This window comes from Photobacterium profundum, from assembly GCF_003026285.1.
In the GTDB taxonomy this organism is placed as follows: domain Bacteria; phylum Pseudomonadota; class Gammaproteobacteria; order Enterobacterales; family Vibrionaceae; genus Photobacterium; species Photobacterium profundum.
In genome coordinates this window covers 1-115,343 of the sequence record NZ_PYOD01000004.1, presented here as the reverse complement: position 1 = coordinate 115,343, position 115,343 = coordinate 1, and the positions used below count along the sequence as shown (strand labels likewise).

Annotated in this window: 102 protein-coding genes, 2 tRNA genes, 1 rRNA gene and 1 riboswitch (1 of these 106 running past the window's edge); of the genes, 36 read left to right on the top strand and 69 right to left on the bottom strand. The window is 41.4% G+C overall.

From position 1 onward, the window contains the following. Window positions 1-1,413, top strand: the 3' portion of a protein-coding gene (locus C9J48_RS12625) for a GntP family permease (RefSeq protein ID WP_006230487.1). Its footprint begins 42 nt before the window's first position; only the last 1,413 of its 1,455 coding nucleotides appear in the window; the start codon falls outside the window, past its left edge; the stop codon is at window positions 1,411-1,413. Between the two features lie 210 nt (window positions 1,414-1,623). Here the strand turns inward: C9J48_RS12625 and C9J48_RS12620 are convergent, their stop codons facing one another. Continuing rightward, window positions 1,624-1,815, bottom strand: a complete 192-nt coding sequence (locus C9J48_RS12620; RefSeq protein WP_006230488.1) for a hypothetical protein — start codon at window positions 1,813-1,815, stop codon at window positions 1,624-1,626. Window positions 1,816-2,330: 515 nt separating this feature from the next. Here C9J48_RS12620 and C9J48_RS12615 point away from each other — a divergent pair. Beyond that, window positions 2,331-2,759 (top strand): MarR family winged helix-turn-helix transcriptional regulator, encoded by a 429-nt coding sequence (locus tag C9J48_RS12615; RefSeq protein WP_006230489.1) that lies wholly within the window; start codon window positions 2,331-2,333, stop codon window positions 2,757-2,759. 51 nt (window positions 2,760-2,810) lie between these two features. Beyond that, window positions 2,811-4,016, top strand: a complete 1,206-nt coding sequence (locus C9J48_RS12610; RefSeq protein ID WP_006230490.1) for a multidrug effflux MFS transporter — start codon at window positions 2,811-2,813, stop codon at window positions 4,014-4,016. Between the two features lie 65 nt (window positions 4,017-4,081). Here the strand turns inward: C9J48_RS12610 and C9J48_RS12605 are convergent, their stop codons facing one another. From C9J48_RS12605 to C9J48_RS12580, 6 genes are all read right to left on the bottom strand, one after another. Further along, a complete protein-coding gene (locus C9J48_RS12605) occupies window positions 4,082-4,558 on the bottom strand; it encodes a peptide-methionine (S)-S-oxide reductase (RefSeq protein ID WP_006230491.1) in 477 nt (158 codons plus the stop codon). Between the two features lie 74 nt (window positions 4,559-4,632). Further along, window positions 4,633-5,652, bottom strand: a complete 1,020-nt coding sequence (locus C9J48_RS12600; RefSeq protein WP_006230492.1) for a helix-turn-helix domain-containing protein — start codon at window positions 5,650-5,652, stop codon at window positions 4,633-4,635. Between the two features lie 107 nt (window positions 5,653-5,759). Continuing rightward, entirely contained in the window at window positions 5,760-6,758 is a 999-nt protein-coding gene (locus C9J48_RS12595) for a DUF2860 family protein (RefSeq protein WP_006230493.1), read from the bottom strand. A gap of 28 nt (window positions 6,759-6,786) precedes the next feature. Then, window positions 6,787-8,358, bottom strand: coding sequence for an amidase (locus C9J48_RS12590; RefSeq protein WP_006230494.1), 1,572 nt, complete (start codon window positions 8,356-8,358; stop codon window positions 6,787-6,789). Between the two features lie 546 nt (window positions 8,359-8,904). Then, a complete protein-coding gene (locus C9J48_RS12585) occupies window positions 8,905-9,786 on the bottom strand; it encodes a DMT family transporter (protein ID WP_006230495.1) in 882 nt (293 codons plus the stop codon). 88 nt (window positions 9,787-9,874) lie between these two features. After that, window positions 9,875-10,291 carry a RidA family protein gene (locus C9J48_RS12580; protein ID WP_006230496.1) on the bottom strand — a complete coding sequence of 139 codons (417 nt, stop codon included), beginning with the start codon at window positions 10,289-10,291 and terminating at the stop codon, window positions 9,875-9,877. 118 nt (window positions 10,292-10,409) lie between these two features. Between C9J48_RS12580 and soxR the strand changes: the two genes are divergently transcribed. Next, entirely contained in the window at window positions 10,410-10,862 is a 453-nt protein-coding gene (soxR, locus tag C9J48_RS12575; RefSeq protein ID WP_006230497.1) for a redox-sensitive transcriptional activator SoxR, read from the top strand. 281 nt (window positions 10,863-11,143) lie between these two features. Here the strand turns inward: soxR and C9J48_RS12570 are convergent, their stop codons facing one another. From C9J48_RS12570 to C9J48_RS12550, 5 genes are all read right to left on the bottom strand, one after another. Then, window positions 11,144-11,998: a dienelactone hydrolase family protein gene (locus C9J48_RS12570; protein ID WP_006230498.1), complete on the bottom strand. Its 855-nt coding sequence runs from the start codon at window positions 11,996-11,998 to the stop codon at window positions 11,144-11,146. Between the two features lie 104 nt (window positions 11,999-12,102). After that, the gene (locus tag C9J48_RS12565) at window positions 12,103-12,837 is read right to left on the bottom strand and encodes a transglutaminase-like domain-containing protein (RefSeq protein ID WP_006230499.1); all 735 of its coding nucleotides are present in this window, start codon (window positions 12,835-12,837) and stop codon (window positions 12,103-12,105) included. A gap of 69 nt (window positions 12,838-12,906) precedes the next feature. Next, complete coding sequence (locus tag C9J48_RS12560) at window positions 12,907-13,650, bottom strand: helix-turn-helix transcriptional regulator (RefSeq protein ID WP_006230500.1); 744 nt, start codon at window positions 13,648-13,650, stop codon at window positions 12,907-12,909. Between the two features lie 310 nt (window positions 13,651-13,960). Next, the gene (locus tag C9J48_RS12555) at window positions 13,961-14,617 is read right to left on the bottom strand and encodes a DsbA family oxidoreductase (RefSeq protein WP_006230501.1); all 657 of its coding nucleotides are present in this window, start codon (window positions 14,615-14,617) and stop codon (window positions 13,961-13,963) included. A gap of 179 nt (window positions 14,618-14,796) precedes the next feature. Beyond that, a complete protein-coding gene (locus C9J48_RS12550) occupies window positions 14,797-15,699 on the bottom strand; it encodes a DMT family transporter (protein WP_006230502.1) in 903 nt (300 codons plus the stop codon). Window positions 15,700-15,968: 269 nt separating this feature from the next. Between C9J48_RS12550 and C9J48_RS12545 the strand changes: the two genes are divergently transcribed. The 4 genes from C9J48_RS12545 to C9J48_RS12530 all read left to right on the top strand — a co-directional run bounded on the left by C9J48_RS12545 (window position 15,969) and on the right by C9J48_RS12530 (window position 19,781). After that, window positions 15,969-16,661, top strand: a complete 693-nt coding sequence (locus C9J48_RS12545; protein ID WP_036802775.1) for a spondin domain-containing protein — start codon at window positions 15,969-15,971, stop codon at window positions 16,659-16,661. A gap of 9 nt (window positions 16,662-16,670) precedes the next feature. Then, window positions 16,671-17,387: a spondin domain-containing protein gene (locus C9J48_RS12540; protein WP_006230504.1), complete on the top strand. Its 717-nt coding sequence runs from the start codon at window positions 16,671-16,673 to the stop codon at window positions 17,385-17,387. 173 nt (window positions 17,388-17,560) lie between these two features. After that, window positions 17,561-18,349, top strand: coding sequence for a response regulator transcription factor (locus C9J48_RS12535; protein WP_006230505.1), 789 nt, complete (start codon window positions 17,561-17,563; stop codon window positions 18,347-18,349). A gap of 46 nt (window positions 18,350-18,395) precedes the next feature. Then, window positions 18,396-19,781 (top strand): sensor histidine kinase, encoded by a 1,386-nt coding sequence (locus tag C9J48_RS12530; RefSeq protein ID WP_006230506.1) that lies wholly within the window; start codon window positions 18,396-18,398, stop codon window positions 19,779-19,781. A gap of 12 nt (window positions 19,782-19,793) precedes the next feature. Here C9J48_RS12530 and C9J48_RS12525 read toward each other — a convergent pair whose 3' ends face one another. Beyond that, window positions 19,794-20,696: a LysR family transcriptional regulator gene (locus C9J48_RS12525; protein ID WP_006230507.1), complete on the bottom strand. Its 903-nt coding sequence runs from the start codon at window positions 20,694-20,696 to the stop codon at window positions 19,794-19,796. Between the two features lie 169 nt (window positions 20,697-20,865). Between C9J48_RS12525 and C9J48_RS12520 the strand changes: the two genes are divergently transcribed. From C9J48_RS12520 to C9J48_RS12510, 3 genes are all read left to right on the top strand, one after another. Further along, entirely contained in the window at window positions 20,866-21,852 is a 987-nt protein-coding gene (locus tag C9J48_RS12520) for a zinc-binding dehydrogenase (RefSeq protein WP_006230508.1), read from the top strand. Between the two features lie 131 nt (window positions 21,853-21,983). After that, the gene (locus C9J48_RS12515; RefSeq protein ID WP_006230509.1) at window positions 21,984-22,394 is read left to right on the top strand and encodes a DoxX family protein; all 411 of its coding nucleotides are present in this window, start codon (window positions 21,984-21,986) and stop codon (window positions 22,392-22,394) included. Window positions 22,395-22,530: 136 nt separating this feature from the next. Continuing rightward, the gene (locus tag C9J48_RS12510; protein ID WP_006230510.1) at window positions 22,531-23,043 is read left to right on the top strand and encodes a YybH family protein; all 513 of its coding nucleotides are present in this window, start codon (window positions 22,531-22,533) and stop codon (window positions 23,041-23,043) included. A 153-nt stretch (window positions 23,044-23,196) separates the two neighbouring features. Here C9J48_RS12510 and C9J48_RS12505 read toward each other — a convergent pair whose 3' ends face one another. The 5 genes from C9J48_RS12505 to C9J48_RS12485 form a co-directional block, all read right to left on the bottom strand. Then, window positions 23,197-24,072: a 6-carboxytetrahydropterin synthase gene (locus C9J48_RS12505; protein WP_036802776.1), complete on the bottom strand. Its 876-nt coding sequence runs from the start codon at window positions 24,070-24,072 to the stop codon at window positions 23,197-23,199. 157 nt (window positions 24,073-24,229) lie between these two features. Continuing rightward, the gene (locus C9J48_RS12500) at window positions 24,230-25,000 is read right to left on the bottom strand and encodes a putative outer membrane beta-barrel protein (protein ID WP_006230512.1); all 771 of its coding nucleotides are present in this window, start codon (window positions 24,998-25,000) and stop codon (window positions 24,230-24,232) included. Window positions 25,001-25,180: 180 nt separating this feature from the next. Further along, window positions 25,181-25,558 carry a SpoIIAA family protein gene (locus C9J48_RS12495; RefSeq protein WP_006230513.1) on the bottom strand — a complete coding sequence of 126 codons (378 nt, stop codon included), beginning with the start codon at window positions 25,556-25,558 and terminating at the stop codon, window positions 25,181-25,183. A gap of 155 nt (window positions 25,559-25,713) precedes the next feature. Then, a complete protein-coding gene (locus C9J48_RS12490; RefSeq protein ID WP_006230514.1) occupies window positions 25,714-27,141 on the bottom strand; it encodes a sensor histidine kinase in 1,428 nt (475 codons plus the stop codon). Further along, window positions 27,119-27,796: a response regulator gene (locus C9J48_RS12485; protein WP_006230515.1), complete on the bottom strand. Its 678-nt coding sequence runs from the start codon at window positions 27,794-27,796 to the stop codon at window positions 27,119-27,121. Before C9J48_RS12485 ends, C9J48_RS12490 begins: the two co-directional genes overlap by 23 nt. A 154-nt stretch (window positions 27,797-27,950) precedes the next feature. Here C9J48_RS12485 and C9J48_RS12480 point away from each other — a divergent pair, with 154 nt between their 5' ends. Beyond that, on the top strand, window positions 27,951-28,463 hold the full coding sequence (locus tag C9J48_RS12480) for a GlcG/HbpS family heme-binding protein (RefSeq protein WP_006230516.1): 513 nt from the start codon (window positions 27,951-27,953) through the stop codon (window positions 28,461-28,463). Between the two features lie 36 nt (window positions 28,464-28,499). On the opposite strand, the gene C9J48_RS12475 is transcribed toward C9J48_RS12480, so the two are convergent. Next, window positions 28,500-29,057 carry a ferredoxin-type protein NapF gene (locus C9J48_RS12475; RefSeq protein ID WP_006230517.1) on the bottom strand — a complete coding sequence of 186 codons (558 nt, stop codon included), beginning with the start codon at window positions 29,055-29,057 and terminating at the stop codon, window positions 28,500-28,502. Continuing rightward, window positions 29,057-29,641: a molecular chaperone TorD family protein gene (locus tag C9J48_RS12470; RefSeq protein WP_006230518.1), complete on the bottom strand. Its 585-nt coding sequence runs from the start codon at window positions 29,639-29,641 to the stop codon at window positions 29,057-29,059. The genes C9J48_RS12475 and C9J48_RS12470 overlap by 1 nt, the downstream gene beginning before the upstream one ends. A gap of 363 nt (window positions 29,642-30,004) precedes the next feature. Here C9J48_RS12470 and C9J48_RS12465 point away from each other — a divergent pair, with 363 nt between their 5' ends. From C9J48_RS12465 to C9J48_RS12455, 3 genes are read left to right on the top strand one after another with little or no spacing between them, the layout of a single operon-like run. Beyond that, on the top strand, window positions 30,005-32,449 hold the full coding sequence (locus tag C9J48_RS12465; RefSeq protein ID WP_006230519.1) for a DmsA/YnfE/YnfF family dimethyl sulfoxide reductase: 2,445 nt from the start codon (window positions 30,005-30,007) through the stop codon (window positions 32,447-32,449). A gap of 10 nt (window positions 32,450-32,459) precedes the next feature. After that, complete coding sequence (locus tag C9J48_RS12460; protein WP_006230520.1) at window positions 32,460-33,074, top strand: DMSO/selenate family reductase complex B subunit; 615 nt, start codon at window positions 32,460-32,462, stop codon at window positions 33,072-33,074. 1 nt (window position 33,075) lies between these two features. Then, a complete protein-coding gene (locus tag C9J48_RS12455) occupies window positions 33,076-33,921 on the top strand; it encodes a dimethyl sulfoxide reductase anchor subunit family protein (RefSeq protein ID WP_006230521.1) in 846 nt (281 codons plus the stop codon). An 84-nt stretch (window positions 33,922-34,005) separates the two neighbouring features. On the opposite strand, the gene C9J48_RS12450 is transcribed toward C9J48_RS12455, so the two are convergent. The 6 genes from C9J48_RS12450 to C9J48_RS12425 all read right to left on the bottom strand — a co-directional run bounded on the left by C9J48_RS12450 (window position 34,006) and on the right by C9J48_RS12425 (window position 41,301). Next, window positions 34,006-35,169 (bottom strand): multidrug effflux MFS transporter, encoded by a 1,164-nt coding sequence (locus C9J48_RS12450; protein WP_006230522.1) that lies wholly within the window; start codon window positions 35,167-35,169, stop codon window positions 34,006-34,008. A gap of 133 nt (window positions 35,170-35,302) precedes the next feature. Beyond that, window positions 35,303-36,598 (bottom strand): serine/threonine transporter, encoded by a 1,296-nt coding sequence (locus C9J48_RS12445; protein ID WP_006230523.1) that lies wholly within the window; start codon window positions 36,596-36,598, stop codon window positions 35,303-35,305. Window positions 36,599-36,773: 175 nt separating this feature from the next. Further along, window positions 36,774-37,037: a hypothetical protein gene (locus C9J48_RS12440; RefSeq protein WP_006230524.1), complete on the bottom strand. Its 264-nt coding sequence runs from the start codon at window positions 37,035-37,037 to the stop codon at window positions 36,774-36,776. A gap of 68 nt (window positions 37,038-37,105) precedes the next feature. Further along, on the bottom strand, window positions 37,106-38,968 hold the full coding sequence (locus C9J48_RS12435) for a potassium transporter Kup (protein WP_006230525.1): 1,863 nt from the start codon (window positions 38,966-38,968) through the stop codon (window positions 37,106-37,108). A gap of 148 nt (window positions 38,969-39,116) precedes the next feature. Beyond that, window positions 39,117-39,818, bottom strand: a complete 702-nt coding sequence (locus C9J48_RS12430; RefSeq protein WP_006230526.1) for a response regulator — start codon at window positions 39,816-39,818, stop codon at window positions 39,117-39,119. After that, window positions 39,808-41,301, bottom strand: coding sequence for a sensor histidine kinase (locus tag C9J48_RS12425; RefSeq protein WP_006230527.1), 1,494 nt, complete (start codon window positions 41,299-41,301; stop codon window positions 39,808-39,810). The genes C9J48_RS12430 and C9J48_RS12425 overlap by 11 nt, the downstream gene beginning before the upstream one ends. A gap of 102 nt (window positions 41,302-41,403) precedes the next feature. Here C9J48_RS12425 and nifJ point away from each other — a divergent pair, with 102 nt between their 5' ends. Next, the gene (gene nifJ, locus C9J48_RS12420) at window positions 41,404-44,853 is read left to right on the top strand and encodes a pyruvate:ferredoxin (flavodoxin) oxidoreductase (RefSeq protein WP_006230528.1); all 3,450 of its coding nucleotides are present in this window, start codon (window positions 41,404-41,406) and stop codon (window positions 44,851-44,853) included. A 140-nt stretch (window positions 44,854-44,993) separates the two neighbouring features. Here nifJ and C9J48_RS12415 read toward each other — a convergent pair whose 3' ends face one another. The 3 genes from C9J48_RS12415 to C9J48_RS12405 all read right to left on the bottom strand — a co-directional run bounded on the left by C9J48_RS12415 (window position 44,994) and on the right by C9J48_RS12405 (window position 49,059). Further along, window positions 44,994-46,541: a long-chain-fatty-acid--CoA ligase gene (locus tag C9J48_RS12415; RefSeq protein WP_006230529.1), complete on the bottom strand. Its 1,548-nt coding sequence runs from the start codon at window positions 46,539-46,541 to the stop codon at window positions 44,994-44,996. A 390-nt stretch (window positions 46,542-46,931) separates the two neighbouring features. Beyond that, entirely contained in the window at window positions 46,932-48,245 is a 1,314-nt protein-coding gene (locus C9J48_RS12410) for an anaerobic C4-dicarboxylate transporter family protein (protein WP_006230530.1), read from the bottom strand. A 205-nt stretch (window positions 48,246-48,450) separates the two neighbouring features. After that, window positions 48,451-49,059 (bottom strand): LysE family translocator, encoded by a 609-nt coding sequence (locus C9J48_RS12405; RefSeq protein ID WP_006230531.1) that lies wholly within the window; start codon window positions 49,057-49,059, stop codon window positions 48,451-48,453. A gap of 165 nt (window positions 49,060-49,224) precedes the next feature. On the opposite strand from C9J48_RS12405, the gene C9J48_RS12400 reads away from it, so the two are divergent. After that, window positions 49,225-50,592 carry an aminotransferase-like domain-containing protein gene (locus C9J48_RS12400; RefSeq protein WP_006230532.1) on the top strand — a complete coding sequence of 456 codons (1,368 nt, stop codon included), beginning with the start codon at window positions 49,225-49,227 and terminating at the stop codon, window positions 50,590-50,592. A gap of 86 nt (window positions 50,593-50,678) precedes the next feature. Here the strand turns inward: C9J48_RS12400 and C9J48_RS12395 are convergent, their stop codons facing one another. Next, a complete protein-coding gene (locus tag C9J48_RS12395) occupies window positions 50,679-51,425 on the bottom strand; it encodes a GntR family transcriptional regulator (RefSeq protein WP_006230533.1) in 747 nt (248 codons plus the stop codon). 158 nt (window positions 51,426-51,583) lie between these two features. Here C9J48_RS12395 and C9J48_RS12390 point away from each other — a divergent pair, with 158 nt between their 5' ends. Genes C9J48_RS12390 through C9J48_RS12380 form a run of 3 tightly spaced genes read left to right on the top strand, consistent with a single transcriptional unit; the run spans window position 51,584 to window position 54,992 of the window. Beyond that, window positions 51,584-52,615, top strand: coding sequence for an ADP-ribosylglycohydrolase family protein (locus C9J48_RS12390; RefSeq protein WP_006230534.1), 1,032 nt, complete (start codon window positions 51,584-51,586; stop codon window positions 52,613-52,615). A gap of 13 nt (window positions 52,616-52,628) precedes the next feature. Beyond that, window positions 52,629-54,032 carry a purine-cytosine permease family protein gene (locus tag C9J48_RS12385; protein ID WP_006230535.1) on the top strand — a complete coding sequence of 468 codons (1,404 nt, stop codon included), beginning with the start codon at window positions 52,629-52,631 and terminating at the stop codon, window positions 54,030-54,032. A 9-nt stretch (window positions 54,033-54,041) separates the two neighbouring features. Beyond that, entirely contained in the window at window positions 54,042-54,992 is a 951-nt protein-coding gene (locus C9J48_RS12380; protein WP_006230536.1) for a PfkB family carbohydrate kinase, read from the top strand. 84 nt (window positions 54,993-55,076) lie between these two features. Here C9J48_RS12380 and C9J48_RS12375 read toward each other — a convergent pair whose 3' ends face one another. After that, a complete protein-coding gene (locus C9J48_RS12375; RefSeq protein WP_006230537.1) occupies window positions 55,077-55,286 on the bottom strand; it encodes a hypothetical protein in 210 nt (69 codons plus the stop codon). Between the two features lie 427 nt (window positions 55,287-55,713). Between C9J48_RS12375 and C9J48_RS12370 the strand changes: the two genes are divergently transcribed. Further along, window positions 55,714-57,084 (top strand): L-serine ammonia-lyase, encoded by a 1,371-nt coding sequence (locus C9J48_RS12370; protein ID WP_006230538.1) that lies wholly within the window; start codon window positions 55,714-55,716, stop codon window positions 57,082-57,084. Between the two features lie 85 nt (window positions 57,085-57,169). Here C9J48_RS12370 and C9J48_RS12365 read toward each other — a convergent pair whose 3' ends face one another. After that, window positions 57,170-57,835 carry an alpha/beta hydrolase gene (locus tag C9J48_RS12365; RefSeq protein WP_006230539.1) on the bottom strand — a complete coding sequence of 222 codons (666 nt, stop codon included), beginning with the start codon at window positions 57,833-57,835 and terminating at the stop codon, window positions 57,170-57,172. A gap of 227 nt (window positions 57,836-58,062) precedes the next feature. Between C9J48_RS12365 and C9J48_RS12360 the strand changes: the two genes are divergently transcribed. Further along, window positions 58,063-58,431, top strand: coding sequence for a hypothetical protein (locus C9J48_RS12360; protein WP_006230540.1), 369 nt, complete (start codon window positions 58,063-58,065; stop codon window positions 58,429-58,431). Between the two features lie 192 nt (window positions 58,432-58,623). On the opposite strand, the gene C9J48_RS12355 is transcribed toward C9J48_RS12360, so the two are convergent. The 20 genes from C9J48_RS12355 to C9J48_RS12265 all read right to left on the bottom strand — a co-directional run bounded on the left by C9J48_RS12355 (window position 58,624) and on the right by C9J48_RS12265 (window position 75,044). Continuing rightward, window positions 58,624-58,995: an antibiotic biosynthesis monooxygenase family protein gene (locus tag C9J48_RS12355; RefSeq protein WP_006230541.1), complete on the bottom strand. Its 372-nt coding sequence runs from the start codon at window positions 58,993-58,995 to the stop codon at window positions 58,624-58,626. Between the two features lie 420 nt (window positions 58,996-59,415). After that, complete coding sequence (locus tag C9J48_RS12350; RefSeq protein WP_006230542.1) at window positions 59,416-59,661, bottom strand: hypothetical protein; 246 nt, start codon at window positions 59,659-59,661, stop codon at window positions 59,416-59,418. 20 nt (window positions 59,662-59,681) lie between these two features. Beyond that, entirely contained in the window at window positions 59,682-60,011 is a 330-nt protein-coding gene (locus C9J48_RS12345) for a DMT family transporter (protein ID WP_006230543.1), read from the bottom strand. Window positions 60,012-60,179: 168 nt separating this feature from the next. Beyond that, window positions 60,180-60,716: a cytochrome b gene (locus tag C9J48_RS12340; RefSeq protein ID WP_006230544.1), complete on the bottom strand. Its 537-nt coding sequence runs from the start codon at window positions 60,714-60,716 to the stop codon at window positions 60,180-60,182. Between the two features lie 90 nt (window positions 60,717-60,806). Then, entirely contained in the window at window positions 60,807-60,950 is a 144-nt protein-coding gene (locus C9J48_RS27910) for a hypothetical protein (protein WP_165481757.1), read from the bottom strand. A 77-nt stretch (window positions 60,951-61,027) separates the two neighbouring features. Continuing rightward, window positions 61,028-61,112, bottom strand: a riboswitch (cyclic di-GMP riboswitch). A gap of 263 nt (window positions 61,113-61,375) precedes the next feature. Continuing rightward, the gene (locus tag C9J48_RS12335; RefSeq protein WP_006230545.1) at window positions 61,376-62,050 is read right to left on the bottom strand and encodes a DapH/DapD/GlmU-related protein; all 675 of its coding nucleotides are present in this window, start codon (window positions 62,048-62,050) and stop codon (window positions 61,376-61,378) included. Continuing rightward, the gene (gene phnP / locus C9J48_RS12330; RefSeq protein ID WP_006230546.1) at window positions 62,047-62,814 is read right to left on the bottom strand and encodes a phosphonate metabolism protein PhnP; all 768 of its coding nucleotides are present in this window, start codon (window positions 62,812-62,814) and stop codon (window positions 62,047-62,049) included. Before phnP ends, C9J48_RS12335 begins: the two co-directional genes overlap by 4 nt. Beyond that, window positions 62,811-63,416 carry a ribose 1,5-bisphosphokinase gene (phnN, locus tag C9J48_RS12325; protein WP_006230547.1) on the bottom strand — a complete coding sequence of 202 codons (606 nt, stop codon included), beginning with the start codon at window positions 63,414-63,416 and terminating at the stop codon, window positions 62,811-62,813. The genes phnP and phnN overlap by 4 nt, the downstream gene beginning before the upstream one ends. Window positions 63,417-63,435: 19 nt before the next feature. Next, window positions 63,436-64,572, bottom strand: a complete 1,137-nt coding sequence (gene phnM / locus C9J48_RS12320; RefSeq protein WP_006230548.1) for an alpha-D-ribose 1-methylphosphonate 5-triphosphate diphosphatase — start codon at window positions 64,570-64,572, stop codon at window positions 63,436-63,438. 96 nt (window positions 64,573-64,668) lie between these two features. Further along, complete coding sequence (gene phnL, locus C9J48_RS12315; protein WP_006230549.1) at window positions 64,669-65,388, bottom strand: phosphonate C-P lyase system protein PhnL; 720 nt, start codon at window positions 65,386-65,388, stop codon at window positions 64,669-64,671. Window positions 65,389-65,400: 12 nt separating this feature from the next. After that, window positions 65,401-66,234 (bottom strand): phosphonate C-P lyase system protein PhnK, encoded by an 834-nt coding sequence (gene phnK / locus C9J48_RS12310; RefSeq protein ID WP_006230550.1) that lies wholly within the window; start codon window positions 66,232-66,234, stop codon window positions 65,401-65,403. After that, window positions 66,231-67,133, bottom strand: a complete 903-nt coding sequence (locus tag C9J48_RS12305) for an alpha-D-ribose 1-methylphosphonate 5-phosphate C-P-lyase PhnJ (RefSeq protein ID WP_006230551.1) — start codon at window positions 67,131-67,133, stop codon at window positions 66,231-66,233. The genes phnK and C9J48_RS12305 overlap by 4 nt, the downstream gene beginning before the upstream one ends. Next, entirely contained in the window at window positions 67,134-68,288 is a 1,155-nt protein-coding gene (locus C9J48_RS12300) for a carbon-phosphorus lyase complex subunit (RefSeq protein WP_006230552.1), read from the bottom strand. Then, window positions 68,279-68,923, bottom strand: a complete 645-nt coding sequence (gene phnH, locus C9J48_RS12295) for a phosphonate C-P lyase system protein PhnH (protein ID WP_006230553.1) — start codon at window positions 68,921-68,923, stop codon at window positions 68,279-68,281. Before phnH ends, C9J48_RS12300 begins: the two co-directional genes overlap by 10 nt. Before the next feature lie 39 nt (window positions 68,924-68,962). Further along, a complete protein-coding gene (phnG, locus tag C9J48_RS12290; protein ID WP_006230554.1) occupies window positions 68,963-69,412 on the bottom strand; it encodes a phosphonate C-P lyase system protein PhnG in 450 nt (149 codons plus the stop codon). Then, window positions 69,413-70,108, bottom strand: a complete 696-nt coding sequence (gene phnF, locus C9J48_RS12285) for a phosphonate metabolism transcriptional regulator PhnF (RefSeq protein ID WP_006230555.1) — start codon at window positions 70,106-70,108, stop codon at window positions 69,413-69,415. 77 nt (window positions 70,109-70,185) lie between these two features. Continuing rightward, window positions 70,186-70,980, bottom strand: coding sequence for a phosphonate ABC transporter, permease protein PhnE (gene phnE, locus C9J48_RS12280; protein WP_006230556.1), 795 nt, complete (start codon window positions 70,978-70,980; stop codon window positions 70,186-70,188). A 61-nt stretch (window positions 70,981-71,041) separates the two neighbouring features. Beyond that, window positions 71,042-72,052, bottom strand: a complete 1,011-nt coding sequence (gene phnD, locus C9J48_RS12275) for a phosphonate ABC transporter substrate-binding protein (RefSeq protein ID WP_006230557.1) — start codon at window positions 72,050-72,052, stop codon at window positions 71,042-71,044. A gap of 87 nt (window positions 72,053-72,139) precedes the next feature. After that, the gene (gene phnC, locus C9J48_RS12270; RefSeq protein WP_006230558.1) at window positions 72,140-72,949 is read right to left on the bottom strand and encodes a phosphonate ABC transporter ATP-binding protein; all 810 of its coding nucleotides are present in this window, start codon (window positions 72,947-72,949) and stop codon (window positions 72,140-72,142) included. Window positions 72,950-73,232: 283 nt separating this feature from the next. Next, window positions 73,233-75,044 (bottom strand): sigma-54-dependent Fis family transcriptional regulator, encoded by a 1,812-nt coding sequence (locus C9J48_RS12265; protein ID WP_006230559.1) that lies wholly within the window; start codon window positions 75,042-75,044, stop codon window positions 73,233-73,235. Between the two features lie 252 nt (window positions 75,045-75,296). On the opposite strand from C9J48_RS12265, the gene exaC reads away from it, so the two are divergent. Then, a complete protein-coding gene (exaC, locus tag C9J48_RS12260) occupies window positions 75,297-76,817 on the top strand; it encodes an acetaldehyde dehydrogenase ExaC (protein ID WP_006230560.1) in 1,521 nt (506 codons plus the stop codon). A gap of 97 nt (window positions 76,818-76,914) precedes the next feature. Here the strand turns inward: exaC and C9J48_RS12255 are convergent, their stop codons facing one another. Continuing rightward, on the bottom strand, window positions 76,915-77,496 hold the full coding sequence (locus C9J48_RS12255; protein ID WP_006230561.1) for a hypothetical protein: 582 nt from the start codon (window positions 77,494-77,496) through the stop codon (window positions 76,915-76,917). A 416-nt stretch (window positions 77,497-77,912) separates the two neighbouring features. Here C9J48_RS12255 and C9J48_RS12250 point away from each other — a divergent pair, with 416 nt between their 5' ends. Beyond that, window positions 77,913-78,857 (top strand): endonuclease/exonuclease/phosphatase family protein, encoded by a 945-nt coding sequence (locus C9J48_RS12250; RefSeq protein ID WP_006230562.1) that lies wholly within the window; start codon window positions 77,913-77,915, stop codon window positions 78,855-78,857. Window positions 78,858-78,895: 38 nt separating this feature from the next. On the opposite strand, the gene C9J48_RS12245 is transcribed toward C9J48_RS12250, so the two are convergent. The 3 genes from C9J48_RS12245 to C9J48_RS12235 are packed head-to-tail and all read right to left on the bottom strand — an operon-like array spanning window position 78,896 to window position 82,753. Next, the gene (locus C9J48_RS12245; RefSeq protein WP_242610818.1) at window positions 78,896-80,098 is read right to left on the bottom strand and encodes an MFS transporter; all 1,203 of its coding nucleotides are present in this window, start codon (window positions 80,096-80,098) and stop codon (window positions 78,896-78,898) included. Beyond that, entirely contained in the window at window positions 80,091-81,293 is a 1,203-nt protein-coding gene (locus C9J48_RS12240; RefSeq protein ID WP_006230564.1) for a D-alanyl-D-alanine carboxypeptidase family protein, read from the bottom strand. The genes C9J48_RS12245 and C9J48_RS12240 overlap by 8 nt, the downstream gene beginning before the upstream one ends. Then, entirely contained in the window at window positions 81,290-82,753 is a 1,464-nt protein-coding gene (locus C9J48_RS12235; RefSeq protein WP_006230565.1) for a Mur ligase family protein, read from the bottom strand. Before C9J48_RS12235 ends, C9J48_RS12240 begins: the two co-directional genes overlap by 4 nt. A gap of 147 nt (window positions 82,754-82,900) precedes the next feature. Between C9J48_RS12235 and C9J48_RS12230 the strand changes: the two genes are divergently transcribed. Next, complete coding sequence (locus tag C9J48_RS12230) at window positions 82,901-83,836, top strand: LysR substrate-binding domain-containing protein (protein ID WP_006230566.1); 936 nt, start codon at window positions 82,901-82,903, stop codon at window positions 83,834-83,836. A 75-nt stretch (window positions 83,837-83,911) separates the two neighbouring features. On the opposite strand, the gene C9J48_RS12225 is transcribed toward C9J48_RS12230, so the two are convergent. From C9J48_RS12225 to C9J48_RS12210, 4 genes are all read right to left on the bottom strand, one after another. After that, entirely contained in the window at window positions 83,912-85,747 is a 1,836-nt protein-coding gene (locus C9J48_RS12225; protein ID WP_006230567.1) for a hybrid-cluster NAD(P)-dependent oxidoreductase, read from the bottom strand. A 921-nt stretch (window positions 85,748-86,668) separates the two neighbouring features. Continuing rightward, window positions 86,669-86,875, bottom strand: a complete 207-nt coding sequence (locus C9J48_RS12220) for a hypothetical protein (RefSeq protein ID WP_006230568.1) — start codon at window positions 86,873-86,875, stop codon at window positions 86,669-86,671. A 316-nt stretch (window positions 86,876-87,191) separates the two neighbouring features. After that, the gene (locus C9J48_RS12215) at window positions 87,192-87,953 is read right to left on the bottom strand and encodes a DUF723 domain-containing protein (RefSeq protein ID WP_006230569.1); all 762 of its coding nucleotides are present in this window, start codon (window positions 87,951-87,953) and stop codon (window positions 87,192-87,194) included. A 590-nt stretch (window positions 87,954-88,543) separates the two neighbouring features. Next, window positions 88,544-89,311 (bottom strand): TerC family protein, encoded by a 768-nt coding sequence (locus tag C9J48_RS12210; protein WP_006230571.1) that lies wholly within the window; start codon window positions 89,309-89,311, stop codon window positions 88,544-88,546. Between the two features lie 304 nt (window positions 89,312-89,615). On the opposite strand from C9J48_RS12210, the gene C9J48_RS12205 reads away from it, so the two are divergent. From C9J48_RS12205 to C9J48_RS12180, 6 genes are all read left to right on the top strand, one after another. After that, window positions 89,616-91,061: a catalase gene (locus C9J48_RS12205; RefSeq protein ID WP_006230572.1), complete on the top strand. Its 1,446-nt coding sequence runs from the start codon at window positions 89,616-89,618 to the stop codon at window positions 91,059-91,061. A gap of 256 nt (window positions 91,062-91,317) precedes the next feature. Continuing rightward, complete coding sequence (locus C9J48_RS12200; RefSeq protein ID WP_006230573.1) at window positions 91,318-92,391, top strand: ethylbenzene dehydrogenase-related protein; 1,074 nt, start codon at window positions 91,318-91,320, stop codon at window positions 92,389-92,391. A gap of 110 nt (window positions 92,392-92,501) precedes the next feature. After that, entirely contained in the window at window positions 92,502-93,221 is a 720-nt protein-coding gene (locus tag C9J48_RS12195) for an Aq_1264-related membrane protein (RefSeq protein WP_006230575.1), read from the top strand. Between the two features lie 136 nt (window positions 93,222-93,357). Further along, a complete protein-coding gene (locus C9J48_RS12190; RefSeq protein WP_006230576.1) occupies window positions 93,358-94,284 on the top strand; it encodes a LysR family transcriptional regulator in 927 nt (308 codons plus the stop codon). A gap of 168 nt (window positions 94,285-94,452) precedes the next feature. Next, window positions 94,453-95,547: an alanine/ornithine racemase family PLP-dependent enzyme gene (locus C9J48_RS12185; RefSeq protein WP_006230577.1), complete on the top strand. Its 1,095-nt coding sequence runs from the start codon at window positions 94,453-94,455 to the stop codon at window positions 95,545-95,547. Further along, window positions 95,541-96,959, top strand: coding sequence for a YfcC family protein (locus C9J48_RS12180; RefSeq protein WP_006230578.1), 1,419 nt, complete (start codon window positions 95,541-95,543; stop codon window positions 96,957-96,959). Before C9J48_RS12185 ends, C9J48_RS12180 begins: the two co-directional genes overlap by 7 nt. Window positions 96,960-97,072: 113 nt before the next feature. On the opposite strand, the gene C9J48_RS12175 is transcribed toward C9J48_RS12180, so the two are convergent. Then, window positions 97,073-98,338, bottom strand: coding sequence for a metal-dependent hydrolase family protein (locus C9J48_RS12175; RefSeq protein WP_036803204.1), 1,266 nt, complete (start codon window positions 98,336-98,338; stop codon window positions 97,073-97,075). 354 nt (window positions 98,339-98,692) lie between these two features. On the opposite strand from C9J48_RS12175, the gene C9J48_RS12170 reads away from it, so the two are divergent. After that, a complete protein-coding gene (locus C9J48_RS12170; protein WP_006230580.1) occupies window positions 98,693-100,144 on the top strand; it encodes a pyridoxal phosphate-dependent decarboxylase family protein in 1,452 nt (483 codons plus the stop codon). Between the two features lie 143 nt (window positions 100,145-100,287). Here the strand turns inward: C9J48_RS12170 and murQ are convergent, their stop codons facing one another. After that, window positions 100,288-101,199, bottom strand: a complete 912-nt coding sequence (murQ, locus tag C9J48_RS12165) for an N-acetylmuramic acid 6-phosphate etherase (protein ID WP_006230581.1) — start codon at window positions 101,197-101,199, stop codon at window positions 100,288-100,290. Between the two features lie 278 nt (window positions 101,200-101,477). Between murQ and C9J48_RS12160 the strand changes: the two genes are divergently transcribed. Further along, the gene (locus C9J48_RS12160) at window positions 101,478-105,431 is read left to right on the top strand and encodes an AsmA family protein (protein ID WP_006230582.1); all 3,954 of its coding nucleotides are present in this window, start codon (window positions 101,478-101,480) and stop codon (window positions 105,429-105,431) included. Window positions 105,432-105,967: 536 nt separating this feature from the next. Beyond that, window positions 105,968-107,188 carry a response regulator gene (locus C9J48_RS12155; RefSeq protein WP_006230583.1) on the top strand — a complete coding sequence of 407 codons (1,221 nt, stop codon included), beginning with the start codon at window positions 105,968-105,970 and terminating at the stop codon, window positions 107,186-107,188. 1,002 nt (window positions 107,189-108,190) lie between these two features. Here the strand turns inward: C9J48_RS12155 and C9J48_RS28090 are convergent. The 4 genes from C9J48_RS28090 to C9J48_RS12140 all read right to left on the bottom strand — a co-directional run bounded on the left by C9J48_RS28090 (window position 108,191) and on the right by C9J48_RS12140 (window position 111,472). Next, window positions 108,191-109,348, bottom strand: coding sequence for a TonB-dependent receptor domain-containing protein (locus C9J48_RS28090; protein WP_006230584.1), 1,158 nt, complete (start codon window positions 109,346-109,348; stop codon window positions 108,191-108,193). Then, a complete protein-coding gene (locus C9J48_RS28085; RefSeq protein ID WP_207383088.1) occupies window positions 109,338-109,640 on the bottom strand; it encodes a hypothetical protein in 303 nt (100 codons plus the stop codon). The genes C9J48_RS28090 and C9J48_RS28085 overlap by 11 nt, the downstream gene beginning before the upstream one ends. 33 nt (window positions 109,641-109,673) lie before the next feature. Beyond that, complete coding sequence (locus C9J48_RS28080) at window positions 109,674-110,129, bottom strand: TonB-dependent receptor plug domain-containing protein (RefSeq protein WP_006230586.1); 456 nt, start codon at window positions 110,127-110,129, stop codon at window positions 109,674-109,676. A gap of 644 nt (window positions 110,130-110,773) precedes the next feature. After that, complete coding sequence (locus tag C9J48_RS12140) at window positions 110,774-111,472, bottom strand: 4'-phosphopantetheinyl transferase family protein (RefSeq protein WP_006230588.1); 699 nt, start codon at window positions 111,470-111,472, stop codon at window positions 110,774-110,776. 176 nt (window positions 111,473-111,648) lie between these two features. Between C9J48_RS12140 and C9J48_RS12135 the strand changes: the two genes are divergently transcribed. Together C9J48_RS12135 and C9J48_RS12130 are read left to right on the top strand one after the other, a co-directional pair. Beyond that, the gene (locus tag C9J48_RS12135) at window positions 111,649-112,581 is read left to right on the top strand and encodes a LysR family transcriptional regulator (protein WP_006230589.1); all 933 of its coding nucleotides are present in this window, start codon (window positions 111,649-111,651) and stop codon (window positions 112,579-112,581) included. A gap of 113 nt (window positions 112,582-112,694) precedes the next feature. Next, a complete protein-coding gene (locus C9J48_RS12130) occupies window positions 112,695-114,662 on the top strand; it encodes an alkyl/aryl-sulfatase (RefSeq protein WP_006230590.1) in 1,968 nt (655 codons plus the stop codon). Window positions 114,663-114,934: 272 nt separating this feature from the next. On the opposite strand, the gene C9J48_RS12125 is transcribed toward C9J48_RS12130, so the two are convergent. The 3 genes from C9J48_RS12125 to rrf form a co-directional block, all read right to left on the bottom strand. Continuing rightward, window positions 114,935-115,011: transfer RNA gene (locus tag C9J48_RS12125), tRNA-Trp, on the bottom strand. Window positions 115,012-115,047: 36 nt separating this feature from the next. Continuing rightward, window positions 115,048-115,124 (bottom strand) — tRNA-Asp (locus tag C9J48_RS12120). A gap of 100 nt (window positions 115,125-115,224) precedes the next feature. After that, window positions 115,225-115,340: ribosomal RNA gene (gene rrf, locus C9J48_RS12115) — 5S ribosomal RNA — on the bottom strand. Between the last annotated feature and the right edge of the window lie 3 nt (window positions 115,341-115,343).

The following is a 115,343-nucleotide window of genomic DNA, read 5'->3' as shown; positions in this document are numbered from 1 at the left end:
ATGATGCTCATGATCATAAAAACACGTATCCCAGTCGCACTGGCAATGGTTATTTCATGTTTAATCATGGGGCTATTTGCAGGTATGGCACCAACCGATTTGGTCAACGCGATTAAATCAGGCTTTGGTGGCGTATTAGGTGGCATAGGCTTAATTATCGCCTTTGGTGTCATCATGGGGGCTTGTTTCGAAAAATCGGGCGCAGCCGTACGTATGGCAAAAACCTTCGTGAAACTATGTGGTAAAGGCCGCGAAGACTTAGCATTGGGCTTCACTGGCGTGCTTGTTGCTATCCCTGTATTTTGTGATTCAGCTTATGTGCTTCTTCACTCTCTTGTTCGTGCTATTTCGCGTAATACTGGTAAATCATCAGTTGGCTTAGGTGTAACACTTGCTCTTGGTTTACTTATTACTCACGCTTTAGTACCGCCTACACCAGGCCCTGTGGCTGTTGCGGGAATCTTAGGCGTTGATCTTGGTATATACATGCTATGGGGCTTAGTTGTCTCTATCCCTATGATGCTGCTATCTCTTATCTACATTCGTAAAGTGGGTAAAGAATATTACCGTGTGCCAAACGGTGAAAGCTGGATCACTAATCAAGCCGACTGGGCAAACCTAGAAAACGTGCAAGAAGTAAAGGATGAAGAATTACCAAGTAACTTCTTATCGTTCGGTCCAATTCTTATTCCAATCATTTTAATTCTTGCGAATACGCTAATCAGCGATGGTGATTCTGTATTCCACACCGTGTTAGAGCTTATTGGTAACCCTGTTGTTGCTGTTGGCCTTGGTGTACTTATGGCGCTATACGGTCTGACGACACAAATTGATCGCAAAGAGATGATAGGCTCAATGGATGATGCCTTGTCGACCACGGGTTTGATTCTTGTTGTAACCGGTTGTGGTGGTGCAATGGGTGCAGTTCTTAAAGCATCTGGCGCAGGCCCACAAGTTGCTGAAGCTATTGCAAGCAGCGGTATTCCACCGTTACTCGTGCCCCTTGCTATCGCATCGATGCTCCGTATGATTCAAGGTTCAGCGACAGCTTCTATGATGGTAGCGGCAACAATGACCTTACCGTTAGTTGAAGCATTAGGTTTAGACCCTGTATTTGTCGCGCTAGCATGTGCTGTCGGCCCAGTTGGTTTCTCGCACGTTAACGATTCTTACTTCCACATTATTAGCCGTACTCTGGGCATTACTGAATTGTCTGACCAACTTAAAATTTGGAGCCTGACATCAACGATTGCTTGGGCTATCGGTGCCAGCTTAATCATGATATTGAACCTAGTCTTTGGTAAAGGTGGAACAATGATTGACCCATTAATTCCACTTGCTGTTCTCGGTGTGATTGTATTGTGGATGAAACAACGTGAAACAAAAACAGTCGTAAAGACAGCCACCTCTTAACCTTGCTCTAAACAAGGAAGAGAAAACAAAGCAGTAAACAAAAAAACCGCTCACTTGAGCGGTTTCTTATTGTCTATATAACAGCTAGATTAAAATCACTAAGTCAATTCACGCGCTTCATAATCTGTCACGAAAGTATGACTATGGTGGAATTCCTATCATTACCAACATTCGCTAACGGTTAGCTTTACCTGACTTAAGGCTATTTTTTTACAACAAACCTTCTACACGTGCCTGTTGCAAAACAATGGGATCAACCGCCGCATACGCTGCATCCCATAGCAAACCGATATACATTCTCTCCTTCCCTGTTGCTTGGCGTTCTAACCGATCAAGCTTACGTAACCCATCCAAGCTTAACGGTTGGGTAAATAACGCTTTAGCTTTTTCAAGTATTTCCATGTGCCTATCTCCAGCAATACATAATTGAGAAGCGATCTGATTTACTCAGCTAGCTGATCAATTAAGTATCACGGAAGCACTAACGTGAAACATAATAAGTGCCTATATATCAAACCTGTAGCACGTAATTTATTTTTTTATGTGGTTACAACCTACACAACCATTATAGATTCAAGCCAATATTTCTGCTTAAAGCATTACGTGATTCGAGCCACATTTACTGGATGATTATGCAGAGAAAATATAATGAAAGGTAACAAATGATGAGATCTCATGGTCAAGGGGCAAGATATCTTATTGAAGACTTTGGTGAGAAAAGTAAAGAAAGTTTACTTCTCGCATTGACTTAAAGTTAACTTTAAGTTGTAAGATGTCACTTTCTCATTCATCGAGTATTAAGAGCATTTAACACGATAAACTCATTGGTTTCACCGTAATAATGAAATTAGTTGATCTAATCAACCAAATGTTGGATATTAGTTGATATAGTCAACCAATATCTTATTTGAAACATTATGAGCACTTATCGAGAAATCAACCACACACTGCGTGAAATTCGTATGAAGACCCGAGGTAAAATGGTGGCGGAAGTCACTCGCCAAAAAGTCGAATTCTCACCTCTAGAGCATAAAGCCATGAGCGACATTCGCGAATTCGAGGGTGCATCGCAGCAAATGTTGGTCGAATCGATGAATCGTGATAAAGCACAAATCGCTCGTATTATTGCGAGGCTTCATAGGCAGGATTTAATTATTAAACAAGCCAATGAGAGCGATAAACGCTCAGTACAGCTCACGCTCAGTGAAAAAGGACTCAAATTGCTCAAGCGTCTAGACGAAGTAGAAATGGGCATGATCAACGAAATGCTTACGGGCTTTACTGACAAAGAATCTGAAACGCTTCGTGTGCTACTTAAACGTGTCAATAACAACCTAACCCATTAAACCCACGTCCCTGATTTGAACTATCGTCGGTGGACCATTGAGAGTATCAATTTGAAAAAACCACAATCCGTATTGGGTAAAACTGGTATGCTATTTTTCCTCGTCATCATCAGTGCCTTTCCACCACTTACTATTGACCTATACTTGCCTGCACTGCCACAAATGGTCAACGTGTTCAACACCGATCAAGCAATGGTGAACTTAACGCTCAGCAGCTATTTTGTCACTTATGCAGTGGGTCTGCTATTTTGGGGGCCATTAAGTGAAAAATTTGGTCGAAAACCTATCTTATTAACTGGTATTGGCGGCTATATGCTAGCCAGTATCTTTTGCGCATTGGCAGGGAATATCGAACAACTCATTGGCGCCCGAATACTCCAAGCATTTGCTGGAAGTGCTATTACAGTAGTCGCAACCGCTATCGTGAAAGATCTCTATGATGGTCGAGAGCGCCAAAAAATCATGGCAACAATCATGTCCTTGGTCATCATTGCCCCAATGGTAGCCCCCGTTATTGGCGCATTTTTGCTTCAAATCGCATCATGGAGAATGATGTTCGTAACACTTGCAGTTTTTGGTGCCTTCGCCTCAGTATTAGCGTGCTGCTATGAAGAAACACTTGAAACAAAATACGACGGCTCAATACTGCGTTCTTGGGGAAGACTTGGTGTGGTCTTAAAAAACCCACAATTTGTCGCATTGCTAATGATTTTTTCCATTACACCAATGGCGCTAATGGCATTTCTTGCGGCAGGTTCATACATCTATATTAATGGGTTTGGGCTCACCGAACAGCAGTTTAGCTACACTTTTGCTTTTAATGCGTTGTGTGCATCATTTGGCCCAACGATTTACATGAAGCTATCTCGCTACATTCCGGTTCAAAAAATCATCACGCTGTGTTTCTTTCTACTCGCCATAGCAGGTATGTTGACTATCACAATTGGCCACATGTCGCCTTGGGTTTTTGCGTGTATTGCAGCACCCGCAACCTTAATGGTTATCACGATGCGCGTACCGGGAACCAACTTAATGCTGGACCAACAAGATCACGATACGGGTTCTGCGGTGGCATTGATTCAATTTTGTAGCATGATCTGTGGTTCACTAGGAATGGTATTGGTGTCTGTTCGCCCCGAGTCTTTGATTGAAAATCTCGGTGTCATTCAACTTATCGTTGGCATCACAGGCGGGTTCTTGTGGTTGTTGGTAAGAAATCGCTCATTTGTCACAGAGAAACTGGTTAGATCATCGTAATAGCAAAACGTCAAAACAGTATCAGACCGACACCTTGTGTGTCGGTTTTTTCATGTTCACTGCGTTTACTCATCTTTATATTTGTACAGAATATTCTTCGGGATATGGCAGTAATCATTAGGATGCAAGGTGAGCCTATCTTGATGCTCATCATCACTTTTCACATAGTTAGACAACGGCAACACCTCAAGAGCGATCTTATCGGTATCTTCTCTCGCTTGAAGATAGCAAGTTACTAGAACCAGATGTTTGGGGTTCTTGCTGTAAATACCGGTTCGATACTTTTCACCTACATCTTCCCCTTGCTTATTAACGCTATAAGGGTCAATGATCTCAAAGAAATAATCCATTAACTGCTCAACAGTAACGGCCGTTGAATCAAACTGGACACAAACGCACTCGGCATAGCCATCATACTCACCTGCAGTATTGTGAGTAGAGGCATTAGCGCGCCCAGCCTCTGTCAAAACGACACCTGGTAACGTCTTCATAAACTCCTGAACGCCCCAAAGACATCCTCCTGCAAAATACAACTCTTCCATTTTTCAATTCCTTCGAACATATTTGTTGACGACTACATATACCTAAAAAGCTTTTGGACATAAACCATTTACAATTAAACTTTAAGCTTCGTTGGTGGGTGCCCTGTCCACTTTTTAAACGCTCGGCTAAAGGCACTAGAATCAGAAAACCCCAGTTCATGGGCAACATAGGTGATGCTAAAATCCTTTCTATTGAGCATTGTCAGGCTCAACTCAAGACGATACTTATCGAACAACCGACGAAAACTAATGCCCTCTTGCTGTAGCTTACGATTCAACGTTCTTGAGCTCATATGAAGAGTGCTAGCAATACTGTCTTGGCTTATATCTTTTACTGATACCGTCTTAAAAGCCTTATTAACTTTAAGCAGTAGACTTGTCTCCAGTTTTTTTTCCATCTGCTGGTCAGCAAGCCTTATTAATTCTGCGTGTAAGTCTGGTAAGAACTGACGACTCTTAGACTTAACAATATCTTGAGTAAAAAGAAGGTAACGAGCTGGATAACCTTGCTTCATTTCTACATTGAAGACTCGCTCAAAAATGGGAGAGAACTCATGGCCTATCGTATTTTTGTTGATATGTATGGCTAAATGTTGATTCGGAGTATTGAGATAGCGCCTGACTAACTTAAGGACAATACTCAAATAGAGCCCTAAACTGATATGTGTCATCAAAGTTGACTCATCAATATATTCAGGTGTAACAGTCCAAAGCTCTAACTCACCACACTCTGTCTCACGACTAAATATCTTTAGTAATGGATGGATATGAATGGAATATCGGCTAAGAAGTTCACAAAAGCTTGTCAAGGTTGGGGCCGTCAGAATAGCTAGAACGGGAGCCCCTAACTCCAATTCATCAAAATATTTTGCAGATTCATTAAATATATCGATGAGCTCATAGCCACACTGTTGATAAATATTGGAGATCCCTGTTTGAAGTTGATAAGCAGAGATGGAATCAGCTGATAAAAGGGCTTTATAAGTATCAGGCCCCCCCCAAATATCACTGCTGTCTCCAACTCGTACTTGAATAGCAGAATCTAAAGTCTTAAACCAGAAGATTGGTAACTGAGTACTATAATTTTCCAACATAACTCCCTGTTGTTCTTATTCCCTGGTAGTTAACTCATCCCTATATTTAGCTCCAAACTAAAGGATTTTATTACAAGTTACAAGAAGCGTTCAGCTCAACCATATCTCTAGAATTTGTAGTTCAAACCTAGTGAAATGAGATATTGAGAAGAGTCATAATAGTCAATGTTTGACTTGACCGTTTTCGCCCCTAGTAAGGAAACCAAGGACCAATTCTGATAGCCCAAAATATCCGTATACTCGTAGGCTACAAATACTCCGTAGTCTTTGTCCTCACGCACTTCGTTGAATATTGGGTTTTTCTCATCGTAATCTCTTTTGGCTGTGCTGACGGTTAAAGCAAAACCGTGATTCTCAATCTTGTTGGCTAAACTAATCTCGGCACCAAAACTGATAAAAGACAATGCATCGCCCTCAGAGTTCGATGAAAAGACATTTGCCGATGGAGTTAAGAGCCCAGCCCGATTCTTCAATAAATATTGATAACCTGTTTTAAGATAGAAATAATTTCGCTCTCGAGTCATTAAAGCACGTTCTTCGTCAGTCAGATTAAGTCCTTTAAGCCCCGTTTTTTCATGTTTTACATCTGATTCACCCGCTGCCATATCTAGATGAAAATTTGACCCCATAATTCTGGAAAGCTGCATTCGAACAACGTTACCTGTTAGATCTGTCTCTTTTCTTTTCGCACCTATAGCGTATGGGTCATCCCATACTTCTCCAGAGATTAAAGTGGGTAAGATGGAAAAATCAACAATCATTCCACTTTTAAGTTGCTGTCTGTAGCCGATTTCAAATGCCAGTGTACCTGTAATGATATCGTCTCTAGATGTCCCCAAGAAAAACTGTTTGTCTTTCAACTCTCCAAATGTGTACTGTAGCGAACCTAAAACGGCAACCATGCCACTCGCTTCAGTTGTACCTGAAGAAAACAAGTCTGTTTGAGTTTGCTCGGCGCTTTGCCCCACATCCAAGTTGCTCGAGTTTGCCGTCATACCGGTTAAGAATGTGACATTTCCGCTGATTCCCTCATTAGGTGCTAACGCTGCGTATGCGAAAGGGGCGAACATCATGCTCGACATAACCAAATAAATTATTTTTTTCATCTACTGCTTCTTATTTGAACGAATGGACTTAAAGGGCTATCGGGGCTTTTCTACCTGCCCACGGATTGGCGTTTTCTAATTGGTAAGCCAACTCAAGCAAGAGGCGGTCATTACCTCTTGCAGCAGAGAAATGACTGCCCACTGGTAGACTGTCCTTGTTCCAATATAGAGGCACTGACATTGCAGGATTCCCTGCCACATTTTCTATAGGGGTGTAGGACATTAACTTTTCAGAACGCGTCCAAATTTCTTCACCTGAATGTGCTTGTTGATCAAAATAACCAATCTCCTGTGGGATATGATTTGAGCAAGGAGTCAGCCATACATCGATTGTGTTAAAAAAATCCAAATTATGTGCAACAGCAAAATGGTGACAATTTGCTTTCGAATCGATGTAAAGATTTGGATGAGACTTCAAACGAGCTTGCATTGTGCGCGCTAAATAAGTGACATTTTTGCTCACTTGATCCGACATGGACTCTAGGGGGATCCCTTTACTATCGAACTGTTCGGCTAAGCTAGCCATCTTGTTTCCAAAGACTCCCATATAGTTATACATAAACGCTTCACCATCTTTTACAGGTTGAGCAACCTCCACAACGATATGCCCTAACCCTTCCAATAATTCAACAGTAGAACGAATGGCAGCAGTTGTATCTTCATCAGGTAGTCTCCCATGTATATCCTTCATGGTTACACCGATTTTTATTTGACGATTAAGTGGGGTATTTACCATACCGATTGCTGTACGTGGAAAAGCATGCTCAAAACGGTTTTTTGTATGATCTTCAGTAACAGACAAGGCTAATGCTGTGTCACGGACTGTTCTCGACATAAATGACTGATGAGTAAAGTCTTCATTGGTTGAGCCATTGGCTAGCCCCGTAATGAGCAACTCTCGACTTGGCTTGTAACCAAAGATCCCCATCGCTGATGCGGGCATGCGTGAAGAACCACCACCATCGGTTGAGTGGACAAGTGGCACATATCCCGCACCAACTGCAGCTGCACCACCTCCAGTAGATGAATGTACACCTTTACGCAGGTCCCAAGGGTTTCGCGTTGCACCATAAAGGGGGTTTTGTGTACAACCTAGCGTCATCATCTCTGGGATATTTGTCATACCGATGGTGTTTAACCCTGCGTTTTGCGCCGCGCGAATAAACCAAGATGTTGATTTCGGTCTTCGTCCCTTATTTAACTTAGAACCCATCGTGCACTCGAGCCCAACGACATCAACACAGTCTTTGGCTAGAAATGGGACACCCGCAAATGGAGAATTAGGATTAAATGAATTTGCGCGCTCTAGAGCAATATCAAAGCACTCGGAGACGACAGCATTAACCTCGCCGTTCGTTTGTCGGATTTTATATATGGCCTCTTGAACAAGCTCTTTAGGTGTGACTTTTTTATTCCTGACAAGGTTTGCCATTTCAGTTGCATCAAGGGGAGAGTCAACAGTTTTATAATCTGATGGAAGGCTTACGTTCGAAGGTGTTATTGCATTAGCTAGAGCAGGTTGCGATATCGCCACTGCTGATACTGCTCCTTTCCCCACAATCTTGAAGAAGTCTCTTCTTTTGATTTCATTGATCTTCATAGCTTCTATCCTCAATCTAGGTAAGTCACTATCCATGTATGAAAACCAATTAAATTAGGTCCAGCCTATCTCCTCGCTGTCGTTTGTAGGGTTAGATTAAAGAAGAACAGAATTAGACACAGTGCAATTGCAGCCAATGTTTATACTAATTACGCCAACTTGCCGTGTTCTGAGTAGTTGCAGGTATGAACAAGGACGTTAGATGGTGATTTTTTAGTTTTCGCAGGCTCATAATCGAAAAAATAGGTTATTTGAAGATATCAAATAGTCCTGCAGGAATTGGCTGATTTTGAATACTTTTGCTCTTTTCTGAGTCAAACAATTGTTCAGCAAGCTAACCTACTAAATACATTAAAGAAAGACAACCACCTGTTGTTGGAATATTACCCACGATTACTAAAGATAAGCGCTGAAGATCACCACCCAAGTTACTGGAAGATAAATGACCCTACGCAAATAGGCCCAATTAGTTGTTTCTTTGGATCTAACGGTAGGGTTAACATAAAGTTCTGGCCTTGCACCACAGTAAGAATACCCTACTGTTATTTAAGCTGTTTGCTCTTTTTTAGACAGTAACTGATTGATAAATAATGCACAAAGAATAACAAGTAGGGCTACCCATGTATTGATTTTAATGGATTCATTCGTTACCAGCGCGCCAATAAAAACCCCCACAGCAGGTACAATGTAATTTGTCATTGAGGTAAACACTGGGCCCGCATTTTTAATACACATCATATATAGGTAATAAACAACACCAGCGCATATAGCACCCAAGTACAAGACCGAGAATATAGCCGTTGTAGACGCAGTTTGATATTCAAAAGGGGTTGTTATGAAAGCAATAACAAGTAGTTGAATACTTGCCGCAGAAAGTACGTTTCGAGCAACTATTAAAGGGTGCTCATCTCTAACGCGATTCAGTAATAACAAGGCAATGGCAAAGCATACCGCAGCAGCAACAATCGCCAACGAACTAACTAAATTGATATCCCCTGCCCCTAAAGATAACTCGGGATAGAATAAGACCACTAATCCGCTAAATCCGATGATTACGCTAATGGTATTCGCCGAATTAATTTTTGCCCCTTTTACAAAAATAGGTGCGAATAATAAAACATAAAATGGCAGTGTGCCCATCAATATAGCGGCAATAGAGCTATCTAAATGTTGTTGTCCCCATGGTACAAGAACAAAGGGGATCGCAGCTTCAAGTAATCCTATTACACCGAATAAAACCCACTGCTTACTTGAGCTTTTTATCCCTATTGATTTACAAATTACAATCAAAGTGATGGCACCAATGGCGGCACGTGTGGATCCAATCCAAATGGGAGAAAAACTAATTAAAGCAAACTCTTGAAAAATAAATTGAGAGCCCCAAATGAGTCCAATCGCCAATAGAGTTAAATAATTCTTAAGAAGCATAAAGCATTAACCTGAATAATATTTGTAAAAAAATGTGCAATGCCCACTTAAAGGTAAGACTCACTTTAAGTGGGCATTTCATAAACCGTTATGCAGATTTGAATGCGATGGCATCAACCTCAATTTGCATACCTTCAAGTGCAAGTACTGGAACTGGGATTAGTGTGCTAGCGGGTAATGTATTAGCCGCCCAATATTTATTCATTTCCTCCCCCCAGATTGATAGTTTTTCAAAGTTGTGATCTACAATTAGAATGGTAATTTTAATCACATCACTAAAATCCAATTCATGAGACTTCAAGGCAATCTCTAAATTTACCAATAGCGCTTTTACTTGATGGCGAAAATCTTCACTCAATGAATGATCTTTACCTTCTCCGCCACTTTGACCAGAGATATATACTAAATCCCCATTCGACGGTGCTTTTACCGTGTGACAAAAGCCATAAGGCGTTGGGTCAAATAAGTCTGAAGGATTGTTGAAAGAAAGCGTTTTATTTGTCATATCATGAACCTGCTGGTCGTTGTTTTGTAATGAGGCGTGAAGTATAATTGTTAAAGTTAACTTTAAGTCAACGCTTTAATTTTAATTATTTACACTCATTAAAAATTGGTTCAACATCATGATAAATAACAATTACATAACCATTGGTCAGCTATCAGAACGGAGTGGCATAGCAACCTCTGCACTGCGCTTTTACGAAACCAAAGATTTAATATCTTCTATTCGAACGAGTGGAAACCAACGCAGATACAATACGTCGATGCTACGAAGGATTGCATTAATTCAAGTGGCACAGTCTATTGGTTTCACGCTTGAAGAGATCACGATCGAGTTAGAAAGCCTACCAATGAACAAAACACCGACTAAGCGAGATTGGGAACGGGTCGCCAAGAAATGGCAGAAAGATCTCGATAATAAAATGAAACAAATAGGATCGTTAAAAGAAAATCTAACAGGCTGTATTGGTTGTGGCTGTTTAAGTATGAAGAAGTGCCACTTACTTAACCCTGACGATATCCTTCATGTAAATGGCAGTGGTGCACAGAGGTTAATCGATGAGGATAGTGATTGATCTTGTAATGCAGTCAGCAGCATTGTCTGCCTTGAGAGCTATTATCGAATCGAATATAAAAATCCAAGATAATACGTGCACTAGCGATAGAGATAACTGTTCAATTTAATTAGCTACCAAAATATCTCAAATTTTTTCAATCAATTTTCATCACTATTTTCGTAAAGACAAATAGCTGGCGAAAGGCCAAGATCGAAATTACCGTAACGATACTTATAGTTTAAGAGTTCAGAAGACAGATATAATTAGGTGAAGCAAAAAATCTTTGTTAATGCACATCCCTACGGGCGAACATCGAACTGAATATCAATAAGGTATTGATCAACCACATATGACCATAAGTGCCCATACTTGTAGAACACATCATGTCCTGATACGTTCTTACCTAGTTGATAAAATTTAAAGTCTACGTTACCTCCTGACTGTTCATACGATCTAGCGAACGACTCGATTGTTGTGTCAGAATAATAAGAGTCACTGCGGCCATAAATAAACAAGGCTGGTGCTTTAAACGTACTTCCTGCATTTTCAAATATCGGAATATTCATGGAGGTATTGTTGTTATTACAGCTATCGTCGACCCATCCCCCCGAAAAATTTATAACACCAGAAAAGGCGTCGGGATGTTCTGAGGCATAAGCTAAAGAAAGAATACCTCCTCTAGAGTTTCCCGTTAATAATACCTTTTCTTTATCTACCCACGGCTGGTTCAATAGATAATCATATGATGCATCTAACGATTGCATTGCATAGTCTAAGCCTTCTTCAATCCCTTTAGGATCACAGGTGTAACGCTCTTTGTAACTTCCTTCTGATTGGCCTCTACCTCTTCGCATTGGAATTAACAGAGCAATATTTTTGTTGACTAGGTATTCTCCAAACCCCCAAGGATTAATTGTGTGATCCTCTGGGATAACATTTGGACCAGTTGACCCGTGATTAAAAATGACTGTTGGAAAAGGGCCTTTCCCCACAGGTTTATACAAGGTAGCTTCCAAGTTAATGTTGCTACTCCATAATAAACCTTCATCTTTCATTGGTATCTGGACGCTCTGTCCAACGTTATTTGCTAGTGCACTATTAGCAATAGTTAAGCACACGGCCCCTACAATAAAGACATTTTTAATATCAGTCATTTCAGCACTCACACAGATAAAGCATTGTTTTTTTAAATGCTAACTATCTATGCTGACGCAGTTTGTGACCAACAATCATATTCGGAATGTTTTTTTGAGTTTGTTTAAGTTACCTTTTTATTTGAAATTCCATTTGTACGAATCTTATTCACATTTAAGTTCATTAAGTGGCGGAGTACATATCGAAACACCACTTTTTTTATACCAGACAAATTACTACCATGCACTGAATAGAAATCATCTGGCTGAGTGAATATGCCAAAGTCATCAGCAATCCCTTCACTCTGTATATAAGTATCTTTCCCTTTCCAATCAACCTCAGGATTAGACAAGCATTTGGTTGCAATTGCGTAGCCTGAAAACGAATCACTTTGTTCGGCAAATTGCTTTTGAACTTGCTTTAAGTAATCTTTATCTAATATATACCCTTCCAAGTTAATCCAACGCCCATCGTGATAAACTTCCACCCAGCTATGGATGATACGAGCTGGCGCGACCTTAAAAAGGTAGTTCGGGATTGCCCCTCGCTGTAACTCATTATAAATAGTAAAACCGTGAAAACGAGTAGCAATGCCTACAGCACGGAGCAGCGCCATTAATAACGTTCCTTTAGTATTACATTGCCCGTAACCATCTTTTAATACTTGGCTAGCTGCCAAACGGTCATCTTTGTTATAACCGAAACGAACCTCATCTCTTACATAATTATAAATTTCACCAATAGCGGCGAATTCCGACAGTTTTTTCCACCCTCTTCTCTCAACCAAGTTTTGAATATACGGGTGCATGAAATCCAGCATTGACGTTTCTTGTCGATAATCTTTTGATAGCTCACTCATCGGTAACTCCTTTCATCGAATATGTAACAAGAGTAACCAATCAGCCGAGCTAAAAATTGAATAAACTGGCTAACTTTTTTGAAAAATAGTGGTTGCTTGCCGAATGGTCATTCCAAATGTTTTTCGAAAAGTACGGCTTAAATGCGCACTATCAGAAAAGCCTGCCATGTGAGCAGCATCTGTCGCAGACTCTCCATTTAATATTGCTCTTACAGCACAAATCATTCGACACCATAGCAAATATGGTCGCCAAGGAATGCCCAGCTCTTTACTAAATAAATGAAGAAAGCGGCTTTCCGATAGAGCGAGTTTTTGAGCAACATCAGATGCCCGCCAATTGCTAGGTTTAAGGCATTCCCCATCTAAGCATTGGTTGAGTTCATGTAATAACTTTTTAATGCGATGATCCGCGATCTGACTTTCATTGATGAGAGGAAATTTATTTGAAAGCGCTAAATATTCAAATAAAGGGAAAAGTAGTACAGTTAAATCATCAATGTATTCAGTATGTTTAATCGTGGGTAAAGGCACTTTAAATACTTTTGAAGGTTGCCCTGCCAATTTCTTAGATAGCTCCCCCCCTAATTCGCTAGTGGGCTCAACCAACAAGATCCAACCCTCATCAATTTGTAGCTGATGCTCGACGTTAGAATCAATAATTACTGGCGTCGATATTTCATTATTATCTAGTTTGCAGCTATAGCCATTTCTAGACCACGCCAATTGAATCGCATGGTGACGATGCGGGGAAGCATCTATAGATGAACCATATATGATCACTATACCTGCCTTGATCCAAACATTAGACTTCATCACTTCCCGTTTCTCTAAACATTTTATATGGTTCAAATATTCGACTGTAGTTACCTATTTTGATTGTACTATAAATAAGCCACCTCAAAATGCAGAGTTCAGCGTGATCTCAGCGTATTTAACTCAAGGAAAATGTGTGTAGGAATGACTTTCCCTTTCAGAACCATATTTCGGTTCAACCATCCTTAGATCTAAGTTATTTTTTGAACAAAGATATGGTGCAAACATGAATATAACCTGCACCATAAGCTGGCATGAGTTTTATTGCTTTATCATTTCAATACTATTGTCTACGGCCTTAATAAAGAACCTAGCGAGCATCATTAAGCACTTGTTGAATAGACTGAATGAATGTTTCAGGATCTTGCGCCCCAGAAATTAGATATTTCTGATCCAAAACAATCGAAGGAACAGACTGAATGCCACTGTTTGTCCAAGTTTGTTGGTTCATTTTCACATCATCAGCAAAACGTTCATCAGTTAATACCGCACGCGCTTCTTCGCCATCAAGCCCTACTTGCATTGAAGTCGTCACCAGTAATTCAATATCACTCGGATCTTTCTGCTCAGTAAAATAAGCGTTAAACAAAGCTAACTTTAATGCATGCTGCCGACCCTGCTTTGCAGCCCAATGTAATAACTGATGCGCTTTAAATGTGTTATAGATTTTAAACTCAGGGGTGAAGTTGAACGTAAAATCTAAAGACTCCCCGATCTGAATCAGATTTTCACGGTTAGCTTGGCTTTGCTCTGACGTTAACCCGTACTTCTTGGTTAGGTGCTCCCCTAAATTCTCCCCTTCACTTTGCATGTCAGGGTTAATTTGGAACGGTTGCCAATACAGCTCAACGTTTATCTTTCCTTCAAATGCACCAAGTGCTTCTTCAAGGCGTCTATAGCCAATAATACACCACGGGCATACAACATCAGAGACAATATCGATACGAATATTACGGAGCTTTGACATGAAAACCTCTTTTACATTCTTATTTTATCAAATAGATCGGCACTCTTTTTGAGTACTCAATTTTTATTGGTTAATGCGGCGTAAATTGATCACTAACGCCTCACTTGCTAAACATCCTAACATTAATCGTTGTGATCATATGCTGTTTATAATGCGAGTAATCGCTGTGTTAATCACGTTTAGTGCGCCGATTTGTGACTATTTCTAACATTCATTATCTGTAAAAAGAGAGTGGCAATGGCTGATAAACCAATACCAAATAGAATGACTGTTGAAATAGATTCGCCGTTTATTAAGAATGTAAGAAGTGCCACACAAGCTGGGCTCATATAGATATAAGCGGTAACACTGCTTGGGTTTAATGCTATAGATGCTTTTTGATATAAATAAGAAGTGAGTAATGTAGCGCCAATTGCCAAATACACCATGCTTAACAAAGCGTTACCTTGTAGTAAATCCCACTGTAATGAAATCCCCATCGCCACAGTGGCAATCGTCATCCAAAGCGTACCGCCTAAAAGTGTACAAAATGTAAGAACGATGACGTTATCTTTTCGATAAAGCAGTTTCATTACAATGGTATAACCACACATTGAGCAAACACCCAACATAAATATCAAATCACCTTGATTTAAAGATAGCGATAACAACGCATTAAGACTGCCATTAAATACCACCCATAGCGTGCCAATTGCCCCTAAAACGTAAGCCAAAAACTGCACTAAGCCTACTTTCATCTTGAACAAGAAAATACACAGTACGGCAGTTATAAAAGGGGTTAATGTATAAAGCGTGCCTGTATTTAATACGGTGGTCGTTTTTAACGCCTCAAACAGACAAATAAAGTAACCAGAATAAAAGAAACTGATCACCATACAGCGTGGCAATACACGTTTTATTTGCTTACGAAATCTTGGTGTAAATAATACAATAGGTGCTAAACATAAGGTCGCAATAACAAATCTGAGCAACGTTAACGATATCGGATTAACCATGCCGGTTAGATTGTTCGAAGCAAGAAAAGAGCCCGCAATCAAGATAGTAGCAAGTATTACCATGCAATGAGCTTTAATCGTTTTCATTCATTCTTCTACCCAGTGCTGTGAAATAACAATAATAGCAGTAACAATCTACATTACTCATTTTCAACGTAGAACCACTATGTCTCAAAATTAGCGCCTTGCCTAGAGCCCAATAAATTCTCGCTGAAACGAGCAGCTTGAGGTGACTTGGTTATATTACTGATTCCTAGTAAAAAACAATTGTGATGAATTTGTGAGAATTTCGCGAGATGATTGTCAGATTTATCCGTCATGCTTTAAATATCACCAATAACATGATGGACGCGATAATGAAAACAACAATGCACTTATCCTCTGTAATAAAAGCCTCTTTGATCAGTACCTCTATTTTATGTTCAGTGGGCTTACAGGCGGCAGAACTTGATATTTCAGTAACCAACGCAACAAAAGAAATTTACTTTACGCCACTACTGATTGCAGCACACAGTGCTGATGTCCATTTATTTGAATCAGGCACTAGCGCATCAGCAGAAATAGAAGCAATGGCGGAAGGCGGTGATATTTCAGGCTTATCTTCTTTAGCCAGTAATACAGGGGCTGTCGTTATAGAGAACCCCGCAAGTGGCATTCTTAATCCCGGTGTAGCGGCGACAACATCCATAAGTACTGGCGACCTAGACCGACTCTCGGTTACTGCCATGTTATTGCCCACTAACGATGGTTTTGTCGGACTAGATAGCTGGGTTATTCCACCGACACCTGGCACCTACAAGGTTTACTTAAATAGCTACGATGCCGGAACAGAAGCGAACGACGAATTAGCAGCAAGTATGCCTAATCCCCCATTTATTACGTTTGGTACTGGCGGCACTGGTGTCGAAACCACAGTCACCAATGACAAAGTACATATTCACCCCGGTAATCTTGGTGACACCAATCCAACAGGGGGCGTAAGCGACATTAATAGCAGCGCATACCGTTGGTTAAATCCAGTAGCAATAATGACTGTAACAGTGAAATAAGGGGCTGATATGAAATTCCGTCTGATAGCAATTGCAGTCGGTGCAAGCCTGTTAGTAGGCTGCCACGACGATGATCACAATATTATTGATGACAATAATGATGACACTACGCAAACAACCCGTAGCTATACAGTTACCGTTAAAAACCTTACACCCAATCAACCGCTTTCTCCGCTGGCAGTATTAGCGCATAACGACCAATATCGTCTATTTTCAGTGGGTGAGGCAGCAAGTGATGGTCTAGAAATATTAGCTGAAAGTGGTGACAACTCATCGATACTTGCTGAAAAAGAAATGAACACCAATGTCGGTTATAGCTTCTCTGGTACAGGGGTTGTATTACCCGGTAACAGCGACACCATTACTTTTACGATTGATCCAACCCAAGCTAGCTTAGTCTCTGTCGCCAGTATGTTGGTGAATACCAATGATGGTTTTGTGGGAGAAACCCAATTAGATCTTACATCCCTCGCCGTAGGGGCAAGTTTGAATATGAACATGGCGGTTTGGGATTCTGGCACAGAAAACAATGATGAATCGGCAGCAAGCATACCAGGGCCAGCTGCCGGTGGTGAAGGCTTCAACAGTGCACGTGACGATAATAACCGTGTTTCATTCCATGCTGGTGTTATTAGCCTTGATGATGGGCTAGCAACCTCTGTATTAAACGCAACCCATCGATTCTTAAACCCTGGCGCACAGTTAAGTATTACTCGGACAGAATAGCTGTTACATAAAGCACTTGTCGAATAAAGTACTTTTGAATCGAATATTTTTTGCTATTCAATGAAAGAATTCTTTCCCTATCCGGTCAGTTACACCAGAAGATAAAAACGGTGTAACTGCCATTCTAAAACACGACGAGAACATCATGTCGTGCGAATAGCCGGGGAAAGATCATGTTAAATACAACAGCAGCAAAGATAACTACAACAACCCAAATAATTGCACCATCTAATATCTTAATTGTTGAAGATGATAACGATCTTGCTGAGCTGATAGGCATGCACTTAATACTGCAGAATCATCAGGTTGTTCGTGCAACCACCATAACTAAAGCCGATAAGTTAATTAAAGAGAACCACTTTTCGTTAGTGATTCTAGATAGAGGGCTCGACGATGGTGACGGTTTAACACTTTGCCACACACTGCGCCAGCATGAAAATTGGACACCAATACTTATGCTAACAGCCAGAGATAGTGAAAAAGATAAAGTCGAAGGCTTAGAATCTGGCGCAGATGATTACCTAACCAAGCCTTTTAGCGTTCTTGAATTTCAAGCCAGAGTCAGAGCAATTTTACGCCGAGAGAGCCACAACGAATCATCAAGTTCAAGCCAGCGAATACAACAGACTGAATCAGAGAATACGCTAGATAACCAAGAGCCTGTTTTGCATTTTGATGGGTTAGCCATTAAGCCACAGTCTCACCAAGTTGAAGTGAACCAGCAGCCGATTAACCTAACAGCAACAGAATTTACCTTATTGCACTTTTTAGCCAAAAGACCGGGGCGGGTTTATAGCAAAGATGAATTACTTTCGCAGGTTTGGCATACCGACTTTTCGGGCTATCACCATACAGTTTGTAGCACAGTAAACAGACTAAGAACAAAACTGGAAACCAGTCATTCTAAGCACAAATACATCCATACCATTTGGGGTGTTGGGTATAAATTTCAAGCTGTTTAATTGGCTATGCAACAATTCAGCTAACCGCCATAAAGGAAGGATAACCATGAACTTCAAACTACGTTTATTGCTGCTAACGTGTGTATGGTTTTCACTTTCAGCGTTATTAATTGGCTCATTATTTTTCCAACAACAAGCAACAACAGAACAACGTACCTTGCAAGGATTACATCATGAATTAGCCGCCCACATGCGCGATGATAATCCGCTAATGGAAGGCACAAATTACAACCCTGATGCACTAAAGTCCATCTTTCATACTTTGATGTTACTAGGTCCTGATTTCGAGATTTACTTTCTTGATCAACAAGGTAATATCCGCAGCCATGCCGCCCCTGAAGGCAAAGTACAAATGGGAAAAGTAAACCTTCTTCCGATTCAACAGTTTTTGGCAGACAAGCCGTTTCCCATTCTAGGGGATGATCCTCGCCTACCCGAACAACAAAAAGTATTTTCAGTTGCCCCAATTAGTCAATTTGGTTCAGTAATTGGCTATTTATATGTGGTCATTGGTAGTGAGAAACACAGTTTACTAACAGCTCAAGAAAGTTACGGTCCAATATTAATGGTACTTATAGCCTCTCTCGTGTTACTCGTAGGATTTAGCATAGCCACTTATTTCATGGTCAAACGTACATTGCTAACGCCAATGGAAACAGTCACCCATCGTTTACGTTTACAAGCCAAAGATAACTTCCGTTTACAGCCTAACTTCATGCAACAAGTACCTGAATTACAACCTATTACAACGCAGTTATATCAAATGGCGCAATACATTCAACAGCAGTTCCTGCAACTACAACAGCAAGAAACATTCCGCCATGAAATGCTGATGCAACTTAGCCATGACTTAAAAACTCCGTTATCAAGCGTATTAGGTTATTTAGAAACGTGGCAACTACAAGCTGAAAAGCCAAACCCTTTAATTGATACAGCCCATCGTAATGCTCAAAAACTGGCAGAACAATTGCGCCAACAATTGCAGCTTGCAAGAGATAAACAACCAGAGCCAGCCCCGCATTTTGAATCGATTGAACTGACAGATATTATCTACGAGACAGCAGAAAGCGTTGCTATCGATGCCCAAAGAAAGCACCTATCACTTAATTTGAATATTGCAGACATTGCACCAATAACAGGAGATAAACAGCTATTATCTCGACTTTTCTCTAACTTATTAGAGAATGCAATTCGCCATGCTCCTAATAACTCCTCCATCGAATTAACGGTCATTCAACCTAATAAAAATAAACAGCATAATCAGGTTGAGATCAACATCAGTAATCGTATCGATCAAAATGCTCCTTCAGGATCATTAGGCTTAGGTACTAACATTATTCAATCGATTCTAATGCTACACAATAGCCAATTACTCACGCAGAAAAAACACGATGTATACCAGCAGTCCTTTAATTTCCGTATGAGCCACTGATTCCAGTCTCCTCTATGACTTTATAAGATTGAAAAGCAATCCATCTTTACTATGCGATTGACTGAATGCAATAAAAGCATCAATAAAGGCTTTAGTTAGGCGGGATAAATGTTTACGACTTGGGTATAACAAATTCAGCTCTACCTCGGGCAACGGATAATGGGTTAACACCTCCACCAGTTCACCAGACTTTAATAATGGGTTAGCAAGCATAGGTGGTAACTCACCAAGCATGCAGCCAGAGCGAATAGCAGATAATATGTGAACATAATCGTTCGATGAAAATGTGGGGTGAATCTTAATTTTTTGATCACCAAGCAACCAATTAACGTTATTATCGTTAGACATCCAAGCGGCAATAGGTAAATCAACCAATGCTACAGGTTCTTGCGGTATGCCAAATTGATTAAGAAAGGTTTGACTACACACAACCACATGTCGATAACAGCCTAAACGCCTTGCCACAGCAGATTGGTGATTCAACTGACCAACTCGAATAACAACATCAACCTCGTCGTCAATGAAATCAATCCGTTTAGGTGTAGTCAGCACTTCCAATTGAATTAACGGATAACTCTTATTAAATTGATGAAACATTTCATCTAACACATATAGTGCAGGAGGTATCGAGACACGTAACTTTCCTTTGTACTCTTCTTGTTCCTCATTCATAGCCTGCTTGGCCGCAAATATTTCATCTAAACCAACAGAAGCGCGCTGATACAAAACCTTGCCTGCAGCAGTCAACGCTAATTTTCGTGTTGAGCGAACTAAGAGCTGCTGGTCAAGCTGTGTTTCTAATTCACTGACACGGCGGCTAACTGTAGCAACAGGAATATTCATGGCTATCGATGCACCAGAAAATGTTCCTTGCTGTACCACATGAATAAAAATATTGAGTGAATTGAGATCCATAGCCCTACCCTTAACTTTTATTGTCTCTATATATCATATGTATTCATCATAGTATTAACCAATCCCTACGATAAATGGAAATATCATTCTTGAAATAACCGCTAATTTTTCATCAGCTATCTCGCTATAGTCGCTCCAACAGCAACGATGAACTCTAAAGGAAACAATAATGAAAGCAATTATCGCAACACAAGCTGGTGGTCCTGAAGTTCTTGAAATTTGTGACGTAAATGAGCCGATGACAGAACAGGGTGAAGTGAAAATCCGAGTAAAAGCATTCGGACTTAATAAAGCTGAAACATACTACCGTAACGGAGCATTCGGTACATTGAACGCTGAGCGAGCACCAGGTATTGAAGCGGCTGGCGAAATAATGGAAGACCCAAGCGGCACATTCCAAGTGGGTGACAAAGTAGTAACAGCAATGGGCGGTATGATGTTTGTTCGCCATGGTAGCTATGCTGAAATCATTACCGTAAACAAAAGTAACGTGCAGCGCATTAATAGCAATATTGATTACGTCACACTGGCTGCCTTACCTGAATTGTATTTAACTGCTTGGGGTGCACTGGATAAGACCTTGAATATTCAAGCCGGTGAAACCTTATTGATTCGAGGGGCTACATCAGGGCTAGGCTTGGCTGCATTAACTTATGCCAAAGCTCGGGGTTTAACGGTTATTGCTACGACACGACAAACGAACAATGTTGAACGACTCACCGCTCTGGGGGCTGATCATGTGGTAATTGATGATGGTAGTATTTCTGAAGCAGTGCGTACTTTGTATCCCACGGGTCTTGATAAAGCTTTAGAAGTTGTTGGCGCATCAACAGTCGTTGATACGATGAAAACCCTTAAAAGTTGGGGAGAAGTAACCGTCGTTGGCTTACTAGGAGGTGCACCTGTTATTGAAAACTTTGGTTTAATGAGTGACTTACCAAGTTCGGTGAAACTGAGTTTCTTCCAAAGCGGTATGCTGGGCACTGAAGCATTACCCTTAAATGCATCACCATTAAACTGGATTGCAGATCAAGTGATGAACGGTAGCATGCCAAATATTACTACTCAGGTGTTTAACTACGATGAGATTCGTCAGGCGCACGCATTGATGGACAGTAATAAAGCAATCGGTAAAATTGTGGTGAAAGCACACTAAACATCACATTACTTCATCAAACAAGTACGTATTTAGACATATATATAAACATAAAAAATCAATATCACTACTTATTTAAGTTGGGGCTTTTACATGTCCAACTTTGATAAAAAACATAAAAAGTTGAAATAATGAAAATATTAAATACAAATAAAAACATACACAACATGCTTAACTTAATTGGTCGTTTACTATTAGTTATTTTATTTATTTTATCTGGCATTGGTAAAATAACAGGATATGAAGGAACACAACAATATATGGACGCACTGGGTGTACCAAGTGCTTTATTACCTATTGTTATTTCACTCGAATTAGGTGGTTCATTACTGCTTATTGTCGGTTATCAAACTCGTCTTATTGCCTTACTAATGGCTGGGTATTCTGTAATTACAGCTCTAATTTTTCACCAACCACTGTCAGATCAAATACAATTCCTGATGTTCTGGAAAAATATTTCTATGGCAGGAGGTTTCTTAATAGTCGCCTCTTCAGGTGCGGGGTTATTTAGTTTTGATGCCTTTCGACAACAGAAATTATAAATACATAATCAACACCAACATATAAAAAATCAATTAATATTGAAAATACATAATAAGTGAAAACAAAATGAATACTATATTTACTAGAACATTCAACAGCAAAATATTAATCCAAACATTGAGCATAGGTTTACTAATGACTAGCCCATTGAGTCATGCTTCTGCAGAAGATGTTACACTAGCGAATGTAGCGACGACTCAACGAGCTTCACACACACAATCTATTGATGTGCAAACAAGTAATACACAGATAACGACTTATAACCAACAAGATATTGATGCTGTGAAACAGCTTATGTATCAATATCAACAGATATTGAATAAAGCACAAGCAAGTAAAGTAAAAGACGTATATGCGAAAGATGCTATGTTTATTGGTCAAAAATTCCCGACGACTGTTGGTGTCACTAATATTAAAAATTTATATACCGATTTTCTTTCTAAACTTGATTTCAATGTTAACTTTGAGATTAAAGAGATTCAATTAGATCAAAATATTGGATTTGTAAGGACCAAATCAACAGGTAGTATAACGCCAAAAGGAGAACAGACACTTGGGCGTGAATCGAATCGTGAAATTTTTGTCGTTAAAAAAACAGATGGTAACTGGAAGATATATCGCTATATGTTCACCGCAGAATTAAAATAGACACGTTTTTGACTGTATAATTCTATTATTGAACAATCATTTCAAATGTAAATAACGTTCTCGATATACTTACAATAAAAAGCCTATCATCATCACAGTGAAAACAGATGATAATAGGCTTTTATTTTCAGAGGCTAATGAAACAGAAGTCGATTAAGCTGAAGCCATTGCGCCTTTACCGACACCTTCGTAAGCAACGACCTCAAGCGATTCATCACTCAGTGATAGCTTCACTTCATTAGCAATATACGATGCTAATAACTCGACAGTGGTATCGGTATCAATAATTTCAGTCTCTGATTTCGCTATTGCGAGTTCGAACTCACCTTGCGGCGCAATATAACGAAAACCAAAATAACCATCATCGGTGATAGTTGTAGCGTGTTCGCTAAGGTTTAATTCAGTCACAGAAATCATGTCTTCCTTCGTGCCTAAATAAATATCTTCCCAGCGACTTGCCCATTGCTGTTCTAGTTCAGTATGACGAGCACCATCAACAAACAGTTCAACAGGAGAGCGATGGCCATGAGCAATACGTTGGCAGTTACCGTCATGCTTTTTTAAACCATGGCTGTAATGATAAAAAGGACCATCAATCTTTTCATGACGCAGAGTAAGCTCTAATCCTTCAACGTTATCAGGTAAATTACCTTTAAGTACGTTATGCAAGTAAGCCGTCACAGATTCAATTGTTACTTTTTCTGCCTCAATAAAGCAGTATGCTTCTTCTGGACTATGCAGATGAATACTTTTATCATCACGTAGTAAATCTACCGTTGCATAACCTGATTTAGTGGTCGCGGTTCGAATCGCTGTATTGTTGCTTGGCACAATCAAACGATGATCGACATGCTCATCAACCAAGAACTTAATTTGCTTTTTCACTCGACTGAAATCAAGCAGCATACTCATTTCATTCAGTTCGCCCGACATCACCACATCAAGAATCCAACTTTCACCGACCATTCCACGCTCGTCACACAAGTATGAGGCGTCAATAACCGTAAGATCTCTGACAAATAGCTTCAAAATGAAGTCCTTATTGATAATGGTTGTCGTTTATGAGGAGGGCATTATACGCGGCTGAAAGGCTGAGTAAACCGTGGTGTTATGAACACGCACTTATTAAGACTAAATGCGTGTTACCTAAACAAAGTGGATATACCCAAATTACCTCAAGATACTATTAGAAGCGGTAATTCGCCCCCAAATACGCTGAAGACAATGTACTTTGCGTTGACTGAAACTTATAGGTGTTACCACCGCTTGTCGCAGACCATTCTTTAGAGTTATCAGGCAAAACCGTATGGCGAAGCCCTAGCTCAATGGTAAATTGTTCACTGGCACGCCAAGCAACACCTGCTTGTAAACCAAAGACAAGCCCAGAGTCTTTATAACCACTAGAAAGTTCGGAGTCAGATTTCGCTATACCATAACCAAAATGTAATCCGATAAAAGGGTTTACGCTTTTATCTGCACGAAAAATACGATCAGCATTCAATAAATGCAAGCTCGTTTTTGTCGAATAAGACAAGGCAGAATCAAACGTTGTGTCTGCCGAATGCTGTTCATAGCTGTAATATATACGGCTGCCACCATTAGCGCTGTATCGACCTATAGACAAGCCACCAAAGCCACTTGCATCAGGGCTCGAAGCTTCTTGGGATTCACTGCCTAATGTAGCAATATCGGTTCCATTGAGCTTACTTGAACCTGCGATAATGCCGACAAAATAACGTGGCGAATCATCAAAACGAGACATTGTTACAGCATCAATTGCCTCAGCACTGACTGTTGTTGCTTTCGTTGTTGTATCATTCTGTACTTCCGTTGTACTTGCAACGTCTCCACTATTTACCGATTCAACATCATTCGATGTATATGCCATACACGCTGAAGAAAACATGGCGGGAATCAAAGCAATAGTAATGACGGATGCGATCGTGGTTATTTTCATTCTTTAAGCCTGTGTTATATCGATTCAAGCAGTTACAGATCGAACATCGTTTGATTTTATCGTAAAATAATCATTCATGCAGTGATCAAATTTAATTAAAATGTATGAAAACAATAATAATTGCGCAATTTTAGCCAATTTTAATAACCCTGATCGCCGTTCATCATCTTTTCAGGAAATCTAGTCTCTTAACCATGCTAATGCTTCGAGTGGATCGTCAAAATATCTAACTTCACCCGATACAAACCAACTGCCAATTCTTGACATCACTTCTTGCCAATGCTGGTTACCGTATAAAGCTACTTTATCGAACTTTTTACCGTGCTTTAACCCTATTTTTAGATCATCCCACGCGGCTTGTAACTGCCAACCATCGAACTCAGTTCCATCAATATAAACATTCACAATCGGTACCGTTACACCTTCCAACGCTTCATCAATGATTGGGGTGATTTTTTCGTAATCAGCATGCGTTAACGTACCGATTGCTTTTATTTCCATAAAGAAGTTATTACGATCACGATCAATTTCAATAGATAATCCGTGTAGAGCGCTCATCTTACCTCCTAAAAAACAAAAGTATTACCGCTAAGTTCATCAATAAAGTGTAGTTCGTCATTTCTACAATATTGATTTAGAGGACAAAAACGTATAAATCTCTCGTAATTTATACGTTTTTTTCAGTTTAATCGTGCGACTATTTACATCAAATTTCACTCTGCTTTATATACATTTTTTACTGGTAAATACACGGTAAAACAACTGCCTTTGCCTGACTCTGATGATACATTTATTCGCCCTTGTAAAGTTTCAAGCATCACTTTCACTAATGGTAAACCCAACCCATACCCTGCTTTGGTTCGACTTGGATCTACGCGATATAAACGTGTAAATATCAATGCATGGTGCTCTTTATCAATACCGATTCCAGTGTCTATCACTTCGATGAAAGCATAACCGTTATCTTTTAAACCACAGTGTAATGTTATCTGACTATTTGCTTCACTGTATTTGAAGCTGTTATCAATCAAATTCACCATAATTTGCGTCAATCTATTCGGCTCAGTTGTGACAAAGCACGTTTCAAGCCCTGCTGTAGATATCGAAATTTCAGCATCTTCTGCCAGTTCTTCATACCAAGAAATTATATGTTCAATGAATACTTTCAAGTCGATACTTTGCATCTCTAACTTATGTTGACCAATAACTTCATCATTAATTTTCATCAAAGTATTCAGCATTTGGCTAGCTTGCTGAGCCGACTCTGCACAGTCTGATAATGCCGATTGCATTTCAAGCTTTAGATTATTGTCTTTTGCAGTACTGAGTAGGGATTTTTCAGTGGTTAATACAATGCGTGAGAGTGGCGTGCGTAAATCATGCGCAATGGCATCAAGCGTATTTCCCATACTTATAATGGTTGATTTCAACTGTACTAATACTTGATTAACACTCTGATTAAGCACACCAAGATTTTTATTAGTAACTGCTGTATCTTGTGGTTCGAACATCGGCATCGCATCTATCGACCAGGTGCTCGCTTGATCTAACCCCTTTGCTAAACTGTGCAAAGGCAATAGTGTCGTACGAATTAAACGCCATACAATACAAGATACCAAACAACACAATACGGCGAGGGTAATCGCCATCCAAAGCCACTGTTGATACAAGAGTGCCATTCGGTTATTCACATTCAAGACTAACCAATATTCATTAGACTCACCGGACAGTTTTACACTTAAATAAGGGGTCTCTGAAAATAGGTTGTACCAATATCTAAGTGGTAATTGATAGTGAGCAAGGTCAATATTATCTAACGCTATTTCTGCCCCACTCACTAGCTGATTGCGACCATCGAGATCAATACGAGTTACACTTATTGCATTCTCGATTAAACGGTGGGGGTTATTGATAACCACATGCTCAAATTTATCATCTGATTCAAACGTCAAAATACGTTGATATTCAGCGCCTAGTGAGCGCATTAATTTTTTATCCTCTCTATCAAGATGATAAACAAGTACCAAACCAATTCCGACTTGAATAACAGCAAAACACATAACCACCGTTACAACAAAACGACTGAATAAACTCCAATGGGCATGTTTCGTTGATTGTTCAGCGTTCATATTTAAGGACATAACCCACTCCACGGATTGTGTGGATTAACGGCATTTCAAACCCTTTATCAACTTGAGCACGTAAACGACACACTAATACATCGACGACATTGGTTTGCGGATCAAATTGAAAGCCCCAAATATTTTCAAGAATAACTGTTTTTGAAAACACCCGTTCTGGTTGCTGTATAAAGAGCTGCATTAACGCAAACTCTCTTTGCTTTAAAAGAATATCATGCCCATCTCGACACAATTTTCTTGTTAATAAATCAAGGGTTAAATCGTGATAACTCAATTGATTAGCATTATGGCTAACCACTTGCCGACGAGATAAAATCTGGCAACGTGCAGCAAGTTCAGCAAAGGCAAAAGGTTTCACCAAATAATCATCAGCCCCTGATTGCAACCCTAGTACACGCTCTTCTACCGAGTGGCGAGCACTTAGAATCAGAATTGGAATCTGATGCCCTTCCCCACGAATACGCCGTAATACTTCCATGCCATCCCACGTTGGCAGCATAAGATCCAGCACGATCAAGTCGTACAATTCCATCGTCGCTAATTGGTAGCCTTGTTTACCATCACCACAGCAAGTAACTTGATACTGTAATTCTTCAAAACCTTGCTTTAAAAAACCACTAATATGGGGATCATCCTCGATCACTAAAATATGCATAATCTTCCTCTTTTATGCTGCCACTTAATTCTATCATGTCATTGATCATGATTAAGATTACAAACTTGTAATGTTGGGGCAAGGTAGAAGCAATGATGGCTCTTTATAGTCATAACTAACAAAACACATCGTTATTATGATTAAGGAACTATCAATGAAAATGACATCTACGCTTATCGTTGCAACATCGCTAATTTTAACTTCTGGCTCTGTACTTGCTGCAAACTCAAAAACTGATCAAGTGGTGTCTTATAGCCAATTATCATCGGCTACAGCCTTTGAATTAGCCAATGTAGCCGTTGGTCAATGTGCCAAAGATGGCTATAACGTTTCAACGACAGTGGTCGACTTATCGGGTCGAGTACTGGCTCAACTTCGTTATGATAATGCGGGTCCGCATACTCTTGATAGTTCACGTAAAAAAGCATTCACCGCCGTTAGCATGAAGCAACCGACTGCAAACTTAATGAAAACAGTGTCAGAGAAACCAATCTTGGCACCATTAAAAGATATGGATGACAATTTGTTATTTTTAGCAGGAGGCATTCCATTAAAAGTTAACAACCAGCTAGTTGGCGCTATTGGTGTGGGCGGGGCACCAGGTGGGCATTTAGATGTGATTTGTGCTGAATCTGCAATTAAAACAGTGCTTAAGACGGCTTCTTAAACACCCCCAAAAAATATCATATAATATACAGCTCGCTTAATGGCGAGCTGTTGGCCATTCCAGCTGCACAGCACCAATAAAACATGCCGAACGGCACTGACCGCATCCAGAACACAGCTCTTCATTTATAACGGGTAACTGCCGAGAAGAAACAGAGATCGCCAACTGTGGGCAAGCATCTGCACAGATTAGGCATTCGCCAGACAAGCGATTATTACATCCTTTCGAGAATGATGGACGTAAACCAATATCATTGTTTATTGATGATAATGCGCCAGTCGAACAGCCTTTTTGGCATTCACCGCATTGCGTGCAGTGATTGTAATCTAGATTAAGCTGAGGCCGCCCTTCAACCATTTCAATCACTTGCTGTACACATGCCGTTTCACAGTCATTGCATGATTGGCATAACTGTAAAAACACACCTTCATCTACAGCACCAGGTGGACGAGGAACAGAACGTTTTACCGATATTTCATCTGGCACCTGAACCGCTTTATTCGCACCAGAGAATAATCCTCTTAATAAGCCTCGTCGGCTTACAGAGTAATGCTCTAGACACGCCCGATAATATTTTTCGTTACGCTCGGCCATCAGAAATATAATTTATACGTTTGAGGTGTTACCTTCAATTCAGCCTGAACCGCGGTTAACCACTCTTCAGTTATCTCAGCCAGTACTTTATACACATCTGTCTGACCGTGTTTCTGTACCAATGTAAGGTAATGATATGCCCACGGTAAAAGGTGATCAGCCAACAAAGCAGTCACGATCGTTACATCGTCACATTGATCAATAATATTGGCTAAGGCTAATAAGGTTAAACCGAATTGATCTTCCGGCTCTCGCATACCTGTATCTAACAGCATATTGTGACTAGCTAAAAAATGTCGCAAACGTAACGTAGAATCACCAAAGATCACTTGTTCACGATCTAAATAAACCGATCCCCATGGTGGCGCAGGCATTATTTCACAACCTTCAAATAATAATTGAAAATCAGCCCGTAGCGCTTCTTCATTTGTACTTTCTACTGCAGAAATAAATGCAGAAAAAGCCGTTTCATTTACGTCATCACTATTTTTAATCGCGTCTAAATATTGAATATTATTTTCATGCGCCAATGGGAAATAAAAGAAGCTGCCTAATAACTTTGCAACAATTGCGATGTTTTCCATGATTCCTCATTATTTGGACTAGGTACGTTTTGAGTCTACCCCAAGAACATTATAAGAAAATTGTTTTAACGCAATTTTGAATATTATTAATAACTGAATAAGAATGATTAGTAATACGTAAATACCTGTAAAGCATCAACTTCTCTTAATAACCGTGATCGTAATCAAAGATCATACAAATATAAATCCAGCTAGTTTCTCTCCCTCGTTTTTATTGATGTAAGACATAGTAAAGAGGCAACAAAACAGAAAGTATGGCTAATAAAGCTCTACCACTTAAAGAGTAGAACTTAAATCATAACCGTTATTTATTAATCATATAAAAAACAATTGTGTCAGCAATAACACAGAGAATGTCGTGCTATGAAAATAAAACTGAAAGAGCTACTAGCACCTAAATTATCTCGTCGTAACTTTGTGAAAACAGGTTCCGTCTTAGGCAGTTTAGCCGCCGTAGCCAGCAGTGTTACCCTTCCATTCAAGTCAAATTCCGCTTTCGCTGCAACGTCAACCGCACCAACGGAAGACAAAGTTGTATGGAGTTCTTGTACCGTAAACTGTGGCAGCCGCTGCCCATTACGTATGCATGTATCTGATGGCGAAATAAAGTGGGTTGAAACCGATAACACAGGTAATGACGAATACGGTCATCACCAAGTGCGTGCTTGCTTACGCGGTCGTTCAATGCGTCGCCGCGTATATAACCCTGATCGCTTGAAATATCCAATGAAACGCGTAGGCAAGCGTGGTGAAGGTAAATTCAAACGCATTAGTTGGGATGAAGCTTTCAGTGAAATCGCAGCTTCTATTACCACTATTCGTAAAGACTACGGCAATGAAGCAATTTACTTGAATTACGGTACTGGTACTCTAGGCGGTACAGTAACTAAATCATGGCCTCCGGGCGGTAGTTTAATTGCTCGTTTGATGAACTTGAACGGTGGCTACTTAAACCATTATGGTGATTACTCAACCGCACAAATCGCAGAAGGTTTAAACTACACTTACGGCGGTTTTGCGGCAAACAACTCCCCTTCTGACTTGGAAAACACCAAGTTAATCGTGCAGTTTGGTAACAATCCGGCAGAAACGCGTATGTCTGGTGGTGGTGTTATTCACCACTTCATGGAAGGCAAAGAAAAATCTAATGCGCGCATGATCGTAATCGATCCTCGTTATACTGATACAGCCGGTGGACGTGAAGATCAGTGGATCCCTATTCGTCCTGGTACAGATACTGCGTTTATTGCGGCAATGGCACATGTGATGATCAAAGAAGGCTTGGTTGATCAAGCTTTCCTTGATAAATACTGTGTCGGCTATGATGAAAAAACATTACCAGCTTCAGCCCCTGCAAACAGCGATTATAAGTCTTATATTTTAGGGCTAGGTAATGATGAAGTAGAGAAAACCCCTGAGTGGGCTTCATCAATTACGGGAATTCCTGCAGACATTATTATCAAAGCAGCTCGCGAAATAGGCTCTACTAAGCCTTGTGCCATTATTCAAGGCTGGGGACTACAACGTACCGCTAATGGCGAAATCGCATCTCGTGCGATTGCAATGCTGGCCTTATTAACCGGTAATGTTGGCCTTAACGGTGGCGGCACCGGCGCACGCGAAAGCAGCTCTAGTATTCCTTTTGTTCGCTTCCCTACATTACAGAACCCAATTGAAGCATCTATCCCAATGTTCTTGTGGACTGATGCTATTTTCCGCGGTCCTGAAATGACAGCAACGGCCGATGGTATTCGCGGCAAAGAAAAACTTGATGTGCCTATTAAGTTCATCTGGAATTATGCTGGTAACTGTTTGATTAATCAGCATGCTGATATCAACCGTACTCATGACATTCTTCAAGATGAAAAAGCCTGTGAAATGATTGTGGTAATAGATAACCACATGACGTCATCTGCTAAATATGCCGATATCGTACTACCTGATTTAACCACCTCTGAACAATCCGATTTCTGTATGGATGCATCAGCAGGCAACATGCCATATTTCATCTTTGCATCACAAGCGATTAAACCGCAATTTGAAGCAAAGAGTATTTACGATATCTGTACTGGTTTGGCACAGAAATTAGGGGTTGAAGAAACCTTTACTGAAGGTCGCGATCAAGAAGGTTGGTTACGTCACTTATACCAACTAACTCGCGCACAAGATCCATCGCTACCAACATTCGAAGCCATGCGTGAGCAAGGTATTTATAAGCGATTTGTGAAAGAGCATTTTGTCGCTTATAAAGATTTCCGTGAAAATCCTAAAGCGAATCCGCTAAGAACACCCTCAGGTAAAATTGAAATTTACTCAGAACGCTTGGCTAGCATAGGTCAAACATGGGAATTGGATGCAGATGAAACAATCCATCCATTACCGGTTTACACACCTAATTTCGAAGGATGGGAAGCCTCTAAACAAGGTAACTACCCGCTTCAATTAACAGGTTTCCATTATAAGTCACGTACTCACTCGACGTACGGTAACGTTGATATCTTAAAAGATGCCGCCAAGCAAGAGATGTGGTTGAACCCTCTTGATGCCCAAACGCGTGGGATAAAAAATGGTGATCTGATTCGTATCTTCAACGACCGTGGTGAAGTGCACATCAACGCAAAAGTCACACCACGAATGATGCCTGGTGTTGTCGCGTTAGGTGAAGGTGCTTGGTACGCCCCTGATGGACAACGTATCGATCACAGTGGCTGTATTAACGTACTGACCACTCAGCGCCCTAGCCCATTAGCAAAAGGCAACCCACAGCATACAAACTTAGTCGACGTGCAACTTGTGAAGAAGGCATAAGGGTTAAATAATGAAACAATACGGCTTTTATATCGATTCAAGCAAATGCACTGGCTGTAAAACATGTCAGCTATCTTGCAAAGATAACAAAGACTTAGATATCGGCGTGAACTACCGCCGCATCTATGAATACGCAGGCGGCAACTGGATTAAAGATGGTGATACCTTCCGTCAGGATGTGTACTCATACTACCTTTCAATCGCTTGTAACCATTGTGACGAACCTGCTTGTACCAAAGTATGCCCAAGTGGCGCTATGCACAAACGTGAAGACGGCTTCGTGATTGTCGATGAAGATGTTTGCATCGGCTGTAAATACTGTGAAATGGCCTGCCCATACGGCGCACCTCAGTACAATGAAGAAAAAGGTCACATGACCAAGTGTGACGGCTGTTACGAACGTGTTGGTCAAGGGCTAGAGCCAATCTGTGTTGGGTCTTGTCCACTGCGGGCACTGGAGTTTGGTCCGATAGCGGAATTGCGTGAAAAATACGGTACAAATGCAGATGTTGCTCCTTTACCGTCATCACTAACAACAAAACCAAACATTGTCATTAAGCTGAACCGAAATGCGCGTCCGACGGATGATCAAACCGGTCACTTGGCAAATCCGAAGGAGGTATAACATGGCTTGGCATGAATGGCCGTTGATTCTATTCACGGTATTAGCACAAACCGCAGTGGGTGCATTCTTACTGCTTGGCTGCATTATCTTGGCAGGCAAACTGTGTATCGGTGAAAGTGACCGCTTACATAAAAACATGTTTTTCATTTGGGTCTTAATGGGCCTAGGTTTCATGGCATCTACCGTGCACCTTGGCAGCCCATTACGCGCGATGAATGCTTTGAACCAAGTGGGCAGTTCATGGCTGTCTAATGAGATCTTCACGGGCAGCTTGTTCTTTGCTGCGGGTGGTTTCTATTGGCTACTGGAAGTACTCGACAAAGGCGCAGAGTCGTTACGTAAAGCTTTATTGGTGATTGCTATGATCATTGGTGTGAGCTTCATGTACTCGATGATCAAAGTGTACCTTATCGACACAGTGCCAACATGGGACACCGTCTACACGCCAATGGCATTTATCTTAACAACCATTATTTCTGGTCTGATTTTCGGTCACATGCTACTGACTGCTTCTGATCATAAGATGGCAGCCTTAGATAATGCACTACCGTTATTTGGTGCGATCGCGGTTGCCGTCAGTGTGATTGCAACTGTTAGCCAAATGATTTCACTGGGTGACATTAATACTGCCATCGTATCAGCGTCTGATTTGATCCCTGACATGATGCAGTTACAAATCTTACGTGTGGGACTTTTACTAGCAGCCCTTGGCGTCTGGTTTGTACCTCGCTTGATGGTAAGCCGTCCAGGTGTACCTGTGATGCTACTTAGCTTCATCTTGGTATTCTCGTCAGAATTAGTGAGCCGTGGCATGTTCTACGGTCTGCACATGACGGTTGGTATGTAATAATATTATTTGAAACATAAAAGGGAAGTCGCACTGACTTCCCTTTTCTTTTACTGCGACCTTAGCTTATACCAAATCCATTAATTATCTGACCATAATCGCATTCGGTGCACTTGTACGGAGTAATGACAATACCACTGTCAACGATGCCCCTATCACAAGTACAGCTCCTAAGTTTTGTACCATACCAGCCACTGCTAACAGACCACCCAGCATCAAGTAATAACCTAAACCAAATAATGCCCCCGCCGTACCAGCAACCGTTTTGTAATCGGCTAATGCATGCGCCAAAATATTCGGAATTGCGACGCCAAAACCCATGACCACCAGCATCATTGGCAATAAGAATATCGGGTAGCCAAACCACAGCTGAGATTGCGTTACAAAAACACCAACACTGCCGATTAAGGCTGTGCCACTTGCCAGCTTCACCAAAGAATACGCCGACAAACCTCGTGCCAATAACCGCTTATTCAGCATACTGCCCAGTAACGATCCCAGTGCCAACGCAATACCGCTGTAGCCAAAAGCTTCAGACGACAAACTAAGATGTGAAAACAAAAACGGGGCTAATCCGTAATAACCAAACAACATCAGGTTGAATAACGCCACCAAACCCGCACTGCGCCATAACGCACCGTCACGAATCATCTTACGGGCAATTATCCCCACCGAAACTGACTGCACAACCTCAGGACGAGTTTCGGGTAAGTAAACCAAAGAGATACTCCATAACACAAATGCCAACGCCATTACCGCAACAAATACGCCGACATAACCCCAAGTGCTTGCCAGCACACTACCACTCATTAAGCCGACCACAGGACTAATGGCAATACCCATGCCCATTAGTGAGAACACCTTGCCCAGTTCAGAACCTTGATAGCTATCACGCAGCATGGTCTGTGTGACCACCGACCCTACAGCGGCACCAAACGCAGAGACAATGCGTGCAATCAATACAACATCAAACGAGGTCGCTACAACCGCCAATCCGGCGCCAACCCCATAGGTCAATAAACCCGCTAACATCGCTCGTCGTCGGCCGATTACATCTGACATGCGTCCCCAGAAGACCACACCAAAGGCAAACGCAATAAAATAGACAGATAAGGTTTGTGCAGCCGTCTGAAAAGAGACATTAAATGCCTCTGCAATGTGTGGCAACACTGGGCTGTAAATGGTTTCCACTATTTGCGGAAACATCATTAACGCCACCACTAACCACGTACTCGGTTTTCTGTTCATGTTCAATTTCTCATCAGTGTTTCAATGAGGGGTACTTTACCGAGTTAAGCGCCTAGCCATTACAAACATAAAGACAATAAACATCAAAATAAGGACAACATAAGCACGGTAAGAATGACGGACAAAAAACCAATTATTGTGTAGTAAAGGAGTAGAAAATCGCAGAAATTGATACTAAACCAATCACAATTACAAACACGTTGCTTAATGCGCCTGAGTATTTGCGCATCGCTGGCACTTTCTTTATTGCGTACATTGGCATGATGAACAACAGCATGGCAATTATTGGACCGCCAAGGCTTTCGATCATACCTAGAATACTAGGGTTGATAGTAGCAACAGCCCATGTCGTCAGTAGCATGAAAAAGGCAGTACACGCATTCAACATTTTTGGTGCAACAGTTTTGTCGTGGCTACGCGCCATCTTAACCACAAGGCCATTCAAACCTTCGCTAGCACCTATGTAGTGACCCAAAAAAGATTTTGTAATTGCAATTATAGCCACCACAGGAGCCGCATAAGCGATCATTGGTGTATCAAAGTGATTTGCCAAGTAAGTCAGAATAGAAACATTCTGCGCTTTTGCTTCTGCCAAGTTTGCAGGAGATAAACTTAGTACACAGCTGAACACGAAGAACATCACTGTTGCAACCATCATAATATGACTGCGTACAAGGATACGTGAACATTGAGATTCGGCATTCGCACCGTATTCTTTTTGTTTTGCAACCGCAAAAGATGAGATCACTGGCGAGTGGTTAAACGAAAAGACCATTACTGGCAGAATTAACCACACCGCCATTATAGTTGCAGTATAACTGCCGTCGACTGGCATCACGTTATCGAAAATCGCACCGTTCCAGTAAGGTACTAAGTACATGGCGAGCATCAACAATACCGCCACGAATGGGAATACCAATACACTCATGACTTTGATGATCAATTGTTCACCCAAACGCACAACAGCCATTAATACTAAGATAAGGCCAAATGCAAGGAGGGCACGGGCGGGCGGTTCAACATTCAATTGATTAACCATGAAACTTTCAACCGTGTTGGTTAACGCTACGCTGTAAACCAGTAAAATAGGATAAATCGCAAAGAAGTACAGTAGAGTAATCACTTTACCCATTCCTACGCCAAAATGTTCTTCTACCACTTCTGTGATGTTAGCCCCTGGGTTCGCGCTTGATAATACAAAACGTGTCATGCCGCGGTGAGCAAAAAAGGTCATCGGAAGTGCAAGCACAGCCATCATAAGCAATGGGATTAGCCCCCCAACCCCAGCATTGATAGGAAGGAATAATGTACCCGCCCCCACGGCAGTACCGTATAAGCCAAGCCCCCATACGGTGTCGCTTTTACTCCAGCCTAATTTGTCTGCGCTGTTTGCTGAAGTATTAGCAATATTATTTTTGATGGTTCCCATGATAGATATCTCCGTTACATACCAGGTTAGCGAGAAAATGCTCGGCTGAGCACTTGAAAATGATTATTCGTACGAGCTGTGAGAGGCCAAGAAATTTATGGCATAATTCCGATAAAAACGTGATATATAACCTTAAATGAAATTTCTCATTGATAGAGGAAGTTATTTTATTAACTCAACTTTTATTTTGAACATAATCTCGAACCATTGCAGAGACAATCAATAATGAAATAAATAGATCAAGGGGAATCATCAAGTTCATATCGAAATTCATCACACCTATAAAAATTGTTCTTACACACAGTGACGCAGCAAGTAGCTGAGATATCATTATAAAAAAACAAATTAAAACACTTTTATCTTGCCCATTAAATTTCAAGGTGAAAAATAAAAATAAAATCGACAATAAAGCAGGAGAATAACTAATAAATACACTCATAACACCTCCAAGGTATACACAATAAGTATCAAGCAGCAAGAAATAAGAAATAAGAAATAAAACACGAACTATATTTCCAATTGAACACCAAGTTCAACAAGATGATCCTTAGGTATTTTAAGCTTTTCAGATGTTCTTAACGCATTTTTACTTAAGAACACAAACATTCTCGCCTTTGCATCATGAAGTACATTGATTTCTTTTATTTTAATTCTTTCTGATGAAACAAAGAAAACAGTCTCATCCAAATGAAAATATAACTTACTCAAATAACATGAATATAATGCACTTTCAATGTCTGGTTCTTCTTTATAGCCATAATAAGCGGTTACCGACCAAAATGTAGGTGAAATTTGTTTTACTTTGACTCTCTTCATTGGATGGATTCTTGGTTTTTCATCATAGATACACGTGAGAAATACCACTCTTTCATGAAGCACTTTATTATGTTGTATATTATTAAGAAGAGACTGAGGAACATACCCCTCCTCTCGCGATAGATAGACCGCAGTCCCCTTCACTCTTGAAGTGAACTTTCTTTCAAGAGAATAAGCAACCGCCTCGGCTGAATGGCTCATTTTAGCTTTACTTACAAGTTTGCTTTTTTCATCTTTCCATAACCACATTAATGAAAAAACACATAACCCTATTACTATAGGTAACCAGCCACCATTTTCAATTTTTAACGTGGTAGACAAAAATAAAGGAAGATCAATACATAACATTAAAATCATAACCTGTACAACAATAGGCTGAGACCATTTCCATTTATTCATCGCAACCAATGAGAATAGTATCGATGTAACCATCATTGTCAGTGTAACCGCTATCCCATAAGCAGCAGCAAGATTATTAGAGTGTTGAAAAATAAGTATGACAATAACAACTGAAATAAATAGAAAGAAATTAGCTATTGGGACATAAATTTGACCTATTTCATTATGAGATGTGTGAAGAACACGAACCGGTGGTAAGTAACCATAATTTATTGCTTGTCTCGTTATAGAAAACATACTGGATATAACGGCCTGGGATGCAATAACTGTTGCGACCGTTGATAATATTACTAGAGGTAACATTAGAGATTTTGGAGCCAATAAAAAAAACGGATTCGAAATATTACTTGAGTCAGTTAAAATCAATGCCCCTTGACCATAATAATTTAAAACCAGGCTTGGCATAATAAGAGTAAACCAAGCCATTTTTATTGGTTCAATACCAAAGTGCCCCATATCTGCATATAGAGCTTCAACTCCTGTAACAGCTAGTACCACTACTGATAATGTATAGATCGTGAATAGCTTATGATTAAAAATAAACTCCACGGCAAACTTTGGATTTACGGCATTAAATACAATCGGGTTATCAGCAATACTTCTAACACCCAATAATGCGATGGTTAAAAACCAAAGAACCATAATAGGTGAAAATAGTTTACCTATTTTTTCAGTACCATAAGACTGAATAGCAAATAGCAATAATATCATTGTAAGTGCTATCGGCATGATATACGGCGATAATTTTTTAGTTACCACTTCAACGCCTTCGACAGCTGATAGCACAGACATCGCAGGTGTTATGATAGCCTCCCCAAAAAAGAACCCTGTTGCTAACATACCGAGGGTAAGAATACATTTCTTCATCATGCCATGAGTTTGCTGCATCGCTAATGATGAAAGAGTAAGAATACCACCTTCGCCATTGTTGTTTACCCTTGTAACTAATAATAAATACTTAGTAGAAACAACAAGAACAAACATCCAAAAGATTAACGAGAGCACACCTAACACATTGGCCTGATTGACTACAAGGCTATGTTGACCATGAAAAGCAGCCTTGAAAGCATATAGAGGACTTGTACCAATATCGCCGTATACAACGCCAACTGAAAGTAATGACATCCCAAATAATGACTTTTTTTTATTCTTCATAAATGATCCCGTTAGCAAAGCCCCACTAAAACTATGCCTGATGAACAACCTATCACTGACTTTTAACGGGTTTATATTAAAGGGATGTATTTCAAAATAGTGTAAAGATTAGGGAGCTTTGTATAAAGATGATATAAAGATCCCTACATTAGTGGTCAGATAATAATCGATAACCTACTCCGGTTTCCGTAATAAGGTACTTAGGTTGGGCTGGCACAGCCTCAATTTTATGTCTTAACTGTGCAACATGCACTCTGACATAATGAGAATGTTCACTATAATTATCTCCCCATACATCTTTAAGTATCTGTTTATGCGTTAAAACCTTTCCCATATTTTTAGCTAACAGAGTAACAATTTTATACTCTGTTGGAGTGACATGAAGTAATTCGTCATCACGCGTTATTTGCTGCATGACTAAATCAATCGTAATATTGCCAAACCTATACTCTGTGATGTCTTGTTGCTCAGAACTTGTTACCCACCTTAAAGCAACACGAATACGCGCTAGTAACTCTTCACTTCCAAATGGTTTGGTGAGATAGTCATTTGCTCCAACATCAAGCGCCTGTACCTTTTCAGATTCCTTATCCCGAGCAGAAATAACAATAATTGGTGTTTCAGTCCACGTACGTAATTGTCGTGTAAAATCAAGACCATCAGTATCAGGTAAACCAAGATCTAACAAAATCAGATTGGGTTTCCAATTAACAACATGCCATAAACCATCTTTTCCATTGTCGGCTGATTTAACATCATAGCCATGTCCTGATGTAAGAATACTTAAAAACCGCTGAATAGGTTTTTCATCTTCAATTATCAGTATTTTGAACTGTTCGTTATTGCTCATATAAATCACCAACCTCTAATTTTCCACATGGAATTTGGACGGTAAAAACCGTTCCTCCACCTTCTCTGTGGGCCACTGTAATATCACCAAAATGAGCAGAGACGATAACCTTACAGATCGCCAGCCCCAACCCCGTGCCTTTTTTTGTTGAGTTACCAACCCGATAAAAGCGACCAAATATATAGGGTATTGATTCATCCGGTATACCAATACCTCTATCCTTTATTGTTAATGTAAACATGCCTTTATCATAGTTTGCATCTATATCAATTTGCGTACCTACATCACTATACTTAGCTGCATTCTCAACAAGGTTTGCAAAAACATGTTCCAATAAGGCACTATCAACCTCAATCAGCATAGGAGGGATATCTATGCGAAAGGAGTGTTTATTAATTATAATTTCCACACGTTTTAATGCACTTCCTATAATTTCTTCAGGATCAAACCAGTCCGTTTTTGGTATCAGTTTATCTGAGGTATATCTTGTGATATCAAGTAACTTTGAAAGACTTCGGTTTAAACTGTAGCCTTCATTGGCTATCGACTCTAGCAGTTCTTGTTGAACGGCTTGTGGCAAAGAAATAGTCTTATCTGTAAGTGTCGTCGATGAACCTATAATACTACCGAGCGGTGTCTTTAAATCATGGGAGACTGAGGCTAAGAGTGTATTGCGCATTCCTTCTAAATCATTTAATCGCTTAGCCCTTACCAAGTTAACATTCACCTCTGCCCTTGCTAAAGATAATGTCAGCAAGGGAAGTATAATCGATATAATCGGCTCTCCACCTTTGTTCTTCAGCAACAAAAATCCAAATGTATTGTCACCATCGATTAAGGGGAAGAGCGTCATCGAGGCAGATACATCTATCTTATTGGCTTTTGATTTTTTATGTTTTAAAACAATGGGGCGATAGTCTTTATCACGTAATGACTTATGACTAGAAACTAACTGTATTGTCTCTCTTATCAGCCATATCTGGCCATGCAACTGGTTATTTTTATCTAAAAAGTTAAGGGATGCCTGCGCAATACTTTGACTATCATTGCATGAGGCTAAACGGACAGCCAGTTGATAATTAGCTTCATGCATTTTTTTTAGAAATGTTGTTTTTTGTATTTCTTTTTTTTGCGACTGTGTTATTTTTATAGCGAACACCCCACTAAATACCATGACAGCAAAAGTAATTATATGCTTTGTCTCTGTTAACATAAACGAGTTATATTCAGGGATAATGAAATAATGAAAAGCCATAATACTAAGTAAAGTGATAATCGACGTTGTCACAGCTGAAAAAATGTAAACCGTACATATATTCAACAACAAAAACAACATGGCAACATCAGATTCAACCATCACCGACTTAAATTTAACACCTATATATATTACTACGAAATAAATCGAAATGAATACCATAGTAATCAACAGGTTTTTTTTAATATTGTCACCTGTTCTTATATTTATTTCTTTTTTTTGTTTCATGGTAATAGTTCATTAAAGAAGGCGACATACAACTTATACCTAACTTAATTTCTTATCAAATTAATTTATGACTGTTGTTGCCAGAATTTTAAGGTTAAATTTATGAAAATCATCGATGCAAATAGTGCTGTTGCAAATGTCGCTTATAAGCTTAACGAACTGATCGCTATATATCCTATTACTCCCAGCTCTCCAATGGCTGAAGAATGTGAAACATGGTCATCTAAGAAGAAAAAAAATCTTTTTGGCGACATTCCAAACGTTATAGAAATGCAATCAGAATCAGGTGCTATTGCTACTGTTCATGGCGGCCTAATGACTGGCGCCTTAGCAACATCCTTTACTTCATCACAAGGTTTATTGTTGATGATCCCATCGCTCTATAAATTGGCTGGCGAGCTAACTCCGTTCGTTTTGCATGTTGCAGCCCGTTCAGTCGCGACACATTCACTGTCTATTTTTGCCGATCACTCTGATGTTATGGCAGTTAGACAAACAGGTTGTGCGATGCTTTGCGCTTCAAACGTACAAGAGGCTCAAGATTTTGCTTTTATCTCAACAGTTACATCATTAAAGACACGCCTTCCTTTTATTCATTTTTTTGATGGTTTCAAGACCTCACACGAAATCACATCTATTGATCCGCTTCTAGATGCTGAAATGATGGCGATGTATCCTAAAGGTGCACTGTCATCACACCGTTCAAGAGCATTATCACCGGATCGCCCATCAATTAGGGGAACAAGCTCAAACCCAGATACCTTCTTTCAAGCAAGAGAAGCTTCTAATCCGTTTTATCTTGATTGCCCTTCAATTCTACAAGATACCATGAGTGCATTTGCTAGCCAGACAGGAAGAAGCTATAAACTTGTTGAATACTACGGTCACTTTTCTGCTCAAGACGTTATTATTGCAATGGGATCTGCAATTGGCACAATCAAAGAAACGATTGATAGATTACTTTCTCAAAATAAAAAAGTCGGCGTCGTCATCATTAGGTTATTCAGACCGTTTCCTTCTGAATTTCTATTAAATGAGATTCCGTCTTCGGTAAAAAATATTGCAGTGCTAGACCGAACCAAAGAGCCTGGCTCTCAAGGTGAGCCTCTTTATTTAGATGTTATTGCTGCATTATATGAATCATTCGCATTAGGTAAGAAAAAAGTCATGCCTAATGTGATAGCGGCCCGCTATGGTTTGGCATCGAAAGAATTTACACCATCGCATGTGAAAGGTATATTTGATGAACTAAGCAAAGAAAAAAAACATCAAAAAAGACGCTTTTCTGTAGGTATTAATGATGATGTTACTCATCAGAGCTTATGTTATCCCCCTTTCGACATTACATATAAAGGTCGGACCAATATCCTAATGTATGGGTTTGGTAGTGACGGAACAGTGAGTGCTGCTAAAAGTACCTTAAAGATTATCGGTCACCAAAGAGATATACACGTCAAAGGTAACTTTGAATATGACTCGAAGAAAGCAGGCGGCATAACTGCATCACACCTAAGGCTAGACACATCCCCTATTCATTCAACATACTTAATTGATAGCGCAGAGATCATATCTCTCTCGCGATTAGAGTTTGCTCAATCGATTAACATCGATAATCAACTTACAATCCATGGTAAGTTAATAATAAATACTGCATTTACGCAGAATACATTATGGCATTATCTGCCAGAAACATTACAAAAAACGATTATACAAAATAAAATAACTGTTTACTCTATTGATGCATCTAATATCGCAAAAAAATATAACTTAGGTCTTAAGGTAAATACCGTTATGCAGACTGCCTTATTTTCATTAATTAATAATATTAACCATGACCAAGCAACTAAAACGTTAATACTTACAATAAGAAAACGGTTCAGTAATAAAGGGGAGGATGTAATAAAAAGAAATATTTCGGCTATTAATGAAACCTCTTCAGCCTTAATTAAAAATGACTTTCTCGGTATGCCCATTGGTATAAAAAGTCGAACAACAACCTCAATGCCTAATGCACCCGATTCCTTTAATAACATCAATGCAAAAATACTGGCGGGAGAAGGAAATAATCTACCTGTTTCAATCTTTCCTCCCGATGGAGTCTGGCCAACAAATACTGCTAAATATGAGAAAAGAAATATTGCCGAATCATTACCGTTCTGGCGAGAAGATCTTTGTACTCAGTGCGGCCTATGCGTCATCGTATGCCCTCATGCTGCGATAAGAGCTAAAACCATTGATGAATGTGACCCCCAAAAAATAGAAAACGGCTTAAAAATTGTTGCTGCAAAATCACGAGATAAAAAAGGCAAATATTATTCCTTACAAGTATCACCTGATGACTGTACTGGCTGTGAACTTTGCAGCAAGGTTTGTCCAGCTAAAGACCGAGCAGATAAAAATGTTAAATCATTGATGATGGTCGATAAAAGTCTGACTTACGATGATGAAAAAGGCAGGTTTGAAGTATTTAATACTCTGCCTTGTGAGAGTATCTATCAGCAAAGTCGAATTGATGTTAAATCATTACAGACCGTAGAACCGCTCTTTGAATACCCAAGTGCTTGTTCTGGATGCGGTGAAACAGCCTACATCAAAGTACTCACACAACTTTATGGAGACCGACTATTAATTGCTAACGCCACCGGATGCTCTTCCATCTTTGGCGGTAACCTTCCTACAACCCCTTATGCTACAAACGATCAAGGAAAAGGACCTGCATGGGCCAACTCTTTGTTCGAGGATAATGCTGAATTCGGGCTAGGTTTTAAGCTCTCTATTGATATACAAAAGGATAAGGCAACAAGGTTACTTACCAAATCAGAACGACTGTCTGTTCATCTACCTTCTCAGGTACAAATGGCCATTAATCAGTTCGCCCCAACTGGCAATAAGGTCTCTATAGCACAACAACGTGAAGCTATAGAACAAATCAAAACGTGGATAGATCATCATGATGAGCAAAATAGCCACCAAGAACTTCTCGATGTTATTGATACATTAGTAGAGAAAACGGTATGGATAGTAGGCGGCGATGGTTGGGCTTATGATATCGGATACGGAGGGTTAGACCATGTCTTGCGTTCAGGTAAAAACGTAAATGTACTCGTGCTTGATACGCAGTGCTATGCAAATACCGGAGGGCAAAAATCCAAAGCAACACCATTAGGGGCAACCGCGAAATTATGCTCGCAACCAAACCTATTACCCGCAAAGCAACTCTCAACCCAGTACACAAATCACAAAAATATTTTTGTTGCACAAATTGCTCTTGGCGCCAACATGAATCAAACAATAAAAGCACTAAAAGAAGCCGCAGACTATAATGGACCATCGTTAGTTGTTGCATATTCTCCTTGTATTGAGCACGGATACGACCTTAAACATAGTATTAAACACACAAAATTAGTCGAAAAAACAGGGCTATGGCCAATATTTACTATTAAACCAGAAACCACTCAAGAAAGTGCAGCTACAAATAGTCCAGAAAAAGTAAAACTGGTTGAGAATGAACAACGCTATTTTATGTTTAAACAAAATAAAAATATAACCTAATTAAGACTATCAATTTTCTCTGGCTTTATTGAAAATACTCAACAATCCCTCATAGCCAACCTATTATACAGGTTGGCTATTTAACTTATGCTTACAAACACAACCATCATTGAAAAAACTATACCTACCCGCTAAAAGTATTACGCAGTAGCCGGTGTCATTTCGGCTTTCAGATCTTTCTTCAAGATTTTACCTGTGGCACTCATCGGCAACTGCTGACGAATTTCAACACTACGCGGGTACTTAAAGGCGGCAAACTGTACTTTCCCCCACTCGTGCAAGGCGTCGGCTTCAATGACCGAACCTTCTTTTAGTACTACATAGGCTTTAATTTCTTCGCCATATTCTTCACTGGGAATACCAATAACAGCCACCATAGCAACATCAGGGTGTGTCATAAAGACTTCTTCAATTTCTCGAGGATACACATTAAAGCCCCCACGAATAATTAAATCTTTAACACGATCGACAATAAAAAGGTTACCTTCTTCATCGAACTTGCCGATGTCACCGGTATAAAACCAGCCATTAACAATGGATGCTTCAGTTGCATCAGGTCTATTCAAATAGCCTTTCATTACATTGTGACCACGAATAACGACTTCGCCTGTATCCCCTTGCTTTGCCTTATTGCCTTGTAGATCCATTAACTGGATTTCAACACCTTGAACAGGTTGCCCAACCGAGCCAGGAATACGCTCTGCATCGAGGTGATTAAAACACGCGATTGGGCTGGTTTCAGACAGTCCATACCCTTCTAAAATCGGCACATCAAACTTACTCTCGAAGGTATGAATCACTTCTGTCGGTAATGATGCGCCCCCACTAATCGCTAATCGTAACGACGATACATCACTATCACTCTGGCAATGGTTCAAACCAATATACATAGTGGGTACACCAGCAAAAATCGACACATTATGTTTTTCAATTAGCTGTAAGACATCAGCAGCCTCAAACCTCGGCACCATCACTAAGGTTGCACCAATCAGGATCCCCGCATTCATATGAACGGTCTGCCCAAAGGAGTGGAATAATGGCAGCGTTACCAAATGCACATCACCGCCATTGCCTGCCATTAAGTTCTCGGCAATAAACGCATTCGACATCATATTACTCTGGGTGAGTTCAGCCCCTTTTGGTAAGCCAGTGGTACCAGAGGTATACAAAATAACGGCTGTATCATCTGCTTGACGAATAACGTAATCTTCCAGCGCTACACATTCCTGCAAAAATGCGGTTAATGTAGGTTGCCCATCGAAACTGAGTTGACCTTGATCTGCTGTCATCACAATCATCTTTTCACAATGATCTACTTGATTAAATGCAGCAATTCCTTCTTTTGCCATGGGTAATGCGCTATTGCCTTCAAAACAAAAAAAGAACTTCGCATCTGAATCTTCAAGGTGATATTTGATCTCTCGTTCACGCAACAACACATTTAGCGGCACGACGACTGCACCTGCTTTTTGAATGCCGTAATACACCAAAGGGAAGAAGGGTAAATTAGGGCAGCTCAACGCAACACGATCACCAGGTTGAATTCCATTATCGATTAACCCACTTGCAATCTTGCCAGCCATCGCATCAAACTGCGCGTAAGTCATCTGGGTATCACCGCAAATTAAGGCTACTTTGTCTGGTTTACAACTCGCGTTTCTCTGTAATGCAGCAGCAAGATTCATCATTGTTAAGTCCCTTTAGGTCATATTGAGTAGAGCGTTTTAAATCGATCCATGCATTTATTCGTCAGTACAAAAACAAACATAGTCAGTACAAACGCAAATATAGTGAGTCCAAAACAACATCACTTAAAATAAACACGCGTTTGAAATTTAATATGCAGTCTAATTACTAACCAGCACCCTTCACTTAGTCAACGTACTTCCGCCAAATTGTTAACGATTTGTGATCACGCTTTCATTAATACGTCACTTACCTCTTGAGCCTAAAAATAGCACAACCAAAACACTACCCAGCAATCAGACACAAAAAAGCCAGCGCATTACTGCACTGGCTCTTCCTACATATTAGTAACAAATCACCTAGGTGACTTGCTCTGATAAGCGGCTAATAAATTACAATACGATACCCGCAAAAATCAGTCCAAAGATGATACTGAACACCATGCTTAGTAAGCCCGGCATCATAAAGCTATGGTTGAAAATATACTTACCAATTCTGGTGGTACCAGTACGGTCGAAATCAATCGACGCGATAATTGGACCATAGTTTGGAATGAAGAAATACCCGTTCACGGCAACGAAAGTTGCAATGATTACTGTCGGTGGTAGACCCAAAGTAATTGCCACAGGTACTAATACAGCTGTTGTTGCGCCTTGGCTGTTCACCATTACTGATAAGCCAAACAACGCAAACGCAAATGTCCACGGTGCTACTTCTACTAGGCCTGATACAGCATCTTTCACCATATCACCATGCCCAGCAATAAAGGTATCACCCAACCATGCGATACCAAAAATCGCTACAATCGCGCGCATACCGGCATGGAACACCGAGCCTTGAGTAATCGCATAGCCATCTGGTTTACAGATTAGAATGATCAAAGCCGCAATCGACAGCATTACGATTTCAATCGTGTGCGCCATTCCCATTGGGTGGCCATCAAAGCTAGGACGTAAAGATGGAAGCGCACCCATCAGCACCACAATCAATGAGCCAAACAAGAACAACGATACCGCTTTTTTCGCTTCTGGTTGAATCACTAAATCCTCAACCTTTACCTCTTTTTCCATTTCTTTACGGTATACAGGATCTTGTAAGCGACGTTGGTATTCTGGATCGTCTTTCAGTTCTTTACCCAATTTATTCACGATCACACACGCTGACGCTAAGCCCAGCATCGTTGATGGAATAGTCACCAATAATACATCAGCTAGCGTAATACCTTGCGGCTCTAAGAATGCGACAAGTGCCACCACAGCAGCCGCAATCGGGCTAGCAACAATAGCAAATTGTGAGGCAATAACCGCCATACCCATAGGACGCTCAGGACGAATACCACTACGACGGCTCACTTCCGCGATAACAGGTAATACTGAATAAGCTACGTGACCAGTACCTGCCATCATAGTGAAGAAGTAAGTAACAATCGGCGCAATAAAAGTGATGTGACGAGGGTTTTTACGCAGAATATTAGAGGCAATTTTGATCAAAAAATCCAAACCACCCGCCGCTTGCATTGAAGCCGCAGCAGCCACAACCGCCATGATCATCAACATTACATCGATTGGTGGGCTGGTTGGTTGCATACCAAATACAAAACTCAGTATGGCTAAACCCACACCGCCCATGACACCTAACCCGATACCACCAATCCGTGCACCAATTAAGATACAAACCAGTACAATTAAAAATTCAACAACAAACACATCAATCTCCCTGATGACTACGTTTAAAATAAATTCAAGTTGCACATGATATTGAGTTCATAAACGTAATTATCAGCCATTCATCACACAAATAAAAATAAACTATACTTTTCAAGTGGTTAATTTTGCAATTATTATTTAACTGTTACCAATCGGTGATTAAAGCACATACACCCTGTAAATAAATTCGACAATTTAATTACAACTAGATCATTTCCGTGATCGCAGGCAGTAATGACAATAAAGTCATGCAGCCTAAGCTGACATTAAAAGCACGCTGCTTCAAAGAAGTATTTAAATATTGATTAATCCAGCGCCCGACTCCCGCCCAGCAAGTATTTGCAAACAAGCCAAATACAGTGAACACCACGACAATATTGAATACAGATAACCAATAATGGCTTGGCAAACTATAACTGGTTACTAGTGCCAATGATCCCATCCACGCTTTAATATTGCCTAACTGGAATAACATTGCCTGTTTCATTGATAACGGCTTTCCCGTACTTCCACTTTTACCTTTCGTACTAAAGCACATCAATTTCACCACCAACCAGAGCATGTAACCTAACCCTAAAAACTGTAATACACGGTAAAGTTCCGGATACTGTTTAAGGGCAAATGCCCCTCCACCCGCGCATAATAGTACTAGACCAATAACACCAATGCGGATCCCAACCAGATGACGCAGCGACTGACGTATACCAAATTGAGCACCAGAGCTTGCCAATAGAAAGTTATTGGGCCCCGGTGTCATCGCTGTAACGAAAGCAAACACACTCATCGCAGGCAATAAATCCCATACTGTACTCATATTTCATTCCTTCACACTTCGCCATTTTTATATAACGAGCGTAACGAAATATTATGGCATTCACCTATTGTTCATGCGTCACCATAACAATTCTTCTATTTCTTTCTTATTAAGCCTTATCTATCCTATATTCAGTATTTAAATGTACCCCTACCGAAGGTGACAATGTTCATTCCTGATATCTCTAACCGTACAGGCCCTAAATTTATGGCATTGGCTGATGCGTTAACTGAAGCCATTGAAAGCAATGAATTAGCAATAAACATGAAATTGCCACCGCAGCGTATATTGTCATATCGCCTTGGAGTAACAGTCGGTACGGTTACCCGCGCTTATCAGGAATTAGAACTAAGAGGATTGATTGAGCCAAAAGTGGGTAGTGGTACCTATGTAAAAGATAGGCAATCTGAGCAACAAACCTTTTATCACCCTGTAACGTCTCAAGAAGGCATTGATCTCGCCATTTGTCGTCCACTGTTGCTAAGCCAACAACAGCACTTATCGACTATTCTGCAAGACTTATCTCATGAGCCCACAGCACAAAAAGCCGTACTCGATTATTACAGTGCCGAAGGATTACACGGGCATAATAGAACTTTGCAACAGTGGCTAAGCAATCGCCTGAACGTTGATATTGATAATCGCCGACTAATTTGGACATACGGTGGTCAGCATAGCTTAGCCATTATTTTACAGTCACTTTCTCGCCCTAAAGAAACCATTCTCGTTGAAGGATTATGTTACGCAGAATTCATCAATGCCTGCCAGCAGGCAGAACGTAAATTAGTGCCAGTACAATTGGATGAGGCGGGCATTGTTCCTGAAGATTTAGAGCTACACTGCAAACGCCACAAACCACGGCTACTCTATTTAACCCCCGCAATTCAAAACCCAACGGGCACACAAATTAACGACAGTCGTCGTCTAAAGATCATCGAAATTTGTCGTCGGTATAACGTTTTAATCATTGAGGATGATGTGTTGTATTGCCCACCCAGCCATCGTAAAACACCGTTGGTTGCAATAGCCCCCGACATCACTATTTATGTTGGTAGTTTTTCTAAATATTTTGCCGGAGGGTTACGGGTCGGTTATCTCATCATGCCGCTAACGCTAAAAGATACCTTACAGCGAACATTACGTGCCAATTGCATGCACATTAGCCCATTAATGATCGATCTCGTTTGTCGCTGGCTAACCAATGGGGCAATGGAAGCCGTTGATAAAGAAATCGCACTTGAGCTAAGTGCACGACATCGGCTATTCAATCAGTACTTCCCATCACAGAATAATGCAGTTATTCCCGGGTTTAACTGTTGGATCACCTTACCTGAGCCATTAACAGGTTATGGCTTTAGCAAGCAACTACGCAATAAAGGGATTCATGTTCGCGAAGCAGAAATGTTTGCAGTAGGTCGATACCCTGTACCAGCGGCAATACGTATATCACTCACCGGTCCTGCTAGCCGTAGCCAACTCAAAACAGGCTTGGCAATCATTAAAGAACAAATCGCTGTGGCAAAACAACGCTAAGTGCAATCGGTGGAGCCATGAAAAAAGCCAATCAGTTTATTTCTGACTAGCTTTTCATCTTTTAGTATTCCAAGTCTACAATACCGCTACTTTGCGCCGACCTGCACCTTAAAATCAAATTGATAGAAATCACTACGGCAAATTGCTGAACCATATTCCAGTACATGACCTAACTTATCAAAGCTTCTTAAAGTGATTTTCATCAAAGGAAAACCATGGAAGATTTCTAGCATCTTTGCTTCTTCCTCTGTCGGCTCATAAATACTCAGAGAATATTCTTGGGTATGCGGTTCAATATCTCGGCTTCGCCAATATGAGTACAGCGATCCCTCAAGTAGTTCAGGACGAGGAAGGTAACGTTCAGGAATAAACATCGTCTCAATCGATACAGGTACGTTATCGGCAAGGCGAACGCGTTTAATTTTAGCAATCGTGTCGTCAGCTTTCAGTTCAAGAGGAGTACTTAATTCGGAACTACAAACGATTAACTCACGCACCAACCAACGGTTCGCAGCCACCCCTTGTAATTGTAACTGAGACGAAAAACCACCACCCGATAAGTTATAGTGAATTGGCAAACTAACCATCGTGCCTTTTCCATGCTTTTTCACCACTAAACCTTGCTCTAGTAATTCCGCCAGAGCCTTTACCACCGTTACCCGCGACACACCTAGCCCGATAGCCAACTTCCGTTCTGAAGGCAATACGCTGCCATGAACCAACAACTTTTCAGATATCGCTATTTCTATACCCTGCTTAAGTTGCAGGTATAACGGGGTAGATGATTGAGGATCCAACTGTTCATTCACCAAAGCTATTAATTGCTGTTCCACCCTTACCGCCATATATGTTGTGAGATATTTCAAAGAACCTACCCAATAATAACAAAGAGTGGGCGCCAAATCACACTGGTATTATAAAGGAGTATAACTGGACTCAATCTGGACTTATCATAATTCTAGATAACAATTTATAATCTGGAGATATACCCATGCCCCTCACCGACAAGCTTCACCAAAACCTGCTGGAAAAGAAAATATTGGGCAGCCTATATGGACAAGCCATTGGTGACGCTATGGGCATGCCTTCTGAACTATGGACGAAAAGCAAAGTCACCAGCTATTTCGGCTGGATTGATGACTTCTTACCAGGTCCAGAAGAAAATATTGCCGCTAACGAATTCAAGGCTGGAGAATTTACAGATGATACCAGCCAATGTGTCGCCTTGATGGATGCGATTATCGAAGCTGACGGTCAAATCCAGCCAGCATTAGTCGCCAAGCATCTAATTGCCTGGGCACACCGTATTAATGCATTCGAGAAAAACATCCTCGGCCCTACCTCAAAGTCAGCGTTGAATTCAATAACGCAGGGCATCCCCTTTGAAAAAATTGAAGCCAATGGCGTCACAAACGGCTCAGCAATGCGCATTGCACCTGTTGGCTGTTTATTGGCCACGAACAATAAAGAAGACTTTGCAGAAGGAGTACGATTATCGTGCCTTCCGACTCATAAATCTGATATTGCCATTGCTGGTGCCAGTGTTATTGCATGGGCAATCAGCCGAGCAATAGAAGGTATTAGCTGGCAAAAAATTAAAGATGAAATCATACCGTTAGCCAATGATATTCAACGCCAGAACGAGTCCACATTCAGTCCACTTTTGGGTCGACGCATCCGCTACGCTCTATATGTAGTGGAAAGCCAGCATGATAAAATTGCAGCCCTGACCGATCTCTATGAGCTTGTAGGTTCAGGAATGGACATTATTGAATCCGTTCCAACGGCTATTGCCTTGGTTGAACTTGCCGAAACTAACCCGATGAAATGCGCTGAACTTGCAGCCAATTTAGGCGGTGATACCGATACAATCGGTGCCATGGCAACGGCTATTTGTGGTGCTATTCATGGTATAGACGCCTTTGAAAACATACATATCCAGCTAATAAATACTGCAAACAACATCGACTTTGCCCCATACGCCCAAGCATTAGCAGCATATCGCATAGCCCATACCAACTAGGAAGGATATCGCAATGAACAGTAAAGACACCGCATCAGGGAGCTACAACCAGGTGGCAGACACCGAAACCAGTATCGACGATCTAGGTATTGACCTTGTTCCACCTAGCCAACAAACCAAAAAGCCAGCGGAGTTATTTTTCGTTTGGTGTGCCGCTAACATTGGTGTACTGGGCGTCGTTTACGGCGCGATCATTGTGTCATTTGGTCTCTCTTTTTTCCAATCCGTATTGGCTGCTATTGTTGGTGTTGCCTCATTTTCTTTAGTGGGTATTTCGAGTATTGCAGGTAAAATTGGTCGTACAACTACCCTTACGTTGTCACGATCCAGCTTTGGTAAAAGAGGAAATATTGCACCCACCGCTTTTTGCTGGGTCAACTTAATGGGTTGGGAGGCAGTGAATATCATCACTGGTACGCTTACCCTTGCCGCTTTATTTGCAGCTCTTGGTTTTGAAGAAACCACCATTATCACAGCGCTGTCTTTGGTACTCTTTGGTGGGCTTACTGTTGTCGTGAGTATGCTCGGTCAAAATACCGTGCTATTTATGCAAAAGTGGATCACGCGCACCTTCGGTGCAATGACACTCTTTGTCGTTTTATACCTAATGGCAACCGCAGACTGGGCTGTAATAATGGCACTCCCATCAGGAAGTTGGATCACAGGTTTCTTACCTGCAGTTTCTATCATTGCCGCGGGTACAGGAATAAGTTGGGCAATTGCAGGGGCTGACTACAGCCGTGATCAAAGCCCTTCTTCAAGTAAAAAAGATATTTTCACCTCGGTTGTAGGTGGAGCTGGACTACCCCTGATCTTGTTGATGTTTACAGGTATTCTATTAACCGCACAAATTCCTGATTTAGCATCGAATGAAAATCCAATTTCAGCGATTGGACGCTTACTTCCTTCTTGGATGGCTATTCCTTACCTAGCCGCTGCAACAGCGGGAATAGTAACAATTGCAGTACTGAGTTTGTATTCAGCTAGCCTTAACTTGCTAAGTATGGGAATCAAGCTTAAGCAACGTACGGCAATCGCGCTTGATGCTGTGCTTGTGTTAGGTATCGCGCTCTATGTTCTATTTGTATCGGGTGATTTCCTTGGTCCCTTTATCTCATTCTTAGTTTTCTGCGGTGTTTTCCTTGCGGCTTGGGCGGCGATATTCATTACTGATTTCTACACTAAGCATCAACAAGCAGGATACAGCGAAGAAGAGTTGTATGGAGAAACAGGCACAATTAAACCAACGTTACTTTGCTGGATAGCTGGTTCTATCTCAGGCTTGATGGTGACAAATACTGGTTTTATCGATGGTCCATTTGCTGTCGGTATTTTTGCTGATTCGAGTTTGGGGCTCTTTGTTTCATTCATTGTTAGCATGGTGCTTTACCGCATCACTCTAAAAACAACACGTTAAGGACTAGCCATGATCGACCTTCAGACCCTCACGAATCAACGCCAAGTTATTGTTATTGGAGCTGCTTTTGGTGATGTGATGCTCGGATTGGATCAGTTGCCACGTAGTGGTGGTGATGTAATAGCAGAAGAGCTTGGCCGACACATTGGCGGCTGTGCTTTCAATGTAGCTAGGGCGCTAAGTCGGATGGATATCCTACCTATCAATGCTATACCTGTGGGTAATGGCAGCTGGGGGAAAAACGTAGAAGCTGCAATGCTAAACGATAACCTTCTTCCATTGCTGCGTCACCCTACACATGACAATGGCTGGTGCATCGCAATGGTTGAAGCCAGTAAAGAACGTACCTTCATTACCATGGATGGCTGTGAGCAGCACTGGAATAAATCACTGCTGGCGCAAATACCTACGCCTGATAATGCCATTGTTTATGTATCAGGCTACGAACTCGTCAGTGAACAAAGTGAACCGTTGCGTCAATGGTTATTGGACCTATCCGATGATAAAACCTTATTTGTTGACTTCGGACCACGTCTTATGGATATCGACCCAGAGTTCGTTAGCAAACTGTTAGCCAAAAAACCAATTTTAACAGTGAATCGCGATGAACTGGCGCTGCTAAATCAACAAACGCCTAGCAACATCTATGATGCTGTCATCTTTACCAATAAGCATCAGGTTAGTCTAATTTGTCGTTTTGACAGCGAAGGAGCTAAGATTTGCCAACCGAGGTGCCAACCAAAGCTTATTCCCGCTTTCAAGGTAAAGGTTTCCGATACAATAGCTGCGGGTGATAGCCACTGCGCAGGCGTTATCGCTGGATTATCTGCAGGATGGGCGCTCAATGATGCTGTTGAACTCGGTAATATGGTAGCAGCTGTAGTAGTAAGCCGACCTGGCTCTGATGGTGCACCAACATTAGCTGAATTAAACAGTTTCCAAGCAGAGAATAGCACTTAAAGCTCGAGTAACCCTTTATTCAGCGCACATAAACAGGAAGTAGTTGGCGTACTACTTCCTGTATACGCATCACATACTGATCATTCAGTCGTGCATATACTTTCGTTTATAATCTGCAGCCATTGCAAAAAGAGGGAGAATCATGACAGGCACAACGAGTCCGGCTACAAATATTAATTCTTCATTAACCAATAACTGATAACAACTGATGCTAAAAATAGCCGCTACGATCGCTAAAAATGACAGGTGTAGCCAAGGGTGGTTAGATGAAAAACGGGCGTAATATCTGTCCATTTAAATGCCTTTCATATTGTATGGTTAATATTAAATACTTAAGCATAGCGACTGTTGATAGAAAACCTTAAATCAAAAATGAGAATATTCTCAAAATAAATCATAAGAAACTGTATTTCTCATGAGCAAAAAATAAAACATTACGCAATAGAGTTCACATTAGCATTCACCCTTAAAACTGCAGTAAACCCCAATAATTATCTAAAATACTCACACATCAACGTGATAATCTCGTGTTTGCTAGGGGATACTAAAAATAACATACCGCAACATCACATTAACATAACTCTATACTTACCCCTCTCTGTTTGCTCCGTTATGATAATAAGCATAATAAAAATATTACGCACATACTTAGTATTATTGGTACATGAATATAGCTGTGTCACCAGCTCTATATCGACATAAAAAATAGGGAAAAACCATTATGTTGTCTGTTTTTGATATTTATAAAATTGGTGTTGGTCCATCCAGCTCTCACACTAATGGTCCTATGATCGCGGGATTTGAGTTCTGCCAAAAAATTCAACCAAAACTAGAAACCGTTCATACAGTACGGGTTGATTTATACGGTTCTTTATCGTTAACGGGAAAAGGGCACCATACCGATCGTGCCGTGTTTCTTGGTCTAATGGGTAATAAACCCGACACTATCGATATTGAAGTTGCCAACCTAACAATGCTTAATGCACATAAAAGTAATACGTTACCTTTAGCCAGCCAAAAAACAGTCCCATTTAATGTTGAGAAGGATATTGTATTTCATACCACTAACCTTCCTCTGCACGAAAATGGCATGATGATTACTGCAATCGATAAAGAAGGTAATGAGCTAGATAGTGAGACCTATTACTCGATAGGCGGTGGATTCATTGCAACTGCAGCAGAAATGCAAAATAAAGGGGCGGCTGTCGAAACTACCGTTACCTACCCTTTCAAATCTGCTGACGATATTCTGATTATGGCTGAACGTGACGGATTAAGTATTGGTCGCTTAGTTCAAGACAACGAAATAACCTTTAGAAGCCAAGACGAATTTGATGAAAGAGCCAAGAAAATTTGGCATATCATGTCTGACTGTATGGAAAGAGGCTTTCACAAGGAAGGTATTCTAGAAGGTGGATTACACGTTACTCGCCGTGCACCTGCTCTTTTAAAGCAATTAGAATCTAATCAGCATATTGAAAATGATCCTATGACTATTTTAGATTGGGTTAACTTGTTCGCATTTTCAGTAAGCGAAGAGAATGCTGCAGGCGGACAAGTTGTTACTTCGCCAACTAACGGTGCAGCCGGTGTTATTCCTGCCGTATTGATGTACTACAACAAATTCATTAACACCTTAGAAATAGAACAAATAAAAGATTTCTTAGCAGTATCAGCAGCTATTGGTATGTTATATAAAATGAATGCCTCTATTTCAGGTGCTGAAGTAGGCTGCCAAGGTGAAGTTGGCGTATCGTCGTCAATGGCCGCAGCGGGTCTAACGGCAATACGAGGCGGAAGTAATGAACAAATTTGCATGGCCGCTGAAATTGCCATGGAACACTCTTTAGGTATGACGTGCGATCCCATTGGTGGACTTGTACAAATCCCCTGTATCGAACGTAATGCAATGGGCGCGATGAAGGCGATAAATGCTTCACGTATGGCACTAAAGCGAAACAGTAAATCACGTATTTCTCTAGATAAAGTGATCGATACCATGTATCAAACTGGTAAAGACATGAACAGAAAATACCGTGAAACCTCACTGGGTGGGCTAGCTGTTATCCACCTTGCTCCGCCTTGTGAATAAGTAAACATGAAAAAAAAGAAGGAGCATAATGCCCCTTCTTTTTCTAATCAACCTTCATGTATTACCTTCATATCTTAAAAATATCTCAGCCTAGATTCAACGTACGTTTAAACCAGGCAGCTATATCTTGTATCTGCTCTAGGCACACATTGTGTTCCATTGGATAAGTGCGCCAATTGGGATTAAAATTCGCCGAATTCAATGCAGCTAAAGCATCTTTACCCATTGATGGTAACACCACAGGATCATGGCTACCGTGCATAACTTCAATCGGTAACTCACGATTAGCATCACTAAATTCGATAGAATCTGAGGTTGGGAAATACGTTGATAATGCTAATAAGCCTGCCAACTTATCGGGATAACTCAGTGCCGCTTGGTAAGCAACAGCACCACCTTGAGAGAAGCCTGCAATAACAATACGATCGCTGGCAATACCACGGGCACGTTCACGCTCAATTAACTCGACCACTTGATTAGCCGAATCTAACAACTGCTGAACATTTAGCTTACGCCCTGCACCCATTTCTAAAATATCATACCAAGCAGGCATCACCATACCACCGTTGATCGTAACGGCAATAGACGGAGAATGTGGGAAAATAAACCGCACAGGTGCATCTTGTGGAAGTTTTAATTCAGGTAAAATTGATTCAAAATCATGACCATTTGATCCTAAGCCATGAAGCCAGATAACAGCAGCTGTCGCTGTTACTTGTGGTTCTACTTCCACGCAATTAAGAGTTGTCATTCGTCCATTTTCATTTTATTTGCAGATACCTAACCATACACTGAAATGTTGAAACATGACCAGAATTGGATTCGATTACTCCTGCATCTTGGTATAAGTTAAGAATTTATGAAAAATTAAAGGATTTATTCAAGGTAATACTATAGTTTCCAAGTCAATATTCGTGCAATCTAGAGCCTTATACCAAATACGTAATTTAAACGCTATTTCAGCACGAGGAACACAATATGGCTATCGCACATAGCGACATGGAAGAGGCGTTAAAAACGTTGGAGTGCCGTACAAACTTCAAGGTAAAGAAGATAACAGAGTACATGTTACCTAGCTTAAAAGAGCCATTTTATCTTTGTACCGATAATCACAACCCACAACTTATTATTCGTCCTGCATTTGAAGTTTTCGCTAATGAATTATCAGGTTTAGATGGGGTATCTGCTAAATATTCGTATTATCACAATGCAGACATGACACGCTTTCCAACACGAGTGAATACCGGTCGAACTGAAGTTCACTATGGTCTTGCATTCGAATTTGAACATACTAAAGCAGTGAAAACCTTTATCGAAACACTAATAAAGATCGCTAAAGGTGGCTAAGCACGTTTTGTTTCACCTTTAGTGCACTGTTTTTTTGTATTTGCCATGTTTGGTTTATCGTGCGTGAGCCTACAGCACCATAAGTATTAATATCAAAACGGTGGGTGAATAACCCATCGTTTTATGCTTTATTGCAACAAAACCATCTCAACCGATTACGGTATCTTATTTCAATAAACGCTAATTTAGAGGTTATTTATACGTCTTAGCATAACGCTTCATAACCATAGTAGAACCATCAATATTATCGACAAACTTCTGAGATGCAGGGGCACTCATAAATGAAGCCATTGATGCATCAGCATCCTTTGCAGATTTCCAATGTACAATTACAAGCCATTCTCCATTCTCCCCAGCGGCCGATTCGCGTGAAATGAACCCAGGCTGTTTAGCAACATGTTGGTCTTCGACTGCTTTATCAATTGGAGCAAACTCAGTATATGAAACACCCGCTTTCAGTTTTAGTGTGACAATTTCAATGATAGCTGTGTCTGATGCATAAGCGGTAGAAAGTGTAGCCATCATTGTTAGCAATACTAAAGATAATCTTTTGAAATAACGCATAATTAATACTTCTTCTATTCAAGTGGCAGTCATAAGTTCAACCGAGTTAGCTTTATAATAGTCACCTCAAGGTGATTGGCTAACCAAGCTCGTTTTCTAAGACGGCAGAAAGACTTAAACTTTCACCACAATTAGTGAGTAAATACGTCTCGCCGTTGGATAGGTCCATTGTATTTTCCTTCGCTGAAATCTACCTTGTGTATGCTGTACATTCTAAAACCGTTGTAGCTAAAGCGGCTAATAGACCTTTTTTCATGATTTTACCTCTCGTTGGAATGAAGTAATAATAGTGATAAAAGACAGAACTCACATGGTCAGTACAGGTGAAATAATGGTTAATGACGAACTTCAAACGGTCTCTGAAAGCATAATAGGGTGAGTGAGGTGAATGCCTCAGGCGGATAAGTTGTTATTTCACCTTTAGTGCATTTCATTTTTTTGCATCTGCCGTGTTTGGTTCATCGTACGTGAACCGGCGGTGCCATAAGTATTAATATCAAATCGGTTGGGCGAATAACCTAACGTTTTACGGTACCGTTTTTCTAATTGTGCCAAATCGATACTGTAGTTTTGCTTTAGCAGTTTAAGCACCGCATTAATATCTTTTTGCGGTGCGTGCTGCTGCCTGAGATAAAAATAGAGATTTTCTGCTCGTTGTTGATTCATAACTCCCCCTAAGATCAAGCTTAATGCGTATGAGGAACTGAAGAGAGATTAATAATGGCAATACCAATGCCAATCACGACCATCCCCAGCCATACCTTGGCATCTAGATGCTGTTTATAAATAATATTCGACATCAGCGTGACTAATACTATTGCAAGCCCAGCCCAAGACGCATGAACAATACCAACGGGTAAATTCTTCATTGCTTGGCCTAAAAATAAAAATGCGGTCAGGTGACCAAGAATTACAATGGCGCTAGGTAACGGGTTAGTAAAACCATTTGTTGCTTTTAATGCTACATGCGATGTTGCTTCTGCAAGTACGCCCAATAATAAAAATACCCAGCCCATGCTTTGCCTCGTTGTCTTACTGCTGTTGAAAGAAGAGAGCACAGTATATTTATTTCCTCACAAATGATAATCACAGTAAATTACAAATTACTTTTACCTAGTGGTAATAATTTAATATGAGGAGCTTACACCATGGTATTCACCTCATGGTGCAAGCTTCACAACCCGCTATCTCGCCTTTAGTGCGGGTCCTACCATTCGATGAAGTACATTGTTCTTTTTTTTATAATGATGATGCAAAGCCGCAGATGCATGCACAACGACTAATAGCGCCAACATTGCACAACTAACTCTGTGCACTGTAAAGAAAAAGGCATTGATCTCTGGATCGCTAATCAAATTATCGATCGGTATTAACCAAAACAGATCATACCCAGTCTTTAGCATCAGAAAGCCACTCACAAACACAGTAAACATCAAAAAATACAGTAAAGAATGAGCTACATGAGCAATCTTATTCTGCAGTGAACCGCTAGCTTTAATACCGCTAATTGTCGGACGTAAGAAGCTCCAAACAAAACGGACAATAAAAAGAGCTGATCCTACTGTTGCCAGTGACATATTCAGCACCGACAAAAAGTTAAAGATATGAGGGGAGGAATCGATGACGAGGTGCATGATATAGCCAGCACACATTGCATATATAATGACTGTAGCCATAATCCAGTGAAGCACTCGGGTCAAAATATCATAATGGGTTCTCATAATACTATTAGCCTTGAGTTTAGACGTTTAACATAATTAGGACGTAGATAAGCAGGAAGACCAACCCCATGACAAGGCTGGTGAAAGGGGTTAGTTCAGCTTAGTCCAAGCTGTACTCCAATCTGAACCTACACCCGGATCAAACTGAGTCGCACTAGGTGGCAATTGAATACAATATCCTGAGCTAAACAGCGCCAAGGTAACTGGTAGAAGTGTGTTTTTTGTAATAATCATTATCACTGATCCCGTTGTTTTATAGAAAAAAACAACCATAGAATCGGCATGCTTGATGCAATTTTACGTCTTGAAAAGACGGTAACCCCGCTATCATAGACTGGCGTCGACAGACCGGAAGCTTTGCGTCCTACCCTTTAGGATAGTTTGCCAATAATGTGGTTATTTGGTTTAAATGTGATCTTCATCACTCATAACCACTCTACATTAAATGCCTAAAAAAGCAGGCTTAAGTGCATTTAATTTCACAGGAGATCACAACATATTCTCTGTTTTTGTAGCAATATTTTACTTTACGGCAAACTAAACAGTTGTTTAAACTTTAATTAGTCCTATTTACCACTAATCATATGAATACCAATTCAGCCGAGCATACAAAATTCTTATGCTAGATATTCAACACATTCAGTCTTTCTCCTGCGTACCTATTCAGCAGGAAATAAGCTATTCTTCTTTTCCATCATCGCCTCAGCATAGGTAAGAAAGTCAGCGGTATCTTCTCGAAACATACTGAGATTTTGTTTGAGCTTGTCATCAGACCAATCCCACCACGCAAGAGCTTCCAGTCGCTCCCCCATCTCATGCGATTCAAATCGAGGACGTAATACCCGAGCAGGGTTACCGACCACAATCGTCCATGGTGGTACATCTTTCGTCACAACACTACCCGCACCGACAATCGCGCCATTTCCAATACTCACACCGGGCAACACGATCGCCCCATGCCCAATCCAGACATCGTGACCAATCACGACTTTGTCTTCTTCACGCCAGTCAAAAATTTCATCATCAACCGCAGTGCCCTCTTCACCCAACTGAAATTTACCTGGGCGATAGGTGAAATGGTGTAAGGTCGGTCGCCACCAAGGGTGATTACTGGGATTAATGCGAACACTGGCTGCAATCGACGTAAATTTTCCCACCTCGGTAAACATCAGGTTGCAGTCATTTTGTATATAGCTGTAATCACCTACGGTGACATTATTAAGAATGCAACGTTCGGCAATTTCCGTCCACCGACCTAATGTCGTGCTGTGTAACTTACTGTCAGGGGCAACAGAAGGGGTTGCATCCAGTATCTGTGTCGCAGGTTGGCTCATAGATCAAATTCCTGTTCATCAAAGGCCAGAAAGCGGCACGCGGTAAAGTAATTAGGGTTATCCATCGCCCACGACTCCAAATCATGACCAACATGAATCAATCCCATTTTTTTGGGGTGGCATTCCTGTTGAATAATACGCACCGTATCGGTGTCATTATGATTCACTGGTGGGCGACCTTCTCGAGATGACGAGGGCGGAAAACTACAATCAATCAGCATCATTTCAATGGGGTTTGCAACTAGCCACGCAGTTACATCTTCTCGTAATCCCAACGTATCGGTTAAGTACGCAATACGTCGTCCTTGCCATTCAAAGCAATAACCAAAGCACACTTTGGAGTGGTTCATCGGCAATGGCGTAATGGTAATACCTTGCCAACTAAACGCTTTAAAGGCTGTTAGTGGAGGCCGAAAAACCAATAATCCGGGATGTTTGAACAAATCATCACAGCCTTGGGGATCATCCGGCCCGTCAACACGAATAGGTGTGCCTTCCCCCCAGCGTAGATCAAATAAACTATGCACATGATCCATGTGATAATGGGTCAGTAATATTCTATCGATACTGCCCGCGGGAAAACGCGTGAGCAGATCATCCGCGTTAGCATCCAACAATAATTGCTTACCTTGATGTTCGATCACCGCTGACGTTTTTTTACGTCGATACGACAAGGTATGCTGGGCACGATCGCAAGCTTGGCAGGTACAACCGTAAACGGGCAACATGCCGGCATTGCCCGTTCCCAATAAGGTCAGTTTCATCGATACCCTACCGACTCTGGTTCAAGTTCAGCGCAGTAGTAACGGTTAAATTGCGCTAATGTTTGCGCGATAGTTCCGCTGTTATCCAACCGCCACCGTTCGCAACTTTCAGTCATATCAGCATGAGCACTACCATCTGCTAACACGCAGTGTTGAAAGTCTCGCGCGCGCATAAGCCGTTGCTGAATTTCGGCTTCTGTTTCACGACCACGAATGCGTAACCGTTGCTCAAGCACACTCAAAGCAACATCGACAACAACAGGTACTAATAAGTTTCCATACTGTGCAAGCGCTTGGGGTAAGAACTCGCGGGATCCATTTACCATGACATCACAGCCGTTGGCTAACCATAAATCGACTTCTAACCCCACCCCATAATGCAGCCCATTAGCTTGCCAATACATCGCGAATAAATCATGGTGCCGACGATAGACAAATTCTGCTTCGGTTAGCGCAATATGGTTTTCACCACCCGCACATGCTGCGCGGGTGATGTAACGATGGGCAACCAAGATATTGGAAGGCCAAGCCTGACGCACCGCATCAATTACACTGTCTTTTCCTGCACCTGAGGCACCAATGACATAAAAAATTCGAGCCATAGATTGATCCTTCGTTTAATTAGAATACAGCTTTCCCTTCACGCCAAACACGCGTTGCATACGTATGGTCGTGACGCTGATGAGCCAGCAATAAGTCGGCACGTTTTCCTTCCTCAATTACACCGCGATCATCCAATTGCAGGGCCTGCGCCGGATTTATGGTTGCTAATTGGGTCGCCGTCGCCAGGGAATACCCATTACGATCGTCGTGCGCAATACGGAAGATGGCATCTAATAAACTACTAGGGTAATAATCAGATGAAAGAATATCTAACACTCCTAGCTGTGCCAGCTCATGAGCAGCAACATTGCCGGAATGAGACCCGCCTCGTACCACGTTAGGCGCTCCCATCATGACTTTCAGCCCTAAAGCATGTGACGCTTGTGCCGCTGCGACGGTGGTTGGAAATTCTGCAATCACCATTTTTAGCGCTTTCGATTCTTCAACGTGTGCAACGGTGGCATCATCATGGCTAGCCATCGGAATATTATGCTCGCGACAGTATTGGCAAATAGCTTCACGGTTAGGTGCCGACCATACTTGTGATCGTTCACGCTGTTCAACTTCAAACGCTGCCATTTGTTGGTCGTTAAACTTGTACTTACCTTGATAATAGTCGCGATATTTTTGCACATTCACAAATTGACGCTGACCCGGCGCATGATCCATCAAAGAGACTAAATGCACATCAGGTAAATGTGCGTAACGCTTAAACATATCGACCGTCGTTTCGTGCGGCACTTCGCAACGTAAATGCAAAAAGTGGTCTGCACGATTAACGCCTCGACGCTGGCTTTCTATCACTGTCTCTATCAGCTTATCGAGATTATCGTGCCGTTTACCGCCTTCACGGTAATCACCCAACGCGACGGCATCCAATACCGTGGTAATGCCAGATGAGACTAATTGCGCGTCGTGTGCGCTCATAGCAGAAAACGGTGGCCAATCTACCTTCGGCCGTGGTGTAAAATACTTTTCTAAATTATCGGTATGTAGCTCAATCAACCCTGGCATTAACCAACCATCTTCCCCGTCTATCGCTTGGGGTAACTGGCTAACAGTATCTGATAGGGTGCGGATAATACCGCCTTCAATTTCAATCGAGCCTTTTACTGTTTGGTCTTCAAGTACCAAGTTCACGTTGGTAATGATCATTCTGTCATCCTTTATTTCACACCGTTGGCTTATTGATAACGCTTTGCCTGTCTTTATTAAGCTTCAAGGTTAAGCTTCAAGTTCTAGGCAATTAAATTAAGCGCACTGAGATTGCAGTTCCGTTGCCGTATTCACTGGTTGCATGGCATATAAACGATCTGCCACTTTCTCTCGTACATCTTCATCATGAAAAATACCAACGATTGCAGCACCACGTTGTTTGGCTTCATTGATCAAACTGACCACTACCGCACTGTTTTCGGTGTCTAACGACGCTGTTGGTTCATCAAGCAATAACACGGGATAATCCACAATAAAGCCTCGTGCAATATTGACACGTTGCTGCTCACCACCCGAAAATGTTGCAGGTGCAAGGTGCCAAAGGTGTTCTGGTACATTCAAACGCGCCAACAATGAAGTTGCTTTCACTTCCGCTGCCTTGCGGCATCCGCCTCGTTCAATCATTGGCTGCATCACCACTTCTAATGCACTAATGCGGGGAATTACACGCAGGAACTGACTCACCCAACCAATAGTGTCACGGCGCACATTCAGAACCTCACGCGGAGTAGCTTGTGCCAAGTCGACCCAATGGCCATGGTGCAATATCTCGATGCTGCCTTGATCAACCAGATAGTTACTGTATAAGGCGCGTAACAAGGTCGATTTACCCGAGCCGGAATGACCATGCAACACCACGCATTCACCTTGCGAAACGGTTAAATTGGCCTGAGTTAACACCGGTAGTGACATGCCATTTTGATTATGCAAAACAAAAGTTTTACTGACATTTGAAACGTTTACCATTGAAGTCATGAGATATCCTTTTTAGTTCTGCAGCACTGACGATACAAGTAACTGGGTATACGGATGCTGTGGATCATCCAACACTTGATCGGTCAGCCCTGTTTCGACCACTTCACTGTGTTTCATCACCATTAAACGGTGCGCCAACAAACGCGCAACAGCCAGATCGTGAGTCACGATAATCACAGCCAAATCCAGCTCAGTTACTAACTGACGTAATAGATCCAGTAGCTTTGCCTGCACTGAAACATCCAAGCCCCCTGTCGGCTCATCCATAAAAATTAGCTTCGGGTGCGTGACTAAATTACGGGCGATCTGCAATCGCTGCTGCATACCGCCAGAAAATGTCGTCGGCATGTCATCAATCCGCTCGACCGGAATTTCAACATCGGTTAACCATGTAGCAGATTGCTCGCGGATTTCACTGTAATTACGTTGGCCGACGGCCATTAAACGCTCACCAATATTGCCCCCAGCAGAAACGCGACCACGCAAGCCATCCATTGGGTGTTGGTGTACAACCCCCCATTCTGTGCGTAGTAAATGACGGCGCTGACTTTCCGCCATCGCATACAGTTCTTCAACCTGTTGGTATGGGGTGTCAGTATCCCCTCGTAGGTATAACACTTCACCGCCATCAGGCTGTAAGCGCCCTGAAATAGCCTGTAGTAAGGTACTCTTGCCTGAGCCCGATTCCCCAACAATGCCCAATACTTCACCTGGGTATAAATCAAATGACACTTGCGAAAAACCTTTACCCGGCGCATACAATTTAGTGAGATTTTTCACCGACAATAGTGGCTGTTCATCATCCGAAGTAGTGGCAATTAGTGCTTGTTGCGTTGACGTATTCATGCGCTTTCCCCTTGCGAGCCACAATAGTCCGTGTCTGAACACACGAACATGCGATTACCTTCATCATCAGTGACCACTTCATCTAGGAAGGTATTGGTCGCCCCGCAAATACTACAGGGTTCATCCCACTGCTGGATTTCAAAAGGGTGATCCTCAAAATCTAAACTACGTACCTTGGTGAACGGCGGAATGGCATAAATACGTTTCTCACGCCCAGCACCAAACAATTGCAGCGCAGGCATGTTGTCCATTTTAGGGTTATCGAATTTTGGAATAGGAGAAGGATCCATGATGTAACGATCATTCACACGCACGGGGTAAGCATATGCAGTTGCGATATGGCCAAAGCGCGCAATGTCTTCGTACAGTTTCACATGCATAATGCCGTACTCTTGCAGGGCATGCATTTTTCGGGTTTCGGTTTCACGAGGCTCTATAAAGCGCAGCGGCTCTGGGATCGGCACTTGATAAACGAGGATCTGATCTTTTTTCAGTAATACCTCTGGAATACGGTGACGGGTTTGAATCACTGTCGCATCTACCGTGCGTTCAGTAGTACGGGCATCCGCTACCGTTTTGAAAAACTCGCGGATCGAGACAGCATTAGTAGTGTCATCCGCGCCTTGGTCGATCACTTTTAGGGTATCTGCTTGACCCAGAATGGCAGCGGTTAGTTGGACCCCACCCGTTCCCCAACCGTACGGCATTGGCATTTCACGGCCACCGAACGGTACTTGGTATCCTGGAATCGCGACCGCTTTTAATAATGAACGGCGAATCATCCGCTTGGTTTGCTCATCCAAATAACCGTAGTTGTAACCTGTATTGTAATCAGTGCAGGAATCGGTATTTGAATCATCACTTTGACATGTTGATGATGCATTAATTACTTGGCTCATTTATTTGCCCTCACTGTCTTGAGTCATGTCGTCATGCTCTTTGTGCATCTTGCGCAGTAGCTCTAATTCAGCTTGGAAATCGACGTAATGTGGTAGCTTCAAGTGAGAAACAAAGCCAGCCGCTTCGACGTTATCGGCATGTGCTAATACGAACTCTTCATCTTGTGCTGGGCTATCAACCGCTTCGTTAAATTCTGGCGCTTGTAAAGCACGATCTAACAGTGCCATCGACATAGACTTGCGCTCATTGAAACCAAACGTAAGGCCGTAGCCTCGAGTCAATTTAGGTTTCACCGCTTTATCGCCAACAAAGCCATTAATCATCTGGCATTCCGTTAGCTCAAGGTCGCCGATCTCTATTTCAAAGCCTAGCTCTTCAGGAAGAAGTGACAGCGTAACCTGTCCTGAGCGAATCTCGCCAGCAAAGGGATGGTTACGTCCATAACCACGTTGAGTGGAATATCCCAGCGCCAACAAGAAACCTTCATCACCACGAACTAATTGCTGCAAACGAGCAGATCGATCACACGGATAATTAACAGGTTCGAGCGTAATATCTTCAGGTACTTGCTGGTTATCTTCTTCCACCAGCATCATGTCGAGTTTTTCTAAGATCCCCAGCACTTGTGGGCATACTTCTGGTTCAGCTTCCTTTACTAACGCTGCACCGCTCGCAACCTGTTCTGTAATGCGAGCATGAACGGTCTGCGTTGCTGTTTCAGAACGACTCGCAGTCGTCTCAGTGCCTTCTGCAAGTAACGAAAAATCCAGCAATCGGTGGGTATAATCGTACGTTGGACCTAATACCTGACCACCAGGTAAATCTTTATAGGTAGCGGAAATACGACGTTCAATACGCATTGCCGAGGTATTCACCGGTTGCGTTGTTGCCAAGCGTGGCAAGGTTGTTCGGTAAGCACGAAGTAAAAAGATCGCTTCGACCAGATCGCCAGCGGCTTGTTTAATCGCAAGAGCGGCCAATTCTTTATCGTAGATCCCCCCTTCAGTCATTACGCGATCGACAGATCCTGCTAATTGTTGACTGATCTGTGCCACAGACAATGCAGGTAATGCTTTATCACCACGGCGTTTATCGGCTTGTAATTGGTGAGCGGTACTGATCGCTTTCTCACCGCCTTTCACAGCTACATACATGGGCTGATCTCCAGCAACGTTGAACGAGGAATGGCAATAACGTGTTGACCGCTCACAAAAATATAATCCAATCCCAATGGAAAACTCGGCAAGTGTTGGCGTTGTAATAACAAGGTCAGCAAGTCATCAGGAAGTTGACCGAGATAAATATCTCGAGCTTTTTCGATACCAGGTCCGGTCAATGTCAGCGCTACCCCACTCGATAAACTGTCGGTTTCGACAATCACGGTCGTGCTGCGATCAGGGTATTCTTCATTACCGATACACAGCGGCAAGGTTAGCCACGGCGTTGTTGCGCTATCTTGGTACGACACTGCTGCAAACGCTGCACTGTCTGCAGTTTGCGTAATCGGAGCGCCAATATGAAACGTCAGATTTTCTATTACTGCTTTGTCTTGAATAAAACTCGGTGATAGCCACAACGGTGTGCTGTTATCTGCTAGCGTCAATAAGGTTTGGCTGCAGGCACTCATCATAATGCCAAAACCACTCCCCTTTTCATGATCATTGCTGCGATCATTGAGACGATCCAGTTCGACACATTCGCCAGGCTCTGACATGGCTTTCAATAAACGACGAAAACAAATTTGGCTATCGTGCACCGCATCACTAAATGCTGGTGAAATCATACTCATGGGTATTGTCCCTTTCTTTAAATGCACTGAAATTCAGGCTTAATCTTCACCACGAACCAGCGTAAAGAAATCAACTTTGCTGCTCGCCACTTGTTGTTGACGTAACTGCTCTTGCTCCGCTTTTAATGCCGCTAATGGCGTGATCAATTCACGAGTTAAGCGCGCTTGGTATTCAGAGGTTTGCATTAAGCCGTCAATGACTGCAGCTAATTCAGCATGCTGTTTATTGCGACCTTGCAAATAGCTGTACCCCATTTCACCGCTATCTAATTTCACAACAGCACGTGTTAGGGTGACATCCCCCATGTTGAACTGCCGTCCGCCTCCTCCCATACGTGCCCTGACTTGGGCTAGACCAATTTCGGCTGGGCGAATCACTTGAAATATAGGCAACGGTAAATCCAATGTTACCCACTGTGTTTGAAGGTCAGAAAAAGCCGCTCGGGCTAATACCGACATCCATGTTTTTCTCTGCTGAGAAGCGTCCATTTAATGCTCCATAACTAATTCAATGACATCGGAACGTGTATTCGAGCTGGAATATTCCGCCACAATATTTGTTCCTTTAATGACATTGGTGGTTTTAATTTTTAAAATAGGAATATTGGAATTAATCTGTAATAATCGGCAATCTTCATTCGTCGGTATTTGTGCACGCAAACGTGTATTTTTACGCTGTAATTCAATATTCAATTCTTTATTAATAAACTGATGTAATGATCCGGTATTAAAATATTTCAATACCGCCCACCACGTCGTATCTGATAAATAATGATCAATCACAGTACGCGGAATACCGTCTATTTTTCTAAACGTGCGAATATGAATAACTTTACTTTCTGCTGGCTTATTCAAGCGTTCAGCAATCTTGCTATTGGCAATAATAACCCGAGCTTGTAACACCTCACTTCTAGGCAGCGAGCCTTGTTCTAACAGGTTTCCTGTAAAGTGTGCCCCTGCATGTAAATAGTAATCATGAGGCTGACGAAGCACCATGTTGCCTTTCCCTTGATGGCGCTGCACCATGCCTGTCGCCACCAATTCATCAATAGCGCGTCGCACCGTGTGTCGGTTCACATTAAAACGCTGTGCAAGTTGTGATTCCGACGGTAAATAATCACCAGCTTGGTATTTATTACGAACGTCATTATCTAATTGCGTGGCAATATCTAAATAAACAGGCATGTTATTCCTTTAACGATTTAACTTATCTAGACATGTAAACGTAAAATTTTTATTTTTGTAGAACAGTTAAATGAAATTTAAATGAATCTTTTTCGAATGATTTGCGATATAAAATCAATAATACTGACCGTCACAATCACAATGCACATAATGGCGGCGGTCTGTTGCATTTGAAAACCTGAAATAGACTGCCAAAGTAATACCCCAATACCACCAGCCCCAACCATACCTACCACTGTGGCTGAACGAATATTGGATTCAAGACGGTATAGTGCATAAGAAATCCACAACGGCATTACCTGTGGAATTACCCCATATAAAATCACTTCTAGCGGGTTTGCCCCTGTGGCTTTAATGCCTTCAATCGGACCTGGTTCAATGGCTTCTATGGCTTCTGCAAATAGCTTCGCCAGCACACCAGTGGTGTGAATAAACAATGCCATTACCCCAGCAAAAGGACCTAATCCAACCACGACGACAAACAGCATCGCGAATACCATTTCGTTAATAGCACGAAGCCCATCCATTAGGCGACGCATTGGAAACGTTACCCACATCGGCATCAGGTTTTCTGCACTCAAAATGCCGAATGGTACTGCTAGAATAATCGCTAACACCGTGCCCCAAATTCCGACTTGAATCGTGACGATCATTTCACTGATATACAATTCTAAATCAATGAAATCTGGTGGAAAGAAATCGTTCAGTAGTTGCACCATGTTTTCAGGGTGTTCAAGAAATAGCATTGGTGCCATTTCTGCGCCACGCCATGACCACATCAATACTGACAAAACCACCACCACCAAAACGGCTTTTTTAAGCGATAATTTAGATTCTGGTACGAATTTTTGCTTTTGCGTTTCCGTATACATGGCTCAATCCTATTACGGTCAAACAAACGGGTTATTCGGCGAATAACCCGAACAGTGATAATTACCCTTTAACAGCATTAATCTGACGGGATAAGGTATCCAGTTCCTGCTGAATTTTAGTGATACGCTTCTGCTTTTCATCATTATCTAGGCGCGGGTTATCTTGTGTTTCAATCAAGTTTTTATATGCTTCCATTTGGCGGATAGGTAACAGTTGATTGTTATCCGTTGCAGCAAAACCCGACCACGACAGCCCCTTAAGGTTCTTCAGTGCTTGCGGGTTACCATCTTTGCCATAACTCAGGAAGAAATCGCGGGTTTTCGTTTTAGTTTCTTCAGGAATATCTTTACGCCATGTCATTACATCGGACGGGATCAGTTGTGACTGCCAAATCACCTTCAGTTTTTTGTACAGCTCAGGGTTACTCTTCTTGATACGAACCAAGTTCATAGTGTGGTTGGTCGCCACATCCACTTGATTATTCGCCACAGCCATTACGTTGGCGGCATGGCCAGCAACAACCGTGCGTTTAAAGTCGTGGGCTGAAATGTGGTTTTGTGCCAAAGCGTAATAGTTTGGAACTAGAAAACCCGACGTAGAATTGGGTTCACCATTACCGAAATTGAGTGATGCTCGTTGATCGATCACATCTTGCAAGGTGTTGATCTTGTCATTAGCACTGTTAGCAAGTAATACACTGTAATACCCCTCCAGCCCGTCCTCCCCGATATAACGAGCAAACACTTCAGCATTAGCACGATCAACCGCTTCTATTGCTGACTTGTTGCCGTAATATGCCAAATCTACTTTTTTAAACCGCATAGCTTGAATAATGCCAGCATAATCAGGGGCAAAGTATGCTTTCACCGGTACGCCCAACGCGTCACCCAAGTCATCCAGCATCGGTTGCCAACGCTGGCGTAAATTCTGCTGTGCATCGGTGGTGATGATGCCGAAGTTAATGGTTTTCATCTCACTCGCTATAGCTTGTTGGCTGAACACTGCCGACGAACTAATCGCCGCAGAACAAACAGCCAGTATGGCTAACGCTTTCTGGATTGAACGAAGCATGTTTCCCTTCCCTGCATAGTTGTTATACCAAGCTAAATTGGTATTAAATCGCGTTAAATAATGTCTAATCATCTTTAAGGTCTTGGACTAAAAAGATGGGGCTAGCTCAGGTTGAATCGCTATAGCTGGTGCGGGTTGCGGTTTTGCACCGTACAGTTCTGCCAATTTCCGTTCACACAGTCCCTCACTAACGCCTTGATAAAAGACCTTGCCATCACGTAATGCCACGATTTGGCTACAGTATTTCAAGGCATGATCGACCTGATGCAATGTGACAATCACGGGAATACCTTCTTGCTTATTTATATCTTCAAGTAGTTCCATTACGATACGAGATGACTCTGGGTCCAGCGATGCGATCGGTTCATCTGCAAAGATAATTTTGGCTTCCTGCATCAACGCGCGCGCAATGGCAACCCGTTGCTGCTGACCGCCCGATAAGGTAGATACACGCTGCATTGCATACTGTTCCATGCCAACACGCTCTAGCGCTTTCAGTGCACGTGAACGCTGCTCTGCAGTAAACGTACCAGTTAACGTGCGCCACTTAGCCGTAGAGCTCAGCGCGCCAACCAACACGTTAGTCAGCACACTCAATCGATTCACTAAGTTAAATTGTTGAAAGATATAACCAGCCTGAGCCCGACAAGTGCGTACCTCTTTACTTGGCTTGCCTTTTGACTGCACAACCTTACCCAATACACTGATACTGGATTGAGGGTTGTTATCACTCACGACTAATCCACTAAGATGACGTAATAACGTTGATTTCCCCGAACCTGATGGCCCTAATAACGCAGTCATTTCACGGTTATTAATATCCAAATTGATCCCGTCTAGCGCTTTCTTCCCGCCGAACGTTTTATTTACATGTCGAATTGTAATGATGTTGTCCATGTCCCTGACCTCAAGTCTGATTCGAGACCTACAGTGCAGGGAAAATATGAATGTTTTATTGATGAAATATGTCAGGCAGGTGACGAAGAGATTGTGTTGGGCGGTTGTTGATACTGACTAAACTGTTGATATAAGAAAATAAACAAGAGCAATAGTCAGAGTTAATGTTCACTTGTCTAGATAAGAGGGTCATGAAAGGTTCATAGAAAAAAGGCTGTAATTTTACGGTGGCATATATTAATTAACTGATGAACAGCAGGTGCTGTTCATTAACAGTAGAAGATCACATTATTCCCAGTTTTTTTAATTTTCGATACAAGGTATTACGGCTAATACTGAGCATTCGTGATGTCTTACTGATATTACCTTGGTTAGCATGGTAGGTTTCAAGCAATACATCCTCGACAGTGCTTTTCAAATCCTTCGTTACAGCTGTGTTAGATAAATTTTGATGCGTATTTGATACTAACTGCGTAACAATATTATTGGGGAAATGCTCGATAGTCAGTTGCTCCGCATCATCTGATAATAGAGATGCCACACGCAGCGTATTATCGAGCTCTCGAATATTACCCGGCCATGAATATTCCGTTAACAATCGTATTAAGTGTGAACATATACTTTGATTATTTTCAGCGTGTTTTGCGTGAATACTTACAATTAATTCCGCTTTGTCTTGTCTTTCACGTAGCGGTGGCAATGTAACAATTAGACCATTCAATCGATAATATAAATCCTGACGAAATTCACCTAATTCAACAAGCTGTGCAAGGCTTTTATGGGTTGCCGCAACAATTTGAATATCGACTTTATATGCTTCATTCGAGCCTACTGGCACCACTTCTTTTTCTTGCAATACATGCAACAAACGGCACTGGGCAGACAATGGCATATCTGCGATTTCATCTAGGAATAAAATCCCCTTATGTGCCTGACGCACTTTACCCTGATAACCCTCTTTACTGGCACCAGTAAACGCCCCTGGCGCATAACCAAAGAGTTCAGATTCAATCAAATCTTGTGGTAACGCACCGCAATTTACCGCAACTAAAGGATGTTGGTTACGTGAGCTGTATTGGTGAAGCTGTTTAATGAACTCGCCTTTGCCGACCCCTGTTTCACCCAATATCAGCAGCGTCACATCCTTATTAATTAACTTACAGGCTTGCTGCCAAGCTTGTTCAATTACGTCATCTCCCATGTGTAACGGGCAAGACGGAGAATATATAACAGAGCGGAGATTTTTTACTGGTTGGATTGACTGACAACGAAAGACCAAGTCGTTACTTTTATTATTCGTTGCTTGTGCCGAAATAAAAGAAGATTGGGCAGCCTGAATAATATGATCGATGTTACAGCCTAAAATTGTCGGTTCTAATAAAGATTCAGATAATAGTCGTGCAGCCACTGCATTATGCGCAACAATATGACCACTTTGATTCGCAATCACGATACCTTGCCACCCACTATTGAGTAAATGTTGATCAAACGCCAAATCGACACGGTACTTACCTTCCGGCACTTGGCAAAGTAAGCTGTTTTCAATAGCTTGCACCATATTTTGAATCAATAATTGCGTTTGTTGCGAGTGAATTTGTTGCTCACTTGTTATATCGAGTACACCTTGTAACTCGCCGTCTGGTGTACAAATTGGACTAGCAGAGCAACTGATAAAACGGTGTTTACGAATAAAATGTTGATCGCCAATCACAGCAACAAAGCGCTTTTCTGCCAATGCAGTGCCTATCGCATTCGTCCCTTTTAGGCTCTCTTGCCAACACACGCCCGATTCTAACGCGATGCCTGTTAGCTGATGTTCAAATCGCGATTGTCCCCACGAGCCAATAATCACCCCTTCAGTATCTGTTAGTAGCAAGCGACTGTTTGTGCCTGCGAACATCTGGTTAAACAATGGCACAGCCAACTGTTCAACCGTTTTGATCAGCACATTGGCAATATGTTGTCGCTGCTCTAGTTGGGTTTTATCTAGGCGCACATGCTCCGGCTGATGCTGCTCATCTAAACCAGCTTGCTGACTTCGGTGCCAAGATTGCGATAACCAATCTTCTTGCTGAGTGTGAAGTAACGAATCCATAGGGTAACTGTTCCATTTTGTAACAGTACGGGTGTGCCATTTAGAGACAGTTGAACACTTTGTCTCTGTACTTTCTTGTCACCCTGCCTGTTATTTTTAAATGATAATTTTTTGTTAATCATAGCGTTACATTTCATTAACAACAAGAGTTCAAAGTTGGCTTACTGTTTGCGTTATATAACTTGAAGAAAAACAAATAAGTACAAGCATCAATAATGATTTTTTGTATAAACGCATAAGAAGGAACGACCAATGATTTATGCTCAACCAGGAACAGACAACGCCGTTATCACGTTCAAATCACATTACGATAACTATATTGGTGGCGAGTGGGTAAAACCTGTCAGCGGGGAATATTTCGATAATATCTCACCTGTAAATGGTCAAATGTATTGTCAGGTTGCGCGTTCAACTGAAGCGGATATCAATTTAGCCTTAGACGCTGCGCATAATATTCGCGCAACATGGGCAGCAACAAGTGTCACAGAACGCTCAAATATATTATTAAAGATTGCCGATCGTATTGAACAAAACCTCGAATACTTAGCCGTTGCGGAAACATGGGAAAACGGCAAGCCCGTACGTGAAACATTGGCCGCTGATCTACCTTTAATTGTTGATCACTTCCGCTACTTTGCGGGTTGTATTCGAGCACAAGAAGGTTCTGCAGCAGAGTTAGACCAAAATACCGCGAGCTATCATTTCCCTGAACCCGTCGGCGTTGTTGGTCAGATAATTCCTTGGAATTTCCCAATGCTAATGGCGGCATGGAAATTAGCCCCAGCACTGGCTGCAGGCTGCTGTATTGTTCTAAAACCAGCAGAACAAACACCGACCTCAATTCTAGTATTAATGGAATTAGTGGGCGATCTTCTTCCACCAGGCGTACTTAACGTGGTGAATGGCTACGGCAGTGAAGCAGGCCAAGCATTAGCCACCAGCAACAAAGTTGCCAAACTGGCTTTCACGGGATCTACGGATGTGGGCCATCATATTCTTAAATGTGCCGCCGAAAGTTTAATTCCTTCAACCGTCGAGCTAGGGGGAAAGTCACCCAATATCTTTTTTGCTGATATCTTTGATCATGAAGATGCCTACCTCGATAAATGTATCGAAGGAATGCTGTTAGCCTTCTTTAATCAAGGTGAAGTTTGTACTTGCCCATCACGAGTCTTAATTCATGAATCTGTTTATGACAAATTCATTGCTAAAGTGATAGAACGTGCGGCAGTGATCCAACAAGGTAATCCATTAGATACTGACACCCAAGTTGGCGCACAAGCCTCGCAAGAGCAATTCGATAAGATTCTTAGCTACTTAGACATTGGCCGTGCTGAAGGCGCACAAGTACTTATAGGTGGGCAAGCGGCAACGTTAAACGACGAGCTGGATAATGGTTTCTACATTCAACCAACAATGCTAAAAGGCCATAACAAGATGCGCGTATTCCAAGAGGAAATCTTTGGACCCGTTATCGCCATCACTACATTTAAGGATGAAGCTGAAGCATTAGAAATTGCCAATGATACTGAATATGGACTAGGGGCTGGCGTATGGACGCGAGATGCAAACCTTGCTTACCGTATGGGTCGTAATATTGAAGCGGGTCGTATTTGGGTGAACTGTTATCACGCCTACCCTGCCCACGCTGCATTTGGGGGTTACAAGAAATCCGGTATTGGACGTGAAACTCATAAAATGATGCTCGACCATTATCAGAATACTAAAAACCTCTTAGTCAGCTACGATATTAACCCATTGGGCTTTTTTTAACGGACTAGAAGCTCCTACTAAAAAATTATAATGTTATAAAAAGGGATGGTAGTGTAAACGCTCATAAATACACACCACCCTTTTTTCAATGTCAACGTTACTTCTTTAAAGAAACGTCACCATTATTATTCGTCGTCCACTTAAAGGTTTCTTTTCTGCCACGTAAATCCGCGTCGCCGTAAGTAATAACCATTTTTACGGGGCTGTAAGTAAAGTCTTTTGTCGATTTAGACACAAACACATCGTCGTCATACGTGTAAGTACCATTAAATCTCACTTTGTGCGTTTTTGTATTAATCACTAGTTCTTTATCAGAGTTATCATCACTAAAGGCAACCTTAAGATCTTTATCAAAATTCAAATTGGTATAAACGATAACATCGCTATTATTCGTTTTGACAAAAAGCTCATCACCTTTTTTCTTTACATCAACCTTGCCATGAAATGAGAACTTCCCTGTCGGATCAATAGACACTCTAAAATCACACGTCGCTGTCTTATTACAATCCTTTAATACTTTCTGTGTGAAGGCCGCTGTACTGCTTTCTACATACCCTGCAAATTGAATGCGCTCAGCGTCAGAATGAAACTTTTTCCCTGCAACAGCAACTGCCACATCATCCGCATCACACCCAGACAACATCACTAATACCAACGCTGATAATACTTTGATTTTCATTTAGCTCTCACCTAAGAAACACTGTTTTATTTTGTGTGCACTATATCGAAGACCATTCACAATTCACAGAAACACAATTATAACTTTTTAAGTACAATCATTTTTTTACACTTAAAAATATATATCATTTCACCTAAACGAAAAAAACAGATGTAAAATACAAAAAACTCACCAACTACGGAATTTAATCCCATCACTCCCTATTAGTTTATTGATTATTGAAACCTAAAATTGAATAAATAAAAGATGTATCGACAGAAATTGATATGATTACTTTTATTGCAAATAATGAAAATCTTCATCTTTTGATAATTACGCAAAGCCTTTTATTCAATCACTCCATTATTCGTTATGCAAATGTGGCGTAATTCCTGCTTTACTTTTTGACCACTCATGGAGATTTAGGTTATTTCTGGATGAAAAAGCTGTCATTACGATCGATATTCATCTTAACCATACCAACACTGGTCTGGGTTATCGGATTACTGTTTTCGAATGTCTGGTGGCAGGAAAATATATTATCCGTTACTGCAATACCGTTTTTATTTTATTGTCTTGCGCTTATTTTTACGCTCTTTTTGCGTAATACTTTGCAATTTACTTTCTGCCTACCATTTATATTCCTTTGGGGTTATATACACCCTTTAGATAATTCGAAATCTCTTAGTCAGTGCCCTCAAACATTAAAAGTCTTTCAGTACAATTTGCGTTATGAAAACCCAAGCCTTGATCCTCTTTTTTATTACTTACAACAATACCCCCAACATTTATTAGTGTTCCAAGAAACAACACCTGAACACGGCAGCAAGCTAAAAGAAGCACTAAGAACCCAATATCCATATCAATTTGGCGGACAACCAAGAGTTGGCTACCCAAGCGGGCAACTTGTGCTTAGTCAGCACCCTCTGTTTAATATGAAAACAATCGCGACTCAAGCTGGTCACCAAATCATTCATGGTATTTGGCACCCTCCAACACATGACCCGATTGAGCTGTATACAGCGCACCCGCCTTCGCCGCGTAATGAACAATTATGGGCTGAACGTAACGCGTTACTGAAAACATTGAACCATTTAGTTGAAGATTATATTGGTACCGATAATGCCTCGTCTGCTCAGCTGATTGTTGGGGATTTTAATTTATCTTCAACTAGTGAGCGCTATCAAACCCTATTTAGTGGATTTAATAGTCAACCAGTTTCAAGCTGGCCGAATTGGTCTGGTTTACGGCAATATTTGACCATCTCGATTGATCATCTTTGGGCACATTACCCATTAGAAATATGTAAACGAAAAGCATTAATTAATATCGCGGGCTCAGATCATCGTCCCATCGTGACTTATCTAACGATGCAGAAGTGACATTATCGAAGCTGAAGATGACTAAGGGCTTATACTTATCAACCCTTGTCGTTCAATACATACAACAATACACTCATACACGCTAACCCTAACATCACTAAATAAGCATTGGCTAAACCAGCGAAATTGGCGCTAAAGCCTGCGGTTAAATAGGTAATCAACCACCAAAAATGAGTGAGTGAGAAATGAGCAGCAAAATATGGACTACTATCTTCTCCTTCACTTTCGGCATTAATAATAATACCCGCCGACGTTTGGATACAGGAAATGCCAATCCCCATCGCGATACACATCAAGGCAAAACCTACCCAACCAGGGGTAAAGTACCCAGCAAATAAGGACAAACATATGATACCTAATCCGCGAACGTGATAGCGTTCTGGTGTATGTCTTTGTAGCCATCGAGGTAGACAAATCGCAACAAAAATGGACCCCATACCCACCAGTAACATCGCTAGTATCGTCTCTGTTTCATTGCCAGCTAGCACATCATGTACATAAACTACCGTATTCACCAACACCATGGCGCTAGCACATGCCGCCCCTAAATACGCAAACCAAAGCGCACGTAATTTGGTTTTTTGTAAATATTGTGTAATGCCTTGGCTTAATGTAGCAATACCACGACGGTTATTATCATCATGGCGGGCAGCCTTGTGCGGCAAGGAACAAAAAATAATGAGTATGCCCGATAGCACGAATGTAGCCGAATCAATCATGAATAATTCACGAAACCCCAGCATACTCAGCAAAATAGCAGCAATAATAGGGCTAAGGATCAGTTCAAGATCGTAAGCTAATCGGCTCAACGACAGCGCTTTTGTATAATGCTCTTTATTCGATAGAACCTGCGGTAAGGTCGACTGATACAACGGTGTAAACCCCGCCGAACAAGCATTAATCATGAACATTAATACATATACTTCCCATACCTGGTCGACAAACGGCAGACACAAAAACATCAATGCACGCATCCAATCTAAGGCAGCTAACGTTTGTCGTTTAGGTAACCGATGTGCAAAAGCACCTAAGATAGGTGCCAGACCAATATAAGCAATCATTTTGAGGGCAAAGGCGATACTCAATACCATGCTTGCCTCTTCGCCCGCCAAATCGTATGCCAACAGCGCCAAACAGACCGAACTGACACCAGTGCCTATCAAGGAAATAATTTGGGCGGATAACAAACGGACATAATTACGGTTTTGCCACATAGACGGTTGAAAACTAAGACTACGCACTGGCTTCCTCCCACAGATTTTTCAACCCAGCGATAGAGGATTGTAACCACAGCCATAACGTATCCCATATCTGATCAATGAATGACCCTGCCTCTATCGTTTCGTTACTTATCAAAGGATAACGCGCGACGGTTTCACCATCCAGTTGCCATACCATATTACCGACAACATCCCCTTTAACGATTGGCGCAAACAAAGGCTGATCGATATCGACAATTTTAGTCAGCTGCTTAAACATATTACGAGGCAATGTAATGTACTTATCATCAGTTACCCCAAGTGTTACCTTATCAGTCGCTCCTTTCCAAATTTCATAACTGAAAACGGATTCATTGGCTTGCACAACTTTCTGTGTATCATAAAAACGAAATCCATAACTCAGCAGGTTTTTCGATGCTTCCGCACGGATGGTTTGGCTAGGCGTCCCCATAACCACAGCAATCAATCGGCGTGACCCTTCCGTTGCAGAACTAACCAAGCTGTACCCTGCTTGTTCGGTGTAACCTGTTTTGCCACCGTCCACGTTAAGTGCTTTATCCCACAACAGTTTATTACGGTTGAATTGGGTGATGTCGTTCCACGCGAATTGTTTGTCTTGGTACAAGGCATATACATCGGGCACATCACGAATGATATGTCGCATCAAGGTCGCCATATCTGCAGGGGAAGTTTGGATTCCTTCTCCATCCAGCCCATGAGCATTAATAAAACGCGTATCTTGCAACTTGAGTGTTTTTGCCCAGCCATTCATTAAATTTACAAATCCAGATTCACTGCCCGCAATATATTCAGCCAATGCTACTGAAGCGTCATTGCCCGACTGAATGATCACTCCACGCATCAAGTTTTCAACTGATATTTCATCACCTGGTTTGATGAACATTTTGGAGGAATCAGGAAATTTCAGTGACCAAGCATTCTCCCCCACTGTTACCATGTCATCCCACTTTAATCGCTTGGTATTGATTTCTTGCCCAACCACATAAGCTGTCATCAACTTCGTGAGACTAGCAGGCGCTAATGCATCGCGTGGGTTGTTTTCGGCAATGATGCTACCCGATTGAAAATCCATAAGCACATAACCCTTAGCATTCAAGGCGGGCGGTTCGGGAATCACGACGGCTAGCACTTTTGTTGCAATCAACATGTGTACCGAGAATGCTCCTAAAACAATCCTCCCAAAAAAACGCTTCATTCTTGTATCTCCATTGATTGCATCAAGACGGGCATATCACCGATATAATCTTGTAGCCCTTGCTTATTAACGCTAATAAGCTGAGAAGTCTCACTGCCTTTTCCACACACCACGATCAAATCCCCTTTTTGACTCATTTGCTTTGCTAAACTGATCGCTTCAGATCGATCGGCAATCGTAAATACAGGCGTGCTAACCGACTCTATTCGACTGGTGAGTGCGCGAAAGATATCCGCTTGATCGATCCCTAACGGGTTATCCATGGTAAACACCACCAGATCTGAATACCTCGCACATAATTCACCAATCGCAGCGGCATCTTGAATGCGATCTCCTGTCACACCAACTACGGTTAGTGTGTGTCGAAAAGTTTGATTAGGAATATCACTGAATAAACGCGCTAACCCGTCGAGATTATGCGCATAATCGACCAAGCCTGTTGCTCCATTATTTAACGTCTGAAATTGTGCTCGCCCATCAGGTGGAATAATGGTTGTTAGCCCTGATGCAATCTGATCTAACGTCCAACCCTGTGCGTGCAAAGCACATGCCATGGCCAACATATTTTCAACATTGAAAAGAAACGGCATTTGCGAGCAAACTAAACGTTGCTTACCGCGATAACACAAAGAAAAGCTACAACCAAACTGGTTCGACACGATCTCTTTAGCAACGAAATCAGCATCTTGATTATGGGTGTCTTTATAATGGATACTAAAACTCACAGTCTTAACGCGACCATGGCAACGTGCAAACATTGCAGGGGCATGAGGATCATCCATATTAATTACCGCGTAACCGCCAGGTTTAATCCGGTCAATGATCTGCAACTTTGCCTGAACATACGCATCTTTCGTACGGTGATAGTCCAAATGATCACGACCAATATTGGTGATAATACCGACTTCAAGATCAAGAAACCCTGCACGGTCTTGCGCCAAAGCGTGACTGCTAAGTTCCATCACATTATGTTTAACACCACACTCAACCATGTCTCGGAATATATTCAGTAACGTCACACCATCAGGCGTGGTATTACTCAAAGCCATTATCACATCTGCATATTGGACGCCCAACGTGCCGATATACGCACTTGTCGATGATTGGTTTAGCATCTGATTTAGGCAATGTGCCACCGTGGTTTTTCCGTTAGTGCCAGTCACCCCTATGTGGTTCATCTTTTGATGTGGGTGGTCATATACCGCTTTCACCACCGCCAGACTTTGGTAATGACTCTCGGTCACAATTACTGGGATATCAAGGTGTAAAGTCCGATTAGCAATGACCGCGATTGCGCCATTTTTAATCGCTTGATCAACATAACTATGACTATCATGACTTGCCCCTTCACGGCAGATAAACACATCATTAGGCTGCACCCATTCACTGTTGATCACAAATTGGCGTATTGGTAATTGTTCGAGTACAGCCGCACTACGTTTTAGCGCTTGAATTGACATGATGACATCCTGATCAGTTAGGTTGATGTCAGTATAAAAAATGACATTCAATCAATGAAATCGAATGAATCTATATAAGTTATCATTTATATTGATAACCTTTGTGATGTAACGTACAGACTAAGCAATAGGAAACGGGGACAGAAAATGGCTGAGATAAACTGGCGAGGTATTGACCTCAATTTACTGCTTACCTTTGATGCATTGATCCGTTTTCAAAGCGTTTCGGCGGCTTCTCGGCACCTACACCTTGGTCAACCCGCCACCAGTTATAATTTGAAGCGCTTACGCGAATTATTGGCAGACCCTTTATTTGAACGCCAAGGCAACCGCATGGAACCCACATGCCGTGCACTGGAAATTGCCCCTAAAGTCAGTACCATTCTTACTATTTTCCGTGAAGATGTTTTGCCAACAAACGATTTTGCACCTAGCCAATTTGAAGGAGTATTTAAAATTGGTTTTAGTGATTATGCAGAACAAATTTTTGGGCCAGATATTTTTGATGCCCTGCAACGTCTTGCCCCTAAAGCCAAAATTCTATTCAAGCCCGCTGATAGTGATAGCAGTACCCAACTGTTGGAATCTCACGATGTAGATGTGTGCATTGGTGTATTCAATACTGTACCTAAAACCCTTTCATCGACTTTTTTATACCGAGAAAAGCATCTGTGTATTTTTGATAACAATGAGATCAATACAACCTTACCCATCCCATTAGCTACGTACCTCTCAACACCACAATTGATTATTACCGCCAACCAATTACTAAGTAGTCAAGTAGATCAACGTTTATCCGCTATGGGGGCACAACGGCATGTAGTCTTAGGGAGCACACGTTTTCTGACGATACGCCGCATGTTAGCAGGTAGGAAATTACTGGCCGTGATGGCCGAAATGGTAGGACGCAGTGAGTTAATCGATGATCAGCTCACATTATGTGAACCTCCGATCGATATTCCCAATTTCGATGTCGATATGGTTGCCCTCAAGCGCGATGATCACCACCTTCGCTTACAATGGCTTACCAATTTAATTCGAGATGTTATACAGCAGAAAGTCACACAGCTTCGGCAAGCTTAGTTACACATAACTAAAAAGACCGATGTCTGAAGTTACATCGGTCTTTCATATTTATGTTTTACACAATAAACAGGGTTAACTTACTAACTCAATATTTGTTTTAGGGATACAGCAACAAGCAAGCACTTTACCCTCTTCTTTTTCACCGGAGAATAATGCAGGCACATCCGGTTGTTCAACTTCACCGCTTGCTAGTATTACTTTACAAGCGCCGCATAATCCCGCACGACAACTGTTCGCCATCTTCAAACCGGCATTTTCTGCTTGCTCGAGTACTGTTTGCTGGTTGTTGCCTTCAAATATATTGCCATCGATACTGATCGTAACGCTTTTCTCTTCACCAGTTTCGATTTGAATCGGTCCAAATGCTTCTTGGTGATACTGTGACTCGGGCAGTGCTTTTGCAAGGAGTAATAATTTAGCTTCTTTCATAAACGCATCAGGACCACACACGAACACTTGTCGTTCAGCCAGTGTAGGAATATGACTCAATAACTCAGAAGATAAACGCCCCGATAACCCTTTCCAAGCTTTATCTTTACGACTTAATACAACATGAACGGTTAAATGAGGATGTGCTTCTTGAAGTAATTCAAGCTCATCTAAACACGGAATATCATTTTGAGTACTGCACTGATGATAGAACACGACATCATGCACTTGATTGTGATCAGCTAAATAACGCAACATCGATAACATTGGCGTAATGCCACTGCCCGCAGAAAGCAGGAGTAATTTATCGGTGTGTGCACCTAGGTGGAATGTACCATCTGGTTTTTCAGCCACCAGCGTATCTCCCACAGCTAAATGATCATGCAGCCAATTCGAAACGCGCCCATCATCCACACGTTTTACTGAAATAGCATAACGACCAGGACGAGAAGGGCTAGATGACAACGTATAACGGCGTGAAATGTACTCACCATTTATTTCTAGCTGCAACGGCAAATGCTGACCAGGTTGATAAGTCGGTAATGTTTGTTCTTTTGTCGGTTCTAACCAAAACGTGCAGAAGTCTTGCGCAATGTCTTCACGTTCAACGCAGGTTAACGTTAAATTCAACTCACTGTTGTCGGCATACACTTCTTTCGGCTTAGTCTCGAGCACTTCGATAATGTCACCCGCTTTGATTTCACCTTCATTAAGTGCGACCAGATTCTGGCCGAAATACACATCACCAGATGCATCAGCACGAAACTTAGACATGGTGGCTAGCGGTTCTTTCAATGTATTAAATTCAGCTGTTTTAGGGTTTACTGTGGTCAAAATACAACGCGAGCACGGCTTAACGGATAAGAACTCAACCTCACCAATACGAATGCGTTTCCAGCTATCTTCTGCAAATGCTTCTGTGCCTGAAACAACAAGATTGGTGCGAAACTGAGCCATTGTACTTTGCTGACTACTGCGGGCATTCAACGCATCCAATGACGCTTCACTAATCACCAGTAAAGGGAAGCCATCGGCAAAGCTAACATTCTGATTAATCTTCGGGCGAAGACGATTTGATTGCTCGCCCGTATACAATAACTGTACTTCTTGACCTAGCAGTAAAGAGAACCAAGTATCAGCTTTAATTGTTGTGGTATACGCACTAAATTCGTCGCCCCACACTTCAGCATTGGTATCTTCCATTAAGAAATCAGCATATTTCAATACCAACGGCATACGACCCGGGTAGCTCAGTGTTATACCGTGTGATTGTATTGTCGCCATCACTTTTACCATCTCAGGGTGTTTTCTTGCCGTGATCATAGTGCCGTCTTTTTTAGCCACCATGAAACGGCGATCAAAACAGATCCCTTGTTTCTCAACCCATACTTGCGATTGGCTAAGACCCGCAATGGATTTAACGGGAAAGACATTAATTTGCGAAAGAATTGGAGACGTTAACAGTGTTGGCTTACTCACGTGGCGATCCTTAATGCTAATATTTTACACGGCTGACAAGCATAGTAAATTGTATATAACACGTTACCTTAAGATGATCATTTCAGCGAGGACTTGTTCGGGTTAAAGCAAAGTGCTGATTTATAAAACTATCATACCCTCCACCTAAGCTGCGTACATTCAGCCACCATGGTTTACAGGATAATTAGTTGATTAATAACATATAATCTCGACCTTATCTTACCGTCGATGTTGGCCAAGGAAGGCAATAGCCTTCATCCATAGAATGCTTTCCTTAATGGTCACCACAAGAGCTACTGGAATGTTAATATTGCAAAAAACAGCGATAAGGGGTGCATGGCGAAATACTTAGGGGGGTGTACGTAAAAAGCCGCCAATAACAGTTGTACATTTGGCGGATTACGCGAGTGGTGATGTGACTCTTACTTATCTCGACCACAGAAGTAAAACGCATAAAAATTTAAGCTAGGCTAGGCTAGGCTAGGCTAGGCTAGGCTAGGCAGAAATAATGGAGAGGATATTGCCTCATATGCCCACAGAGCACTTAAAAATGATCCACTCTTTTTTTTTATCCAATCATTCACGGTGAAGTGTACCGCCGTTAATATGAATAATTAGGGCAAAAGTTCGATCTAGCCAAACCTTTAGTTTTGCAGCAATGATGAATGCATCTTATGTAAGTTTTTACAGGCTTTATGGAAGGATTGAAGGGGGAGCTATCAACAATTTTATTTTGTGGTCAAAGCCTCTCAAATTCTCTCCCTATTCATCCATTTCTTGGCTCCTCAATAATGGATAAGTTGAAAATAATGCTTTGTATCTGTATTTTCTTGATAGATAAAAAACTTTCAAATCCCTATCCATTAAAAGAAAAGAATTTAATTCCGAATTTGCTACAGAGCACTTTACAGAAAATGATGGTCAACCGACTCGTGATTTTAAGCACTCTATAGAGTCACTTACGTCTTCAAAATAATTTCGATGTTCTAATATAGCTTGAGCTACAACAATCGTACTAATATCTATAAAATTTAAATTTTTTAAAAAAAACCACTCCCTTTGCGAAACCTTGCTCGCATTAACTGCTAATAAAATGCTGTCAATTTTTTCTCTACTAATCATAAGCATCAGAGCCTCACTATAAATTCATACTAATTAAAACTGGTTTGGAATAATATATACCCTGTAAAATTGCTTATTTTTTGAAATTAATATGCGAAACTCTAAAAGGTATTTTTTATCCGGTAAATGATAAAAAAACGTTCAGGAACGTATTATGGCGAGCAAGGGAAGGTTCGAAGATCAAATCCCCAACTCTTTTCAGCAGCGTCTCCGATAAGGGTTTTGCCACAAACAGGAATGGTAGGTAATGATAAGGAATATTGAAATTCCTTATCATTAAAGCTAGCAAAGATATCGAGTGGATTTTTCTAGGCATAGTTTTCTACTTACAGATAGGAAAAATTGACTGATTGAATACCATCCATTTTGATTTGGAAGAAACATCGCTCTTAAATACGACCACTCGACCTGCACCAGTTATTCTCTGCGCCTCACGATAAGCTTCCAGGCCTGAAACGAACTTAAATACCTTAATAAGAGATAAACCATTTGGGGTCACAGTTCTAATGATTCTTTTACGCTCTTCAATGTCGTTAGTTATTCCAATCTTCATCATCGACTTGCAGCTAGACTGAAGAACATAAAGAAATCCTTCTCTGTCATAATCAAATCCATACCCAAAACATACGGGACATCCAGCGCCAGCAATATGATCGTATGCACTCTGAATGAAGTCACCATGCTTAGCACAGCTGATAGTTAAATCGCATGTGCCGCCAGTGTATTTTGTCTTGTCATAACTATACCTTCCTACATGAATGAAGGTGGCTCTTGAGATAAACGTTTCTCGGGCTTTTTTCTTTCCTACCATGACCATACCGCAAGAACACCAAGGGCATCCAAGGGCATCCAAATGATTTTTTGGTGTCTGTAGAAACTCACCGTGTTCTCGGCAAATTATTTTTACTGGCAGTCCTTTTCCTTTGTACTTAACCCTTGAGTAGTCATACTTTTTACCGTGACACTTCCCTGATAAGTTTACAAATTCAGCTTCAGTAAGTTTTGTGCTTTCTCCCTTCACTATATTTCCACATTTCTCACACGTTCCTGAAACGCATTTAGACGATGGTTTTAACTTTTTCATAAGGCATCAATGCACAAAGTTTGATAATTGGCTGTCAGTTTGAAACACAGGACAGTAACGAGCATCATCATTACCGAACTTAGTGTTGCACTCGATTAATAATACAATGAAACAGTATTATTCTAATGATTCTATCAATCGTCATTTAATGGTCATACATCTATAAATGAAACTTAAGCTTAATAAAAACAATGTTTGATTAATGATTATAAAATTCACATAAGAAAAAATTAAGCTTTGATGTTAGCTGCTGTATACCCCATGAAGAGAACGTTAAATCAATGCCTATACAATTACAGGTTCCGAGCTGCTTTTTAATTTTTTTGCAATGACACACTTAATATCTTCGATGCCCACTAGGTCAACTATTAGAATCCGACCAAAGCCAGCTTGAGCCATTCAATCTTTATCAAAACTTCCGTCCAGAAAATCAGTTATCCCATACATTTGGTTTTGTAATAATAGTTTACTAGCGATGAGACAATAAAGCACTGAATATTAAAGAAAAACCACCAAGGATAGTTCAGAAATAAAAAAACCGTTCACCTAGGTGAACGGCTTTATTAGCAGTTCTACACAACAAAAATCAGTTAGTTTTCGGCTTTAATTGCCCAACCAACACTTTTTGGATAAACACGTTTAATTAACGGTTTGTTTTTTCTCTTTAGCAAGATGTGGCAACCTTCCATTACCAAACCAAATGCCATCGCAAAATAGACATACCCTTTATTCACATGTATCGCGAAACCTTCTGCCATCAACAAGCCACCCAATAGCACTAAGAACAATAATGCTAACGTTTTAAAACCAGGGTAACGCATTACGCAATCGTTGATTTTCTCGGCACACATTACCATTACACATGCAGAAGCGAGAATAGCGGCAACCATCAACGGTACTTCATCTGTCATACCTACGGCTGTGATCACTGAGTCCATCGAGAATACAGCATCGACAGCAACAATCTGCAGCAACACAAGTGCAATGCCAGCTCTTACCGTACTTGCGTTATGGTGCTCATCATGTGTTAACCACATCCATAATTCTTTTAAGCTTTTCGCTAATAAGAATCCACCACCCGCAATCATGATTAAATCACGACCAGTAAAGGCATAGCCCATCAAAGTCACTAGTGGTTCTGTTAATGACATTACCCAACTGATCGAGAAAACAAGACCAATACGCGCAATAACAGCTAATGCGATACCAAGGTTTCGCGCCATTTTACGCTGATGCTCGGGTAAACGTTCACACAGTACAGAAATGAAAACAACGTTATCAACACCCAATACCACTTCAAGGGCAAATAGGGTTGCAAAGATAATTAATGCTTCAGGTTGAAGGAAAAGTTCTAGCATGTTGCAAACTCCTGAGTGACGGAGTAAGTAGGGGTTGAGCGACTCGAGGGGTCGTCCATATGTCTTTGGTGCCTCTTGTTAGAATGAGGCAGTAGTTAGCCATCACACCTTAATTCACGCAATGCAATGTTTGTAAGAATTTGTAACAGAGAGATACGTAACATTAAAAAACAATCGATTAAACGGAATGTACCGACACCATTAACGATAGGATAAACCTATTGCAACGATAAAATCTATCGCTTGTACTTATCAGGGTAACAACACTATTATTATTTCACAGTAAAATTGTGGAGTAAGTGACATGACTAAATCAACCTTAACACAAGCAAATGGTACACCTGTTGTTGATAACGATAATAGCTTAACGGCAGGTCCTAGCGGTCCTATTTTACTTCAAGATACTTGGTTAGTTGAAAAGCTGGCGCATTTCGACCGTGAGCGTATTCCAGAGCGTGTTGTACACGCAAAAGGCTCTGCAGCATTCGGTACATTTACAGTTACCCACGATATATCAGCGCTAACCAAAGCCAATCTATTTTCTGACGTTGGCAAAGAAACAGATGTACTGCTTCGTTTCTCTACAGTCGCAGGTGAAAAAGGCGCTGCGGATGCTGAACGTGACGTTCGTGGCTTTGCACTAAAATTCTACACTGATGAGGGGAATTGGGATTTAGTCGGCAATAATACCCCTGTATTTTTTATTCGTGACCCATTGAAATTCCCTGATTTCATTCACACCCAAAAACGCCACCCTGCAACCAACTTACGTAGTGCAACGGCGGCATGGGATTTCTGGTCACGCCACCCTGAATCACTGCATCAGGTTACTATTCTATTCAGTGATCGTGGCATCCCTACTGATTACCGCCATATAAACGGTTACGGTAGCCATACATACAGCTTCATCAACAGTGATAATGAGCGTTCTTGGGTCAAGTTCCATTTTAAAACACAGCAAGGTCATAAGTATTATACCGATGAAGAAGCTGTGAATGTTGTTGGTAAAAGTCGTGAATCTTCACAAGTTGACCTCTTTATGAATATTGAAGAGGGCAACTTCCCACGTTGGGATGTGAAAGTGCAGATAATGACAGAGCAACAAGCACAAGAAGTCTCTTTCCATCCGTTCGACTTAACTAAAGTATGGCCTCATGGTGAATTCCCACTTATCGATGTCGGGGTATTAGAGCTAAACCGTAATCCAGAGAACTATTTTACAGAGGTAGAACAGGCGGCATTCAGCCCAGCAAATATTGTATCTGGTATCGGTTTCTCACCAGATCGTATGTTACAGGGTCGCTTATTCTCTTACGGTGATACACAGCGCTATCGTTTAGGCGTTAACCATGGTCAACTACCTGTTAATAAACCTAAAAGCCCTGTACACACAACACATCGTGACGGCTTAATGCGTGGCGATGATAATGGTGGAAAAGAGCCTAACTACGCACCAAACCATTACAATGCTTATATACCAACGCACGAACAAGAGCCAGTGCTAGCACTTGAAAAAGCCGCATTGCATTACGATTTCCGTGAATACGATGAAGATTACTACACTCAACCGGGTAATCTATATCGCATCATGGACGCCGAGCAGCAACAGCGCTTTATCAAAAACTTGATAGCTTCATTAAGTGAGGTAGATTGTGAGCAAATTAAGCGCAATCAAATTTATCACTTCTATCAAGCTGATAAATCATTAGGTAAAGCGTTGGCTGAAGGGTTAGGTGTTTCGATTGGTTAAGCACCATAAGCCAATGTTCACATAGCAATCCTTTATTGCAAGTCGATAAAGCACAAAGGGTCTCCAAGCGGAGACCCTTTTTCACATTAACCTTTATTATTTTGTGTGTATTTTGGATTTGACCTACGGGTTTATGTTGAAGGCAACTATATTTAATGACAACACGCCAACTTAGCGCTTAGTCACTCTTGGCATTGAGTGACTAAATACGCAGGTGTTCGTTCTCTCGTTAAATATAAAAATCGAGGTGTTTGCTGTGAATATTTTTGTTAGCCGTGCAGTTAGGGTTTGTATAGCAAGTTCTACTTTATACCTTGGATTCATACAGCCGAGCTTAGCAGCAGAAAAAGACACGCTGATCAGTTACAAAACAACGCAAACAATTATGTTAGATGGCCAGCCCGAAAAAGAGTGGGAAAAAGCAAAGCCTTTAACCATGCTTTTAGACTATATGCCTTATAAACCCGATCAATATGAAGGAATGCTTAAAACACAATATTCCATCAAATCCCTTCATAATGATCAGAATATTTACTTTTTTGTACAATGGGATGACCCAACAAAAAGCGTTGATCGTTTCCCGTGGGTTAAGCAAGATGATGATTCATGGAAGCAACATAAGAATCTCGATCAAACGGGCCATGAAAATACCTATTACGAAGATAAAGCAAGTATTTTCTGGGCCATTAATGCCAAAGGCTTTTCAAAAAAAGGCTGTGACATTGCCTGTCATTTAGCAGATGAAGAGGGAAAAGTTGCAGACATTGAACAGAAATCTGCGGGGCGTAAATATACCAGAAAAGACGGTGAGACCATTGATATGTGGCACTGGAAAGCTGTGCGTACTGGGCTTACAGATCAATTTGATGACCAGTTTGTCGATGCAACTAAAGATCCCGCAGCAAATAGAAACTGGGGCCGAAAAGGCGACTCAAAAACAGGCGGCGGATACCAAAATAATATAAATGAAGATAAGAGCGAACCTGCATACGGTGGCTTAGTAATGAATCTTGATGATAATTATGTCATTCAAGACATCGATAAAGCGCCCTTTATCGATACCTATAAACCCGGAGATAAACTGCCTGGCATCGTCGTTTCCCCGTTTACCGGATCCAGAGGCGACATCTCATCTAAAGCCGTTTGGGCTGATGGTAAATGGACGCTTGAGTTCCAGCGTAAATTAGTCACCACCGGTGAAAATGCCGCGGTAGAGGATGTTCAATTTTCAGATCTGAGTAAAACGTATTACTTCGGTGTTTCTGTGTTTGATAATTCCCAAATCAATCATATTTATCATGAAGGCGTGTTAAAGCTCAACTTTAAATAACACGTATACCCATTGATGCGGTATTGGTGCTTCTTTTAAAGAAGCACCGCTGATTTATTAGCACCTTATATCCAGAGTGTTCATCCTTAATATTGATTAGAGGAAAACGCATGCGATTACATAACCTGCACTTTTCATCCAAACTTGCGCTATCTGGTTTTCTGATCACCATGCTATTTGGTTGCTTGTCAGCAGCAACATTAATTGGTCTTGTGTATTCATCGAACGAGACCGGATTTAATCTGCCAAGCATCGAGAAAATGAGCGCTAAATACAATGAGGCACAACTTGTAGGGTCAATGAAAACGTCAATGTATGAATATGTTGCTGATGATGGCGATATTTTAATCGTTGAAGATTGGATAAAAAAAGGGGCTATGGATGACGAGCAATTTCAACAAGAGGTAATGACAATTATTAAACAAGATTGCCAAAGCTGCCATAGTCGAACATCAACAAAATCTAAGGCTATCAACTCTATACCCTTTAGCCATTATGATGATGTAAGTCGATTCACTCAAGCGGGTTATTCTTGGCAATCGATGGCAAAAACCGCCCATATCCATCTTTTTGGCATCTCATTGTTATTAATAGCAACCGGCCTGACTTTCTCATGCAGCAATTATAATCCATATATGAAAATAAGCTTAATTTCAATAAGTTGGATTGCACTCTGGTTAGATATTGCCAGTTGGTGGCTTGCAAAATACTCGACGGTCTTTGTTTATATTACTGTCGGTGCCGGAACAATAGAGGTGGCATCAATAGTGACGATGAGCGCTTTGGCATTGTTCAACATCTGGTGGAAGATACCAGATATTTGCAAATAAGGCGGACCCTCAGCACAATCGCTTTACGTTCATCGTTGTGTTTATATTTAGTATAACTTTGCAACAAAACCGCGATGCATCTCATTATTAAAATCATCAATGCAATATTATCTATAAAAAATATAGAGCAAAAGAAATGCGAAAAATAAACGACGTTGATTTAAAGTTGCTGCATTTATTCATGACCATTGTTGAATCTGGCGGCTTTTCCGCAGCGCAATTCAAACTAAATATGCACCAATCAACAATTAGTACAAAAATGAATGATCTTGAAACTCGATTGGGAATGACATTATGCTATCGAGGGCGGCGGGGCTTTCGTTTAACCAGTGACGGCAATAAAGTTAACCAACTCAGCCAAACATTGTTTGATGATATTAGTCATTTTGAAAATCAACTCGATAATATCAGAGACGTCTCTCATGGTCACATCAGGTTGGCACTCACCGACAATCTTGCGACCAACCCGCAATGTAAAATTCAGCAGGGTATTCGGCATTTTTGTAATAGTTATCCCAAGGTCACTATCGATACGGATATCTGGGATTCCTATCAAATTGAGATGATGCTGCTAGAAGGAAAGGTTGAACTGGGGATCACCTCATCTGAAGTACAAAAAGACGGACTAAACTATCGCTATTTATTTGAAGAGAAGCAGTGCCTATATTGTGCTCCAGAGCACCCGATATTAGCGATATCAGGCAAAATCACCACAAAAGATCTTCTCAAATTTCCTATTGTTGATCGGGGGTTATCGCATAAAATCACACCATTCAGCGATACCAAGAATTTAATGCATCTTGCAAGCAGCACCAACATGGAGGCGACAGCTCATCTTATTTTATCCGGAACCTTTGTTGGTTACCTTCCCGATCATTATGCCTCTATTTGGGAACAAAGAGGCGAAATGGTAAAAGTTAATGCCACTTCTCTCGAGTACCTTGCCGCATTTCATTTAACGACACTTGACTCAAAAGATTTATCACTGGCCTCTACTGAATTGATGCATGCAATTTCCAATGCTCACATGAATAAAAACACATCAATTACCGCATCAAAATAATCGAATAAAAAACAAATACGGGATAATTAGTTTTATCCCGTGGATATTATTTCATCTTTTTTATTACATCGATTTCCCACAATGTATCCATCTTAAAGCCACTATTTATCTTCAATTATAAAAAGCGCTCAATGTTTATAAATAACAATATTACCTAAAGGTAAATATATGAGTGCTTATCCATGTATTAATATCCACTTAGATACGATCACCCAAAACACGAAAAACCTAGTAACAACATGCCAAAGTCACGGTATTACACCAGCTGGCGTAACAAAACTAGCCTGTGCCTATCCGGAAGTCGGTCAAGCTATCCTTGACGGTGGTATTTATTTACTCGCAGATTCACGTATTGCGAATTTAATAAAACTCCATCATCTCGATGCAAAAAAAATGCTGTTACGAATACCCGCTATCAGTGAAGCTGATGACGTTGTTCATTATGCCGATATATCCTTAAACTCTGAACTCGTCACCTTAGAAGCCCTTTCTAACGAAGCGATCAAACAGCACAAATCACACCAAGTCATCATCATGCATGATTTGGGTGATCTTCGTGAAGGCGCATTCTACGAAGAAGAAACGCTAGCACTGTCACGTAAAGCAATCGCACTTCCCGGTATTGATTTAGTAGGCCTTGGAACAAACCTCGCCTGTTATGGCGGAGTTGAACCCACCGCTGCAAATCAAAATCAGCTTATAACCATCGCCAAGAAGATAGAAACTGAGCACCAAATCAAGTTGCAATACTTATCAGGGGCAAGCTCTGCCGGTCTGCAGCTCATGCTTAACGGTGATCTTCCACAAGGAATTAACCAGTTAAGGCTGGGTGCATCCGTTTTAATGGGCATTGGCCTCAATGATGAACGAGTCCCCAATACTAGTCAGGATACATTTGACCTCACAGCAGAAATCATCGAAATAAAAGTTAAACCGTCGGTTCCTGTAAATTCAACGGCGCTAGATGCCTTCGGTAACAAGCCCGAATTTATTGACCGAGGGCTACGAAGACGCGCTATTTGTGCCATTGGAAAGCAAGATGTCGATATCGACCAAATTACCCCAAAAGACAACAACATCCTCGTTATTGGTGGTAGCAGTGATCACCTTATTCTCGACATTAACGACAGTGAAATCGACTACGGTATCGGAAGTCTTATTGAATTCGAACTTTCTTACGGAGGGGTTTTACAGTGCATGACCTCTGAATACATCACAAAGCGTTTTATCTCATCTACATCCGTTAAGGAATTACTATGCTAAAAATTAAGAAGTTTCCTAATACGTTTACGATCTTATTCCTTTTAATTGCATTTTTTGCATCATTGACCTACCTATTACCCGCAGGTAAATACACCCGCGAAATGAATGAACAACTGGGTCGAGAAGTTCCATTGCCCGGCTCTTACCATGTCATAGAATCATCGCCACAAGGCTTTTTTGAAACCTTAATGGCGCCGATCTCCGGCTTTTATGATCCGATAAGCGGCGTTATTGGTGCTATTGATGTCAGCTTGTTTGTTCTTATGGTGGGTGGTTTTTTGGGTATTGTGACCCAAACAGGGGCGATTGATACTGGTATTGCTAGGATCATGGTGCGATTAAAAGGCAAGGAGATCTACATGATCCCTATCCTAATGACCCTATTCGCTTTAGGTGGTACATCATATGGTATGGCTGAAGAGTCCCTTGCTTTCTATGGTCTACTTATTCCCATTTTTATGACCGCACGCTTTGACCCCTTGGTTGCTGTCGCCGTTATCTTTGTTGGAACCGGTATTGGCACCTTAGGCTCAACCATCAACCCATTTGGAACCGTTATCGCCTCAAACGCGGCTAGCGTAGATTTTCTAAGTGGTGTAGAGCTTCGCTTTGCAATACTCGCTATTGCACTTATCGTCGGCATTGGCTACGTCATGCGTTACGCCAAAAAGATTCAAAATAACCCTGATTCATCTTTATTGGCACATCTACGCGACGATAATGAAAAACACTTTCTGGGAGGTAAAGATTCAACCGACAACCTTCCCCTACTTACTGGTCCACAAAAAGGGGTTTTGGCACTCTTTATCCTTACATTCAGCATCATGATCTACGGTGTTTCCTGCCTTGGTTGGTGGATGGCTGAAATGGCAACGCTGTTCATATTCATGGGTATTTTGTGCGGGATTGTCGGCCGCCTTAGCGAAGATGATCTAATCAACTCTTTCGTTGCTGGAGCAGCCGATCTCATTGGCGTGGCATTAATTGTTGGCGTCGCGCGTGGCATTGTGGTGGTCATGGAAGCGGGTAATATCACTGATACTATTCTTAATTACGCAGAAGGCCTTGTTGCAGGAAAAAGCTCAGTGCTGTTTATCAACACCGTCTACGGTATTGAAATGCTGCTCTCTTTCATCGTTCCATCAACTTCTGGCTTAGCAGTAATGAGCATGCCAATCTTGGCGCCATTGAGTGACTTTGCCAATACGGGTCGTGAGTTAGTGGTTACTGCGTTTATGAGCGGAATTGGTACTATTCTATTTGTTACCCCAACCTACGGTGTACTAATGGGCGGACTCGCCATTGCCCGTATTCCTTATGTAACCTGGCTGAAATTTATTGCCCCACTGGTGGCTTTCTTTGTTGTTCTTAACTGCATTATCCTTTCCATTGGCGCTAGCCTTTACAGCTAATTGTTATTAGCTACTCGTTAATAGCAACACACTTCCCTGATAGATATTAGTTACTGGGGAAGTGTGTTTGCTAGCGAACCTAAACAGATAAATATTTAGGATTGTTGCGCTTGTTAAAAGGCGTTTTTATACATTACGCCATCTTTCATGATAACTTTCTGCGTTTCAGGGTTCACTACACATGCAACGCCTTCTAACGGATTACCATCAATAATCAACAGATCGGCGTAGGCCCCTTCTACCAATTGACCAATTTTGCCTTCTTGATAAGGATGTTGGTATGTCGATAGTTCAAACAAGCGCCCACAGTTCGACGTTGCCATTTTCAGCGCCGTTAAAGAATCGAACACTTTCTCGATGGCTTCTAGCTCACTTGATTGGGTTGCATGAACATTCAATGTACCAACGCAGTCTGTACCGTAACAAATATTCTCTATCTCATACTTTTTTATCAGTTCTGCAGAACGTAACATGGCTTTTCCAACACGCTCTGTTTTCTGATACAACACTTCTGAACCTAGAGGAATTTTACGCTCAGCAATGAGTGATGAGGTAAAGTATGACGGGATAACAAAAATACCTTTATCTTTAATCGTTTGAGCAACATCTTCATCCATAATTGTGGCATGCTCAAATGACATAATGCCCGCTTCTGCCGCTCTTTTCATCGCATCTGTTGTATGGATGTGTGCCGCCACGTAAGTACCGTAGTCTGATGCAGCTTCAACCGCCGCTTTCAATTCATCTAAGGTATATTGAAGCGTATCGAGTGGATCAAAAATTGATGAGGCACCACCACCCGCCATAATTTTAATTTGGGATGCCCCCATAAACAGCTGCTCACGCACGGCCTTTAGCACCTCGGCACGACCATCTGCAATCGTAAATGCCCCCGTCTTCATCAATGGAGAATCTTCATGGTTATTAAAACGCTTCTGTCCACGATTCTGACGGTAATCTGAGTGTCCTGATGTTTGAGAAATTGCAGCTTGAGATGGGAAAATTCGAGGGCCTGTCGCATAACCATTATCGATAGACACTTTAAGACCTGTCGTATTACCCGCAACATCACGAACAGACGTAAAGCCACGCATCAACATCCCTTCTGCCACTTTTGCCGAACGTATTGCAATCTCTTCCGTCGTCATGGTATCTAGAATATGTGGCGCTTCAGATAACGTAATGTGAACGTGAGCATCAATCAGACCGGGCATTACCGTATGACCATTCGCATCAATCACTTTCTCGATAGTGCTCTCGTCAACAGCATCCTTGGTGATTTTTATGACAATATTATTTTCAATAACTACATTCACATTTTGAATTAACTTTTCATCTGTACCGTTAAATAGATTCGCATTTTTAATTAAAATCATAATTGTGCCCTTAATAATATTCACATTCATAATGTCTTGCTTACGAAGTCAATTTATCGGTTTATTTAAGGCGGTATTTATCATTTTGCGCCAACAACACACAGGGAAGTATCGTGACATCTTTTTTATTACAGGCACTTTTCTCGAGAGTTCGAGGTTTCAGTTGTGGCCCATACTTTTGTGCCCATCAGTTCAATGTAGAGTGATCAAGAATAACGCTACGTTCTGCCAATGCCTTTCTATTCCAAGATGCGACACAATCTGTACTGACATCACCAAGTGGCGTGAATTGGTAAGAAGTTATCTGTGACAAGGGTAATTTATAGGGGTCGTTCAGTTATTTTAATGAGGTTTATTATGTCCCATAAGTTTAATCAATATCGTCAATTACTAAATAGTTCATTAGACCATGCAGTCGATTACCTAGAATCTTTGCCTGAAAGACCAATTGATAAACAGTCAAGTTCAGGGAGTCTCCGAGAAGCAATAGGGGGAACACTGCCGATTACAGGAACAGCCCCAGACCAAGTGATTCAGAAATTGGTCACGGATGTTGAAGAAGGATTGATCGGCTCAGGTGGACCTCGCTATTTTGGCTATGCAATTGGTGGCTCGTTCCCTGTTGCGTTAGCGGCTGATTGGCTCGTGAGCGCATGGGATCAGAATGTACCTTATTACGTATCAAGCCCCGCAACATCCATTGTTGAAGAAACGGCTGCAGAGTGGATGCTGGATCTGCTCAACCTACCGAAAACCGCAGGTGTGGGTTTTACCTCTGGCGCTCAAGAAGCTATTTACACTGCACTGATCACTGCACGTAACAGCTTGTTGGAAAAAGCGGGCTGGGATGTTGCTGCGAATGGCTTATATGGCGCGCCCCGTATTCATGTCGTAATGAGTGATCAAATTCATTCGACTATTAAGCGTGCTTTATCAATGATTGGCATTGGACTTAAAGACATCAAGACGATTCCCACCGATCAGAACCTCCGAATTATTCCAGATACATTACCAGCGATCCTAGCCGAATGTGATGGGCCAACCTTAGTTTGTGCTCAGGCTGGGTGTATCGATTCTGGTGCTTTTGACCCGTTTGATGAAATTGCATCGAGTGTTGAAGCCCACCCGAATGCTTGGCTTCATATTGATGGTGCTATTGGCTTGTGGTCGGCCGCAAGTAATACGCAAAAACATTTATTAAAAGGGATTGAGAAAGCGGACTCATGGGATACCGACGGTCATAAATGGTTCAACATGCCTTATGACAGCGGCATGGTGATAGTAAAAGATGCAGGTTTATTGGCGAAGGCTATGGGGGGGAGTAACATGGGAGATTACCTCACTGACGCCATTGCAAAACCGGATAGAAATGCCATTAACTTTGGTATATCTGCCTCTCGTCGAGCTCGAGGAGTACCAGTATACGCCACGATCAAATCGCTGGGTAAAGAAGGTATTCAAGTCCATTTAGATAACTGCTGCACATTAGCCAAACGAATGGCTGATAAACTTCGTAATGTTGATGGCATCACCATTCTCAATGATGTGGTATCAAACCGTTTCTCTGCTCAGTTTGGTAAGGGAGATGACGCATTTCGCGATCAGCTGACCGCCCGTATTGTTCACCAACTGCAGCAAGATGGTTTTTGTTACCCCTCGACGTCTGGCTACAAAGGGCTAAAAACTATGCTGTTCTCTGTTTTGAGCTGCCATACCACAGCACAAGACATTGATGCCTCTGCAGAAAAAATCATTGAAATCTATCATATGGAACTGGAGAAGGTTCAGCAAAAAGAACATGCAGTCTGAAACTACCTTGAGTGGTTAGGCTAACGTAAAATAGGTCTATCCGAGATGATAGACCTGTTAATTTATTATCAGGAAGCCTGCTCGAAAAGATAGGCATGGGGTAAACCAATAATATTTTTTACACCTTAACTTTTAGGCATCTTTTAAGCATCTTTTTCTACCGCAATCGCAGCACGAATAAAGCCTTTATTATTATCCAATAACTGCTTTGCCTCTTCTGCACTTAACTGTGCCAACACCATTACGATTGCTGTTTTGCAATGTCCGTTACATGCCGCTAATGCACTTTCTGCTTCTTCTCGGCTGCAGTCGCTTGCTTCAATAACAATCTTCTTCTGACGTTCAACCAACTTGGCATTGGTGGCTTCAACATCGACCATCAAATTACCGAACACTTTACCCGAGCGAATCATTGCGCCCGTCGTCAGCATATTCAGCACCAATTTCTGCGCAGTACCCGCTTTCATGCGGGATGAGCCCGTTACCACCTCTGCACCCACAACAGGGATAATACTAATATCAGCAGCTTCTGTCATGGGGCTGTTAGGGTTACAACTAATACAAGCAACGGTAGCATTCACCGATTTGGCATACGCCATCGCCCCTAAAACATAAGGAGTACGTCCACTTGCCGCTATTCCGACAAGCACATCTTTTTCATTAAAATTAAGATCTTTTAAATCACTTTCACCCAGCTCACGGTTATCTTCTGCATTTTCTACAGCACGTAAAATAGCAGTATGCCCCCCCGCAATAAGACCAATAACTTGTTCAGGTTTAGAACCATAAGTCGGTGGGCACTCACTTGCGTCTAAAATACCCAGACGACCAGATGTACCAGCACCGGTATAAATTAAACGTCCACCGTTTTTAAATGCCTCAGTGATGGCATCTACCACTTGGCTAATTTCTGGTAATGTTTGTTCAACCGCTAATGCCACTTTTTTATCTTCATCATTGATCACTTTCAACATATCGATGGTTGATAAAGTATCGATGTGCTGGCTGGCTGCATTACGGCTTTCGGTAATCAAATTGGTTAAATCAATTTTCATGGCATTGGCTCAATATCGGTATGTAGCGTTAGATAATAGGGAATTTTATATTTAGCAACAACTCGCATATTCTATATCAATCCCCTTCATGTACTGCTTTACAGGGTAATCTAAGACAAATATGCCACCGAGATACTACATTGCCTTTATTAAGACTGGTTACGAATACTGTCATTTTATGGTCAACTCATATCTGTAGAGCCCTTATTCATGGTATCTTAAGCAATAAAACATCATCCAATTTATTATTTATCCTGGACATTTAAAGCGCTTAATTTATGACTCAACCGCATTCACAAACAGACGCTTCGCCTTCAATTAAGCCTCGCCGATTAAAAAAAATTGCCAAATGGGCCTCGATTGGCCTTTTAAGTCCAGTAATCCTAATAACGGGCGTATTAAGTTACGGCGTTAATTTAGATCTCGCGCCACACCGTACTTATATAAATCAGTGGCTAACAAATAACCTTCACCGCGACGCTGAAATAGCAGGCGATATCGAACTTGAGATCTCATTCAGCCCAGCAATTCGGCTTGAAGGAGTAATGATAGGAAATATTGAGGCTATTCCATGGCAACCAATGCTGACATCTGGTTACTTAGAAGCCAAAATATCAGTGTTACCTCTTTTAAATAACACCTTGGAAATAGATCATCTTGAGTTTGAAAATATCGCTCTGAATTTAGCTAAAACTGCAGATGGCCTAACAAATTGGGCATTTAATGAGCAGCCCTTACCAGTAAACCTAAATACCAATGATGAAAACCAAGACCCATCTAATTCCGGATTGCCTTTCTCATTACGTTTAAGTGACAGTATTTCAGCGAAAAATATTACATTAGCTTATGAAGATCAGACTCAAAATCAATATATTGGCTTGTTTTTAGAAAACCTTAATCTGACCAAACCTGATACATGGCAGCTTGATGTAAAAGGTCACACCATGGGGCAAAATTATGATTTAACCCTTGAAGGCGATCTGGAAACCCTAATTAATGAGCAGCAGGGTTTACTGAAAGCGAAGGGAGAGTTTGCAGGCGCACAACTTAACATCGACGCGAATATCGTACCGCTACAACAAGGCGAGTCACACGCTACAGTACAGCTCGATTGGCAAGATACTCGCCCCATTGAAGATTTATTAGGGCTTGATGTAAAACCTATCGCACCACTTAGCGTAAACGCTGATGTCACTGCTTCTATGAATCATTTCGCGATTACCGACCTTACCCTAACAAGCCCGATAACCCAAGCCAAAGGCAACCTTGACGTTAAGCTGGATGTGCCATACACCGACGGTCATAACTTCATTGAAGGGCAACTCGATATTCCATTGATTGATTTACGCCCATGGCTACAACCAGAAGAGCCCCAACCAATGATGATGTCGGCTTATGGTGCTGCACCACAACAGTCACCATTACAGCGGGCACTCGACCAATGGCTAATGAAAACCACCACCAAAGTCGGCGTAAATATTGGCGAAGTTAAAGGACTAGGTACAAACGTTGCCAATTTATCGCTAAATATCGAAGGGATCGACGGAAAATTACAAGCACCAATGACCGCAGACATTGCCAATGTTCCATTTCGCGGTAATGCCACGATTGATGCAACAGAGTGGACATCGAATGTCGATATTACCCTGGGGGCAAAAGATTCTTCTCTAGGAGAAATTGCCGGCTGGTTAACGGGTATCCCCTATGCCTCGGGTCACCTTACATCGTCTGAGTTAAAGGTCACGACTCAAGGCACCAAACTGCAAGAATGGTTAGATAATAGCCAAGTTGCACTTTCAATTGATGATGCCAATGTCGGCTGGGGCAGCCAAGCAACATTTGCAATTGATACCGCCCAATTAGCAGCAGGAATGAATCGCCCTTTCAGCTCTGATATTCAAGGCGAGCTCATGGGGATTCCGACCCATGTAACGGCTAGAGCTGGCACGCTCGGTGACATAATTAATGGTCGCGATTGGTCAACACGATTACATATCGATAGCTCAGTTTTAGATGTAAAAGCACAAGGCTTATTAGTCGGAACTCAATGGCAAGAAGGCAGTTGGTTCAACCTAACAGTTCAAGGTGATGATGCTAGCAAGCTAAGTCCTTGGCTAGGTACGCAAACTAGCGTAAATGGTGAAATTGCATTAAACGGTAAACTGACTTATCAAGATAAGTGGATCAACCTTGATATACCCACTTTATCTTTAATGAACACCAAAGGGCAATTTGAAGCCAAGTGGTTAGCTCAAGAGAGAAACCCATTTTTAGTGCTTAACATGCAATTTGACCAATTGGACTTCACGCAATTTGGTCAGTTTATTAACGATGATGAATTACCCCAAGTAGAACAAGCAGTACCGACACAAGGCGTGAATCTAGATGTGCCGTTATTAGGCAATGACCTTGTTATTGCAGATGCTGATTTATCACTTAGCGTAAAAACAATGACATGGGCAGATCAACATGTCGATAACGTGAACTTCACAGGAAAAGTGCGAAACGGAAAAATGCCAGCTTCACCTTTTGAGGTAAGTTATGTCGGCAGTCGTTATAACGGAGATATTGCGTTTAACTTGAATAATGCAAACATCAGTACGCAGCTTAATCTTGGCGTTAATAACCCCGATATTGGCCGTATTCTGTCACAATTTGATGTGACCGATGATTTGGGCATGAAGCTTAAATCAGCCCAACTTGCCATTGACCTATCGGGCCGCACGATTATCGAGTTAATGGAACAAGCCAAAATCGAAGCTAAAATGTCGGGAGGCGAACTTAAACTCGCTGATGTCTACACAGGAAAAGCCATTAATGTTTCACTTGATAATGGACACTTTATTACGGGTCCTAATGATGCAACACAGCTCAAAATCGCAGGGCAAGCATCTGAACGCGCAGTTTCTATAAAATTGGATTCACTGTCACTGAAACAAGCCAATGACGGACGAAAATCAATGCCCGTTAATTTAACGGTTAATGTGGGTGATATGGCATTCAATGCGCGCTCTAGCGTTACCCTGCCAATGGACATTAAACGTTTAAATCTCGCTTTTGATGCTTACACACCGAACTTAGATCGCTTTAACCTCTTTACTGGTGTTGAACTGCCCCCTTATGGCCCGATAAAGCTTGCAGCTCAAATGTCGATGGATGATATTGGCTACCACCTGCGCGATATGATGGTACAAGTGGGTGACAGTAAATTAATGGGCAAAGGTGACATTATTCCGCCAATAAAAGGACAAGATCGTCCTTCTGTTGATATCGCTTTGCATGCACCATTTATCCAAATTAATGACTTTAAGGCAACAGGCTGGCAAGCATGGTTAGCTGAAGATCAATCTATTGAAAGTACGACAATCAATAGCAAAGATAGTGATGTAGTGCCCGTTATTAGCCCTGAAGGTTTAGAGATAGTGAACGCTAACTTCAAACTCGATGTCGATGAGGTACGGTCAGGAGCTGACTGGCTAGGCGCGGGCAAGCTATATTGGCAACTAGAGCAAGGGCAATTCACTCTGCAACCATTGCAGGTGAAATTACTCGGTGGCGATATCAATATCCATGGTGAAGTGAAAGCCAAACAAGAAATGTTTGATATTAACCTGCAGGGTAAAGTAACCAATTTTGATTATGGCATTCTTGCGCGTCGACTCGATCCGAATACTGATATGCACGGTAAAATCAGTACGCAATTCAGCCTAACAAGCACCGCCAACACCCCAGATACACTGATGAAGAATGCGAACGGATTCATTGGGTTTGCTGCTTGGCCTAAAACATTTGAAGCCAATTTAATCGATCTGTGGGCTGTCAGCTTAACCGATGCCATTTTACCCAACTTTACCAATGATGACCCATCGGTATTAAATTGCGTTGCAGCGGGCATGGATATTAAACAGGGAACAATGACTCAACGTAACTTGCTGCTTGATACCACTCGCATTCAAGTCAATGGTTTGTTTAATGCCAGCTATGCAGATCGCGCGTTTGATTTATACCTAAGCCCTAAGTCAAAAAAGGCGCAAATATTCAGTTTACAAACCCCAGTAGAAGTACATGGTAAGTTTGAAGACTTCGCTCTGGATGTGCCTTGGTCTGCTATTTTCGAAACTTCAGTTCGCTTTACGACAAGCCCCGTTGTATCACCGATCCGTTGGTTAATCGAAAAACCGCTTGAACAAGATGGTAGTCAAACCTGTGAGCGGATTTGGCAAGGTTCATAAGCCATAAAATTATTACTGCCAAATTCATGAGCTAAGTACAACACTCCCCCTTTGAATCTTCATTTTTGGAACATCAAAGGGGGAAGATTTATATCCAAAGTAGTTTAGGTATATAAGATAACTATTCATCTGTATTTAACTTTCGTTGCTTTAGATTTTTACGTCTCACTTCTGCTTAATTTTACTTAAAGACTCGCTGTAAACATAACAACAGAATGATAACTAATATGGTTTATATCAATACTCACCATCAGTAACAATGAACACTGGCAAGCAATTGACATACAAACAGACCAGATTGAGAACAAAAAACTAACATTAATGCTTAACATACTGTTTACCAAAGCATGAATGGCATTCCATATAACTAAAACCGTCAATAAATAGTCACCTTTAAGTTATCACCTTCATTTATAAACTTTTTTTTGACATCTTTATTTGTATCACATTGTAAAATAGCGCATAATCTTTCGCCTAAAAATACGCAATGATACATCACTCAACTATTAGATAATCTCCTCAAGGTTGCCGTAACAATGGAACAAAAAATATTAGTTGTAGAAGATAGCCGCCCTTTTCGAAGAGCGATTGAAATAGAACTTCGAAAGTCGGGTTTTTTCCCAGTCTTCGCCGAAACTATCGCTGAAGCAGAAAGAATACTTGATGAAACAACTGACTTCCTATGCGCAATTCTTGACTATTGTCTACCTGATGGACAAGATGGTGAGATTATTGATGTTTGTTTATCTGTCGATATTAAAGTTATCGTTCTCACGGCTTTGATGGATGAAATGACACGCGAAAAAGTACTGGCAAAAACGGTTATTGATTATATTCCTAAAGATAGCCCAGCTTGTATAGCGTCGATCATTCCCATATTAAAGCGACTAGAAAGTAACAGCGATCATAAAATACTTGTTGTTGATGATTCAACGACGGCTCGCCGTTATATTCGCAGTTTACTTGAACGCCAATATCTTACAGTGATTGAAGCTAAAAATGGTGAGCACGCATTAGAAGTATTCCAACAACACAAAGATATTAGTTTAATTATTACCGACTATTCAATGCCAGAACGTGACGGTGTTAGTCTGATTAAAGAAATACGAAAACATCACCGCCCCGGACAAGTCGCTATAATAGGGTTATCAGCCAGTGATGAAGCAGCATTAACCGCGAAGTTTCTTAAAGCCGGTGCAAATGACTTTTTAACCAAGCCATTTAATCAAGAAGAATTCTATTGTCGTTTACACAGTACCTTAAACATTCTAGATTCTGAGCGTCACCTTTTTCATCTGGCGAATAAAGACTATCTAACCCAAACGTGGAACCGTCGTTATTTCTTTGACCAACCATTGTCAAAAAACCATTCTAGTCCTCGATGTTTAGCATTACTTGATATCGATAGTTTTAAAAAAATCAACGATACTCATGGCCACCACATTGGCGATATGGTTTTGATTGAATTTGCTAACACATTAAAAAATTACTTTTCAGATGCCCTTGTCGCACGATTTGGTGGCGAAGAATTCTGCATACTTTATGGCAACTCACCAACAGTGTTCAACCAACGCCTTGAAGCGCTAAAAAATGACATTGCAGACAGCCAACTCAATATCCTCAATAATCAAATTAGCTATACAATTAGTGCTGGGGTCGTCAACGCAGACAGTAACGTGCATGATCTTATTAGCCGTGCAGATAAATGTTTATATAAAGCGAAAGCAAATGGGCGTAACTTAATCGTCACTGAATAAATTACGCTTAATAAAAGATTCGAATGTAATGAACTATCCCACCCTATAACGTACCGTCAGGCTATGATTATTGGGTGGGATAGTTCACTACATTAGAGCTGGGATTCTTCACCAATCAGGAATAGGAATACTAGATAAACTAACCTTAATGTTTTCTACTACACTGATATCAATATATTCCCAGTTATTTAATTTTATTGTCTAAGTACTAAATGGTGTTGGCATAAAATAGTTCAGTGCATAATCCGAGGCTATAGCCCCACTAGTCAGAACGTTTACTTGCTCTTTTTAACTGTCCAGCTCATAGATGATTTTTCTAAGCAACAACATTGCAGTAAATGTGAAGTTTTCTTCATTCCTTCTGTCCAGATAACTGCCACTCGATAGTAAATCAATATTGTACAGCCCTAATGGCAATTCAGCGCTGGTACGGACACTGTAGTAGTAATCATTGTGCGTTCGCGGGATCAGGTACTGCCACCGGAGAGTTGAAAGAAAGCCACTTCAGAAGTGGGGGTAGATGTGAATTCCACTACCTTCTCGTTTAGATCTTCTTGCTGAGCCATCAAGAGTTCGGTTATTAACGTACCAATGTTGCTTCACCTTCAACTAATCAATGACGAATCGTCGGCGTATCGGCATTTAATTCAGAAATAAAAATATCGTCATGAAACAGTTGATGGCTATTAGAAACCACCATCAATAGCAGGCTGTATAATCGTTTGATTAATACCAGATGCAATTAAACTATGGTGTTCAGATGTAAATATAAATTCTGTCTTTGGTGGGAATGATGCAAAACTAAAAGTTAACGTCTCACTTTGCGTTCATTGCATGACACAACTCCCTATTTACCCAGCCGTAAAGTTAATCCTGCATCACATAGCAACTAGTGTTTTTATTATTATTGGTATTATTTATAGCTTTGATATACACCATAAATAATAAGGGCTAGACATCAGACCTTATTTTTATATGTATAAGCATGGTTAACGGTGATTATTAGAAAGCGTAAGAAGCACCCGCATAGATCGTACGACTCTTCATGATGTAATCATATTTCACAGCCGCATCATCACGCTTTTCATCAGTAAGGTTAGTTACCCCTAATTTTAGGTTTAGGTTTTTAACTGCTTCATACTGTGCGCCTAAATCAAATGTTCCATAGCCACCAGATTTTTCATCAGTACGTACATACTGCTCACCGGTGTATTGGTAAGACACATAGGTGTATACGTTTTCTCGCATTTGCCAATCAACTTGAACATTTACCGTGTTTTTCGGCGTCAATGTCAACTCTTTGTCTGTCGTCTTGTCTTTCGCATCAGTATACATATAATTCGCCGACAGGCTAACAGTATCAGTCACATCAAACCAACCAGACAGTTCTGCACCACGCACCTGTGCTTCTTGTACATTAAAATACGTCAGTTCTTTTTTAACACGGTCCCAAGTCTCTGCTTGGATCATGTCATCAATGTCGTTATTAAACGCAGTGACTGTAGCGCCCCAGCTATCTGTTTTATAGCCAGTTGAAAGCTCATAGCTGACAGCTGTTTCGGCTTTAAGGTTAGGGTTACCTACTACGTAACAAGCACCACGACAGGCAAGCACAGCATATGAATCACTGTATTGATTCAGACTTGGGGCTTTGAATGCTTTACCCACACCGCCTTTCACTACCCAGTTATCTGTAATGCTGTAGACCGCATAAGCACGTGGGCTGAACTCACCACCATATACTTCGTGGTCATCGAATCGACCACCTAAGGTAACGGCCAGATCACCAATTTCAAATTCATCTTGCAGGTAAATCGCTGATTGGCTGTAATCTTCCGAGCCTTTTGACAATGTCAGGTTGTTCTTCAGATCGGTAATGCGGTACTCAGCTCCCCCCGTTAACAAGTGTGAACCTACATAGCCAGACAATTGGCCATCAAGCGTATTATTAGTCTGTGTAATATCTCCCACACTAGTATTCAGACCTGAATCATCTTTCAAATCAGAGTTTTCGTAGTTATAACGTACACGAGAATCAAACTTCGACCAGTAACCGTTATGCGTCAATGTCGCGTTTATACGCTCCAACTTTTGCACGTTATTAACAACATTGCCGTAGTTGTTCCAATCGGCATCACGATCATCTTTGCTATAAATCAAGATCAATATCTTGCTGGTCAGTTGCCAGCCATTTCAAGCTAGAGAAGATATTCAGTTCATCACGCTCTTCCAGAACGTCAGAATCAGGATTTAATGATTGGTCGGTACGCCACGCATCGCGAGAGCTTTGCTCGATAATAATGTTACCCAGTAATGTATCTGGTATCAGAGAACCGCCAGCATACACATTCCACTTGTGTACATCACCACCACTACCTTCCGTAGGACCTTCGTATTGATAACCCACAGCACCTTCTGTTTGCTCTGTCGGCTGGCGGAGAATCACGTTCACTACACCACCCAGAGCATCAGCACCATAAAGTGATTACATGGGACCACGAATGACTTCAATGCGCTCAACCGCAGACATTGGGATACTTGAAAGATCAAAGTCATTACCGTACGACGATGTCAGCGCATCGCGGGAACTCGTACGTTTACCGTTGATCAACAACAGAGTGTAATCAGAATCCAAGCCACGAATTTTAATCTCATTACGGCCATAAGGTGTACCTGGGTTAATATTAATACCCGGTAACTTCTTCACAGCCTCTGCTACATCATTAACCACTAATTTGCCTAATTCCTCACGTGTAATATAAGAAACTGATGCTGGAGCAGTAAGTTCTGGATGCTTAGTTTGTGACGCTGTAATGACCATAACATCATCAGTAGTTGCAGTGTCTGCCATTACCATTGAAGAGGATAATAGACCAATAGCCATAAACGCTTTATTTAACTGAGTTAGCGCAAAATGGCTATCTCCCTGATGCTGTAACATTTTCACACTCCATTACGAACAATGGCGCGAATGATAATTATTATCGTCAATATTATAATTCAAACCAAGACATTGACCTCACTTATGAGTTAAAGCGTTACCATTTCTCTTCGTATAAGCTATAAATCAACCGAAAACAGTTGTGTTACATTAAAAAACAATAGCTTATAACTATCATTATAATTGAAGAACTGTCTGTTGGCGGCGTGCTACACCGCCGAGTTAATACAACACACTGATTTGTTCTCGTAGAAAATGAAGGTTGAATTGGAAGAAAGTGGATAGATTTGGAACCAGTAAGAAATGCCCAAACATACTAATGCCTACAATCCTCAATACAGACATAAAAACAAGGCTTGTGGGCATTTCAGTTCTTTCGATTGAAAGAGAAAAGCCGACTCCTATACTACCAAAAAGAAAGAAAGTAACTTGCCATGAGAAATTGGCTGCTAATTCTAACTAAATTAGCACCTAATGGCATAACCATCATTAATGTACCAATCGATAACATATTAATAAGTAGTGCGAGACGAAAACACGAGATTTGGTTTTTAAGTAATCGCCCATGATAAGTCATTCTAAAGAGAAGGAACGCTGAGTGTAACCACTCATTGCTCCATAATAATGAATAAAAATTATTATCATTAAATTCGACTCTGAGTGAATGTTCTTATCATCATATTTTGTTTATAGATTTGAACGGTAAATTTACAACCTGCAGATAGTGTTGGTGTAAGTGTTCTCTTGAGCATAATCGTTAAGTTATCTCGTTCCATCGTAATAACTTCAGCATCCAAAAAATCAAAGTACGCACGAACCTGAGGGAAAAGAGCTTTAAACAAGCTCTCTTTGGCCGAAAATATTACCGTTAGCCCTGTAGAAAAATCCACATCATGCTTTGTAATCAGGGCTTGCTCTGCCTCATTAATAATTGTATTTTTGATAGACGTGGCAGTACTGTCTGCTAAGCACTGCTCAATATCGATGCCAATCCCTTGCTCAGGCAAATCACACTGTCTTAAAACACAAATCGCCTTATTACTACTATGACTAATCGATCCGATCATTCCTTTTGGCCATAACGGTGCACGATGCAGACTAATCCCAACATCAGATTCAGTACCACCTAAGGCTGAAAGGCAGCGCTTCGCCAAATAACGTCCTGCCACGTACTCTGCCTGACGTTTTTTCACCGCACTGTGCAATGTTTCCGGCAAAATAATCCCAAGCTGTCGGGGGGCTTCTATTGTGTAAAATTCAGGATCAAACTCGCATTGAAAACATACACCTGAAAAATCAGGTAAAACAACAGGTATCAGTTGCGAAATATAGGGGGGATTCATGTTTATTGAGCTTTCCGTTTCTCAGAGGTAAGCATCATAGCAAGGGAAGGGCATTACTTTCCACCTGCAGTTTAATAAACAAATGCTTAAATACTTAACGTACAATATTATCCTAAGCACTAGATGCTCGTATTCTACTAGCACGATGTAACAACAAATAGGCATGGTGGAACAACATGAATAAGGAAAAGAATCTTGACCTGAATTTACTACGTGTGTTTGATGCCGTAATGAAGGTGGGCAGCGTAAATGGTGCCGCTGAACAATTGGAGATGTCAGCCCCTGCGGTCAGTAACGCCTTGAACCGATTACGCGATAATTATCATGACCCTTTATTTTCACGCCAAGGTCGCGGCATTGTACCAACCGCATTTGCCTTCGGGTTACATGCTGACATAAAAGAACCTCTTGCATATCTTTTAGGCCAATCTATCCACCGTGAAGCGTTCGATCCTCGAACCAGCCACCGTAGTTTCCATCTGTCTAGTCACAAAGATATCGATATTCTATTATTGCCAGCACTTGAACACTACTTACGTAAGTATGCACCTCATGTAACACTGAAAATGAACATTGGCCATACAGATGAAACAGCACGCCAAACGGATTTACAAATGCGCAAAGCCGATCTGATTTTGGCCACTGTACCGATGTCAGCTGCTGGCTACCAAAATACCTGCTTATTTGAGCTGCCCTTGGTAGTGGTCTGTCGCACAGATCATCCCCGGGTGGGTGAAAAATTGACTATGAACCAATTTTTTGCCGAATCCCATATTTTATGGAAAACCCAACGACACAATACGCAGACCTTAGACTCATTGTCAAAAGACATACTCCCTGAACGCCGTATTGCTTATGAGTCTGATTCGGTATTTATGTCGATGATGTTGGCATCAAAAACCGATTGGCTTTGCGTGGTCAGTGCATTGCACGCTGAATTATTACAAGACTTCCCCAACTTGAAAGCATTACCCTTACCGATGGAAGTTAAACCACTACCGATTTACATGACATGGCACCAATCTATTCATTCAGATCAAGGGCATCAGTGGCTAAAACAAGCATTGCTGTCGGCAAGTCGCCCCTTGGGGGCATCGACAGATTTATGATCTTATAAATGGATTCAAGTTTAGTTAATTGCGAATTAAAGTTCGCAATATCGCTCCTTTTTGTCTATTCGTTTACGTTGTATGGATATCAACGTCATTGAAAGGACATAGCAATGAAAATAAAACACAGTATCATCGCTTTCTCTGTACTTTCTGCTTTATCGTGGAATACACAGGCAGCCAGTGATATTACAAATCAGCCTAAAGATGCCTCCTCGTATACAACTCAAAAAAATGAAAGCCTGAAGCAGTACCTCGACTTCGCCAATACTGCTGATTTCGATGCCGCAAGCAAAGGATTTATTGCAAAATGGCCAGAAAAAACCATCAAAGACAAAGATGGCAACGTGGTATGGGATTTCAGCAAATATGACTTTTTGAATGGTGATAACGACATTGCTACCATTAATCCTTCACTGCAGCGCATGGCCAAGCTGAACAACATCACCGGTCTATTTAAAGTGGAAGATGGTGTATACCAAGTGCGTGGCTTTGATTTATCCGTCATGACTTTTATTCAGGGAGACAAAGGCTGGATCGTCATTGACCCACTTATTTCTCCAGAAACCGCCGCTGCAGGGCTAACCCTACTGAAACAACATGTTGAAAATAAGCCTGTTACTGCTGTGATTTTCACGCACTCTCATGTTGACCACTTTGGCGGCATTTTAGGCGTGACTACCGAAGATGCGGTTAAAGATGGCAAAGTGGAAGTGATTGCGCCAGAAGGCTTCTTCGACCATTCAATTGCAGAGAACCTGATGGCAGGTAATACCATGTCTCGCCGTGCTTCATACATGTATGGCAACTTGTTGCAGGCGAGTGAAAAGGGGCAAGTGGATGGTGGTTTAGGCAAAACGACCTCGACAGGAGCACCGGGTATTGTGAAAGAAACGGTGACTGTATCGGAAACGGGGCATATTGAGACCATCGATGGCTTGGAATTTGATTTCATGATGGCGCAAGAATCTGAGGCGCCGTCAGAATTCATGTTCTACATTCCAAAATACAAAACGTTGATGGCAGCCGAAGTCATGACGCATACTATTCACAATATTTCGACCTTACGTGGAGCAAAAACCCGTGATGCTTCCAAGTGGGCGGAATACGTTGATGAAGCCTTGATTACTTATGGTGATAAAGCCGACGTGATGGTAGCCTCGCACCACTGGCCGACATGGGGCAAAGACAAAATCAAAGAACAGCTGAACAAGACACGGGACAGCTACAAGTTTGTTCATGACCAAACCTTACGCTTAGCCAACAAAGGCTACACACCGAATGAGATTTCGGCCTCAATAAAGCTGCCTGAGTCATTAGATAAAGAGTGGTACAACCGTGGATATTACGGCACTGTATCGCACAATGCGCGTGCTACATATGATTTTTACTTTGGTGCATGGTGGGACGGTAACCCTGCAAACTTGAACCCACTAACTCCGACAGAAGAAGGTAAAAAATACGTCGAAGCTATTGGTGGTGAAGATAAAGTGATCGAAGTAGCCAAGCAGGCGATTGCTAAAGGAGAATACCGCTGGGCGGTGACCTTGCTAAACAACGTGACCTTTGCGAACCCTGATAACAAAGATGCACGTTATCTTGAAGCCGACGCGATGGAACAATTGGGTTACCAAGCCGAATCGGGTCCATGGCGCAACTACTACTTGGGTGGTGCAAAAGAGCTGCGTGAGGGAATTAAACCAGTGGCGACACCTAGCACTGCCGCGATTGCAGTGAACATGCCATTTGATCAGTTCTTGAAATATTTGGGAGTGACCGTAAAACCGGAAGCAGCCAAAGGCATGGATATGAAAGTGAACATCGACGTCACAGGTGATGGAAAGTACTCGATGGCACTGAATAACTCGGTCTTGAAATCGTACAAAGATCGCCAGTTTGATGATGCGACCTTTACCGTGACGCTAAGCCGTGATGCATTTGAAAAGATGATCACCAAGCAATCAACTTTGGTTGAAGAAATGAAAACGGGTGAAGTGAAAGTATCAGATCCCGCAAAATTTAAGCAGTTAATGTCGATCTTTGATCAATTCGAATTATGGTTTGGCGTAGTTACACCATAAACGACAAAGTCTGAATGGGTCATACTATTTAGATAGATTAGCGATCAGATACTTATTTAAATTGGTTAATTTTCATATTGACGCGATTTGATTTTTAGATTTAGAAAATACAAAAAAGCCTCAGCATTTCTGCTGAGGCTTTTTGTATAGTTGGGGTGGAGAGATTCGAACTCCCAACACGCGCGCTCTTATGGTAGGGGAATCCGCTGCTCTTTCCTCTAGCTGCAGATAGCAAAAAGGCCCATATCTTTCGATATGAGCCTTCTTTAATATGGCAGGGGTGGAGAGATTCGAACTCCCAACACGCGGATTTGGAATCCGCTGCTCTGCCAGTTGGAGCTACACCCCTGTAGTTATTTTAAAGACTTAACTTTGTCTTAATAAATGGCGGAGTGGACGGGACTCGAACCCGCGACCCCCGGCGTGACAGGCCGGTATTCTAACCAACTGAACTACCACTCCGCAGTGTCTATTCAGCATAAAGCTATTACTTATAATAAAACGGTTCACCGCTTTATTTTTGCTTTCATCTTTTTCTAAAAAAGATGAAAACGAATTGGGCGCCTGGCGATGCCCTACTCTCACATGGGGAGACCCCACACTACCATCGGCGCAACTGCGTTTCACTTCTGAGTTCGGCATGGGATCAGGTGGAGCCACAGCGCTATGGTCGCCAGACAA

What these genes read in the sequence shown, in the direction of transcription:
- C9J48_RS12620 (WP_006230488.1), bottom strand. Translation starts at nt 1,815, where the DNA reads ATGGAAATACTTGAAAAAGCTAAAGCGTTATTTACCCAACCGTTAAGC.
- C9J48_RS12615 (WP_006230489.1), top strand. Translation starts at nt 2,331, where the DNA reads ATGAGCACTTATCGAGAAATCAACCACACACTGCGTGAAATTCGTATG.
- C9J48_RS12605 (WP_006230491.1), bottom strand. Translation starts at nt 4,558, where the DNA reads ATGGAAGAGTTGTATTTTGCAGGAGGATGTCTTTGGGGCGTTCAGGAG.
- C9J48_RS12600 (WP_006230492.1), bottom strand. Translation starts at nt 5,652, where the DNA reads ATGTTGGAAAATTATAGTACTCAGTTACCAATCTTCTGGTTTAAGACT.
- C9J48_RS12595 (WP_006230493.1), bottom strand. Translation starts at nt 6,758, where the DNA reads ATGAAAAAAATAATTTATTTGGTTATGTCGAGCATGATGTTCGCCCCT.
- C9J48_RS12590 (WP_006230494.1), bottom strand. Translation starts at nt 8,358, where the DNA reads ATGAAGATCAATGAAATCAAAAGAAGAGACTTCTTCAAGATTGTGGGG.
- C9J48_RS12585 (WP_006230495.1), bottom strand. Translation starts at nt 9,786, where the DNA reads ATGCTTCTTAAGAATTATTTAACTCTATTGGCGATTGGACTCATTTGG.
- C9J48_RS12580 (WP_006230496.1), bottom strand. Translation starts at nt 10,291, where the DNA reads ATGACAAATAAAACGCTTTCTTTCAACAATCCTTCAGACTTATTTGAC.
- soxR (WP_006230497.1), top strand. Translation starts at nt 10,410, where the DNA reads ATGATAAATAACAATTACATAACCATTGGTCAGCTATCAGAACGGAGT.
- C9J48_RS12570 (WP_006230498.1), bottom strand. Translation starts at nt 11,998, where the DNA reads ATGACTGATATTAAAAATGTCTTTATTGTAGGGGCCGTGTGCTTAACT.
- C9J48_RS12565 (WP_006230499.1), bottom strand. Translation starts at nt 12,837, where the DNA reads ATGAGTGAGCTATCAAAAGATTATCGACAAGAAACGTCAATGCTGGAT.
- C9J48_RS12560 (WP_006230500.1), bottom strand. Translation starts at nt 13,650, where the DNA reads ATGAAGTCTAATGTTTGGATCAAGGCAGGTATAGTGATCATATATGGT.
- C9J48_RS12555 (WP_006230501.1), bottom strand. Translation starts at nt 14,617, where the DNA reads ATGTCAAAGCTCCGTAATATTCGTATCGATATTGTCTCTGATGTTGTA.
- C9J48_RS12550 (WP_006230502.1), bottom strand. Translation starts at nt 15,699, where the DNA reads ATGAAAACGATTAAAGCTCATTGCATGGTAATACTTGCTACTATCTTG.
- C9J48_RS12545 (WP_036802775.1), top strand. Translation starts at nt 15,969, where the DNA reads ATGAAAACAACAATGCACTTATCCTCTGTAATAAAAGCCTCTTTGATC.
- C9J48_RS12540 (WP_006230504.1), top strand. Translation starts at nt 16,671, where the DNA reads ATGAAATTCCGTCTGATAGCAATTGCAGTCGGTGCAAGCCTGTTAGTA.
- C9J48_RS12535 (WP_006230505.1), top strand. Translation starts at nt 17,561, where the DNA reads ATGTTAAATACAACAGCAGCAAAGATAACTACAACAACCCAAATAATT.
- C9J48_RS12530 (WP_006230506.1), top strand. Translation starts at nt 18,396, where the DNA reads ATGAACTTCAAACTACGTTTATTGCTGCTAACGTGTGTATGGTTTTCA.
- C9J48_RS12525 (WP_006230507.1), bottom strand. Translation starts at nt 20,696, where the DNA reads ATGGATCTCAATTCACTCAATATTTTTATTCATGTGGTACAGCAAGGA.
- C9J48_RS12520 (WP_006230508.1), top strand. Translation starts at nt 20,866, where the DNA reads ATGAAAGCAATTATCGCAACACAAGCTGGTGGTCCTGAAGTTCTTGAA.
- C9J48_RS12515 (WP_006230509.1), top strand. Translation starts at nt 21,984, where the DNA reads ATGAAAATATTAAATACAAATAAAAACATACACAACATGCTTAACTTA.
- C9J48_RS12510 (WP_006230510.1), top strand. Translation starts at nt 22,531, where the DNA reads ATGACTAGCCCATTGAGTCATGCTTCTGCAGAAGATGTTACACTAGCG.
- C9J48_RS12500 (WP_006230512.1), bottom strand. Translation starts at nt 25,000, where the DNA reads ATGAAAATAACCACGATCGCATCCGTCATTACTATTGCTTTGATTCCC.
- C9J48_RS12495 (WP_006230513.1), bottom strand. Translation starts at nt 25,558, where the DNA reads ATGAGCGCTCTACACGGATTATCTATTGAAATTGATCGTGATCGTAAT.
- C9J48_RS12490 (WP_006230514.1), bottom strand. Translation starts at nt 27,141, where the DNA reads ATGTCCTTAAATATGAACGCTGAACAATCAACGAAACATGCCCATTGG.
- C9J48_RS12485 (WP_006230515.1), bottom strand. Translation starts at nt 27,796, where the DNA reads ATGCATATTTTAGTGATCGAGGATGATCCCCATATTAGTGGTTTTTTA.
- C9J48_RS12480 (WP_006230516.1), top strand. Translation starts at nt 27,951, where the DNA reads ATGAAAATGACATCTACGCTTATCGTTGCAACATCGCTAATTTTAACT.
- C9J48_RS12475 (WP_006230517.1), bottom strand. Translation starts at nt 29,057, where the DNA reads ATGGCCGAGCGTAACGAAAAATATTATCGGGCGTGTCTAGAGCATTAC.
- C9J48_RS12470 (WP_006230518.1), bottom strand. Translation starts at nt 29,641, where the DNA reads ATGGAAAACATCGCAATTGTTGCAAAGTTATTAGGCAGCTTCTTTTAT.
- C9J48_RS12465 (WP_006230519.1), top strand. Translation starts at nt 30,005, where the DNA reads ATGAAAATAAAACTGAAAGAGCTACTAGCACCTAAATTATCTCGTCGT.
- C9J48_RS12460 (WP_006230520.1), top strand. Translation starts at nt 32,460, where the DNA reads ATGAAACAATACGGCTTTTATATCGATTCAAGCAAATGCACTGGCTGT.
- C9J48_RS12455 (WP_006230521.1), top strand. Translation starts at nt 33,076, where the DNA reads ATGGCTTGGCATGAATGGCCGTTGATTCTATTCACGGTATTAGCACAA.
- C9J48_RS12450 (WP_006230522.1), bottom strand. Translation starts at nt 35,169, where the DNA reads ATGAACAGAAAACCGAGTACGTGGTTAGTGGTGGCGTTAATGATGTTT.
- C9J48_RS12445 (WP_006230523.1), bottom strand. Translation starts at nt 36,598, where the DNA reads ATGGGAACCATCAAAAATAATATTGCTAATACTTCAGCAAACAGCGCA.
- C9J48_RS12440 (WP_006230524.1), bottom strand. Translation starts at nt 37,037, where the DNA reads ATGAGTGTATTTATTAGTTATTCTCCTGCTTTATTGTCGATTTTATTT.
- C9J48_RS12435 (WP_006230525.1), bottom strand. Translation starts at nt 38,968, where the DNA reads ATGAAGAATAAAAAAAAGTCATTATTTGGGATGTCATTACTTTCAGTT.
- C9J48_RS12430 (WP_006230526.1), bottom strand. Translation starts at nt 39,818, where the DNA reads ATGAGCAATAACGAACAGTTCAAAATACTGATAATTGAAGATGAAAAA.
- C9J48_RS12425 (WP_006230527.1), bottom strand. Translation starts at nt 41,301, where the DNA reads ATGAAACAAAAAAAAGAAATAAATATAAGAACAGGTGACAATATTAAA.
- nifJ (WP_006230528.1), top strand. Translation starts at nt 41,404, where the DNA reads ATGAAAATCATCGATGCAAATAGTGCTGTTGCAAATGTCGCTTATAAG.
- C9J48_RS12415 (WP_006230529.1), bottom strand. Translation starts at nt 46,541, where the DNA reads ATGATGAATCTTGCTGCTGCATTACAGAGAAACGCGAGTTGTAAACCA.
- C9J48_RS12405 (WP_006230531.1), bottom strand. Translation starts at nt 49,059, where the DNA reads ATGAGTACAGTATGGGATTTATTGCCTGCGATGAGTGTGTTTGCTTTC.
- C9J48_RS12400 (WP_006230532.1), top strand. Translation starts at nt 49,225, where the DNA reads ATGTTCATTCCTGATATCTCTAACCGTACAGGCCCTAAATTTATGGCA.
- C9J48_RS12390 (WP_006230534.1), top strand. Translation starts at nt 51,584, where the DNA reads ATGCCCCTCACCGACAAGCTTCACCAAAACCTGCTGGAAAAGAAAATA.
- C9J48_RS12385 (WP_006230535.1), top strand. Translation starts at nt 52,629, where the DNA reads ATGAACAGTAAAGACACCGCATCAGGGAGCTACAACCAGGTGGCAGAC.
- C9J48_RS12380 (WP_006230536.1), top strand. Translation starts at nt 54,042, where the DNA reads ATGATCGACCTTCAGACCCTCACGAATCAACGCCAAGTTATTGTTATT.
- C9J48_RS12375 (WP_006230537.1), bottom strand. Translation starts at nt 55,286, where the DNA reads ATGGACAGATATTACGCCCGTTTTTCATCTAACCACCCTTGGCTACAC.
- C9J48_RS12370 (WP_006230538.1), top strand. Translation starts at nt 55,714, where the DNA reads ATGTTGTCTGTTTTTGATATTTATAAAATTGGTGTTGGTCCATCCAGC.
- C9J48_RS12365 (WP_006230539.1), bottom strand. Translation starts at nt 57,835, where the DNA reads ATGACAACTCTTAATTGCGTGGAAGTAGAACCACAAGTAACAGCGACA.
- C9J48_RS12360 (WP_006230540.1), top strand. Translation starts at nt 58,063, where the DNA reads ATGGCTATCGCACATAGCGACATGGAAGAGGCGTTAAAAACGTTGGAG.
- C9J48_RS12355 (WP_006230541.1), bottom strand. Translation starts at nt 58,995, where the DNA reads ATGCGTTATTTCAAAAGATTATCTTTAGTATTGCTAACAATGATGGCT.
- C9J48_RS12350 (WP_006230542.1), bottom strand. Translation starts at nt 59,661, where the DNA reads ATGAATCAACAACGAGCAGAAAATCTCTATTTTTATCTCAGGCAGCAG.
- C9J48_RS12345 (WP_006230543.1), bottom strand. Translation starts at nt 60,011, where the DNA reads ATGGGCTGGGTATTTTTATTATTGGGCGTACTTGCAGAAGCAACATCG.
- C9J48_RS12340 (WP_006230544.1), bottom strand. Translation starts at nt 60,716, where the DNA reads ATGAGAACCCATTATGATATTTTGACCCGAGTGCTTCACTGGATTATG.
- C9J48_RS27910 (WP_165481757.1), bottom strand. Translation starts at nt 60,950, where the DNA reads ATGATTATTACAAAAAACACACTTCTACCAGTTACCTTGGCGCTGTTT.
- C9J48_RS12335 (WP_006230545.1), bottom strand. Translation starts at nt 62,050, where the DNA reads ATGAGCCAACCTGCGACACAGATACTGGATGCAACCCCTTCTGTTGCC.
- phnP (WP_006230546.1), bottom strand. Translation starts at nt 62,814, where the DNA reads ATGAAACTGACCTTATTGGGAACGGGCAATGCCGGCATGTTGCCCGTT.
- phnN (WP_006230547.1), bottom strand. Translation starts at nt 63,416, where the DNA reads ATGGCTCGAATTTTTTATGTCATTGGTGCCTCAGGTGCAGGAAAAGAC.
- phnM (WP_006230548.1), bottom strand. Translation starts at nt 64,572, where the DNA reads ATGATCATTACCAACGTGAACTTGGTACTTGAAGACCAAACAGTAAAA.
- phnL (WP_006230549.1), bottom strand. Translation starts at nt 65,388, where the DNA reads ATGACTTCAATGGTAAACGTTTCAAATGTCAGTAAAACTTTTGTTTTG.
- phnK (WP_006230550.1), bottom strand. Translation starts at nt 66,234, where the DNA reads ATGAATACGTCAACGCAACAAGCACTAATTGCCACTACTTCGGATGAT.
- C9J48_RS12305 (WP_006230551.1), bottom strand. Translation starts at nt 67,133, where the DNA reads ATGAGCCAAGTAATTAATGCATCATCAACATGTCAAAGTGATGATTCA.
- C9J48_RS12300 (WP_006230552.1), bottom strand. Translation starts at nt 68,288, where the DNA reads ATGTATGTAGCTGTGAAAGGCGGTGAGAAAGCGATCAGTACCGCTCAC.
- phnH (WP_006230553.1), bottom strand. Translation starts at nt 68,923, where the DNA reads ATGAGTATGATTTCACCAGCATTTAGTGATGCGGTGCACGATAGCCAA.
- phnG (WP_006230554.1), bottom strand. Translation starts at nt 69,412, where the DNA reads ATGGACGCTTCTCAGCAGAGAAAAACATGGATGTCGGTATTAGCCCGA.
- phnF (WP_006230555.1), bottom strand. Translation starts at nt 70,108, where the DNA reads ATGCCTGTTTATTTAGATATTGCCACGCAATTAGATAATGACGTTCGT.
- phnE (WP_006230556.1), bottom strand. Translation starts at nt 70,980, where the DNA reads ATGTATACGGAAACGCAAAAGCAAAAATTCGTACCAGAATCTAAATTA.
- phnD (WP_006230557.1), bottom strand. Translation starts at nt 72,052, where the DNA reads ATGCTTCGTTCAATCCAGAAAGCGTTAGCCATACTGGCTGTTTGTTCT.
- phnC (WP_006230558.1), bottom strand. Translation starts at nt 72,949, where the DNA reads ATGGACAACATCATTACAATTCGACATGTAAATAAAACGTTCGGCGGG.
- C9J48_RS12265 (WP_006230559.1), bottom strand. Translation starts at nt 75,044, where the DNA reads ATGGATTCGTTACTTCACACTCAGCAAGAAGATTGGTTATCGCAATCT.
- exaC (WP_006230560.1), top strand. Translation starts at nt 75,297, where the DNA reads ATGATTTATGCTCAACCAGGAACAGACAACGCCGTTATCACGTTCAAA.
- C9J48_RS12255 (WP_006230561.1), bottom strand. Translation starts at nt 77,496, where the DNA reads ATGAAAATCAAAGTATTATCAGCGTTGGTATTAGTGATGTTGTCTGGG.
- C9J48_RS12250 (WP_006230562.1), top strand. Translation starts at nt 77,913, where the DNA reads ATGAAAAAGCTGTCATTACGATCGATATTCATCTTAACCATACCAACA.
- C9J48_RS12240 (WP_006230564.1), bottom strand. Translation starts at nt 81,293, where the DNA reads ATGAAGCGTTTTTTTGGGAGGATTGTTTTAGGAGCATTCTCGGTACAC.
- C9J48_RS12235 (WP_006230565.1), bottom strand. Translation starts at nt 82,753, where the DNA reads ATGTCAATTCAAGCGCTAAAACGTAGTGCGGCTGTACTCGAACAATTA.
- C9J48_RS12230 (WP_006230566.1), top strand. Translation starts at nt 82,901, where the DNA reads ATGGCTGAGATAAACTGGCGAGGTATTGACCTCAATTTACTGCTTACC.
- C9J48_RS12220 (WP_006230568.1), bottom strand. Translation starts at nt 86,875, where the DNA reads ATGCTTATGATTAGTAGAGAAAAAATTGACAGCATTTTATTAGCAGTT.
- C9J48_RS12215 (WP_006230569.1), bottom strand. Translation starts at nt 87,953, where the DNA reads ATGAAAAAGTTAAAACCATCGTCTAAATGCGTTTCAGGAACGTGTGAG.
- C9J48_RS12210 (WP_006230571.1), bottom strand. Translation starts at nt 89,311, where the DNA reads ATGCTAGAACTTTTCCTTCAACCTGAAGCATTAATTATCTTTGCAACC.
- C9J48_RS12205 (WP_006230572.1), top strand. Translation starts at nt 89,616, where the DNA reads ATGACTAAATCAACCTTAACACAAGCAAATGGTACACCTGTTGTTGAT.
- C9J48_RS12195 (WP_006230575.1), top strand. Translation starts at nt 92,502, where the DNA reads ATGCGATTACATAACCTGCACTTTTCATCCAAACTTGCGCTATCTGGT.
- C9J48_RS12190 (WP_006230576.1), top strand. Translation starts at nt 93,358, where the DNA reads ATGCGAAAAATAAACGACGTTGATTTAAAGTTGCTGCATTTATTCATG.
- C9J48_RS12185 (WP_006230577.1), top strand. Translation starts at nt 94,453, where the DNA reads ATGAGTGCTTATCCATGTATTAATATCCACTTAGATACGATCACCCAA.
- C9J48_RS12180 (WP_006230578.1), top strand. Translation starts at nt 95,541, where the DNA reads ATGCTAAAAATTAAGAAGTTTCCTAATACGTTTACGATCTTATTCCTT.
- C9J48_RS12170 (WP_006230580.1), top strand. Translation starts at nt 98,693, where the DNA reads ATGTCCCATAAGTTTAATCAATATCGTCAATTACTAAATAGTTCATTA.
- murQ (WP_006230581.1), bottom strand. Translation starts at nt 101,199, where the DNA reads ATGAAAATTGATTTAACCAATTTGATTACCGAAAGCCGTAATGCAGCC.
- C9J48_RS12160 (WP_006230582.1), top strand. Translation starts at nt 101,478, where the DNA reads ATGACTCAACCGCATTCACAAACAGACGCTTCGCCTTCAATTAAGCCT.
- C9J48_RS12155 (WP_006230583.1), top strand. Translation starts at nt 105,968, where the DNA reads ATGGAACAAAAAATATTAGTTGTAGAAGATAGCCGCCCTTTTCGAAGA.
- C9J48_RS28080 (WP_006230586.1), bottom strand. Translation starts at nt 110,129, where the DNA reads ATGTTACAGCATCAGGGAGATAGCCATTTTGCGCTAACTCAGTTAAAT.
- C9J48_RS12140 (WP_006230588.1), bottom strand. Translation starts at nt 111,472, where the DNA reads ATGAATCCCCCCTATATTTCGCAACTGATACCTGTTGTTTTACCTGAT.
- C9J48_RS12135 (WP_006230589.1), top strand. Translation starts at nt 111,649, where the DNA reads ATGAATAAGGAAAAGAATCTTGACCTGAATTTACTACGTGTGTTTGAT.
- C9J48_RS12130 (WP_006230590.1), top strand. Translation starts at nt 112,695, where the DNA reads ATGAAAATAAAACACAGTATCATCGCTTTCTCTGTACTTTCTGCTTTA.